This window comes from Pseudomonas sp. Ost2 (genome assembly GCF_018326065.1).
Lineage (GTDB): Bacteria > Pseudomonadota > Gammaproteobacteria > Pseudomonadales > Pseudomonadaceae > Aquipseudomonas > Aquipseudomonas gingeri.
The window spans coordinates 7,219,247-7,333,827 of record NZ_AP021904.1; the positions used below are offsets into that span (position 1 = coordinate 7,219,247).

General features: G+C 63.7%; 103 protein-coding genes (2 of these 103 running past the window's edge). 55 read left to right on the plus strand and 48 right to left on the minus strand.

Features of this window, described 5'->3' with window-relative positions; genetic code table 11:
* From KI243_RS32140 to KI243_RS32165, 6 genes are all read left to right on the plus strand, one after another.
* On the plus strand, positions 1-1,870 hold the 3' portion of the coding sequence (locus KI243_RS32140) for a type VI secretion system tip protein VgrG (RefSeq protein WP_017125583.1). Its footprint begins 65 nt before the window's first position; 1,870 of the gene's 1,935 nt are visible here — the last part of the coding sequence; its start codon lies off the left edge, out of view; the stop codon is at positions 1,868-1,870.
* A gap of 15 nt (positions 1,871-1,885) precedes the next feature.
* Positions 1,886-2,311 carry a DcrB-related protein gene (locus tag KI243_RS32145; protein ID WP_177087266.1) on the plus strand — a complete coding sequence of 142 codons (426 nt, stop codon included), beginning with the start codon at positions 1,886-1,888 and terminating at the stop codon, positions 2,309-2,311.
* Positions 2,312-2,314: 3 nt separating this feature from the next.
* Positions 2,315-6,763, plus strand: coding sequence for an RHS repeat-associated core domain-containing protein (locus KI243_RS32150; protein WP_244861800.1), 4,449 nt, complete (start codon positions 2,315-2,317; stop codon positions 6,761-6,763).
* On the plus strand, positions 6,764-7,168 hold the full coding sequence (locus KI243_RS32155; RefSeq protein ID WP_017125585.1) for an immunity 22 family protein: 405 nt from the start codon (positions 6,764-6,766) through the stop codon (positions 7,166-7,168).
* An 82-nt stretch (positions 7,169-7,250) separates the two neighbouring features.
* Complete coding sequence (locus KI243_RS32160) at positions 7,251-7,535, plus strand: hypothetical protein (RefSeq protein ID WP_348529725.1); 285 nt, start codon at positions 7,251-7,253, stop codon at positions 7,533-7,535.
* A 100-nt stretch (positions 7,536-7,635) separates the two neighbouring features.
* Positions 7,636-7,956 (plus strand): hypothetical protein, encoded by a 321-nt coding sequence (locus KI243_RS32165; protein WP_244861801.1) that lies wholly within the window; start codon positions 7,636-7,638, stop codon positions 7,954-7,956.
* Positions 7,957-7,963: 7 nt separating this feature from the next.
* On the opposite strand, the gene KI243_RS32170 is transcribed toward KI243_RS32165, so the two are convergent.
* From KI243_RS32170 to KI243_RS32195, 6 genes are all read right to left on the minus strand, one after another.
* Positions 7,964-8,497 carry a hypothetical protein gene (locus KI243_RS32170; protein WP_017125588.1) on the minus strand — a complete coding sequence of 178 codons (534 nt, stop codon included), beginning with the start codon at positions 8,495-8,497 and terminating at the stop codon, positions 7,964-7,966.
* A complete protein-coding gene (locus tag KI243_RS32175; protein WP_017125589.1) occupies positions 8,494-9,789 on the minus strand; it encodes a PAAR domain-containing protein in 1,296 nt (431 codons plus the stop codon). Before KI243_RS32175 ends, KI243_RS32170 begins: the two co-directional genes overlap by 4 nt.
* Before the next feature lie 27 nt (positions 9,790-9,816).
* The gene (locus KI243_RS32180; protein ID WP_017125590.1) at positions 9,817-10,251 is read right to left on the minus strand and encodes a DcrB-related protein; all 435 of its coding nucleotides are present in this window, start codon (positions 10,249-10,251) and stop codon (positions 9,817-9,819) included.
* Positions 10,252-10,477: 226 nt separating this feature from the next.
* Positions 10,478-10,753 (minus strand): HU family DNA-binding protein, encoded by a 276-nt coding sequence (locus KI243_RS32185; protein ID WP_003213368.1) that lies wholly within the window; start codon positions 10,751-10,753, stop codon positions 10,478-10,480.
* Between the two features lie 189 nt (positions 10,754-10,942).
* On the minus strand, positions 10,943-12,091 hold the full coding sequence (locus KI243_RS32190) for an FAD-dependent oxidoreductase (protein ID WP_177108477.1): 1,149 nt from the start codon (positions 12,089-12,091) through the stop codon (positions 10,943-10,945).
* Between the two features lie 43 nt (positions 12,092-12,134).
* The gene (locus tag KI243_RS32195; RefSeq protein WP_017125592.1) at positions 12,135-12,302 is read right to left on the minus strand and encodes a rubredoxin; all 168 of its coding nucleotides are present in this window, start codon (positions 12,300-12,302) and stop codon (positions 12,135-12,137) included.
* 217 nt (positions 12,303-12,519) lie between these two features.
* Here KI243_RS32195 and KI243_RS32200 point away from each other — a divergent pair, with 217 nt between their 5' ends.
* Positions 12,520-13,083 (plus strand): chorismate lyase, encoded by a 564-nt coding sequence (locus KI243_RS32200; protein ID WP_017125593.1) that lies wholly within the window; start codon positions 12,520-12,522, stop codon positions 13,081-13,083.
* Positions 13,083-13,973 (plus strand): 4-hydroxybenzoate octaprenyltransferase, encoded by an 891-nt coding sequence (gene ubiA / locus KI243_RS32205; RefSeq protein WP_017125594.1) that lies wholly within the window; start codon positions 13,083-13,085, stop codon positions 13,971-13,973. Before KI243_RS32200 ends, ubiA begins: the two co-directional genes overlap by 1 nt.
* Positions 13,974-14,474: 501 nt before the next feature.
* Here ubiA and KI243_RS32210 read toward each other — a convergent pair.
* Positions 14,475-14,852, minus strand: coding sequence for a hypothetical protein (locus KI243_RS32210; RefSeq protein ID WP_017124188.1), 378 nt, complete (start codon positions 14,850-14,852; stop codon positions 14,475-14,477).
* A gap of 153 nt (positions 14,853-15,005) precedes the next feature.
* Between KI243_RS32210 and phoB the strand changes: the two genes are divergently transcribed.
* The 3 genes from phoB to KI243_RS32225 all read left to right on the plus strand — a co-directional run bounded on the left by phoB (position 15,006) and on the right by KI243_RS32225 (position 18,528).
* Positions 15,006-15,695 carry a phosphate regulon transcriptional regulator PhoB gene (gene phoB, locus KI243_RS32215; RefSeq protein WP_003176964.1) on the plus strand — a complete coding sequence of 230 codons (690 nt, stop codon included), beginning with the start codon at positions 15,006-15,008 and terminating at the stop codon, positions 15,693-15,695.
* A 43-nt stretch (positions 15,696-15,738) separates the two neighbouring features.
* Positions 15,739-17,061 carry a phosphate regulon sensor histidine kinase PhoR gene (gene phoR / locus KI243_RS32220; protein ID WP_017124187.1) on the plus strand — a complete coding sequence of 441 codons (1,323 nt, stop codon included), beginning with the start codon at positions 15,739-15,741 and terminating at the stop codon, positions 17,059-17,061.
* Between the two features lie 123 nt (positions 17,062-17,184).
* Positions 17,185-18,528, plus strand: coding sequence for a hemolysin family protein (locus KI243_RS32225; RefSeq protein ID WP_042934555.1), 1,344 nt, complete (start codon positions 17,185-17,187; stop codon positions 18,526-18,528).
* A 129-nt stretch (positions 18,529-18,657) separates the two neighbouring features.
* Here KI243_RS32225 and KI243_RS32230 read toward each other — a convergent pair whose 3' ends face one another.
* The 7 genes from KI243_RS32230 to KI243_RS32260 form a co-directional block, all read right to left on the minus strand.
* A complete protein-coding gene (locus KI243_RS32230; RefSeq protein WP_017124185.1) occupies positions 18,658-19,554 on the minus strand; it encodes a peptidoglycan DD-metalloendopeptidase family protein in 897 nt (298 codons plus the stop codon).
* A gap of 153 nt (positions 19,555-19,707) precedes the next feature.
* Positions 19,708-20,628: a response regulator gene (locus KI243_RS32235; RefSeq protein ID WP_177118208.1), complete on the minus strand. Its 921-nt coding sequence runs from the start codon at positions 20,626-20,628 to the stop codon at positions 19,708-19,710.
* 161 nt (positions 20,629-20,789) lie between these two features.
* A complete protein-coding gene (phoU, locus tag KI243_RS32240) occupies positions 20,790-21,551 on the minus strand; it encodes a phosphate signaling complex protein PhoU (protein WP_017124183.1) in 762 nt (253 codons plus the stop codon).
* A gap of 119 nt (positions 21,552-21,670) precedes the next feature.
* Positions 21,671-22,504: a phosphate ABC transporter ATP-binding protein PstB gene (gene pstB / locus KI243_RS32245; RefSeq protein WP_017124182.1), complete on the minus strand. Its 834-nt coding sequence runs from the start codon at positions 22,502-22,504 to the stop codon at positions 21,671-21,673.
* A gap of 172 nt (positions 22,505-22,676) precedes the next feature.
* Positions 22,677-24,347 carry a phosphate ABC transporter permease PstA gene (gene pstA, locus KI243_RS32250; RefSeq protein ID WP_017124181.1) on the minus strand — a complete coding sequence of 557 codons (1,671 nt, stop codon included), beginning with the start codon at positions 24,345-24,347 and terminating at the stop codon, positions 22,677-22,679.
* 15 nt (positions 24,348-24,362) lie between these two features.
* Positions 24,363-26,396, minus strand: coding sequence for an ABC transporter permease subunit (locus KI243_RS32255; protein ID WP_177118229.1), 2,034 nt, complete (start codon positions 26,394-26,396; stop codon positions 24,363-24,365).
* Positions 26,397-26,847: 451 nt separating this feature from the next.
* On the minus strand, positions 26,848-27,849 hold the full coding sequence (locus KI243_RS32260) for a phosphate ABC transporter substrate-binding protein PstS (protein ID WP_017124179.1): 1,002 nt from the start codon (positions 27,847-27,849) through the stop codon (positions 26,848-26,850).
* Positions 27,850-28,187: 338 nt separating this feature from the next.
* Between KI243_RS32260 and KI243_RS32265 the strand changes: the two genes are divergently transcribed.
* Both KI243_RS32265 and KI243_RS32270 read left to right on the plus strand, forming a co-directional pair.
* Positions 28,188-29,246 carry an XRE family transcriptional regulator gene (locus tag KI243_RS32265; RefSeq protein WP_212810294.1) on the plus strand — a complete coding sequence of 353 codons (1,059 nt, stop codon included), beginning with the start codon at positions 28,188-28,190 and terminating at the stop codon, positions 29,244-29,246.
* The gene (locus KI243_RS32270; RefSeq protein WP_212810295.1) at positions 29,243-29,743 is read left to right on the plus strand and encodes a type II toxin-antitoxin system VapC family toxin; all 501 of its coding nucleotides are present in this window, start codon (positions 29,243-29,245) and stop codon (positions 29,741-29,743) included. The genes KI243_RS32265 and KI243_RS32270 overlap by 4 nt, the downstream gene beginning before the upstream one ends.
* Position 29,744: 1 nt before the next feature.
* On the opposite strand, the gene KI243_RS32275 is transcribed toward KI243_RS32270, so the two are convergent.
* A complete protein-coding gene (locus KI243_RS32275) occupies positions 29,745-31,034 on the minus strand; it encodes an MFS transporter (protein WP_017124178.1) in 1,290 nt (429 codons plus the stop codon).
* Positions 31,035-31,459: 425 nt separating this feature from the next.
* Between KI243_RS32275 and KI243_RS32280 the strand changes: the two genes are divergently transcribed.
* Together KI243_RS32280 and KI243_RS32285 are read left to right on the plus strand one after the other, a co-directional pair.
* Positions 31,460-31,861 carry an acyl-CoA thioesterase gene (locus KI243_RS32280; protein ID WP_017124176.1) on the plus strand — a complete coding sequence of 134 codons (402 nt, stop codon included), beginning with the start codon at positions 31,460-31,462 and terminating at the stop codon, positions 31,859-31,861.
* Positions 31,862-31,915: 54 nt separating this feature from the next.
* Positions 31,916-32,818 carry a D-hexose-6-phosphate mutarotase gene (locus KI243_RS32285; protein ID WP_212810296.1) on the plus strand — a complete coding sequence of 301 codons (903 nt, stop codon included), beginning with the start codon at positions 31,916-31,918 and terminating at the stop codon, positions 32,816-32,818.
* A gap of 33 nt (positions 32,819-32,851) precedes the next feature.
* Here KI243_RS32285 and KI243_RS32290 read toward each other — a convergent pair whose 3' ends face one another.
* The 5 genes from KI243_RS32290 to KI243_RS32310 all read right to left on the minus strand — a co-directional run bounded on the left by KI243_RS32290 (position 32,852) and on the right by KI243_RS32310 (position 36,938).
* Complete coding sequence (locus tag KI243_RS32290; RefSeq protein ID WP_017124174.1) at positions 32,852-33,388, minus strand: DUF3299 domain-containing protein; 537 nt, start codon at positions 33,386-33,388, stop codon at positions 32,852-32,854.
* 80 nt (positions 33,389-33,468) lie between these two features.
* Entirely contained in the window at positions 33,469-33,714 is a 246-nt protein-coding gene (locus KI243_RS32295; RefSeq protein WP_017124173.1) for a GlsB/YeaQ/YmgE family stress response membrane protein, read from the minus strand.
* Between the two features lie 109 nt (positions 33,715-33,823).
* A complete protein-coding gene (locus KI243_RS32300) occupies positions 33,824-34,906 on the minus strand; it encodes a 5-(carboxyamino)imidazole ribonucleotide synthase (RefSeq protein WP_212810297.1) in 1,083 nt (360 codons plus the stop codon).
* Positions 34,907-34,917: 11 nt separating this feature from the next.
* Complete coding sequence (gene purE / locus KI243_RS32305) at positions 34,918-35,409, minus strand: 5-(carboxyamino)imidazole ribonucleotide mutase (protein WP_017124171.1); 492 nt, start codon at positions 35,407-35,409, stop codon at positions 34,918-34,920.
* Between the two features lie 611 nt (positions 35,410-36,020).
* The gene (locus KI243_RS32310; protein ID WP_177106259.1) at positions 36,021-36,938 is read right to left on the minus strand and encodes a LysR substrate-binding domain-containing protein; all 918 of its coding nucleotides are present in this window, start codon (positions 36,936-36,938) and stop codon (positions 36,021-36,023) included.
* Positions 36,939-37,122: 184 nt separating this feature from the next.
* Here KI243_RS32310 and aspA point away from each other — a divergent pair, with 184 nt between their 5' ends.
* The 7 genes from aspA (at position 37,123) to KI243_RS32345 (ending at position 45,929) form a co-directional block, all read left to right on the plus strand.
* Positions 37,123-38,547 carry an aspartate ammonia-lyase gene (aspA, locus tag KI243_RS32315; RefSeq protein ID WP_017124169.1) on the plus strand — a complete coding sequence of 475 codons (1,425 nt, stop codon included), beginning with the start codon at positions 37,123-37,125 and terminating at the stop codon, positions 38,545-38,547.
* Positions 38,548-38,981: 434 nt separating this feature from the next.
* Positions 38,982-40,430, plus strand: coding sequence for an alanine/glycine:cation symporter family protein (locus tag KI243_RS32320; protein ID WP_017124168.1), 1,449 nt, complete (start codon positions 38,982-38,984; stop codon positions 40,428-40,430).
* 135 nt (positions 40,431-40,565) lie between these two features.
* Positions 40,566-41,570 carry an asparaginase gene (locus KI243_RS32325; RefSeq protein WP_177087276.1) on the plus strand — a complete coding sequence of 335 codons (1,005 nt, stop codon included), beginning with the start codon at positions 40,566-40,568 and terminating at the stop codon, positions 41,568-41,570.
* A gap of 519 nt (positions 41,571-42,089) precedes the next feature.
* Positions 42,090-42,542 (plus strand): SgcJ/EcaC family oxidoreductase, encoded by a 453-nt coding sequence (locus tag KI243_RS32330; RefSeq protein ID WP_017124166.1) that lies wholly within the window; start codon positions 42,090-42,092, stop codon positions 42,540-42,542.
* A gap of 90 nt (positions 42,543-42,632) precedes the next feature.
* On the plus strand, positions 42,633-43,625 hold the full coding sequence (locus KI243_RS32335) for an AraC family transcriptional regulator (RefSeq protein WP_017124165.1): 993 nt from the start codon (positions 42,633-42,635) through the stop codon (positions 43,623-43,625).
* A gap of 159 nt (positions 43,626-43,784) precedes the next feature.
* On the plus strand, positions 43,785-44,816 hold the full coding sequence (locus KI243_RS32340) for a histone deacetylase family protein (protein WP_212810298.1): 1,032 nt from the start codon (positions 43,785-43,787) through the stop codon (positions 44,814-44,816).
* A gap of 12 nt (positions 44,817-44,828) precedes the next feature.
* Positions 44,829-45,929, plus strand: a complete 1,101-nt coding sequence (locus tag KI243_RS32345) for a polyamine ABC transporter substrate-binding protein (RefSeq protein WP_017124163.1) — start codon at positions 44,829-44,831, stop codon at positions 45,927-45,929.
* 148 nt (positions 45,930-46,077) lie between these two features.
* Here KI243_RS32345 and KI243_RS32350 read toward each other — a convergent pair whose 3' ends face one another.
* Entirely contained in the window at positions 46,078-49,431 is a 3,354-nt protein-coding gene (locus tag KI243_RS32350) for a DUF6543 domain-containing protein (RefSeq protein ID WP_212810299.1), read from the minus strand.
* Positions 49,432-49,517: 86 nt separating this feature from the next.
* Positions 49,518-51,068: a PLP-dependent aminotransferase family protein gene (locus tag KI243_RS32355; RefSeq protein ID WP_177118215.1), complete on the minus strand. Its 1,551-nt coding sequence runs from the start codon at positions 51,066-51,068 to the stop codon at positions 49,518-49,520.
* 116 nt (positions 51,069-51,184) lie between these two features.
* Between KI243_RS32355 and KI243_RS32360 the strand changes: the two genes are divergently transcribed.
* The 3 genes from KI243_RS32360 to KI243_RS32370 are packed head-to-tail and all read left to right on the plus strand — an operon-like array spanning position 51,185 to position 52,954.
* A complete protein-coding gene (locus tag KI243_RS32360; protein WP_177118216.1) occupies positions 51,185-51,808 on the plus strand; it encodes an FMN-binding negative transcriptional regulator in 624 nt (207 codons plus the stop codon).
* Positions 51,809-51,817: 9 nt separating this feature from the next.
* Positions 51,818-52,264, plus strand: a complete 447-nt coding sequence (locus tag KI243_RS32365; RefSeq protein WP_177087288.1) for a GNAT family N-acetyltransferase — start codon at positions 51,818-51,820, stop codon at positions 52,262-52,264.
* Positions 52,265-52,282: 18 nt separating this feature from the next.
* The gene (locus tag KI243_RS32370; RefSeq protein ID WP_212810300.1) at positions 52,283-52,954 is read left to right on the plus strand and encodes a GNAT family protein; all 672 of its coding nucleotides are present in this window, start codon (positions 52,283-52,285) and stop codon (positions 52,952-52,954) included.
* Between the two features lie 506 nt (positions 52,955-53,460).
* On the opposite strand, the gene KI243_RS32375 is transcribed toward KI243_RS32370, so the two are convergent.
* The gene (locus tag KI243_RS32375) at positions 53,461-54,666 is read right to left on the minus strand and encodes a hypothetical protein (RefSeq protein WP_244861928.1); all 1,206 of its coding nucleotides are present in this window, start codon (positions 54,664-54,666) and stop codon (positions 53,461-53,463) included.
* Here KI243_RS32375 and KI243_RS32380 point away from each other — a divergent pair.
* On the plus strand, positions 54,565-55,614 hold the full coding sequence (locus KI243_RS32380; protein WP_244861926.1) for an autotransporter outer membrane beta-barrel domain-containing protein: 1,050 nt from the start codon (positions 54,565-54,567) through the stop codon (positions 55,612-55,614). The genes KI243_RS32375 and KI243_RS32380 overlap by 102 nt on opposite strands.
* Positions 55,615-56,291: 677 nt before the next feature.
* Positions 56,292-56,597, plus strand: coding sequence for a hypothetical protein (locus KI243_RS32385; RefSeq protein WP_177087299.1), 306 nt, complete (start codon positions 56,292-56,294; stop codon positions 56,595-56,597).
* A gap of 101 nt (positions 56,598-56,698) precedes the next feature.
* Here KI243_RS32385 and oadA read toward each other — a convergent pair whose 3' ends face one another.
* Positions 56,699-58,507: a sodium-extruding oxaloacetate decarboxylase subunit alpha gene (oadA, locus tag KI243_RS32390; RefSeq protein WP_017129379.1), complete on the minus strand. Its 1,809-nt coding sequence runs from the start codon at positions 58,505-58,507 to the stop codon at positions 56,699-56,701.
* Positions 58,508-58,518: 11 nt separating this feature from the next.
* On the minus strand, positions 58,519-59,934 hold the full coding sequence (locus KI243_RS32395; protein WP_017129378.1) for an acetyl-CoA carboxylase biotin carboxylase subunit: 1,416 nt from the start codon (positions 59,932-59,934) through the stop codon (positions 58,519-58,521).
* A gap of 199 nt (positions 59,935-60,133) precedes the next feature.
* Between KI243_RS32395 and KI243_RS32400 the strand changes: the two genes are divergently transcribed.
* The gene (locus tag KI243_RS32400; RefSeq protein WP_177087301.1) at positions 60,134-61,096 is read left to right on the plus strand and encodes a LysR family transcriptional regulator; all 963 of its coding nucleotides are present in this window, start codon (positions 60,134-60,136) and stop codon (positions 61,094-61,096) included.
* On the opposite strand, the gene KI243_RS33045 is transcribed toward KI243_RS32400, so the two are convergent.
* The 3 genes from KI243_RS33045 to KI243_RS32410 form a co-directional block, all read right to left on the minus strand.
* On the minus strand, positions 61,038-61,229 hold the full coding sequence (locus KI243_RS33045; protein WP_083875491.1) for a hypothetical protein: 192 nt from the start codon (positions 61,227-61,229) through the stop codon (positions 61,038-61,040). The genes KI243_RS32400 and KI243_RS33045 overlap by 59 nt on opposite strands.
* 210 nt (positions 61,230-61,439) lie before the next feature.
* Entirely contained in the window at positions 61,440-62,306 is an 867-nt protein-coding gene (gene hexR, locus KI243_RS32405; RefSeq protein ID WP_017129376.1) for a transcriptional regulator HexR, read from the minus strand.
* Positions 62,307-62,516: 210 nt separating this feature from the next.
* On the minus strand, positions 62,517-65,393 hold the full coding sequence (locus KI243_RS32410) for a GGDEF domain-containing phosphodiesterase (RefSeq protein ID WP_017129375.1): 2,877 nt from the start codon (positions 65,391-65,393) through the stop codon (positions 62,517-62,519).
* A gap of 295 nt (positions 65,394-65,688) precedes the next feature.
* Between KI243_RS32410 and uvrD the strand changes: the two genes are divergently transcribed.
* The 4 genes from uvrD (at position 65,689) to KI243_RS32430 (ending at position 69,954) form a co-directional block, all read left to right on the plus strand.
* The gene (uvrD, locus tag KI243_RS32415; protein ID WP_017129374.1) at positions 65,689-67,869 is read left to right on the plus strand and encodes a DNA helicase II; all 2,181 of its coding nucleotides are present in this window, start codon (positions 65,689-65,691) and stop codon (positions 67,867-67,869) included.
* Between the two features lie 38 nt (positions 67,870-67,907).
* A complete protein-coding gene (locus KI243_RS32420; RefSeq protein WP_017129373.1) occupies positions 67,908-68,348 on the plus strand; it encodes an EamA family transporter in 441 nt (146 codons plus the stop codon).
* A gap of 191 nt (positions 68,349-68,539) precedes the next feature.
* Positions 68,540-69,412 (plus strand): Tim44 domain-containing protein, encoded by an 873-nt coding sequence (locus tag KI243_RS32425; protein ID WP_103032609.1) that lies wholly within the window; start codon positions 68,540-68,542, stop codon positions 69,410-69,412.
* A 134-nt stretch (positions 69,413-69,546) separates the two neighbouring features.
* A complete protein-coding gene (locus KI243_RS32430) occupies positions 69,547-69,954 on the plus strand; it encodes an SMI1/KNR4 family protein (RefSeq protein ID WP_017129371.1) in 408 nt (135 codons plus the stop codon).
* A gap of 133 nt (positions 69,955-70,087) precedes the next feature.
* Here the strand turns inward: KI243_RS32430 and KI243_RS32435 are convergent, their stop codons facing one another.
* The gene (locus tag KI243_RS32435; RefSeq protein ID WP_017129370.1) at positions 70,088-71,851 is read right to left on the minus strand and encodes a cation:proton antiporter; all 1,764 of its coding nucleotides are present in this window, start codon (positions 71,849-71,851) and stop codon (positions 70,088-70,090) included.
* A gap of 285 nt (positions 71,852-72,136) precedes the next feature.
* Here KI243_RS32435 and KI243_RS32440 point away from each other — a divergent pair, with 285 nt between their 5' ends.
* Entirely contained in the window at positions 72,137-72,622 is a 486-nt protein-coding gene (locus KI243_RS32440; protein ID WP_017129369.1) for an acyl-CoA thioesterase, read from the plus strand.
* 242 nt (positions 72,623-72,864) lie between these two features.
* Here the strand turns inward: KI243_RS32440 and pdxY are convergent, their stop codons facing one another.
* Positions 72,865-73,737, minus strand: a complete 873-nt coding sequence (gene pdxY, locus KI243_RS32445; RefSeq protein ID WP_017129368.1) for a pyridoxal kinase PdxY — start codon at positions 73,735-73,737, stop codon at positions 72,865-72,867.
* A 114-nt stretch (positions 73,738-73,851) separates the two neighbouring features.
* Here pdxY and KI243_RS32450 point away from each other — a divergent pair, with 114 nt between their 5' ends.
* Positions 73,852-74,256, plus strand: a complete 405-nt coding sequence (locus KI243_RS32450) for a DUF3301 domain-containing protein (protein ID WP_017129367.1) — start codon at positions 73,852-73,854, stop codon at positions 74,254-74,256.
* Positions 74,257-74,423: 167 nt separating this feature from the next.
* On the opposite strand, the gene KI243_RS32455 is transcribed toward KI243_RS32450, so the two are convergent.
* The gene (locus tag KI243_RS32455) at positions 74,424-75,401 is read right to left on the minus strand and encodes a CobW-like GTP-binding protein (RefSeq protein WP_017129366.1); all 978 of its coding nucleotides are present in this window, start codon (positions 75,399-75,401) and stop codon (positions 74,424-74,426) included.
* A 35-nt stretch (positions 75,402-75,436) separates the two neighbouring features.
* Between KI243_RS32455 and KI243_RS32460 the strand changes: the two genes are divergently transcribed.
* Positions 75,437-75,793: a hypothetical protein gene (locus KI243_RS32460; protein ID WP_042937067.1), complete on the plus strand. Its 357-nt coding sequence runs from the start codon at positions 75,437-75,439 to the stop codon at positions 75,791-75,793.
* Positions 75,794-75,803: 10 nt separating this feature from the next.
* Here the strand turns inward: KI243_RS32460 and KI243_RS32465 are convergent, their stop codons facing one another.
* Genes KI243_RS32465 through dksA form a run of 3 tightly spaced genes read right to left on the minus strand, consistent with a single transcriptional unit; the run spans position 75,804 to position 78,097 of the window.
* Positions 75,804-76,454, minus strand: coding sequence for a DUF1826 domain-containing protein (locus KI243_RS32465; RefSeq protein ID WP_017129364.1), 651 nt, complete (start codon positions 76,452-76,454; stop codon positions 75,804-75,806).
* Positions 76,454-77,665, minus strand: a complete 1,212-nt coding sequence (gene zigA, locus KI243_RS32470) for a zinc metallochaperone GTPase ZigA (protein WP_017129363.1) — start codon at positions 77,663-77,665, stop codon at positions 76,454-76,456. Before zigA ends, KI243_RS32465 begins: the two co-directional genes overlap by 1 nt.
* A gap of 27 nt (positions 77,666-77,692) precedes the next feature.
* A complete protein-coding gene (gene dksA, locus KI243_RS32475) occupies positions 77,693-78,097 on the minus strand; it encodes an RNA polymerase-binding protein DksA (protein ID WP_017129362.1) in 405 nt (134 codons plus the stop codon).
* A 123-nt stretch (positions 78,098-78,220) separates the two neighbouring features.
* On the opposite strand from dksA, the gene KI243_RS32480 reads away from it, so the two are divergent.
* Complete coding sequence (locus tag KI243_RS32480; protein ID WP_017129361.1) at positions 78,221-78,598, plus strand: hypothetical protein; 378 nt, start codon at positions 78,221-78,223, stop codon at positions 78,596-78,598.
* A gap of 145 nt (positions 78,599-78,743) precedes the next feature.
* Here the strand turns inward: KI243_RS32480 and KI243_RS32485 are convergent, their stop codons facing one another.
* Positions 78,744-79,973, minus strand: a complete 1,230-nt coding sequence (locus KI243_RS32485) for an N-acetylmuramoyl-L-alanine amidase (RefSeq protein ID WP_103032610.1) — start codon at positions 79,971-79,973, stop codon at positions 78,744-78,746.
* 131 nt (positions 79,974-80,104) lie between these two features.
* Here KI243_RS32485 and folE2 point away from each other — a divergent pair, with 131 nt between their 5' ends.
* From folE2 to thrS, 8 genes are read left to right on the plus strand one after another with little or no spacing between them, the layout of a single operon-like run.
* On the plus strand, positions 80,105-81,013 hold the full coding sequence (gene folE2, locus KI243_RS32490; protein ID WP_212810303.1) for a GTP cyclohydrolase FolE2: 909 nt from the start codon (positions 80,105-80,107) through the stop codon (positions 81,011-81,013).
* The gene (locus tag KI243_RS32495) at positions 81,010-81,678 is read left to right on the plus strand and encodes an ATP-binding cassette domain-containing protein (protein ID WP_017129358.1); all 669 of its coding nucleotides are present in this window, start codon (positions 81,010-81,012) and stop codon (positions 81,676-81,678) included. The genes folE2 and KI243_RS32495 overlap by 4 nt, the downstream gene beginning before the upstream one ends.
* Positions 81,679-81,680: 2 nt before the next feature.
* Positions 81,681-82,547, plus strand: a complete 867-nt coding sequence (locus tag KI243_RS32500; protein ID WP_042937065.1) for a metal ABC transporter permease — start codon at positions 81,681-81,683, stop codon at positions 82,545-82,547.
* 11 nt (positions 82,548-82,558) lie between these two features.
* Complete coding sequence (locus KI243_RS32505; protein ID WP_017129356.1) at positions 82,559-83,446, plus strand: metal ABC transporter substrate-binding protein; 888 nt, start codon at positions 82,559-82,561, stop codon at positions 83,444-83,446.
* The gene (gene hisI / locus KI243_RS32510; protein WP_103032611.1) at positions 83,443-83,877 is read left to right on the plus strand and encodes a phosphoribosyl-AMP cyclohydrolase; all 435 of its coding nucleotides are present in this window, start codon (positions 83,443-83,445) and stop codon (positions 83,875-83,877) included. Before KI243_RS32505 ends, hisI begins: the two co-directional genes overlap by 4 nt.
* A complete protein-coding gene (locus KI243_RS32515; RefSeq protein ID WP_017129354.1) occupies positions 83,874-84,434 on the plus strand; it encodes a carbonate dehydratase in 561 nt (186 codons plus the stop codon). The genes hisI and KI243_RS32515 overlap by 4 nt, the downstream gene beginning before the upstream one ends.
* Positions 84,435-84,436: 2 nt before the next feature.
* Positions 84,437-85,774 (plus strand): dihydroorotase, encoded by a 1,338-nt coding sequence (locus KI243_RS32520; protein ID WP_017129353.1) that lies wholly within the window; start codon positions 84,437-84,439, stop codon positions 85,772-85,774.
* Positions 85,775-85,812: 38 nt separating this feature from the next.
* Positions 85,813-87,705 carry a threonine--tRNA ligase gene (thrS, locus tag KI243_RS32525; RefSeq protein WP_017129352.1) on the plus strand — a complete coding sequence of 631 codons (1,893 nt, stop codon included), beginning with the start codon at positions 85,813-85,815 and terminating at the stop codon, positions 87,703-87,705.
* 114 nt (positions 87,706-87,819) lie between these two features.
* On the opposite strand, the gene KI243_RS32530 is transcribed toward thrS, so the two are convergent.
* On the minus strand, positions 87,820-88,335 hold the full coding sequence (locus KI243_RS32530) for a DUF3617 domain-containing protein (RefSeq protein WP_017129351.1): 516 nt from the start codon (positions 88,333-88,335) through the stop codon (positions 87,820-87,822).
* A gap of 128 nt (positions 88,336-88,463) precedes the next feature.
* On the opposite strand from KI243_RS32530, the gene cls reads away from it, so the two are divergent.
* Complete coding sequence (gene cls, locus KI243_RS32535) at positions 88,464-89,903, plus strand: cardiolipin synthase (protein ID WP_177087315.1); 1,440 nt, start codon at positions 88,464-88,466, stop codon at positions 89,901-89,903.
* A gap of 43 nt (positions 89,904-89,946) precedes the next feature.
* Here cls and cfaB read toward each other — a convergent pair whose 3' ends face one another.
* From cfaB to KI243_RS32575, 8 genes are all read right to left on the minus strand, one after another.
* A complete protein-coding gene (cfaB, locus tag KI243_RS32540; protein WP_177128122.1) occupies positions 89,947-91,131 on the minus strand; it encodes a C17 cyclopropane fatty acid synthase CfaB in 1,185 nt (394 codons plus the stop codon).
* Between the two features lie 85 nt (positions 91,132-91,216).
* Positions 91,217-92,005 carry a DNA-binding domain-containing protein gene (locus tag KI243_RS32545; RefSeq protein WP_177128120.1) on the minus strand — a complete coding sequence of 263 codons (789 nt, stop codon included), beginning with the start codon at positions 92,003-92,005 and terminating at the stop codon, positions 91,217-91,219.
* On the minus strand, positions 91,996-92,841 hold the full coding sequence (locus KI243_RS32550) for a DUF692 domain-containing protein (protein WP_017129347.1): 846 nt from the start codon (positions 92,839-92,841) through the stop codon (positions 91,996-91,998). Before KI243_RS32550 ends, KI243_RS32545 begins: the two co-directional genes overlap by 10 nt.
* 69 nt (positions 92,842-92,910) lie before the next feature.
* Positions 92,911-93,162: a hypothetical protein gene (locus KI243_RS32555; protein ID WP_177087319.1), complete on the minus strand. Its 252-nt coding sequence runs from the start codon at positions 93,160-93,162 to the stop codon at positions 92,911-92,913.
* A gap of 302 nt (positions 93,163-93,464) precedes the next feature.
* Positions 93,465-95,372, minus strand: a complete 1,908-nt coding sequence (locus tag KI243_RS32560) for a cation-translocating P-type ATPase (RefSeq protein ID WP_177087321.1) — start codon at positions 95,370-95,372, stop codon at positions 93,465-93,467.
* Positions 95,369-96,427, minus strand: coding sequence for a protease modulator HflK (locus KI243_RS32565; RefSeq protein ID WP_017129344.1), 1,059 nt, complete (start codon positions 96,425-96,427; stop codon positions 95,369-95,371). Before KI243_RS32565 ends, KI243_RS32560 begins: the two co-directional genes overlap by 4 nt.
* Complete coding sequence (locus KI243_RS32570) at positions 96,424-97,464, minus strand: protease modulator HflC (RefSeq protein WP_177087325.1); 1,041 nt, start codon at positions 97,462-97,464, stop codon at positions 96,424-96,426. Before KI243_RS32570 ends, KI243_RS32565 begins: the two co-directional genes overlap by 4 nt.
* A complete protein-coding gene (locus KI243_RS32575; protein ID WP_212810304.1) occupies positions 97,461-99,419 on the minus strand; it encodes a protease modulator HflK in 1,959 nt (652 codons plus the stop codon). Before KI243_RS32575 ends, KI243_RS32570 begins: the two co-directional genes overlap by 4 nt.
* A gap of 754 nt (positions 99,420-100,173) precedes the next feature.
* Between KI243_RS32575 and KI243_RS32580 the strand changes: the two genes are divergently transcribed.
* The 8 genes from KI243_RS32580 (at position 100,174) to lpdA (ending at position 108,165) form a co-directional block, all read left to right on the plus strand.
* On the plus strand, positions 100,174-100,512 hold the full coding sequence (locus tag KI243_RS32580; protein WP_042937036.1) for a hypothetical protein: 339 nt from the start codon (positions 100,174-100,176) through the stop codon (positions 100,510-100,512).
* A gap of 237 nt (positions 100,513-100,749) precedes the next feature.
* Positions 100,750-101,370, plus strand: a complete 621-nt coding sequence (locus KI243_RS32585) for a CDP-alcohol phosphatidyltransferase family protein (protein ID WP_212810305.1) — start codon at positions 100,750-100,752, stop codon at positions 101,368-101,370.
* A 77-nt stretch (positions 101,371-101,447) separates the two neighbouring features.
* Complete coding sequence (locus KI243_RS32590) at positions 101,448-103,205, plus strand: bifunctional alpha/beta hydrolase/class I SAM-dependent methyltransferase (RefSeq protein ID WP_212810306.1); 1,758 nt, start codon at positions 101,448-101,450, stop codon at positions 103,203-103,205.
* The gene (locus tag KI243_RS32595) at positions 103,202-104,563 is read left to right on the plus strand and encodes a phosphatase PAP2/dual specificity phosphatase family protein (protein WP_212810307.1); all 1,362 of its coding nucleotides are present in this window, start codon (positions 103,202-103,204) and stop codon (positions 104,561-104,563) included. The genes KI243_RS32590 and KI243_RS32595 overlap by 4 nt, the downstream gene beginning before the upstream one ends.
* Positions 104,553-105,008 (plus strand): hypothetical protein, encoded by a 456-nt coding sequence (locus tag KI243_RS32600; RefSeq protein WP_017129337.1) that lies wholly within the window; start codon positions 104,553-104,555, stop codon positions 105,006-105,008. Before KI243_RS32595 ends, KI243_RS32600 begins: the two co-directional genes overlap by 11 nt.
* A gap of 9 nt (positions 105,009-105,017) precedes the next feature.
* Positions 105,018-105,638, plus strand: a complete 621-nt coding sequence (locus KI243_RS32605; protein ID WP_017129336.1) for a lysophospholipid acyltransferase family protein — start codon at positions 105,018-105,020, stop codon at positions 105,636-105,638.
* A 1-nt stretch (position 105,639) separates the two neighbouring features.
* Positions 105,640-106,572 carry a phosphatidate cytidylyltransferase gene (locus tag KI243_RS32610; protein ID WP_017129335.1) on the plus strand — a complete coding sequence of 311 codons (933 nt, stop codon included), beginning with the start codon at positions 105,640-105,642 and terminating at the stop codon, positions 106,570-106,572.
* 192 nt (positions 106,573-106,764) lie between these two features.
* Positions 106,765-108,165 (plus strand): dihydrolipoyl dehydrogenase, encoded by a 1,401-nt coding sequence (gene lpdA, locus KI243_RS32615; protein WP_212810308.1) that lies wholly within the window; start codon positions 106,765-106,767, stop codon positions 108,163-108,165.
* On the opposite strand, the gene KI243_RS32620 is transcribed toward lpdA, so the two are convergent.
* Positions 108,162-108,635, minus strand: a complete 474-nt coding sequence (locus tag KI243_RS32620; protein ID WP_042937062.1) for an Lrp/AsnC family transcriptional regulator — start codon at positions 108,633-108,635, stop codon at positions 108,162-108,164. The genes lpdA and KI243_RS32620 overlap by 4 nt on opposite strands.
* Before the next feature lie 151 nt (positions 108,636-108,786).
* On the opposite strand from KI243_RS32620, the gene KI243_RS32625 reads away from it, so the two are divergent.
* Positions 108,787-109,422: a LysE family translocator gene (locus KI243_RS32625; protein WP_212810309.1), complete on the plus strand. Its 636-nt coding sequence runs from the start codon at positions 108,787-108,789 to the stop codon at positions 109,420-109,422.
* 203 nt (positions 109,423-109,625) lie between these two features.
* Positions 109,626-111,128 carry an aldehyde dehydrogenase family protein gene (locus tag KI243_RS32630; RefSeq protein ID WP_212810310.1) on the plus strand — a complete coding sequence of 501 codons (1,503 nt, stop codon included), beginning with the start codon at positions 109,626-109,628 and terminating at the stop codon, positions 111,126-111,128.
* Between the two features lie 145 nt (positions 111,129-111,273).
* Here KI243_RS32630 and KI243_RS32635 read toward each other — a convergent pair whose 3' ends face one another.
* From KI243_RS32635 to KI243_RS32645, 3 genes are all read right to left on the minus strand, one after another.
* On the minus strand, positions 111,274-113,319 hold the full coding sequence (locus tag KI243_RS32635) for a pyridoxamine 5'-phosphate oxidase family protein (RefSeq protein WP_212810311.1): 2,046 nt from the start codon (positions 113,317-113,319) through the stop codon (positions 111,274-111,276).
* Positions 113,320-113,374: 55 nt separating this feature from the next.
* The gene (locus KI243_RS32640; protein ID WP_177087346.1) at positions 113,375-114,004 is read right to left on the minus strand and encodes a glutathione S-transferase; all 630 of its coding nucleotides are present in this window, start codon (positions 114,002-114,004) and stop codon (positions 113,375-113,377) included.
* Between the two features lie 140 nt (positions 114,005-114,144).
* Positions 114,145-114,581, minus strand: partial view of a LysR family transcriptional regulator gene (locus KI243_RS32645; RefSeq protein ID WP_177087348.1) — the 3' end only. The gene runs 466 nt beyond the window's last position; only the last 437 of its 903 coding nucleotides appear in the window; its start codon lies beyond the right edge, outside the window — the gene reads right to left on this strand; its stop codon occupies positions 114,145-114,147.

A 114,581-nucleotide genomic window follows, 5' to 3' on the forward strand; every position in this document is an offset into this window, starting at 1 on the left:
GCTCAAGGATTTCGGCGGCGGTGAGGAACTGGGTCGGCTGTTCGACTACGAATTGCACCTGACCTCCAGCGACGGCGCCATCGACCTGAACCAGTTGCTGGGCAAGCCCATGAGCCTCACCCTGCAATTGCAGGGCGGCGGCGCCCGGCATTTCCACGGCATCGTCGCGCGCTGCAGCCAGAATGTCAGCCAGGGCCAGTTCGCCAGCTACTCGGTGACCCTGCGCCCCTGGCTCTGGCTGCTGACCCGGACCTCCGACTGCCGGATCTTCCAGCACCAGAGCATCCCGCAGATCATCAAGCAGGTGTTCCGCGACCTCGGCTTCTCCGACTTCGAGGATGTCCTCAGCCAGCCCTACCGCGAGTGGGAATACTGCGTGCAGTACCGCGAGAGCAGCTTCGATTTCGTCAGCCGGCTGATGGAACAGGAAGGCATCTACTACTACTTCCGCCATGAAAAGGATCGCCACGTACTGGTCCTGGCCGACGCCTACGGCGCGCACCACCCGGCGCCGGGCTACGAGTCGCTGCCCTACTATCCGCCGGACGGCCAGCATCGCGAGCGCGACCACCTCAATGGCTGGCACCTGGCCCAGGAAGTCCAGCCGGGCTCGCTGGAACTCAACGACTACGACTTCCAGCGCCCCAGCGCGCGGATCGATGTGCGCTCGGCCATGCCGCGCCCGCACACCGCCGGTGACTATCCGCTTTACGACTACCCCGGCACCTATGTGCAGAGCCAGGACGGCGAGCACTACGCCCGCACGCGCATCGAAGCCATCCAGAGCCTGCATGAGCGCGTCGAGCTCAACGGCAACGCCCGTGGCGTCGGGGCCGGGCACCTGTTCAGCCTGACCGGCTTCGGCCGCCAGGACCAGAATCGCGAGTACCTGATCGTCGGCGCCCGTTACTACATCGCCCAGGAAAACCTCGAATCCGGCGCCACCGCGGCCGGCGCGCAGTTCGAAAGCAGCCTGACCTGCATCGACGCGCAGCAGAGCTTCCGTCCGCTGGCGAACACCACGCGGCCCATCGTCAAGGGCCCGCAGACCGCGGTGGTGGTCGGTCCAGCCGGCGAAGAGATCTGGACCGACCAGTTCGGCCGGGTCAAGGTGCACTTCCACTGGGACCGTCACGACCAGTCCAACGAGAACAGCTCCTGCTGGATCCGCGTGTCGCAAGCCTGGGCCGGCAAGAACTGGGGCTCGATGCAGATTCCGCGGATCGGCCAGGAAGTCATCGTCAGCTTCCTCGAGGGCGATCCCGACCGGCCGATCATCACCGGCCGGGTCTACAACGCCGAGCAGACGGTGCCCTACGACCTGCCCGCCGCGGCGACCCAGAGCGGCATGAAAAGCCGTTCGAGCAAGGGCGGCACGCCGGCGAACTTCAACGAAATCCGCATGGAGGACAAGAAGGGCGCCGAGCAGTTGTATATCCATGCCGAGCGCAACCAGGACATCGTGGTCGAGGTCGATGAAAGCCACTCGGTGGGCCATGACCGCAACAAGCGCATCGGCCACGACGAAACCGTGTTGATCGGCAACAACCGGGTGCGCATCGTCAAGCAGCAGGACGTCTTGGCGGTGGGCCAGAGCAAGACCGACAGCATCAGCCAGAGCTACCTGATCGAGGTGGGCGAGAACCTGCGCCTGGTCTGCGGAGCCAGCGTGCTGGAGCTCAACGCCAGCGGCCAGATCAACCTCTGCGGCGTGCAGATCAGCTTCCATGCCAGCGGCGATGCGCAGTTCAACACCGGCGGCGTCCTGCACCTCAACAATGGCAAGGGCGCCGACGCCGCGCCCGACGGCGACGGCATGAAAGGCACGATTGACGCCAAGGTGGCGTCCGCCTTCCCCGCGCCCAAATAAGGAGCATTGCCTGCCATGACCTACCGAATCAACGAACTCCAGTTCCAGCTGCCGGACAGCGAATTGCTGGATGCCTCGATCAATATCCTCAAGTTCCCCGAACTGGGGACCTCGCTGATCGTCAGTCGCAGCGTGCTGGCCGAGGGCGAGGACCTGCGCGGCAATTTCGACACCCAGCTCAAGCGCCTGGAGCAGCAGGTCCAGGAGCTGCGTTACCAGCCGCGCCAGGATGTGCGGCTGGGGGCGGACCAGTCCATCGACGCCATCGAATTGCGCAGCCAGTTCAGCAAGGGCACGGAGAAAGTCTTCCAGTTCCAGCTGGCGTTCGTGCCTCCCGGCACGCGCAAGATGATCGCCCTCAGCTACGTCAAGGCGCAGCCCCTGGGCGATGCCGAAACCGCGCACTGGGCCACGCTCAAGCACAGCCTGACGCTGACCTGACGGATGTCTGACGCGCTCTGGGCGGCCCGACTGGGAGACGGGCTGGAACACACCTCGGTGATGGCCGACATCCTCGGCGGCGTGCTGGAGGTGGCGGCCAACGTCGCCATCGGCGCACTGGCGACGGCTGCGGTGGTCGCGGCGACCGGCATCACGGTGGCCACCGGCGGCCTGGGCGCCTGCCTGCTGGGAGCGGTGGTCGGGGTGATCGTCGGCGTGGTCATGAGCAAGACCGGCGCCGACAAGGGCCTGAGCAGTATGTGCGAGGGCATCGGCAATGCGTTGTTCCCGCCCACGGTACAGGCGACGATCCTGACCGGCTCCACCAACACCCTGACCAACTCCATTCCCGCCGCGCGGGCAGCCGGCACGGCCCCTCCCCCGGCCCCGGCCGGCGGCGCGCCCCACAGCGAGAGCGCCGCCCCCGCCGAGGAAGAAGCGCCGGCCGAGGAAGGCCCCGGTTTCCTCGATATGGCCAAGGGTTTCTTCTCGCAGATGTGGCGCCCCACCGTCGCCACCCCGGGGCCCGGCACGGTGCCCAAGCCGCTGGACCTGGTCACCTGCATGAAGCATCCGCCGATGCCACCGCAGTTTCTCGCCGAAGGTTCGGAGAAAGTCAGCATCAACGGCCAGCCGGCCATACGCAGCGGCGACCGCAGCACCTGCGATGCCAAGGTGGTAGCGTCCGGCATGGTGTCCTCGAACGTGACCATCGGCGGCGGCTCGGTGGTGGTGCGCGAGATCCGCAGCGGCAAGACGCCGGGCATCGGTCTGGCGATCACCGTGCTGATGATGCTCAAGGGCGGCAAGGGGAAGTTCATCAGCAATCTGCCGTGCATGTTGCTGTCGGGGCTCAACTCGTTCGTCGTCAGCCAGGCCACCGGGGCGTTGACCCAGGCCATCGCCGGCTCACCCAACCCGGTCCACGCCGCTACCGGTGCCAAGGTACTGGGTGGCGAGGAAGAACTGGATTTCGCCCTGCCCGGCATCCTGCCCATCGACTGGCAACGGTTCTACAACAGCCGCGATGAGCGTAATGACAGCCTGCTGGGTGCCGGCTGGAGCGTGCCCTATGAAATCAGCGTACGCATCGAGCCACATCCCGAAGGCGGCGAGCGCCTGGTTTATACCGACGAGCAGGCCCGCCGCATCGACATGGGCTCGATCCCCCTGGGCGGCGCGGTATTCAGTGCCGGCGAAAGCCTGGCCGTGCGCCGTAACGGCAACGGGCAATTGCTGATCGAGAGCGATGACGGGCTGTATCGGCTGTTCGAACCGACCCTCGCGGATCCATCGTTGCTGCGCCTGAGCCAGTTGGGCGACCGCAACGACAACCGCATCTATCTCGACTACAGCGAGGCGGGCGCGCTGATCCGCTTGCGCGACACCTTCGACCAGGTCCAGGTGGAGCTGATCTACAGCGCCCGCTGGCCACGACGTGTTAGCCAGATCGAACGCCTCTATCCGGACCAGATACGTGAAATGCTGGTCAGTTACGAGTACGACCACAATGGCGACCTGGCTGAAGTTCGCGACGCACTCGGCCAGGTGCAGCGACGCTTCGCCTATGACGAAAACCGGCGGATGGTCGAACATCAACTGCCCACCGGATTGCGTTGTTTCTATCAGTGGGCGCTGGTCGACCACCGCGAATGGCGGGTGATCCGCCATTGGACCGACGAGGGTGACGAGTACCTGTTCGACTACGATCTGGACAACGGCATCACGCGCGTCACCGATGGCTTGCGGCGCATCAGTACCCGCCACTGGAACCCGCAGCACCAGATCACCGGATACACCGACAACCTGGGACAGACCTGGCAATTCGAATGGAACGACGAACGTCAGTTGCTCGGTGCCACCGATCCCCAGGGCGGGCAATATCAGTACAGCTATGACGAAGCCGGCAATCTCAGCGGCACCGTCGATCCGCTGGGGCGCAGCGAGTCGACCCTGTGGCTGGAACACTGGGCATTGCCACTGGTGGAAACCGATAGCGCCGGCAACAGCTGGCAGTACCAGTACGACCCGCGCGGCAACTGCACCCACGAAATCGACCCACTGGGACAGGTCACCCGCTACCGCTACGACAATCGCGGCCAGGCGGTGGAAATCATCGATGCCAGCGGCAAGAGCAAGACCCTGCAATGGAACGATCTCGGGCAACTGACCGAGCATGTCGATTGCTCCGGCTATGCGACCCGCTTCGGCTACGACCGGCGCGGCTATCTGCACGTGGTCATCGACGCCCTCGGCGAACGAATGACCTACCAGCACGACGCACAAGGTCACCTGTTGCAGAGCACGTTGCCGGACGGTCGCGTCGAACAGTACCTGCGCGATAGCAGCGGACAGCTGACTGGCCATGTCGATCCGGCCGGACACACCACCGCTTATCAGTACGACCGGCGCGGCCAGGTCCGCCAGCGCATCGACGCATTGGGTCGGCAGGTGCAGTTCGGGTATGACGCCTATGGCCGCTTGCAGGCGCTGACCAACGAGAATGGTGAGAGCTATCGCTTTCTCTGGGATGCCAATGATCGCCTGATCGAGCAGCAGGACCTCGACGGCAGTGGCCGGCGTTATGCCTATGACGCACTGGATAACGCGACCCGTATCGAATACGTCCCGGCTCCCTTTGGCAATGGCCTGGCCGTGGTCCCCAGCGCACCGGTCAAGCCCATTGTCCATCAGTTGGAGCGCGACGCGGTCGGACGGCTGGTCGCCAAGATCACCGATGACGGGCACACCGAATATACCTACGACCCCGTCGACCAGCTGACCGCCGTGGTGTTCAGCGACAAGGAGGGCAACGAGCACAAGCTCGGTTTCGCCTACGATGCCCTCGGCCAGTTACTGGAAGAACTGAGCACGGCGGGCAGCCTGCGGCATCACTATGACGAGTTGGGCAACCTGGTCCAGACGCAGTTGCCCGACGGACGCTGGGTCAATCGCCTGTACTACGGCAGCGGCCACCTGCACCAGCTCAACCTCGACGGCCAGGTGATCAGCGACTTCGAACGCGACCGCCTGCATCGCGAAGTGCTGCGTACCCAGGGCCAGATCAGCACCCGCAGCGACTACGACCGCAGCGGTCGGCTGCGTTCCCGGATGCGCCGACCCGCCGGCCCGCCCACGGCAATGCCGGCACCGGCCCAGAAGCATTTCGACTACGACCCCGCCGACAACCTGATCGGTCGCCTCGATCAACAGCCACGGGGCGACCACCGCCAGCTCCTGCACTACGACGCCACCGGGCGCATCCTCGCCAGCCAGGACAACATCCAGGGCCAGAGCGAGACCTTCGCCTACGACGCCGCCGCCAACCTGCTCGACGGCCCGCAACAAGGCACGGGGCTGGTGGTGCACAACAAGCTGCTGACCTACCAGGACAAGCGCTACCGCTACGACGCCTTCGGGCGGATGATCGAAAAGCGCAGTGGCAGCCGGCTCGTGCAACGCTTTGCCTATGACGCCGAACATCGCCTGATCGAAGTACACAACCAGAATGGCGTACGCGAAACCGTTGTGCGCATGACCTATGACCCGCTGGGCCGGCGTATCGGCAAGAGCGAGCACGACAGCAATGGCTATCCGTTGGGCGAGACACGTTTTACCTGGGATGGCCTGCGCCTGTTGCAGGAGCATCGCAATAGCCAGACCAGCCTGTACCTGTATGCCGATAACGGTTATGAACCGCTGGCCCGAGTCGATGGCCTGGGGGCGCAGCAAAAGGTGCGCCATTACCACAACGACCTCAACGGGCTGCCGGAACAACTGACGGAAAACGACGGGCAGACGGTATGGCAGGCACGCTACAAGGTCTGGGGCAACACCCTGGAGGAAGTGCGCGAGCCGTACTATATCGAGGAACAGAACCTACGCTTCCAGGGCCAGTACCTGGACCGGGAGATCGGGCTGCACTACAACACGTTCCGGTTCTATGATCCGGATGTGGGGCGGTTTACTACGCCGGATCCGATTGGGTTGATCGGCGGTTTCAATCTTTACCAGTATGCTCCGAACCCACTGACCTGGTCAGATCCTCTGGGATGGGCGCCCTGGGCGAATGGAAAGTTCGATGAGTGGTTCAACACCGCATCGGTCAAAGATATCAGCAGCAACAAGGAGTCGGTAAGCGCAGCCCTGCGCGGGGCCGGTGGAAAACATGAGATGTTCCCCGTGTCGCTTGCGGCCAAGGCCAAGGAGCTGGGCTTTACCGCTCAAGAGTTGAAAAAATACGTGGTCGACACCGACAGGATTACCTTTACTAACGTTACGGACTCAAAAGGCAGACCCGTACCGGATGGTGGCCATCACGGCAGCCGTGCCGGCAGGCACTTCCACAACAAATTGATTGCCGAGCTGGAAACGGCCACGAGCAAACGGCAGGCCAAAGTGATTATCGCCAGGAATCATAGAAACCATATGAAACTGAGTAGGTGCTTATAAATGTCAAATGAAAACAACAATGTCCATGTCTGGATAGGCAGCAACTTTTCGCCGGAAGCGGAGTACATGGCGTACTTCAAGCTGGATTATTCTGTTGAAGGTGACTTTGACGATCCAAACTACAAACTCTGCGGTTTCTGCAAAGACATCGGCACCCGTTGGTATGACGAAGACTTCATTGGCATCATCCCACGCTGTGACAGCGAAGTTTCGCTGGATGAGATCCTGGTCGAAGCTGCCGTCGATCAAGACGATCTACCTCTGGTAAAAGCTCGCTGCGATGCCCTGGGAATCAAGAAAGCCAATGCCATCTTCTGGTACCAGGATGCAGATCTGGTCCTCAAGCAACCCATCAAGGACAGCTATAACGGCTTGAAATACATTGGTCTGTTCCAGGGTGATTAAAGCAACCCGCCATAAGCTGCTGGCTTTGTCGCTATGCGTGATATGCGCGCCCGCAAGCGCGGCAACCTGGCAGATCTGCCGTATGGAACTACGCATCACCGAGTTAGTGAAACAACCGTACCCGCAGCTACAGGCCCGAATCCTGGCAGTAAGCCCGAAATCGGCTACGGCAGAATGCCCGGAGCAAGGCACGAGCATCACCTTCACCCCGGAAACGAGCGACTATCAGGCCACGCTGCCGCGCAAACGGTGGCCCGGCAAAGGCCAGTCGGTACGTGTCGACTACCGGTATCTGGATGGTATCTGCAAGGGCGATGGCAAGGAGTATGCGTGCCGTATCAGGCACTATCCGGTAGTGGGCCGATAGGTCGGGCTGGAATCGGTGCTGCCGACAGATACCTGAACGACTCCGTAACCGTGGTCTATCCTTCAACCGTCACCAGGATCGTCAACAGGGGAGATGGCGAATGGATGCACGAGAAAGAGCGTTGATGCGGGCCAGCGTGGCGCTGGGGTTGCTGGTCAGCACGTTGAAGAAGCATGACCTTGGCGCCCCGCTGTCCCTGGATGATCCCCTGCTCAGGGACATGCTCGCCCAGCTTCAGGAAAACCTGCGCGAAGCCGAGGCCAACCACGCGGTGTCCAGCGCCATGGCCCCGCTGAACAAGGCCTTCGCCCAGGGCACGCTGCTCAATGCCAGCAACGTCGGCACCCTGCTCAATCACCTGAAGAAGGTCGACGCCCTGCTCAAGGATGCCGGCCACTCCGCGCCGGCCATGAGCGCCTAGCGCAGGCTCAGGCGTTGGCCGGAACGAAGTCCGGACCACCCAGCTTGTCCCGCACCATCAGCGCCGAGCGCATCAACGGGGTCCACATGCCATCCGGGCTGTTCCAGGCCGCGCCCGCCCAGCGGGTATCGGCCACCAGATCGGCCTTGCGGCTTTCCAGTTGGCGCCTGAGCGCCACGGCGACGCTGCCCAGGTCGACATCGAACAGATCGCCATAGGGCCCCTGCGGCTGCTTGCGTTGCTTGTCCTGGCAGAAGCGGTAGTACCAGACCCAGTCATGGGCGATATAGATCGCCCGGTTGCGGTCCGGATAGGTCGCCAGGATCGTCAGCAACGCGGCCACGAAGCGGGTCGCGAAGCTCGCATCATGGGTCTGGCGCCAGTAGGGCAGGATCAACTGGTCGAAGGCCGCCACCACATTCTGTGGCTCATCGTTGTCGACCTTGGCCTCGAGGAAGTAGAACGGCTCGCCCACCAGGAACTTGTCCAGTTCGTCATTGGCCAGTGCCAGCAGCAGCACGTTGTCTTGCGGGTTGCTCATTGGATTCTCACTACATCGTGGGTCGACATCAGGGCGTCGACGTCATTACCGTGGAAGATCGGCACATTATCCAGCACCGCCTCCTGCCTGCCACCGGGATGGGTCAGGCCGCCCGGGCGCCACAGCGAGTTGGCGCCGCCTTCGTTGCCGCTGGGCATCACCACCTTGGGGTTGTCCAGGCTCACCATGTAGATGTCCTTGCCCACCAGCGATCCCGGATCGTAGCCCAATGCCGTCTCCAGCACCGAGACGTCACCGGTCTTCTTGTACTCGGCCACCACGGCGTTGAGATCGGACTTGGCCATGACGAACTTGTTCGGGTTGAACGAAGTGTACTTGGGGTTGGCGATGTCGTCGGGGGTGAACAGGAAGCCGCCGCCCTCGTCGGCGAACACCTTGAGGTGCTTGTCGACGTAAGCGCCATCGAGATAGTCGCTCGCCGGCGGCCGGCTGCCCTTGGGCAGCGCCATGATATCGGCCTCGGTCATGCCCGTCTTGTAGACCGCCGCGCGCGGCTCGGGCGTCTTGCCGATCCGCGCCATCTTCGGTCCCAGGCCCAACAGCGCCATACCCGCGACACCCTGCAACAGGTCGCGGTAACCCGGCCCCAGGCGATCGCCCAGGTCACCCAGCAAGGCCATGCCGCCCATCATCGCCCCGCCGATCACCACGAAACCGGCAAAGGCCGCGGCGCCGGCCATCGCCGCCAGCACCGCCGCCGCGCCCAGGGCCACCAGGCCAAGGGCTTCGAGACCGGTGTGCAACCAGCTTTCCAGATCGAGGACAAACGCCACGGCAATCGTCGGCCCGCCGATAAAGGTATTCGGGCTGCCGCTCTTGATATGCGCCCCGCAGACCATCTTGCTCTGCAGCCGCGCCGCCGGCTTGCCGTTGATATAGACCGAGGCGCTGCCTTCGGCGATCAGCACCGGAAACGGCCAGGTCGAATGGTTCATCGGCAGCCCCGAGCAGGTGGCTGAGACATCGATCCCGGCGCGCATCGCGTTGCGCGTATTGATGTAGACGTTCAGGCTGCCCATGATCAACGCCCCGGTCGTCGGCTCGGGCAGGTTGAAGATGGTGTTCAGGCCCTTGATGATCTGGAACATCGACAGGCCGCCCGCCGCGATCGAACCGGCCATGATCGCCAGCGCCGCACCGCCGGTGGCCACGGTGGCGGCCACCACCGCGGCGCCGATCAGGGCACCGGCCACCGCCCCCGCGACCATCGCGGCCACGCCAAAACCGTGGGCTATCTCGTCGCCGAGGCGGGCAGCGGCCAATACATCCATGGCGTTATCGTCGTCCCGGAAGGCTGGTCAGGCGGTCTGTGGCTGGAGCTTGAGGCTCTGCATCGCCGCCTTCCACGCCGGCTCGTGGTACACGAGGTCGTCCGGCGTGGTGGTCAGGGTGGTGATCAGCACCACGGGTTTGCGGTCGATAAAGACCTGGCGCAGCATCAGCTCGCGGCCCTCGCGTTGCCAGCTGTAATCGAGCAGCGCGGCGGCATGCTCATGCAGCACGAAGTCCCAGCGCTTGACCAGGTTGAAGCCCGGCAACTGCTGCTCGGCGCTTTTCAACTGGGCAGCGACATAGTCGGCGAACACCGCATCGCCCCGGCTCGGATCACGACTGATGACAAAACTGGCTTCCCTGGCACCGCCCACGGCGGGCAGCTTGAAGATATTGATGCTCTGATCCTGCCAGGTATCGGGGATCTCGAGATCGGCTTCCTGAAGACGGTATGCGGTCATGGTACGGGGCGCTTTCCATGCAGATGAGTGACGCGATGGGCCGCAAATCTTCAAGCAATAACTGGTAACAATCAAGGTGCGCCGACCAGGCGTTCACCGGGTCATGACGCCGCTCTCATTTTTGCCGGCAGATCGAAGCCGCGGGCAATAAAAATGGGCACCCGATCCCATCGGTGTGCCCATTTTCCTGTAGCGCTCCCCTTGCTCCGGGAGTCCAGCCTGGTGCTTACGGGTTGACGCTATCTTTGAGCGACTTGCCCGGTTTGAAGGCAACGGTATTGCTGGCCTTGATTTTCACCGGCTCGCCGGTTTGCGGGTTCTTGCCGGTGCGGGCACCGCGATGACGCTGCAGGAAAGTGCCGAAACCCACCAGGGTGACGCTGTCTTTGCGGTGCAGCGCGCCGGTGATTTCTTCGAGAACGGCGTTGAGAACGCGGTTGGCCTGTTCTTTGGTGAGATCCGCTTTTTCAGCGATTGCAGCGGCGAGTTCTGGTTTACGCATAAGTGAAGCCTCTTTGACGGTTTTTTGTTGTTATGTCCGTGCTGTTCTTCCGGAACAGCGCCCAAGGCGCCGCAGGCTCTACTCTGCGGCAGACGGGAGTGAGGATGGCACGGCGCCGGGCCCCGCGCCAGTCTGCCAGCGACCTTTAGCAGGGCAAAAGCAGGGTGTTTGCGACAGAACGCCCGCTATTTACGCCAGCAGCGGTGGGAGTTCTTTGTTGAGGGCCAGTTTTTCCATGACCGCACCGCCGGTCAGGGCGTAGCCGAGCAGGCGACCACTGGCATCGCGGCACAATGCCTTGATGTCCGCACCCTGCCCTTCGACCGTCCACACCCCCTCCATTCCCCGTGGTGGTGGCGAAACGACCAGCGGGCAGACCGGCGTCTTCACCGTGACGGGCATGGCGCCATAGGTCACCGCGGTGGCGTTGCCGGCCAGGGTCTGGGCCAGGGCGCGGGCACAGCTCATCAGCGGCATGACGTACAGCAGGTTCAGGCCGTCGACCTCGGCGCAGTCGCCCAGGGCATAGATATTGGCGTGGGAGGTTTTCAGCTGGCGGTCCACCACTACCCCACGGTTGACCTGCAAGCCCGCCGCCGCGGCCAGGTCGATGCGCGGGCGCAGGCCGATGGCCGAGACCACCACGTCGCAAACCAGGGTTTCACCGTCGGACAGGTGCGCTTCCAGGTGATCGCCGGCGCGCTGCAGGCGGGTCAGCACCGGACCGAGGTGGAAACGTGCGCCGAGGCCTTCCAGGCCGGCCTGCACCGCTGCCGCCGCCGCTGGATGCAGCAGGGTCGGCATGACCTGTTCGCACGGGGCCACCAGGTCGACTTCGTAGCCGCCGAGGATCAGGTCGTTGGCGAATTCACAGCCGATCAGCCCGGCGCCCAGCAGCAGCACGCGCTTTTTACCGGCGGCGGCGGCACGAAACCGGGCGTAGTCTTCCAGGTCGTTGATCGGGAAGATCGCCTCGGGGGCGTCGCCTTCCACCGGCACCCGCACGGTTTCCGCGCCCCAGGCGAGGATCAGGTCGCGGTAGTTCACCGCTTCTTCGCCGATCCACAGGCGCTTGTGGCCCGGATCGATGCCGCTGATGCGGGTGTGGGTGCGGATCTCGGCCTTGAGCTGCTCGGCCATGGCGCCGGGTTCGGCCATGCTCAGGCCGTCGGCTTCCTTGTTCTTGCCGAAGCCGGTGGACAGCATGGGCTTGGAGTAGGAACGCCCGTCATCGGCGGTGATCAGCAACAGCGGGGTTTCGCCGTCGAGCTTGCGAAACTCCCGGGCCAGGTTGTAGCCGGCCAGTCCGGTGCCGACGATCACGACAGGTGCACTCATTCCTTTCTCCAGATCCATTGAGAGGTGTTTAAAAATTGATCAATCAGGCGATTTCGATCATCTCGAAATCCATCTTGCCGACGCCACAGTCCGGGCACAGCCAGTCTTCCGGAACATCCTGCCAGAGAGTGCCGGGTGCGATGCCGTCATCCGGCCAACCCTCGGCCTCGTTGTAGATCAGGCCGCAGACCACACATTGCCACTTCTTCATTTCGCTACCTTCATTTCAATGCTTCCTCGGTTCCCAGGCGTTTTACGGCGCGGACGATCGATGGGTGCAGCGTTGCCGTCCGGCTCAGGGCGTTTTGTACTGATCGAAGCCGGCAGATGCAAGCACGATCGCTAGCAGTGGCCGCCCAAGCGCTCTAATTGGCCGGACACCCTGTGATAAGCTCGCCGCCTCACTGGCTGCCAATCAACTGCCCATCGTGCCGTACAAAGCCCCATTCCCGGCGTCTCCCACCTGGCTCCCACAGAGCCGGCTGGCGACCCCGCCCGACGCCCACACCCTCGACTGGCTGTTCGACGAGGGCTCGCTGACCCGCCGTCTGACCGGACTTTCCGACAATGCCTTCAGTGTCACGCCGCTGTTCGAAGGCTGGCAACCGCTGCGCGACGACGAGTGCAGTGCCCTGGACCTGCCCGCCGCCAGCCTCGGCTGGGTGCGCGAGGTGTATCTGCGCGGCCATGGCCAGCCCTGGGTGTTCGCCCGCAGCGTGGCGGCGCAGAGCGCCCTGCGGCAAGGCGGACTGAACATGGACGAGTTGGGCAGCCGCTCGCTGGGTGAATTGCTGTTCTGCGACCAGGCATTCGAACGCCAGGCCATCGAGGTCTGTCGCTACCCGGCGCAGTGGCTGCCCACGGAATACCGCGTGGATGACCTCTGGGGCCGGCGCTCACGCTTCAATCGCGGCCCCTTGAGCCTGCTGGTGGCGGAAATCTTCCTGCCGAGCCTGTGGCAGGCCGTGAATGCCGACCGGGAGGCCTGCTGATGTACCTGAACCTGCTCAAGTCCATGAACCGCCTGCACCCGCGCGCCTGGGACTTCCTGCAACTGACGCGGATGGACAAGCCCATCGGCATCTACCTGCTGCTGTGGCCGACCCTCAGCGCGCTGTGGATTGCCGCCAAGGGCGCGCCATCGCTGAGCCACCTGCTGATCTTCACCTTCGGCGTGGTACTGACCCGGGCGGGAGGCTGTGCGATCAACGATTTCGCCGACCGCAAGGTCGACGGCCACGTCAAGCGCACCGAGCAGCGACCGCTGGCGGCGGGCCGGATCAGCGGCAAGGAGGCGGTGGCGGTGTTCGCCCTGCTGATGGGCATCAGTTTCCTGCTGGTGCTGTGCACCAACGCGACCACGGTCTGGCTGTCCTTCGGCGCGCTGGCCCTGGCGGCCTGCTACCCGTTCATGAAGCGCTACACCTATTACCCGCAGGTGGTGCTGGGGGCGGCGTATTCCTGGGGCATCCCGATGGCGTTCACCGCCCAGGACGGCAACCTGCCCATGGCGGCCTGGCTGCTGTATATCGCCAACCTGATGTGGACGGTGGCCTTCGACACCTATTACGCGATGACCGACCGCGAGGACGACCTGAAGATCGGGGTGAAATCCACCGCCATCCTGTTCGGCGACGCCGACCGGGTGATTATCCTGACCCTGCAGGGCCTGATGCTCGGCTGCCTGCTGCTGGCCGGCGCGCGCTTCGAGCTGGGCGGCTGGTTCCATGCCGGCCTGCTGGTGGCCGCGGCGTGTTTTGCCTGGGAGTTCTGGAGAACCCGCGACCGCGATCCGCAGCGCTGCTTCCAGATGTTCCTGCACAACCACTGGGCCGGGTTGGCGATCTTTATCGGCGTGGTGCTGGATTACGCGCTGCGCTGACCGGCCGGGTCCGAAGGGACACAACCCGACCCGTGGGAGCCGGCTTGCCAGCGAAGACGATGCAAGCTACGCCACCGCTATCGCCAGCAAGCCGGCTCCTACAGGACGGTGTGTCACCGCCGAACATCGTCAAGCCCGGGACCTTGTGGGAGCTGGCTTGCCAGCGATGACGATGCAAGCTACGCCACCGCTATCGCCAGCAAGCCGGCTCCTACAGGGCGGTGTATCACCGCCGAACATCGTCAAGCCCGGGACCTTGTGGGAGCTGGCTTGCCAGCGAAGACGATGCAAGCTGCGCCACCGCTATCGCCAGCAAGCCGGCTCCTACAGGACGGTGTGTCACCGCCGAACATCGTCAAGCCCGGGACCTTGTGGGAGCTGGCTTGCCAGCGATGACGATGCAAGCTACGCCACCGCTATCGCCAGCAAGCCGGCTCCTACAGGGCGGTGTGTCACCGCCGAACATCGTCAAGCCCGGCTCCTACAGGAGACCGGGTCGGATCAGTGCTTGGCTACGTGCCACATGCCGCCTTTACCGTCGCCATTGATGTCGCCAGGCTTGGTGTCGTCCTTGTAGGTGTACATCGGCTTGCCATCATGCGCCCACTGCATCTTGTTGTCGGCGCGCTTGATCAGTGTCCACTTGCCTTCGGGCTTGGCGCCCTCCGCAGCGATCATCGGTGGCCAGTTCTCGGCACACTTGTCATTGCACATGGATTTGCCGCCGGCGTCCTTGTCAAAGGTGTACAGGGTCATGCCCTTGCCATCGACCATCTTGCCGTCTTTCATCATGGCCGGCTCGGCGGCGAACCCCAGGGTCGGCAGCGTCAATGCCGCCGTTACCATCAGGGCTTTCAGTGAAAACGAAGAATGAGTCATCAGAACCTTCCTTTTGTGGTTGTAGATTCGAACTCCCAGCGTAGCCCATGGAAATGACAATCGTCGGCCTCGCGGAAAAGCTGTCACATGACTGCAATAATTTCGTTATCTAATGCGGCGCAAGACAGTTAAATGACAAGAGGATTAAGGGATATGGTTGGCAGGAGCATTCTGATCGTCGACGACGAAGCCCCGATTCGGGAGATGATCGCTGTCGCCCTGGAAATGGCCGGCTATGACTGCCTGGAAGCCGAAAACTCCCAGCAGGCCCATGCGATCATCGTCGACCGCAAACCTGACCTGATCCTGCTCGACTGGATGCTGCCCGGCACCTCGGGTATCGAACTGGCCCGGCGCCTCAAGCGCGACGAACTGACCGGCGATATCCCGATCATCATGCTCACCGCCAAGGGTGAGGAAGACAACAAGATCCAGGGTCTTGAAGTCGGCGCCGATGACTACATCACCAAGCCCTTTTCCCCCCGCGAGCTGGTCGCCCGCCTGAAGGCCGTGCTGCGCCGCGCCGGTCCGACCGACGGTGAAGCGCCAATCGAAGTCGGTGGCCTGCTGCTCGATCCCATCAGCCATCGCGTGACCATCGACGGCAAGCCCGCGGAAATGGGCCCCACCGAATACCGTCTGTTGCAGTTCTTCATGACCCACCAGGAACGCGCCTACACCCGCGGGCAGTTGCTGGACCAGGTCTGGGGCGGCAACGTCTATGTCGAAGAGCGTACCGTTGATGTGCATATCCGCCGTCTGCGCAAAGCCCTCGGCGATGCCTACGAGAATCTGGTACAAACGGTGCGCGGCACCGGCTATCGGTTTTCCACCAAGGGCTGAGCCGCTTTTCGCGCAATGATTGCTGACAAGGACGCATGTTGAAGTGAATCAAAACTGGCATGGCACCCTGATCCGCCATCTGTTGTTGCTGGTGACCGCCTGCCTGCTGGTCGGCCTGATCAGCGGCTATTACGGCTGGGCGCTGGCTGCCGGCCTGGGGATTTACCTGGGCTGGACCCTCAAGCAGTTGCTGCGCCTGCACGAATGGCTGCGCCAGCACAAACCCGACGAAGCACCGCCGGACGGCTATGGCCTGTGGGGCGATGTATTCGACAGCATCTATCACCTGCAACGCCGCGACCAGCGCGTGCGCGGGCGCCTGCAAGCGGTGATCGACCGGGTCCAGGAGTCCACCGCCGCCCTCAAGGACGCGGTGATCATGCTCGACAGCGACGGCAACCTGGAATGGTGGAACCGCGCCGCGGAAACCCTGCTTGGCCTCAAGACCCCGCAGGACAGCGGCCAGCCGGTGACCAACCTGGTCCGCCACCCACGCTTCAAGGAATATTTCGAGCAGGACAGCTACGCCGAGCCGCTGGAGATCCCGTCGCCGACCAACGACCGCATGCGCATCCAGCTGTACATCACCCGCTACGGCAATAACGAACACCTGATGCTGGTGCGCGATGTCACGCGCATCCACCAGCTGGAACAGATGCGCAAGGACTTCATCGCCAACGTTTCCCACGAACTGCGCACCCCGCTGACGGTGATCTGCGGTTACCTGGAAACCCTGCTGGATAACGTCGAGGAAGTGAACCCGCGCTGGGTCCGCGCGCTGCAGCAGATGCAGCAGCAGGGCGGGCGCATGCAGACCCTGCTCAATGACCTGCTGTTGCTGGCCAAGCTGGAAGCCACCGACTACCCGTCGGACAACCAGCCGGTGCGCATCGACACCTTGCTGCAGTCGATCCGCAACGATGCCCAGGCCCTCTCCGGGCAGCGCAACCAGACCATCACCCTGGAGGCCGACGACAGCGTCCGGCTCAAGGGCAGCGAGGCGGAATTGCGCAGCGCGTTCTCCAACCTGGTGTTCAACGCCGTCAAATACACCCCGGCCGAAGGCAATATCCGCATCCGCTGGTGGGGCGACGAACACGGTGCCCACCTCAGCGTGCAGGATTCGGGCATCGGCATCGACAACAAACACCTGCCGCGCCTGACCGAGCGCTTCTACCGCGTCGACTCCAGCCGCAACTCCAACACCGGCGGCACGGGCCTGGGCCTGGCCATCGTCAAGCACGTGCTGCTGCGCCATCGCGCCCGCCTGGAAATCAGCAGCGTACTGGGCCACGGCAGCACCTTCACCTGCCATTTCGTCCCCGCGCAAGTGACCCGCGCGCACAAAAACAACCTGTCCGCCTGAGCACCGATGGTGCCAGGCCACTAGGCAACCGGCCCATGTGCCGCTACATTGGATGACTTGTGCCTGCCCTTCAGGTACCGAAACACACCTCAAATTGAAATACGGAACCCGTAAAACTCCATCATGGACCCTTCCCCTAGTAGCTTGACCCTCGCCACGATATTCGCCGATTTCGGCATGATTCTCTTTGCTCTGATCCTGGTTCTGCTCAACGGCTTCTTCGTTGCGGCCGAATTCGCCATGGTCAAGCTGCGCTCGACCCGGGTCGAGGCCATCGCCCACAAGAACGGCTGGCGCGGACAGATCCTGCGCACCGTGCACAGCCAGCTGGACGCCTACCTGTCCGCCTGCCAGCTGGGTATCACCCTCGCCTCCCTGGGCCTCGGCTGGGTCGGTGAGCCGGCCTTCGCCCACCTGCTGGAGCCGGTGCTCGGCGCCGTCGGCGTGAACTCTCCCGAAGTGATCAAGGGCGTGTCGTTCTTCACCGCGTTCTTCATCATTTCCTACCTGCACATCGTGGTCGGCGAGCTGGCCCCGAAATCCTGGGCAATCCGCAAGCCGGAACTGCTCTCGCTGTGGACCGCGGTGCCGCTGTACCTGTTCTACTGGGCGATGTACCCGGCCATCTACCTGCTCAACGCCAGCGCCAACGCCATCCTGCGGATCGCCGGCCAGGGTGAGCCCGGCCCCCATCACGAACACCACTACAGCCGCGAAGAACTGAAGCTGATCCTGCACTCCAGCCGTGGCCAGGACCCGAGCGACCAGGGTATGCGCGTGCTGGCCTCGGCCGTGGAAATGGGCGAGCTGGAAGTGGTCGACTGGGCCAACTCCCGGGAAGACCTGGTGACCCTGGACTGCAACGCGCCGCTCAAGGAAATCCTCGCCCTGTTCCGTCGCCACAAGTTCAGCCGTTATCCGGTGTACGACGCCGAACGCAACGTGTTCGTCGGCCTGTTGCACATCAAGGACCTGCTGCTGGAACTGGCGGCCCTGGACCACATTCCCGAGTCGTTCAACCTGGCCGAGCTGACCCGCCCGCTGGAGCGCGTGTCCAAGCACATGCCGCTGTCGCGCCTGCTGGAACAGTTCCGCCAGGGCGGCTCGCACTTCGCCCTGGTGGAGGAAGCCGACAGCAAGGTGATCGGCTACCTGACCATGGAAGACGTGCTGGAAGTCCTGGTGGGCGATATCCAGGACGAACACCGCAAGGCCGAGCGCGGCATCCTCGCCTACCAGCCGGGCAAGCTGCTGGTGCGGGGTGACACGCCGCTGTTCAAGGTCGAACGCCTGCTGGGCATCGACCTGGACCATATCGAAGCCGAAACCCTCGCCGGGCTGATCTACGAAACCCTGAAACGGGTGCCGGAAGAGGAAGAAGTGATGGAAGTCGAGGGCCTGCGCATCATCATCAAGAAGATGAAGGGTCCGAAGATCATCCTGGCCAAGGTGCTCAAGCTCGACTGATACCCGCGGTCCTTGTAGGAGCCGGCTTGCTGGCGATAGCGATCCAGCAGCCGACGTGCCTACCGACTGACACACCGCAATCGCCGGCAAGCCGGCTCCTGCAGCGGCTGTGTATTCAAGTCGGCGGTGTCACTGCCCGCCTACCGCGAAGTTCGGCAAGGCCTCCACCGGCTGGTTGAACTGGTACGGAATCGATACCAGCCCCAGCCCGGTATTGCGCTGCACCACGAAATGCAGGTGCGGCCCGGTGCTGTTGCCGGTATTGCCCGACAGCCCCAGCGGGCTGCCCACCGCCACGTGCTGGCCTTCGCGTACACTGACCGAACCTTGCTTGAGGTGCAGATAGACGCCCATGGTGCCGTCGTCGTGCAGCACCCGGACGAAGTTGCCGGAAGGGTCCGAGCCACGTCCGGACTGGGCATTCTCGGTCTTGACCACCACCCCGCCGCGCGCCGCGATGATCGGCGTGCCCACCGGCATGGCGATGTCCATCGCATAGCGGCTCTTGGCGCCGAAGTGGCTGTAGGGACCGTTCGGCCCCTGGGTCAGGCGAAACGGCCCGCCACGCCACGGCAACGGGTAACGATAGCCCTGGGCCTGCCCCGAGGGATCCCCGAGGGAATAGCGGAACTTGGGGGTATACAGGAACGGCTGCCCGGGCCGGGTCGCGGTGAGCAGCGCCAGGCGCTGGCTGCTGCGGGCCGGCAGCACCTTGCGGATCGGCTGCAACGGCGCGCCGCTGACGTTCTTCAGCGCGCCGAAACCCAGCTCGATCTCCACCGGCGCATACAGGTCGTTGCGCACATAGACGCTGTCGCCCCCTTTCTGCTTGCGGATATCCAGGTGCACCTGGCGTTCCAGGTGCTCGACCATCCGATCGCGGAACACAAACACCTGCGCACCGGGCGCCGGACGATCGCTGTACGAGACCACGCCATTGGCGTCCACGTACTTGTAGATCGTCATGGCCGCAGCCGAGGTGGCGACCATCAACAGGCCGCAGGAAAACAGCAAGCGCAGCAGCATAAGCGGAAATCGCCGAATCGAACGTGAGCGCCAGCCTAGCAGGTGGAGATGGAGCTTGTGTTAATCACGCAGGCATCGGCGACTGTCGGAAAGCAGCGACCAGGGAGACGGACAACGCGGCGCATCAGGCGCACCGCGTTATCAGGCAAAGCCTCAGGCCCCGGGTACGAAGTGCTTCTGGGCGGTGCCGCGGGCGATCAGGCGGGAGATGTAGTCGAGCTTCTGGGCATCCTGGTCGATAAACCGGAAGGTCAGTTGCAGCCAGTCGCTGTCCGGCTTCGGTTCGTGGGCAACGATCGCGTGCAGGTAGCCGTTCAGGCGGGCGATCTCGGCGTTGTCGCCCTGCTCCAGGTCGAGCACGGCGCTTTCGAGCACTTGCGGCAGAACCTCGCTACGGCGCACCACCAGCAAGGCTTCCTTGATGCTCAGCGCCTTGATCACGCATTGCTGGGTGCCGCTGGACAGGCGCAACTGGCCCTGGCCGCGACCACCGGTGGCCGCACTGGCTGCCGGCGCCGCAGCGGGGCGTACCGGCGGGCTGTTGAGCAAACCCTTGCTGGGGGCCGGGGCAGGCGCGGCAGCGGCCGCAGGCACCACCACAGCAGCCTTGCCGCCGGTCAGCGCACTGAGGGAGTCGTTGGCAAAGGCCGAGTTGGCCTTGGTCGGGGCACTGTTCATCAGGGCATCGAGCTTGCCGACCTTGTGCAGCGCCTGCTTGACCTTGGTCAGCAGCTGTTCGTTGGTAAAGGGCTTGCTGACGTAGCCGGACACACCGGCCTGGATCGCCTGCACCACGTTCTCTTTATCGCCACGGCTGGTGACCATCACGAACGGCATGGTCTTGAGGTTGTCCTGGGCACGGCACCAGGTCAGCAGTTCCAGACCGGACATCTCGGGCATTTCCCAATCGCACAGCACCAGGTCAAACGCTTCGCGCGCCAGCAGCGCCTGGGCCTTGCGACCGTTGACGGCGTCTTCGATCCGGATGCCCGGGAAGTAGTTGCGCAGGCACTTTTTCACCAGATCGCGGATGAACGATGCGTCATCCACCACCAACACACTGACTTTACTCATTGACCATTCCTCTAAAAATCCCGGCCAGCATACTGGCTAATGGCTATTTGCCCAAAACTGATGAGTCACGCCGGGACTTTATCGTTCGCGGGTGCGCGTAAAATTCATGCGCCACAAACAAAAACGCCCGACCTAAGGCCGGGCGTTTCTCTCGGGCAATCTTACTTATCGTCAGCTTCGCCGGGAACATTAGCGGTTTCGGACAAGGTACCCTCAACTTCCTGGCGCATGCGCTTGAGGCCCATGTGCCGCACGTCGGTGCCGCGAACCAGGTAGATCACCAGTTCGGAAATATTGCGCGCGTGGTCGCCGATCCGTTCCAGCGAGCGCAGCACCCAGATAATGCTCAGGACCCGCGAGATAGAGCGCGGGTCTTCCATCATGTAGGTTGCCAGCTCACGCAGGGCGGTCTTGTATTCACGGTCGATGATCTTGTCATACTGCGCCACGGACAACGCCAGCTCGGCGTCGAAGCGGGCGAAGGCGTCCAGTGCGTCGCGCACCATGTTGCGCACCTGGTCGCCGATATGCCGGACCTCGACATAACCACGCGGCGCCTCGCCTTCCTCGCACAGCTGGATGGCGCGCCGGGCGATCTTGGTCGCTTCGTCGCCGATGCGCTCGAGGTCGATCACCGACTTGGAGATGCTGATGATCAGCCGCAGATCGGACGCCGCCGGCTGGCGACGTGCGAGGATGCGCAGGCATTCCTCGTCGATATTGCGCTCCATCTGGTTGATCTGGTCATCGATCTCGCGCACTTGCTGGGCCAGGCCCGAATCGGCCTCGATCAGCGCGGTGACCGCGTCGTTGACCTGCTTTTCCACCAGCCCGCCCATGGCCAGCAGGTGGCTGCGTACTTCTTCCAGCTCCGCATTGAACTGCGCGGAGATATGGTGGGTAAGACCGTCTTTATCAATCATCGGGATTCGCTCCGCGAAACAGGCAGCTTTCAGGCTGCACGTTTCAAGCAGTTATGGGTTGATCTGAACTCGCTCGGCTTCCATTGCGCCGCTTCTTGGCCCGCGGCTCGCCACTGCTCCTAGCCATAACGACCGGTGATGTAGTCTTCGGTCTGCTTCTTCGCCGGATTGGTGAACAGGGTATCGGTGTCGCCAAATTCAACCAGCTTGCCCATGTACATGAACGCGGTGTAGTCGGAAACCCGAGCCGCCTGCTGCATGTTGTGGGTCACGATGACAATGGTGAACTTGGATTTCAATTCGTAGATCAGTTCTTCGACCTTGAGGGTCGAGATCGGATCGAGCGCCGAGCACGGTTCGTCGAGCAGCAGGACTTCCGGCTCCACGGCGATGGTACGGGCGATGACCAGGCGCTGCTGCTGGCCACCGGACAGGCCGAGTGCCGAATCGTGCAGGCGGTCCTTCACTTCATCCCACAGGGCCGCGCCCTTGAGGGCCCATTCCACGGCCTCATCGAGGATGCGCTTCTTGTTGATGCCCTGGATGCGCAGGCCATAGACCACGTTTTCATAGATGGTCTTGGGGAACGGGTTCGGCTTCTGGAACACCATGCCGACCTTGCGGCGCAGCTCGGCGACGTCCTCGCCCTTGCGGTAGATGTTGTTGCCGTAGAGGTTGATCTCGCCCTGTACGCGGCAGCCGTCGACCAGATCGTTCATCCGGTTGAAGGTGCGCAGCAGGGTCGACTTGCCGCAGCCGGACGGGCCGATGAAGGCGGTCACGCGCTGCTTGGGGATGTTCATGCTGACGTCGAACAACGCCTGCTTCTCGCCGTAGAACAGGCTCAGGCCGGGGACTTCGATGGCCACGGTTTCGCTTGCCAGGTCCAGGCTCTGTTTGCTGCGGCCCAGGGCGGACATGTTGATGCCGTGGGTATGGGTTTCATGCTGCATGGGTAAACTCCCTGCGCTGACAAATTCATTTCGGAACGCCGCTTCGCGGGCTCCCGGTCAATATCTGGCTGGACGCGGACTACTGTGGGAGCGGGCTTGCCCGCGAAGTTTCTGGCGACCGTGACGGCCCCTTCGCGGGCGAGCCCGCTCCCACAAGCTGCATGCCAACCTGTTAACTATCCAGCGCCTTGTACTTCTCGCGCAGGTGGTTGCGGATCCACACGGCCGACAGGTTCAGCGTGGCGATCACCAGCACCAGCAGCAACGCCGTGGCATACACCAGCGGACGCGCCGCCTCGACGTTCGGGCTCTGGAAGCCGACATCGTAGATGTGGAAGCCCAGGTGCATGATCTTCTGGTCCAGGTGCAGGTACGGATAGTTGCCATCCACCGGCAGCGACGGCGCCAGTTTCACCACACCCACCAGCATCAGCGGCGCCACCTCACCGGCGGCGCGGGCCACGGCGAGGATCATGCCGGTCATCATCGCCGGGCTGGCCATCGGCAGGACGATCTTCCACAGCGTCTCGGCCTTGGTCGCGCCCAGGGCCAGCGAACCTTCACGCACGGTGCGGGGAATCCGCGCCAGGCCTTCCTCCGTCGCCACGATCACCACCGGCACCGCCAGCAGCGCCAGGGTCAGCGAGGCCCAGAGCAGGCCCGGGGTACCGAAGGTCGGCGCCGGCAGGGCTTCGGGGAAGAACAGCCGGTCGAGCGAACCGCCCAGCACGTAGACGAAGAAGCCCAGGCCGAACACGCCGTAGACGATCGCCGGAACGCCCGCCAGGTTGTTCACGGCAATGCGGATCACCCGGGTCAGGGTGTTCTGCTTGGCATATTCACGCAGGTACACCGCCGCCAGTACGCCGAACGGTGTCACGATCATCGCCATGATGAGGGTCATCATCACGGTACCGAAGATCGCCGGGAAGATCCCGCCCTCGGTGTTGGCTTCACGCGGGTCGTCGCTGAGGAATTCCCAGACCTTGCTGAAGTAGAAACCCACCTTGGTCATGGTGCCCATGGCGTTCGGCTGGTAGGCATGGACCACCTTGCCGATGCCGATCTCCAGTTCCCTGCCGTTACCATCGCGGGCCGTCAGGCTGTCGCGGTTGAACTGGCTGTGCAGGTCGCCGAGGCGGGCCTCGATGGCCTGGTAACGGGCATTGAGCTCGGCCTTCTCGGCATCCATGTCGGCCTGGGCAGTGGCGTCGAGCTTGCCTTCAAGCTCGAGCTTGCGGCCATGCAGGCGAATCCGCTCGAGGCCGGCGTTGATCGCGCCGATATCGGTTTTTTCCAGGCTCTTGAGCTGCTTGGCCAGGTCGTTCACACGGTCGATACGCGCCTGCAGCTCAGGCCAGGCGGCCTGTCCTTCGGCGATGATCTTGCCGTTTTCCTTGACGTTGACCAGGGTGCCGTAGAAGTTGCCCCACTCACGACGCTCGACGGTCATCAGATCCGCCGGTGTGCTCTGGTCGGTCAGCCACTCGCCGACGACCCAGGTGAAGTCGTTGCCGTTCAGGTCGCGGTTACCGACCTTGATCAGTTCCCGGGTCATGAACTCGGGACCCTGATCCGGCACCGGCAGGCCGGCCGACTTGAGACGCGCACGCGGCACTTCTTCCTTCTGCACCACTTCGCCGACCACGACCTGGGCGGTCTGGCCCGGCACGCTGTATTGGGCGTGGACCACGTCCGCCGGCCAGAAGTGGCCCAGGCCACGAACCGCAATCACCGCCAGCAGGCCGATGGTCATGATGACTGCGATGGACACCGCACCACCGCTGATCCAGACGCCAGGGGCGCCGCTCTTGAACCAACTGTTCAGGGAGTTCTGTTTCACAGACTTCTACCTTTATTAAAGCGACGAGTATTTCTTGCGCAGACGCTGACGAATCAGTTCCGCGAGGGTGTTCATGATGAACGTGAACAGCAGCAGCACCAGTGCCGAGAGGAACAGCACGCGGTAGTGACTACCACCCACTTCCGACTCCGGCATCTCCACCGCCACGTTGGCCGCCAGGGTGCGCAGGCCTTCGAACAGGTTCATCTCCATCACCGGGGTGTTGCCGGTGGCCATCAGCACGATCATGGTCTCGCCGACGGCACGGCCCATGCCGATCATCAGCGCCGAGAAGATACCCGGGCTGGCGGTGAGGATCACCACCCGCGTCATGGTCTGCCATGGCGTGGCGCCCAGGGCCAACGAGCCCAGGGTCAGGCCGCGCGGCACGCTGAACACGGCGTCTTCGGCGATCGAGTAGATGTTCGGGATCACCGCGAAACCCATGGCCAGGCCGACCACCAGGGCGTTGCGCTGGTCGTAGGTGATGCCCAGGTCGTGGGAAATCCACATGCGCATGTCACCGCCGAAGAACCAGGTCTCCAGGTGCGGGCTCATGAACAGCGAGAGCCAGCCGACGAACAGGATCACCGGGATCAGGATCGCGCTTTCCCAGCCATCCGGCACCCGCAGGCGCAGCGACTCGGGCAGGCGGCTCCAGGCGAAACCGGCGACCAGGATGCCGATCGGCAGCAACATCAGCAGGCTGAAGATCCCCGGCAGGTGCCCTTCGACATACGGCGCCAGGAACAGACCGGCGAAGAAGCCGAGGATCACCGTCGGCATCGCTTCCATCAGCTCGATCACCGGCTTGACCTTGCGGCGCATGCCCGGGGCCATGAAGTAGGCGGTGTAGATCGCGGCGGCGACGGCCAGCGGTGCGGCCAGCAGCATGGCGTAGAACGCGGCCTTCAGGGTCCCGAAGGTCAGCGGCGACAGGCTCAGCTTGGGCTCGAAGTCGGTGTTGGCGGCGGTCGATTGCCAGACGTACTTGGGTGCGTCGTAGTTCTCGTACCAGACCTTGCTCCACAGCGCGCTCCAGGAAACTTCCGGGTGCGGGTTGTCGAGTTCCAGCGGCTGGATCTTGCCACCCTGCTCGACGATCACCCGGTTGGCCCGCGGCGACAGGCCGAAGATACCCGGACCGTCGACCACCTGGTCCACCAGCAGCGTGCGGTGCGCGGTACTGTGGAACACACCGAGCTTGCCGGAGGCATCCAGGGCGACAAAGCCCTTGCGACGCTCTTCGGCAGTGATCTCGACGATTGGCGTGGTGCCCATCTGGAAGCTGCGGATCGGTTTCAGGCGCAGCTCGCCATCCGGGTCGCGGGCCATGAACCACTGGCCGAGACCACCCTTGGAGTCACCGATGATCAGCGAGATACCGCCCACCAGTTGCGTACTGGCGGTCACTTCGGTGTTGGCATCGTCCAGCAGCTTGTAGCGACCGTTCAGGCTCTTGTCGCGCAGGCTGAACACGTCGGCCTGGGCGCGCCCGTTGATCACGTACAGCCATTGCTGGCGCGGATCGATGTAGATGGCTTTCACCGGCTCGGTCATCTGCGGCAGATCGATGCTCTTCTGCTCGCTGGTGACCTCGCCGGTCATCATGTTCTCTTCCTTGGTCAGCGCCAGCACGTGCAGTTGCGCACCGTTGGAGCCCACGGCGACCAGTGTCGTTTCGCTGGCGTTGAGGTTCACGTGCTCAAGCGCGTGGCCCTGGCCATCGAGGGTGATCGGGGTTTCGCCGTAGGGGTATTCGACCGCCGGGGAAATGGTCTTCTTGCCGTCCGGGTACGTCACTTTATAGGTGTGACGGAACACCAGGGCCTGGCCATTGGACAGACCGACGATAACCAGCGGGATGCCCGGCTGGTCCTTGCTGATGGAGGTCACCTTGGTGCCCGCCGGAAGCGGCAGGTTGACCCGCGACAGTTCAGTGGCATCGGCAACGGAGAAGAACAGCACCTGCCCCTGGTCGGAAACCCGCATGCCCACCTGATTCTGTTCTTCCAGGGAGATCATCAGGGGGTTGCCGGCATCGCGCATCCAGGCCGGGGTAATGGCTTTTTCCGCGGTCAGCGAAGCGCCCTGGAACAGGGGCAGGACCACATAGGCGAGAAAGAAGAAGATCAGCGTGATCGCCGCCAGGACGGCCAGGCCGCCGACAAACACATACCAGCGGGTCAGGCGGTCCTTGAGCGCGCGAATGCGACGCTTGCGCTTGAGTTCAGGCGTATTGAAGTCAATGCGCTTCGGGGGAGAAGTTGTAGTCATGGTGGAATTGGCCAGATCGTTCATGCGCACACCCTAGCGATCCTGTATGACAGAAAGATGACAGTGCAGTGACGCACGGAAGCCGCCGCCCAGCGTGGCTGGCAGCGGATTCGGAAATTGGTGTGTGGGAGCGCGGTTATCCGCGAAGGTGCCCCGGGGACACCACAAGCTCCGCGGGCAAACCCGCTCCCACATGCCGGAGCCTGGGGCTCCGGCTCAAGGCTTACTTCTTGGCGACGTTGCCGCCTTCGCTCAAGCCCAGGTCAGCCAGTGCCTTGGCGGCAACCTTGGCTGGCAGTGGGATGTAGCCGTCCTTCACGACAACTTCCTGGCCCTGCTTGGACAGAACCAGCTTCACGAACTCGGCTTCCAGCGGGGCCAGAGGCTTGTTCGGTGCCTTGTTGACGTAGACGTAGAGGAAACGCGACAGCGGGTATTTGCCGTTCAGTGCGTTTTCTTCGCTGTCTTCGATGAACTCGGTGCTGCCTTTCTTCGACAGGGCAACGGTTTTCACGCTGGCGGTCTTGTAGCCGATACCCGAGTAGCCGATACCGTTCAGCGAGGAGCTGATGGACTGCACGACGGAAGCCGAACCAGGTTGTTCGTTCACGTTAGGCTTGTAGTCGCCTTTGCACAGGGCTTCTTCTTTGAAGTAGCCGTAGGTGCCGGATACCGAGTTACGACCGAACAGCTGGACCGGCTTGTTGGCCAGGTCGCCGGTCACGCCCAGGTCGCCCCAGGTCTTGACGTCGGCCTTGGCGCCGCACAGACGAGTCGAGGAGAAGATCGCGTCGACCTGTTCCATGGTCAGGTGCTGGATCGGGTTGTCCTTGTGCACGAATACCGCCAGGGCGTCCACAGCGACCGGGATGGCGGTCGGCTTGTAGCCGTACTTCTGCTCGAAGGCAGCCAGTTCGGTGTCCTTCATCTTGCGGCTCATCGGGCCCAGGTTCGAAGTGCCTTCAGTCAGGGCAGGTGGCGCGGTGGCGGAACCGGCGGCCTGAATCTGGATGTTCACGTTCGGGTATTCTTTCTTGTAGCCCTCGGCCCACAGGGTCATGAGGTTTGCCAGGGTATCGGAACCGACGCTGGACAAGTTGCCCGACACGCCTTGTACTTTTGTATAGGCCGGAATGGACGGGTCTACACCAGCGGCCACCGCGTGGGCAGTCGCGACGCCAGCAGCGACAAAAGTCATTGCCGCCATCAAACGTTTCAGTTTCATGCCTTGCTCCTAGCAGAGAGGGTTAAGTTGGATCGGGGCCAAGTATCGGCAGGCCGCATGAACACTCTATGACTGGTATGTGACAATTAGATGAAAGGCCAGCATCAAACAGAACGATCCCAATCTTTGTGAAAAGCCCCTGAAAACCTTGGATTTTCACGCGTTCAGCCAGATTCCCAGCACAAGCTCCGCATCATTTAGAAACACTCTGTAAACCATTGCCGCCACCATCCAGGTCTGAGCCCAGGCAATCGGCAGCGATCGGCTACATCTTGAAACTTCTCTACAGTTGACAAAACATAGCTAAAATACAAATTTGTCAACCTTGAGGAGGTTTCATGATCAACGACCGAATCCGCCAGGCCCGGCTGCTACGAGGCATGACTCTCGAGGCCCTGGCACTTCAGATGGGGGATATCACCAAGCAGGCCCTCAGCAAGTATGAGAAAGGGTTGGTGACTCCGAGCTCTACACGCCTGCTGCAATTGTCCAGGGCTCTGGATATGAGCCCTGAGTACTTCTTCCGCGCGCACTCGGTGGTGCTGGCTCCCCTGGAGTTTCGCAAACTGGCCAGGATGCCCCGGTACCGCCAGGTTCAGGTTGAAGAGCAGATGCGCGAATACCTTGAGCGTTATATAGCTCTGGAAGCGTGTTTCGACCCCCTGGATATCCTCACTTCCACCACTCCCGCCCAGATGATTCCCGTGACCTGTGCCGACGAGGCAGAGCAGGCCGCACAGACCTTGCGAGAATTCTGGGGCATTGGTGGCGACCCGGTTTCCCACTTGAGCGAGCAACTGGAAGAACATGGGATCAAGGTGGTCATGCTCAAGGGGCCGGATGACTTCGACGGTGCCTGTGCCGCCACCCGTGACGGACACCATGTGCTGATTGCGCTCAATGGCGAACGTCCCGGTGAACGCATCAGGTTCACCGCTGCCCATGAGCTGGGGCACTGGGTCATGCGACTCCCCGAGGCGATGCCTGAGCGGGACAAGGAAAACTGCTGCCATCGCTTCGCTGGGGCTTTCCTTTATCCGGCCAAATGCGTGATCGGCGATTTCGGTCATCACCCCAGATCGAAAGTACATCCACGCGAACTGCTGATTGCCAAGCGCCAATATGGACTCTCGATGCACGCGGCGTTACGCAGGCTCAAGGACCTGAATCTGCTCAGCGAGAATGGCTATAAATCCCTCATCATTCGATTCAGCGCCAACGGCTGGCGCAAATCAGAACCCGAGCCCATGCCATGCAGGGCTCCCCATCGCTTCGAATCACTGGTGTTCTGGGGATATGCGGAAGGCTTGATCACCCAGTCTCGTGCCGCCGAATTTCTACGCAAGCCCGTGACCGCCCTTGACCCGAACTTTCTGGGATCACTGGAGAGTGCATGAGTCTGATCTACGTCAGCGATACGAATATCTGGATCGACTTCAGAAATGCCGGATTGCTGGAGCAGTTGTTCAGGCTACCGTTCGCCTTGTGTTGCACTGACTTCGTATTGGCAGAATTGAAAGATTTCCCCCGCGAAGAGCTACTTGCCCATGGATTACGGGTCGAATCTTTTGACGGTGATGGGGTCATGAGGCTGTTCACGCTCAAGATAGAACACAACAACAGCTCCCTGGCCGACGTCTCATGCTATTTACTGGCCCAGGAAACCGGGCGCCCGCTTCTGACCGGGGATGGCAGACTCAGGCGCCAGGCGTTACGTGACGGGCTACAGGTACGTGGAGCGCTCTGGCTGCTGGATCTGATGGTGGAGCACACTGTCGTCCCCCCCGCCCGGGCAGCCGACTCACTGGAAAGCATGACAGCTCAGGGGGCACGGCTACCCGAGCAGGAATGCCGTGCCCGGATCAGCCGCTGGCGAGGGTGTCAGCTTCTATAAGCTAGCGGCCCTTCGCCCACAGGTAGCCGCCGACCAGCACGCCGACGCTGCAAATTATTGCAACATAATACGCAGGGCCCATCGGGCTTTCCTTGAGCAGCAGGGTGACGACCATCGGTGTCAGGCCGCCAAAGATCGCGTACGCCAGGTTGTAGGAGAACGACAGGCCGCTGAAGCGCACCACCGCCGGGAAAGCCTTGACCATGACATAAGGCACGGCGCCGATGGTGCCGACGAACAGGCCGCTCAGGGCATACAGCGGGAACAGCCACTCGGGGTGGGTCGGCAGGCTGCTGTAGAAGGTCCAGAACGTTGTCATCAGCGCCAGGCTGCCGACCACGAACACGCGGCCCGCGCCGAAACGGTCGGCCAGTGCGCCGGAGATGATGCAGCCCAACGTCAGGCAGACCGTCGCCAGGCTGTTGGCCTCCAGCGAGACGGTCGGGGCGAAGTGGTAGGCAGTCTGCAGCACGGTCGGGGTCATCAGGATCACCACCACCACGCCGGCCGACAACAGCCAGGTCAGCAGCATCGAGATCACGATCGCCCCGCGGTGATCACGCAATACCGCGCCCAGGGGAATGCCTTCGGACAAGGCCTTGCGCTGCTGCAGCTCGGCGAACACCGGGGTTTCATGCAGCCAGCGCCGCAGGTATACCGAGAACAGGCCGAACACACCGCCCAGCAGGAACGGGATCCGCCAGGCGTAATCGCTCACTTCGACCGGGGTGTAGACACTGTTGATCAGCGTCGCCACCAGCGAGCCCAGCAGGATGCCGGCGGTCAGGCCCGACGTCAGGGTGCCGCAGGCAAAGCCGATCTGCCGTTCCGGAACGTGCTCGGCGACGAAGACCCAGGCGCCCGGCACTTCACCGCCGATTGCGGCGCCCTGGATCACCCGCATCAACAGCAGCAGGATCGGCGCCCAGATGCCGATCTGCGCGTAGGTCGGCAGCAGGCCCATGATCAGGGTCGGCACGGCCATCAGGAAAATGCTCAGGGTGAACATTTTCTTGCGCCCCAGCAGGTCGCCGAAGTGCGCCATGACGATTCCGCCCAGCGGCCGCGCCAGGTAGCCGGCGGCGAAGATGCCGAACGTCTGCATCAGGCGCAACCACTCGGGCATGTCCGCCGGGAAGAACAACTTGCCCACCACAGCCGCGAAGAACACGAAAATGATGAAGTCGTAGAACTCCAGCGCACCTCCCAGGGCAGACAGCGACAACGTCTTGTAGTCATTACGGGTCAGCGGGCGCGAAGGTTGCGCAAGGCTGGGAGACACAGTGCTCATTGCAAGGCTTCTCTTGTATTGATAGGCAGGCCCGCAAAGATCGCACAAGCCGGGGAGGAGGAAAACGGTAAAGCGCAAAAAGGTCTCGCGGGCGGGGGCAGTGTCGCCAAGGAGAGGTGCACAGGGCAGGAAAAAACAACAAAATGTTTCAGAAAGTAAATGATGGCCCGATATAGAGCGATCGAAAGGGCTTTCTGATGGTCGTAGTCGAGCGGGTCGATCGATATACTGGTCAGTGTCGCCCTGATGGATGCTGTGCAAAAACGTCGTTGGAAACCCATTCCAGCCGGTTTCGCAGAGTTTCCCTTTAGTACGCCTTAGAGAAACGTGACGAACGTAGTATGTTCGAGCTGAATCGTTTTTCCTGAAGACGGCTATTCACCGGCAGTACCAACGTAGCGTCACGGGTCAGAGGCACCCCCCGTATGATCGAACTCGAACAAGAAGACCCAATCCCGCAAGGCGACCTCGCCCTGCAAATCACCGCGCTCCCGCGTGAAACCAATGGTTTCGGCGACATCTATGGCGGCTGGCTGGTCAACCAGATGGACCTCGCCGGCACGGCGATGGCCAGCAAGGTGGCCGGCGGGCGCGTGGCCACGGTCGCCATCGACCGCATGGCGTTCCTCGTGCCGGTCGCGGTCGGCGCGCAGTTGTCCTTTTATACCCAGGCCCTGGAAATCGGCCGCAGCTCGATCAAGATGATGGTCGAGGTGTGGAGCGACGACCCGCTGTCCAGCGAATGGCGCAAGGTCACCGAGGCGGTGTTCGTGTTCGTCGCCATCGACGGCAGCGGTCGCACCCGCTCCGTACCGCCACGGCGCTAAACCCGGGCGGTTTTTTGCGGTCCATTGCAGTTCCTGTTGCCGAGCGAGAACACCATGAGTACGCCCTACGTTGAAACGGTCAAGCTGGATGAACTGAACTGCTGGCGGATCCGCCACGGTCAGGCCGAATTGCTGGTAGCCCAGCAAGGCGCGCATATCCTCAGTTATCAGTTGGCCGGGCAACCGCCGCTGATCTGGCTCAACGACCAGGCCGAGTTCAAGCACGGCAAGAGCATTCGCGCCGGTGTGCCGGTGTGCTGGCCGTGGTTCGGGGTCTTCGCGCGCAACCCGGACAGCGTCCAGGCGATGCGCCAGAGCAGCGAGCCGCCAACCGCCCATGGCTTCGTCAGGACGCTGGAGTGGACATTGCTCGGTATCCAGGCCGACGACGACGGCGTGCTGGCGGAATTCGCCGTGCCGGCTCCCGAAGGTGGCTTTGCCGGCTGGCCGCACAAGGTCGGCCTCAAGCTGGCGATTCACCTGGGCGAACGGTTGCGGATCAGCCTCTCCAGCGAAAACCTCGACGATCATCCGGTCACCCTCAGCCAGGCACTGCACACCTATTTCGCCGTCAGCGATGTGCGCAACGTGCATGTCGAAGGCGTGGACGGCCTGGCCTATATCGACACGGCGGATGACTGGAAGCCGGCCCGGCAACAGGGCGAGTTGCGTTTCGTCGGTGAAACCGACCGCATCTACCAGGATGCGCCGGCGCAGTTGAGCATTGTCGACCCGACCTGGGAACGGCGGATCGAGCTGGACACCAGCGGCTCGCGCTCGGCGGTGATCTGGAACCCGTGGATCGGCCGCGCCAGCCAGTTCACCGACATGGCCGACGACGGCTGGCAGAAGATGCTCTGCATCGAAACCGCGAACGTGATGGATGACGTGGTGACGCTGGCACCGGGTGCCAGCCATACGCTGGGCGTGACTATCGGCAGCAGCCCGCTGGCCTGACATGAGGCGAGCGGGCTTGCCCGCTCGCCACCCTCAAAGATCCGACTCCTTCACCACCCGCACCTTACCCGCATCCAGCGCATACGCCGCATCGGCCAGGTCGTTGCTGACCTTCTCGATCTTCAGGGTCCCGGTCACCCACAGCGGCGTGTAGATATCGTCCAGCTTCAGGCCCTTGGGATAACGCACCAGCACCAGCTGGTTCGGCGGCGGTGGCGGCACGTGGATGCAGGCACCCGGATAGGGAACCAGGAAAAACAGGGTACTGCGGCCCTTGGCGTCGGTTTCCAGCGGCACCGGATAGCCACCGATACGAATGTCCTTGCCGTTCATGGCGGCGACGGTCTTGGTCGAATACATCACCGCCGGCAGGCCCTTGCTCTGCTTCAAGCCGCCCTTGGCGGTAAAGGTGCCGTTGGCTTCAGGCGAGTCATGGCTGATTTCCGGCATTTCTTCGAGGGCTTTCTGGTCCGACTTGGGCATCAGTTCCAGCCAGTCGGTTTCCGGCAGCTCGCCGGCGTGGGCCAGGCCGCTGCCCAGCAAAAGGAGTGTCAACAGAAGACGGCGCATGAGGGGCTCGGCAACAGGAAGTCAGGGCGAGCATTCTAGTCCTCTCCACGCGCCGCGCGGAGAGGACCTGGTCAGTTCGATCAGTTCTTTTTGATCAGACCGTAGATCACCAGCAGGACAATCGCACCGACGACCGCGCCGATAAAGCCCGCGCCTTGCCCGGCCTGGTAGATGCCCAGCGCCTGGCCACCGTAGGTCGCCGCCAGCGAACCGCCGATCCCCAGCAGGATGGTCATGATCCAGCCCATGCTGTCGTCGCCCGGCTTGAGAAAGCGCGCCACGAGGCCGACGATAAGACCGATGAAAATGGTTCCGATGATACCCATGACGTTGCCTCTGAGTGAGTGAGCCACACGCCAAAGCCTAGTCAGCACTTTGGCATCCTGCCATCAGAGGCTGGCGGGATCCGATGGTTCCCGCCGCGCAGGGATATCTTTACTCGGCGATCAGCGCTTCGACCCGCAGGATCTGCTGTTGCAGCGTGGCCTTGTCGGCGCAACGCAGGTTGGCGTGGCCGACCTTGCGCCCGGCCTTGAAGGCCTTGCCGTAGTGGTGCAGGTGGCAGTCGGCGATGGCGATGACCTTCTCCACCGGCGGCACGCTGCCGATAAAGTTCAGCATCGCGCTCTCGCCGACCTTGGCGGTCGAGCCCAGCGGCAGGCCGGCTACCGCCCGCAGGTGGTTCTCGAACTGGCTGCACTCGGCGCCTTCGGTGGTCCAGTGCCCGGAGTTGTGCACACGCGGGGCAATCTCGTTGGCCTTGAGGCCGCCGTCGACTTCGAAGAACTCGAAAGCCATCACGCCGACATAGTCCAGTTGCTTGAGCACCCGGCTGGAATAGTCTTCGGCCAGGGCCTGCAATGGGTGGTCGGTGCTGGCGATCGACAGCTTGAGGATGCCGCTCTCGTGGGTGTTGTGCACCAGCGGGTAGAAGCGGGTTTCGCCATCGCGGGCACGCACGGCGATCAGCGAGACTTCGCCGGTGAACGGCACGAAACCTTCCAGCAGGCAGGCGACGCTGCCCAGTTCGGCAAAGGTGCCGACCACATCGGCCGCGGTGCGCAGGACTTTCTGGCCCTTGCCGTCGTAACCCAGGGTACGGGTCTTCAACACGGCCGGCAGGCCGATGCTGGCGACCGCCGCATCCAGGTCCGCCTGGGACTGGATATCGGCGAAGGCCGGGGTCGGGATCCCCAGCTCCTTGAACATGCTTTTTTCGAACCAGCGATCGCGGGCGATGCGCAGGGCTTCGGCGCTCGGGTAGACCGGCACGAACTGCGACAGGAAAGCCACGGTTTCCGCGGGGACGCTTTCGAACTCGAAGGTCACCAGGTCGACTTCATCGGCCAACTGGCGCAGGTGATCCTGATCGCCGTAGTCGGCTCGCAGATGTTCGCCCAGGGCGGCTGCGCAGGCATCCGGCGCCGGGTCGAGGAAAGCGAAGTTCATCCCCAGCGGCGTACCCGCCAGGGCCAACATGCGGCCGAGCTGGCCGCCACCGATTACACCGATCTTCATCGTCAAAAACCTCAGGCGACGCGCGGGTCTGGATTATCCAGCACGCTGTCTGTCTGTTCAGCACGGAATTTTTTCAGCACGGTATGAAAGTGCGGATGCTTGGCGCCCAGGATGCTCGCCGACAGCAGCGCGGCGTTGATCGCGCCGGCCTTGCCGATGGCCAGGGTGGCGACCGGGATGCCCGCGGGCATCTGCACGATCGACAGCAGCGAGTCCACGCCCGAGAGCATCGACGACTGCACTGGCACGCCCAGCACCGGCAGGTGGGTCTTGGCCGCACACATGCCCGGCAGGTGGGCCGCGCCACCGGCACCGGCGATGATCACCTCGATGCCACGGGACTCGGCCTCTTCGGCGTACTGGAACAGCAGGTCCGGGGTGCGATGGGCCGAAACCACTTTCACCTCGTAAGGGATGCCGAGCTTTTCCAGCATATCGGCGGTGTGGCTAAGGGTGGACCAATCGGACTTGGAGCCCATGATCACGCCAACCAGTGCGCTCATCGTCGTGCCTCTTCTCTTGGGCGCCCGCAGGCGCGTCAAAAAACAACAAGCCACGCGGGAAGACCGGCGTGGCTTGTTATGCGAATTATGGCCGGGCGAACCGGCCGAAGGCCGCGCAGTATACCGAAAAATCCGCGTCGTACGCACTTTCTGCGACCGTCTGTCGTTCGCTGGATTTTAGCCGCTGAAGGCCGGTTTACCTGACTTTCAGGTCAATCCAGGACATTGTGGGAGCTGGCTTTCCAGCGATTGCGGCCGCAAGAGCAATGCAAGGCTCAAGGGCCTCATCGCCGGCAAGCCGGCTCCTACAAGGTCCCAGGCTGGACGATAGTCCGTGGTGAGCCCCGATCCTGTGGGAGCGGGCTTGCCAGCGATTGCGGTCGCAAGAGCAATGCAAGGCTCAAGGGCCCCATCGCCGGCAAGCCGGCTCCTACAAGGTCCCAGGCTGGACGACAGTCCGTGGTGAACCCCGATTCTGTGGGAGCTGGCTTGCCAGCGATTGCGGTCGCAAGAGCAATGCAAGGCTCAAGGGCCCCATCGCCGGCAAGCCGGCTCCTACAAGGTCCCAGGCTGGACGACAGTCCGTGGTGAGCCCCGATCCTGTGGGAGCTTCAGGTCGGGGCTGGCGTCTGCGCCGCACCGCCTTCCAGCTTGCGCCACAACAGGCGCACATTCGCCTTGCGCACCAGCGCGCAGCGATACAGGCGGATCTCCAGCGGCACATGCCATTGCGCGCCGCCACAAACCACCAGTTCGCCCCGCGCCAGCTCGGCCCGCACGCTCAACTGCGGCACCCAGGCGATGCCCAGGCCCTCCAGCGCCATGCTCTTGAGGCTGTCGGCCATGGCCGTCTCGTACACCGTGGTGAAACGCAGGTTGCGCTGGCGCAGCAGCAGGTTCACCGAACGCCCGAGAAATGCCCCGGCGCTGTAGGCCAGCAACGGCACGCTGGCCTCGCCTTCCAGGTCGAACAGCGGCTTGCCGTCCGGCCCCGCCGCGCACACCGGGAGCATTTCGGTATGCCCCAGGTGCAACGACGGAAAGATCTCCGCGTCCATCTGCAACGCCGCATCCGGGTCATAGAACGCCAGCATCAGGTCGCAACCGCCCTCGCGCAGCGCATGCACCGCGTCGCCGACGTTGGTCGCCACCAGCCGCGTGGCGATGTTCAGCCCTTCGTTGCGCAACTGCGCGATCCACCGCGGGAAGAAGCCCAGCGCCAGGGAGTGCGCCGCCGCCACCTGCATGACTTCGCCCTGCCCGCCTTCCAGATGATGCAGATGGCGCACCACCTCGCCCAGTTGCTCGACCACTGTCCGCGCCGTCACCAGGAACAGCTGGCCGGCCGCCGTCAGCTCGATCGGCGTGCGCGAGCGATTGACCAGGGTCAGCCCCAGCGCCGCTTCCAGGCTGCGAATCCGTCGGCTGAACGCCGGCTGCGTGACGAAACGACGCTCGGCAGCCTGGGAAAAGCTGCGCGTCGCCGCCAGGGCACTGAAATCTTCCAACCATTTGCTTTCGAGATTCATTGGCCCTTCCCTCCTCCAAGCGCACCATTTTGGTTCACACGCTCGCCACACACAATGCGTCACATCGGCATTATGCCGTTTGTGCATAGGGCAGCGCCGAACAGCATTGGCCCAAAAATTCCCTCAAGCCTAGCATTGCCAACGTTCCGGCATTGACCGGGTCCATTTCGAGATGATTTCTATCATGTCCTCCGCTGCATCTTTCCGCTCAGAAAAAGACCTGCTTGGCGTACTCGACGTACCTGCCGACGCGTACTACGGCATCCAGACCCTGCGAGCGGTGAACAACTTCCGCCTCTCCGGCGTTCCGATTTCGCACTACCCGAAACTGGTCGTGGCCCTGGCCATGGTCAAGCAAGCCGCCGCCGACGCCAATCGCGAGCTGGGGCACCTGAGCGAAGCCAAGCACGCCGCCATCAGCGAGGCCTGTGCCCGCCTGATCCGCGGTGATTTCCACGAGCAGTTCGTGGTGGACATGATTCAAGGCGGCGCTGGCACTTCAACCAACATGAATGCCAACGAAGTCATCGCCAACATCGCGCTGGAGGCCATGGGCCACGGCAAGGGCGAATACCAGTACCTGCACCCGAACAACGACGTGAACATGGCGCAGTCGACCAACGACGCCTACCCGACGGCCATCCGCCTGGGTCTGCTGCTGGGCCACGACGCCCTGCTCGCCAGCCTCGACAGCCTGATCCAGGCCTTCGCCGCCAAGGGTGAAGAGTTCAGCCACGTCCTGAAAATGGGCCGCACCCAGTTGCAGGACGCCGTGCCGATGACCCTCGGCCAGGAATTCCGCGCCTTCGCCACCACCCTGAGCGAAGACCTGGCCCGCCTGAAGACCCTGGCACCGGAAGTGCTGACCGAAGTCAACCTGGGCGGCACCGCCATCGGCACCGGCATCAACGCCGACCCGCGCTACCAGCAACTGGCCGTCGACCGCCTGGCGATCATCAGCGGCCAGCCGCTGGTGCCGGCCGCCGACCTGATCGAAGCCACCTCCGACATGGGCGCCTTCGTGCTGTTCTCCGGCATGCTCAAGCGCACCGCGGTCAAGCTGTCGAAGATCTGCAACGACCTGCGCCTGCTGTCCAGCGGCCCACGTACCGGCATCAACGAAATCAACCTGCCGGCGCGCCAGCCGGGCAGCTCGATCATGCCCGGCAAGGTCAACCCGGTGATCCCGGAAGCGGTCAACCAGGTGGCTTTCCAGATCATCGGCAACGACCTGGCCCTGACCATCGCGGCCGAAGGCGGCCAGTTGCAACTGAACGTAATGGAGCCGCTGATCGCCTTCAAGATCTTCGACTCGATCCGCCTGCTGCAACGCGCCATGGACATGCTGCGCGAACACTGCATCGTCGGCATCACCGCCAACGAAGCACGCTGCCGCGAACTGGTGGAACACTCCATCGGCCTGGTCACCGCGCTGAACCCGTACATCGGCTATGAAAACGCCACCCGTATCGCCCGCATCGCCCTCGAAAGCGGCCGCGGCGTACTGGAACTGGTGCGCGAGGAAGGCCTGCTCGACGATGCGATGCTCGCCGACATCCTGCGCCCGGAAAACATGATTGCCCCGCGTCTGGTTCCACTGAAGGCCTGACCCTCAGTGACAGATCGCAAACCGCTCACCAGGTCGAGGGACTAGACACCTCTCACCTTTTGAGGGCCTGAAGGTCACTCTTCAGGCCCTTTTTTTTAACTGATTTTTCATGGCAACACCGTTCCCGACAACCGTTCAGCAGACGCGCATTACTCGCCAACCGACTGGCGAGGCTTCTAGGACAGCGGTTCCAGGGTGCAAAGATGAAAAATGACAGGCCGTGCAGACGTTGGCGGTCCTGATCGGTATAGTGCCGCCCCTCTTCGCGTAAGCGATCCGCGGCACAGTGGAACCGAAACACGCGAAACAACACTAAAAACAACCCGCGAAAGCTCGGGACGATTTATCGCCAGCCCACACTGCCCTGCAACACCGGGTGTAACGCGATATTTCAAACGAGCCGCCTTTGCATCAAAAACAGCGAGGAACCATCCATGCTCGAAGTCATTAACGACTTCCTCTCAGGGAAAGTACTGATCGTGCTCATTGTCGGGCTCGGTAGCTACTTCACGATCCGCTCACGGTTCGTCCAGTTTCGCCATTTCGCCCACATGTTCACGGTCTTCAAGGAATCCCTGCGCGGTCAGGCGGGCCAACTCAGCTCCTTCCAGGCCCTGATGCTGAGCCTGGCCGGCCGCGTCGGCGCCGGTAACATCGCCGGTGTCGGCATCGCCGTGACCCTCGGCGGCCCGGGTGCCGTGTTCTGGATGTGGGTCACCGCACTGGTGGGCATGTCCAGCAGCTTCTTCGAATGTACGCTGGCCCAGGTCTACAAGCGCGCCGATGGCGACGGCCTGTACCGTGGTGGTCCGGCCTACTACATCCAGCATGGCCTGAAGCTCAAGGGCATGGCGGTGATATTCTCCATCCTGCTGCTGGTCACCTACGGCTTCGCCTTCAACGGCCTGCAGTCGTACACCGTCACCCACTCCCTGCAGAACGCCTTCGGCTTCGACCCGGCCCACACCGGTATCGCCCTGGCCGTGCTGCTGGCAATCGTTTTCCTCGGCGGCATCAAGCGCATCGCCGCGGTCTCCGACCTGCTGGTTCCGATCAAGACCCTGGCCTACATCGGCGTCACCCTGTACGTGATCGGCAGCCAGATCGAGCACGTTCCGGCCATGCTGGAAACCATCTTCAAGAGCGCCTTCGGCCTTGACCCTGCGTTCGGCGGCCTGCTCGGCAGCGCCATCGTCATGGGCGTGAAGCGTGGCGTGTTCGCCAACGAAGCAGGCCTGGGCAGCGCCCCGAACGTCGCCGCCGTGGCCGCCGTGAAACACCCGGGCGCCCAGGGCGTGGTCCAGGCGTTCAGCGTGTTTCTCGACACCTTCGTGATCTGCACCTGCACCGCCCTGCTGATCCTGCTGTCGGGCTTCTACACGCCGGGCTTCGAAGGTGACGGCATCGTCCTGACCCAGAACTCCCTGGCCGCGGTGGTCGGTGACTGGGGCCGCGTGTTCGTCAGCGTCGCCCTGTCGCTGTTCGTGTTCACCTGCATCCTCTACAACTACTACCTGGGCGAGAACAGCCTGCAGTTCCTGACCCGCAACCGTGTCGTGCTGATGGTCTACCGCGCCCTGATCCTGGCCCTGGTGGTCTGGGGTTCGGTGCAGAACCTGGGAACCGTGTTCGCTTTCGCCGACATCACCATGACCTGCCTGGCCTTCGTCAACCTGATCGCCCTGGCCATGCTGTTCAAGGTCGGCCTGCGCGTGATGCGCGACTACGACGGACAGCGCCGCGCCGGCGTTGGCCAGCCGGTGTTCGATTCCAGCAAGTTCGCCGACCTGGATCTGGACCTGAAAGCCTGGCCGGCCAATCCGGACCAGCCAGTGTCCCGCGAGCAGGAAGCAGCCCAGGGCGTGCCCGCCACGCAACGCTGATCGCAGCCCCTCGGGCGGCGCCCTGCCGTCCGATGCGAAAGATCCACCGGGTGGCGTCCCAGCCGCCCGACGTGACACACCTTGCGTCCGCAGGCATGCTGCGGCGCAAGGTGTATTCGTCCAGGAGAACCATCAATGAACCCCGTCACTTATCCCGCCGCGCGGCACGTCATGGTGCTCTACACCGGCGGCACCATCGGCATGCAGGCCAGTGCCGGCGGCCTGGCCCCGGCTTCCGGTTTCGAAGCGCGGATGCGCGAGTACCTGCTCAGCCAGCCGGCACTGGTCGTTGCGCAATGGCGCTTTCGTGAGATGGCGCCGCTGATCGACAGCGCCAACATGACCCCCGAGTACTGGCTGCGCCTGCGGGACGCGGTGGTCGATGCGGTCGAGCAGCAACAGTGCGACAGCGTGCTGGTCCTGCACGGCACCGATACCCTGGCCTACAGCGCGGCGGCCATGAGCTTCCAGTTGCTGGGGCTGCGGGCACCGGTGGTGTTTACCGGCTCCATGCTGCCGGCGGGCGTGCCGGACAGCGATGCCTGGGAAAACGTCTGCGGTGCGCTGGTCGCCCTCGGCCAGGGCCTGGCGCCGGGGGTGCATCTGCATTTCCATGGCGAAATGCTCTCGCCGACCCGCTGCGCGAAGATTCGCAGCTTTGGCCGTCATCCGTTCGCGGCCCTCGCTCGTACCGGTGGTGCGGCCAGGGCCACTGACCTGCCGGCGCAACTGGACTACCACCAGGCCCGCCAGCTGACGACGGTCGGCGTCCTGCCACTGGTGCCGGGCATCGGCGCCGCGCAGCTGGACGCGATGATCGACAGCGGTATCCAGGCCCTGGTGCTGGAGTGTTTCGGCAGCGGCACCGGACCGAGCGACAACCCGGCGTTCCTCGCCAGTCTCCAGCGGGCGCAGAAGCGGGGCATAGTGGTGGTGGCGATCACCCAGTGCCATGAAGGCGGTGTCGAGCTGGACGTCTATGAGGCCGGCAGCCGTCTGCGCGGCGTCGGCGTGCTGTCCGGCGGCGGCATGACCCGGGAAGCGGCGTTCGGCAAACTGCATGCCCTGCTCGGGGCCGGCCTGGAGTCGGCCGAAGTGCGACGTCTGGTCGAACTCGATCTGTGCGGCGAACTGCGCTGACAATCGCCTGCCGATCCCTGCGACACCCGACCTCCAGTGAGCCCCGCGCACTGGAGGTCAATTCTTCCTTCCTACCCAGCCAATCTGATCAGTCCGATATATACGTAGGATTATTCTCATACACCATTCCTACGCTACTCCTGCCCAATCGCCTCGGGTAGGCTGGTCAAAGTTGCAAATCACAAACAACCTTGTTTGAACTTCGTATTTTAAATACGCAGCTTGCAACTAAAAAAGCAGAAGCTCCATCAATACCCGTATTGAACGGCTTGTTACTTTAACGCGGAAACTTCGGATAACTCGCCGACGCAGTGTCACGCCTGTCCATAAGTGTCGACTTCTGTATGTGTCTTGTTCATCCGTCGCCAGCGCACCAAAGCGCAGCGGCCCGGCCCCCGGGCATCACCTGGATAATGCGGGCCTCCCGTTTCGAACGGATCGAGTGTGCGGTCATGGAAGCCTTGGCTCTTTCTTATTCAGACGCTGTCAGGACAGCCATGGGAAAACCAGAGAGAAACCATGAGAAAACATATCGCAATAACCGCACTGTGCAGTCTTTTTTCCGTATCGGCCTTTGCGGCCAAACCGCAGGCCTGCAGTCCGGTGGAAACTTCAGGAATTGAAAGTCTGTTCGACGATTGGAACAATGCGTTACAGACGGGCGATGCCCGGAAAGTTGCCGACAGGTATCTGCCGGACGCGGTGCTGTTGCCCACGGTCTCGAACAAGGTCCGCTTGACCGACGCCGAGCGGATCGACTACTTCGAGCATTTCCTGGCCAACAAGCCGGTGGGCAAGATCGACAGCCGGACCATCCGCATCGGCTGCAACGAGGCCATCGACACCGGCACCTATACCTTCGCCTTCAAGGACCAGTCGACCGTGTCCGCCCGCTACACCTTCACCTACGCCTGGAATGGCCAGGACTGGAAAATCTCCACCCACCACTCCTCGGCCATGCCGGAGAAATAACCGGCTCCTCTGCGCCCATGCCATGCGGTGAATCTGCCGACCGGCACTAAACTTGCTCGATTCCCACACCTCCCAAGGCCGGAATCGAGCATGCTCCACTCCCACCTCACCACCCTCAACGCCGTGTCCCTGGTGCTCAATGCCTTTCGTGACGAAGGCCTGTCCAGCGATGTGCTCCTGGCCGGCAGCGGCATCAGCGCCGCCGACCTGAGCCGCGCCGATACCCGCATCACCACCAACCAGGAGATGCAGGTATGCGCCAATGCCGTGGCCCTGCGCCGGGAAATCGGCCTGGAACTGGGCCGGCGGATGCACGTTTCATCCTACGGCATGCTCGGCTACGCCCTGCTCACCAGTGCCACCTTCGGTGACGCTTTGCGCCTGGCCCTGCGCTATCCGGCGCTATTGGGAACACTCTTCGAACTGAGCCTGGACGAAGACGGCGAGCGGATCTGGTTCACCGCCAGCGATTACCGGGAGAATCCGGTGCTGGCCGTCTTCAATGTCGAGTTCTGCCTGGTGTCGCTGAAAGTCATCTGCGACGACCTGCTCGGACGCCCGCTGCCGCTGCTGGCCGCGCGCTTCGAACATGAGGCGCCGGACTACCGCGCCAACTACGCCGACAGCTTCGACTGCCCGCTGCAGTTCTCGGCCACCCGCAACGCCTTCGCCTTCGACAGGCGCTGGCTCGACCAGTCGCTGCCCCTGGCCGATGCCATCACCCACCAGGCCATGGCCGAACGCTGCCGCAAGCAGAACCTGGAGTTCACCGGCCGCCAGGCCTGGCTGGGACGTATCCGCCAGTTGCTCGCCGCCCAGTTGCACACCGCCCCGGGCCTGGAAGGCCTGGCCGAACAGATGAACTGTTCGGCACGGACCCTGCGCCGTCACCTGCATGACCTGGGCTGCAGCTACCAGGAACTGCTCGACGAGCTACGCTTCGAGCGGGCCAAGCAGCTGCTGGCGGACGACCAGCTTCCGATCCATCGGATCGCCGACGAGCTGGGCTTCAGCGAAACCGCCAGCTTCCGTCACGCCTTCGTCCGCTGGAGCGGCGTCAGCCCCAGCCAGTTCCGCCCCTGACCGGCACCGCCCCGCAAAGGAGCGGCGCTGCCTCATTGAGGGGCGAAATTCGGACATACCTTTTGGCCATATCGATCCCCTTTTGGCCGCTCCTGCCGTTCTCCGAACCGCGTCGGGCATCAAGAATGAGCCCACGTCCACGCTATCGGAGAACAATAAATGCTGACGGTCTACTCAGACGATCACCACCTGCACCATGGCCGCTGCGAGCTGATCGACGGGCAACTGATGCCCTGCTTCGAGATGCCTTCGCGGGCCGACCACGTGCTGGCCCGCGTGCGGCACCAGGCCCTGGGCCCGGTCCGTGAGCCCGAGGATTTCGGCCTGGAACCGATCCGCCGCGTCCACGACGACGCCTACCTGACGTTCTTCAAGGGCGCCTGGGAGCGCTGGGCCGAACTCGGTCATGACGGCGACCTGCTGCCCTTCACCTGGCCGGCACGGACCCTGCGCAAGGTGATCCCGAGAAACCTGCACGGCGAACTCGGCTACTACAGCTTCGACGGCGGCGCCCCGATCACCGCCGGCACCTGGCAGGCGGCCTACAGCGCGGCCCAGGTGGCCCTGACCGCCCAGGCGGAAATCCAGCGCGGTGCCCGCAGTGCCTTCGCCCTCTGCCGTCCACCCGGACACCATGCCGCCAGCGACCTGATGGGCGGCTACTGCTACCTGAACAACGCGGCCATCGCCGCCCAGGCCTTTCTCGACCAGGGCCACGGGAGAGTCGCGATCCTCGATGTCGACTACCACCACGGCAACGGCACCCAATCGATTTTCTACGAGCGCAGCGACGTGCTCTTCACTTCGATCCACGGCCACCCGGAAGCGGAGTTCCCGTTCTTCCTCGGCTATGCCGACGAGCTGGGCGAAGGCGCCGGCGAAGGCTTCAACTTCAACTACCCGCTGGCCGCCGGCAGCGGCTGGGAGCGCTGGAGCGCGGCCCTGGAACAGGCCTGCGGGGAAATCGAGCGCTACGCCGCCGATATCCTGGTGGTCTCCCTCGGCGTGGACACCTTCAAGGACGATCCGATTTCGCAGTTCAAGCTCGACAGCCCCGACTACCTGCGCATGGGCGAACGCATCGCCCGCCTGGGCAAGCCGACGCTGTTCGTGATGGAAGGCGGCTATGCGGTGGAAGAAATCGGCATCAATGCCGTGAACGTACTCGAAGGTTTCCAGAACGCCCAATGAGGAACTAGAAGAATGAACAGACTCAAGCGTTTTATCGCCCCGGCCCTGTGCGCCGCCGTGCTCAGCGGCGCAGTCCAGGCCGAGGACCGCACCCTGCGGGTCTACAACTGGTTTGACTACATCACGCCCAAGGCCCTGGAAGACTTCAAGGCCCAGAACAGCCAGGTCAAGCTGGTCTACGACATCTTCGACACCAACGAGGCGCTGGAGGCCAAGCTGCTCACCGGCAACTCCGGCTATGACGTGGTGGTGCCGTCCAACGTGTTTCTCGCCAAGCAGATCGAAGCCGGAGTGTTCCAGCCGCTGGATCGCAGCAAGTTGCCGAACTGGAACCACCTCGATCCCAAGCTGATGAAGCTGATCGAAGCCAACGACCCGGGCAACAAGTTCGCCGTGCCCTACATGTACGGCACCATCCTGATCGGCTTCAACCCGGCCAAGGTCAAGGCGGCGCTGGGCGACAACGCGCCGGTGGACAGCTGGGACCTGATCTTCAAGGAAGAGAACATCAGCAAGCTCAAGCAGTGTGGCGTCGCCCTGCTCGACTCGCCTTCGGAAATCCTGCCGCTGGCCTTGCAGCACCTGGGCCTGAACCCCAACAGCAACAATCCCAAGGATTATGAAAAAGCCGAGGCGCTGCTGCTGAAGATCCGTCCGTACATCACCTATTTCCACTCGTCCAAATACATGGCGGATATCGCCAACGGCGACATCTGCGTGGCCGTCGGCTACTCCGGCAGCTTCTCCCAGGCCGCCAACCGGGCCAAGGAAGCCAAGAACGGCGTGGTGGTGGACATGCGCCTGCCCAAGGAAGGCGCGCCGATCTGGTTCGACATGCTGGCGATTCCCAAGGGTGCGAAGGACCCGGAAGATGCCTACACCTTTATCAACTACCTGCTGCAACCCCAGGTGATCGCACCGATCAGCGACTTTGTCGGTTATCCCAACCCGAACAAGGACGCCACCGAAATGGTTGACCCGGCGATCCGTACCAATGCCAACCTGTACCCGACCGAAGCGGCGATGAAGACGCTCTATACCCTGCAGCCGCTGGACCAGAAGGCCGAACGGGCACGGACGCGGGCCTGGACCAAGATCAAGTCGGGGACCTGAGTATCGAGCTGCGTTCTACCGGTGTTTCGCGCTGAAACACCACTGCGTGGGAGCCGGCTTGCTGGCGATGGCGTCCGGACAGTCAATGCGAGACTCACCGGCCTCATCGCTGGCAAGCCAGCTCCTACACGGGGAGCGTGGGCAATCGTCAGCCACTCAGCGGCAGGAACAGCGTGGCGGCGGTCTCGGCGTCGATCGGTCCACGCCAGATGGGCGTGACGTTCACACCCGCGGCCTCCTGGGCACTCTGAAAACTGATGCCCAGATGGCGTTGCTGGAGGGTCTTGAGGTGCGCCTTGCCGTACTCGGCCAGCGGTTTGCTCGCGGTGTCGTAATGGAAGTGCGCGTACCATAACGGCCGACCCTGCCGGTCGCGGATCTCGTACTCCTCGAGAAAGTCGGGTTTCTTGCCGCCGGGGATAGCCCGGCGCCCCCCCAGCTTGCGGATCGTGATCTGTTCCTGCTCCCGCAGAAACCTGATCGCGGTGACGGTCGGCAAGGCTTTGCGGGTCAAGCTGATCCGCAGGTTCAGCCCCTCGTTGGCCAGGATACTGGCCGCCTCCTCCAGCTCGGCAATCAGCGCGCGGGGCGACTGCGTCAGTCCGCGGGTCAATCCTCGCAGCTCCTGGATGACCTCCTCGAAAGGCTGCGCCTTGGTCTCGAGGATGTGCTGGATATCGAGAGGCGAATGCACGACTTTCGCGGTGCGCTCGGCGTCCGCCAGCAGCGCCGGCAAAGTCGCCAACAGGTCACGACCCTTCTTCTCCAGGGACTTGAGCTTCTTCGCCGCACGCACGCTCAACTCTCCCACGCCTCCCAGCAGGCGCAGGCCACGATCCAACCGCCAGAGCCCCGAGCTGTCGCGACGCAACCAGGGGCCCTGGCGCGCCGGATGCCGGTCATTGATGATCACCACCCCATCGAGCCTGCGCGACACCCGAAACCACGCCCCCTCGACACGGGCATAGAAAAGTTTGTCATGCTGATACAGGCCCTTCCATTCGCCCGACTCCAGCAAGCTGCCGGGGGAATCGTCCAGCGAAAGCTTGAAGGACTCCAGCCTGACCAGTTCGGAGGCCGTGAAAGGTCGATCCGGGCGGGTCCAGGCAAACACCAGCTGGCTGGAAACCTTGATGACGGGGTCCTTGACCACCGCGTTACCGAGGGGGACGGCGACCGGCACAGGGGGCCGCCCCTGCGCAGCGAACGAGCGGCGGTGATAGACCAGCACCACAGCCAGGCTCAGCAAGACATCGGCGAACGCCGACCAGGGTTCGGACGCGTTCGGATCGACGAAGGTCTTGAGATCGGACATCAGTTGCACGAGCAACCCGACCTCTGCCAGGGGCGCGGGCGCAAAAGGCACCAGCAGGTTGAACAGCGTCCATCCCAGGTCCGCGAAACGGTTCCAGCGGTCTTCGGCGTCGGAGACGGAAACCGCCTCGGCATGGGCGATCAACGCCTCGACGGTGGCGGCGAACAGCGCAGTGCCGAACGCCTCGGACAGCTCGCTGGTATCGAGCGAAGCCGGCTTGGGAACGGCCGGCAAGTCCTCATCCAGGCGCGTGACCCGGACCACGTGCGGCTCCTTGAATCCGCCCTGGTCATAGATTGCGCGCCTGTTGCTGTCGAGGCCGCCGAGGACCGACTGCTGCAACACCCCTGGCGCCTGAACGGCCGCCAACAGTTCGTCAAGGGAGGCAAACTCGAGCATGAGCCTGGCGCTGCCCGGACGAAACAGCACCTGCGGCCCCTGGTCCGTGGGCCGCGGGCCGATCACGAACATGTTGCGCACCCGGTCCGGAGTGGCCTGCGGTTGTGCGACGAAAGCCAGGGGCCTGACCACGACGGGCTGGCCCCGGACCTCCTGCACGGCGTTATCGTGGGTCACCACCGCCTCGACATACAGGCGGGCGGTCTCCGTCAGTTGCCGTTCGAACCGCAACTCCAGCGCCAGCATCGGCAGCAGGACACGCAGGTAGTCGCTGAAAAGCCCCTCTTGCCGCGCTCGCTCGTCCGGGTCGCGCTGCAATCTCTGCGCAAGCAGCTCAGGGTAGGTCCGACCGACATCGGCGTCGCTCACTGCCGTGCGCAGCGCATCATAGGTCATCCAGGGAGGCGCCGCCTGGCCCTGGTAAAGAACCCGCGCAGCTGCCCCCAGAGGAAATGCCTCGAGGTTCTCCAGCGCCATGGCGACATAATCCCGGGTCTGTGACTCGTAGCGGACGTCGGAAGCGCTCTCTATCATTTCGAGCGGGCGGTTGGCGATACGCGTCAAGGTCACGCTGATGTCGCTGACCGACACGGTCGCGGCCTGCGGATATTTCGTCAGCAAACTCGCCTGCAACGACTCGCCAGCGAAGGTCGCGATATCGGGAATGCCATCGAGAAACGTCTTGCCGGCATGACGCCGATAGACCGCCGCGAGCGCCACCACATAATGACCATAGAGGGTGCGATCCGACGCCGAAGCATTGCGCAAACCCTCCGGGAGCAAGTCACGCAGGCGCCCCAGTTTCGCCTCGTGACCGGAACGGAAGGCCCCGAACAATGCCTGCAGGCCGGTCAGCTCCAGTAGATGCTGCTCAAGGGCTTGCGGGTCGCGATAGTCAGCCGGCCTGATGGCGTCGATAGCCTCCAGCTGTCGTGCCAGCAGGGTCACGGTCAGGGCATCGAAGACGTGATGATCGGGCGAATAATTTCTGAATTCCGAATCCTGCCCGTTCAGGGTCACCTCCAGGGAGCTTTCCAGCGCTTGCGTGGAATCGAACACTTCAATCCCGCCGAACAGCGTGTAAAGCAAGACGATCTGGCGCTTGCCGACCCAGCGGCTCATGGCGAGCGCCTGCACCGGCAAGGGATCGGCGTCCTGCGCGCGGCTATCGATGATGGGGATATAGGCCTGCGCGCAATCGGCTCCGAACCTGGCCTGGCGCTCCTTCAGGTCGGGGTAGTCGAGCACCGCCTGCACGGTACTCAGTTCGTCGCCCGACAGCGCCGTGCTCGCCTGGCGCAATTGCTCCGCGAAGAACTCGGAAAGCCGCTGCCAGGGTGCAACCTCATCCGCCGACGGCGAACCCCAGAAGTCGACCAGGTCCTGTTTGTAAGCCTCCAGCAGCAACGGCGCCCACTCCTTCAGGAGCGCGTCGACCGCCGCGACACTCAGGGACAGTTGCTCCGGATGCTCCGCGCCGGGATAGAGCGTCAGGTAGCTGCCGTCCGGATGAGCCAGTTGCTCTTCGCCGAGGAAGCGTTCGATCAGCAGGTGCGCCAGGGTCAGGACGCGGTATTCCACCTCGTCCCCGCAAGGCTGCGGCTCGATAAGCGCGGCATGGGCAAGCCGTTCGCCGAGCAACGGATACTCGGCCTCCAGCATGTCGCGGACAAGGCCGGGGGTCGCGCTTTCCAGGGTCGGTCGGCGGGCGAAACAGTCACTGAGGGTGTAGACCAGCGCCGCCTGTTCGCTGTCGCTCAAGGTCGTGCCGGGAAGTGGGGACGTCATGTTCATTTATCCTGGTTTCGGGTTCCCGGACCAGATAAACATCGACTGCCCACTTGCCTGCGATAGCCGGTTAATACCCGACGCGGCTAGCGCTTCCAGACCTTACCCAGGCGTGCCAGCGCCGACTCGATATCGGCCTCGGGCACCGCGGCAAACCCCAGCACCAGGCCGGCGCGCCGGTCTTCGGGCGGCAGCGGCTGGGTCATCCAGTAGCTGCTCAGGGGGCTGATTTCCACCCCGACGCTCTCCGCCAGCGCGATCAGCTCCTGTTCCCGCTCCAGGCTCTCCACCGGGACCGTCACGTGCAGGCCCGCCGCGACCTCCGCCAATGGACCGCACCCCGCGATAGCCTGCGGCCAATGGGCCAGCAGGGTGTTGCGCCGGCTCAGGGCGGCCCGGCGCATGCGGCGGATATGCCGCTGGAAGTGCCCGGCGGCCATGAACTCGGCCATCACCGCCTGGGTACTGACCTCCGAGTGCCGCATATCCAGTGCCCGCCGCTGGGAAAAGGCCTCGACCAGCGTCGGCGGCAGCACCAGGTAGCCGAGGCGCAACGCCGGAAAGGCAATCTTGCCGAAGGTGCCGACATACAACACCCGCCCCTGTCGATCGAGTGCGGCCAGGGGGGCCAGGGGCGCGCCGCTGTAGCGGTACTCACCGTCGTAGTCGTCCTCGACGATCCAGCCGCCGCTGCGCTCGGCCCAGGCCAGCAGTTCCAGGCGCCGGGCCAGGCTCATGATCACCCCGGTGGGGTATTGATGGGACGGCGTCACATAGGCCAGCCGACAGTCCGGCAATTGCGCGAGTGCGGCGCAGTCCAGGCCCTCGTGGTCCACCGCCACACCATGCAGTGTGGCCCCCGCCACCGCGAAGGCCAGCCGCGCCGCGCGGTAGCCGGGATTTTCCACAGCGACGCCATCGCCGGGGTCCACCAGCAACTGTGCACAAAGGCTGATGCCCTGTTGTGCGCCGCTGGTGATCACAATTTGTTCAGGCGTGCAGGACAAGCCTCGGGAACCGCGCAGATAAGCCGCGATCAGGCCGCGCAGGCGCTCCTCCCCCGCCGACTGGCCGTAGCACAGCAGCTGCAAGTCCGGTTTGCGCCAGAAAGCCGCCTGCAGCTTGGCCCAGACGCCAAAAGGGAACAGATCGAACGCCGGTACGCCGACCCGGAAAGCCCGCGGCGGACCCGATGGCGGTGCGTGCAAAGGGTTGTTCTCGATCCGCTGCAAGGCACGATTGTGGATAACTTTACTGGATGTAATCCCAGCGGTTTCAGTCGATTTTGTGGATAACCCTGTGGGTAAGCCTGTTGAAAACCCTGTGGATACTTTTGTGGACAACTTTTTGATCGGCAGAGACTTTTCCGGCAACTGGGCAACGTAGGTGCCATCGCCGATGCGGCCCTCGATAAAGCCTTCGGCGTACAGCTGGTCATAGGCGCGCACGACACTATTGCGGGAAATCGCCAGGGCTGCCGCCAGGTCGCGACTGGCCGGCAAGCGGCTGCCGCTGGCCAGGCGTCCGTCCAGCACCCGCAGGCGCAGGGCCTGGTAGAGCTGGTGACTCAGTCCCTTGGCCGGGTCCAGGTAAATCCCGGCGGGATCGAACGGCAGCGGCAATGAAGGACTGGGCATAGCGTTGCACCTGTGAAATGGATCGATGAAATGGACCTACGAAAATCATCACTAATGGCTCTTACAAGCAACCAATAGCCTGCCTAGGATGCAGGCATTCGCCAAGGAAAATCTCCATGTACACACCGAGCGCTTTTTCCGAGCAGGATCTGCTCACCTTGCAACGGCATATTCAGGACACCCGCCTGGCGACGCTGGTCACCCACGGCAAGCTTGGCCTGCAAGCCAGCCACGTGCCGCTGCTGCTGGCCCCCGGGCAAGGTCCCAACGGCACGCTCTACGGCCATCTGGCCCGGGCCAATCCGCAGTGGCGGGAACTGGCCGAGGGCGGCGAAATCCTGGTGATCTTTGCGGGGGCCGATGCCTATGTCAGCCCGTCCTTCTATCCTGCCAAGGCCGAGCACGGCAAAGTCGTGCCGACCTGGAACTACGTGGCCGTGCACGCCTACGGCGAGGCCGAGGTGTTCGACGATGCCGAGCGCCTGCGCAACCTGGTCAGTGCCCTGACCGACCGGCATGAAGCGGGTCGGGACCAGCCCTGGAAAGTCGACGATGCCCCCGCGCCGTACATCGACAGCATGCTCAGGGCCATCGTCGGTTTTGCCCTGCCGATCCAGCGCCTGGAAGGCAAGCGCAAGCTCAGCCAGAACCGCAGCGCCGCCGACATCGCCGGTGTACAACAAGGGCTGGCGGCCAGCGCCGACAGCCAGGACCAAGCCCTCGCCCATTTGATGCGTTAAGGAGTCTGCATGAGCACCCTCGAAATCCGTCCGGTCAGCGCCGCCGACCAGGCCGCCTGGCGTCCCTTGTGGCAGGCCTACCTGAAGTTCTACGAAACCGAGCTGCCGGACGCGGTCTACCAGTCGACCTGGCAGCGTTTTCTCGACCCGGCCGAAACCACCCATGCCGCCCTCGCCTGGCAGGACGGCAAGGCGGTGGGCCTGGTGCATTTCATCTACCACCGCTCGAACTGGAGCGTGCAGAATTCCTGCTATCTTCAGGATCTGTTCGTCGCGCCCGGCCAACGCGGGACGGGCCTTGGCCGATTGCTCATCGAGCACGTCTATGCCACGGCGGCCCGGGCCGATTGCAGTAAAGTGCACTGGCTGACCCACGAAACCAATGCCACGGCCATCCAGTTGTACGAGCGGATTGCCGAGCGCCCCGGTTTCATTCAATTTCGCCACGCGTTGTAAGCCCCCGAGGAAAGCGTCATGTCCACACCCGTAGCCAACTGGCAAGGCGCGCCGACGCCATCCACCCGCCACCTCGAGGGGCGCTTCATCACCCTGGAAAAGCTCGACCCCGCGCGCCATGGCGATGACCTGTTTCGCGCCCTGGAAGGCCCCGGCGCCGACCCGAAGTTGTGGAACTACCTGCCCTACGGGCCGTTCCCGCAACGCAGCGCGTTCAATGACTGGCTCGACGGCCATGCGGCGAGCGCCGACCCGTATTTCTTCGCCGTCATCGACAAGGCCAATGGCGAGGTCCAGGGCCTCCTCAGCCTGATGTCGATCGTCCCGGCCCAGGGCCGTATCGAGATCGGCCACGTCACCTTCGGCGCACCGATGCAGCGTTCGCCCAAAAGTACCGAGGCGGTCTACCTGCTGGCCCGAGAAGCTTTCGCCCTGGGTTACCGGCGCCTGGAGTGGAAGTGCAACAACGACAACGCCCGCTCCCGGGCGGCGGCCGAGCGGCTGGGCTTCCAGTTCGAAGGCGTGTTCCGCCAGCACATGGTGGTCAAGGGCAAGAACCGCGACACGGCCTGGTACAGCATCATCGATTCGGAATGGCCGGCGGTGAATGCCGGATTCGAGCGCTGGTTGTCGGAAGAGAACTTCGGCGCGGTCGGCCAGATCAAGACCCTGGCCGAGTGCCGCGGTTAACCCGCACAACCTGCAAGCACAGCGCCCGCCACCCCGAAAACGCGGTGACTGACACCTCGGCCACCGCTGGCCCACACGCCTCCGCAGACGCCACCAAATCGCCGCGCAAGCGGCGACATCTCGCGCAAAAGACGGGTAAAAAGCCCGACATTTATCGATTACATGGATAGATACATTTCCGCCTCGATTTATTCCGAGGATGAAATGGAATGTCCCCCAAGAAGACCCACCTTGCTGCTGCACTGACATTGGCGCTGAACGGACTAACGGCTCAACACGTGCTGGCTCAGGACTTACGACACCGACAAATTCTAGAACCAGGCGCCTACGCGAAAGTCAGCACAGCGCCCACCTCTGCCGGCGTTTTTCTGGTCAAGCCTCACGCGGGCCCAGGGGGAGCCTATGAGGCATACATCCAGCCCGACGGTTCTGCTGTTCCGGTATACACACCTGCGCTCCCGCCACCCTGCCTGTCATGCATGCCTCCAAATGTCGCCGTCCCTCCATTACAAGTCAGCCAGCCAACGCCAATATTCAGCCGGCCTGTCAACCCGAATGCCAGGTACCTCGGAACGACCGCAGAGGGCGGTACGTGGTGGGAAGCTCCGATTGCCCCCACTTCGCAGCCACCGCTCTCTCAAGGGACGCCGGCGCCCCAGCCTATCGCCACGAACATCGGTATTGTCGAAACCAATCTGAGCAATATCGCGGCCAATACGGCTGCTATCCAAGCCAGCGCCCACAGCATCGCAGGCCATGACAAAAGGATCACTGACAACACCACCGCCCATCAAACCAACGCCAGCAACATCGCGGACCATGACAAAAGGATCACCGACAACACCACCGCCCATCAAACCAACGCCAGTAGCATCGCGGGCCATGACAACAGGATCACCGACAACACCACCGCCCATCAAACCAACGCCAGCAACATCGCGGGCCATGACAACAGGATCACCGACAACACCACCGCCCATCAAACCAACGCCAGTAGCATCGCGGACCATGACAACAGGATCACCGATAACACCAGCGCCCATCAAACCAACGCCAGCAACATCGCAGGCCATGACAACAGGATCACCGACAACACCACCGCCCATCAAACCAACGCCAGTAGCATCGCGGACCATGACAAAAGGATCACCGATAACACCAGCGCCCATCAAACCAACACCAGCAATATCGCGGGCCATGACAACAGGATCACCGACAACACCACCGCCCATCAAACCAACGCCAGTAGCATCGCGGACCATGACAAAAGGATCACCGATAACACCAGCGCCCATCAAACCAACACCAGCAATATCGCGGGCCATGACAACAGGATCACCGACAACACCACAGCCCATCAAACCAACGCCAGTAGCATCGTGAGCCATGACAAAAGGATCACCGATAACACAAACACTATCGAAAGAATGGATGCCGAGGATAAAGCCTTCCGCGAAGAAATCAGGAAGAGTAATGCCCAACTGGAAAAACGGCTCACTGCCGCCGAAACCATAAACAAGCCTCAGCAGGATGATCCAAAAAAAGGAGGACAAGGCGGCAATGTCGGCAAGCCCATCCCCAAACCGGTCGAATCCCCCCTGCAAAATGCCCTGGCCGGCCTGAACGCCCAGGCCAAAAGAGATGCCTGGACACAGCTGTCCGGCGCGGCCAACGCCAACCTTGGCCGGGCGACCCTCAAGGGCGCCAGCCAAGTGGGCAACAGTGCCCTCTCGGCCATGCGCCAGCTCGGCAACGCCCCCTCGGAGCGCCTGCTCGCTGGAGCAAACGGCGCGCCCGGCCAGGTCTCGCTGTCGGGTCATTCGCAGATCAAGCCCAATGACACCCGCCTGTGGGTACAGGCCCTGAACAACGCCAGCACCTTCGACCAGCCCACGGAAACGAAGGCTTTCGAACAGAACACCAAGGGCCTGGTGATGGGCGTCGACTGGGCCCTGGACAATGAATGGCGGGTGGGCCTGCTGGGTGGCAAGTCGCAATCGGAGCATAAAGCCAGCCGCTTCGAAGGCGATCTCGACAGCTGGCATGTCGGCACCTACGCCCTGCACCAGAGCGGGCCGGTGGCCTTGCGCCTCGGCGCGATCCATAGCGACCACTCCGGCAAGACCAAGCGCAACGTGAAGTTCGGCAGCTACAAGGACCGTCTCGCCGGCAACTACGACGCCACCAGCCAGCAGGCCTTCGCCGAACTCGGCTACAACCTGGGCAGCGGCAGCCTGATCGCCGAACCTTTCGCCAACCTCGGCTACGAGCGTTACTCGCGCAAGGGCTATACGGAAAAAGGCGGCGAAGCCGCACTGAAGGCCAGTGCCCAGACCCTGGACAACTTCAGCACCACCTTCGGCCTGCGCACCGCCAGCATCAGGAACATGGACAGCGGCATGAGCCTGGCCCCACGCCTGAGCGCGGGCTGGAAACATCTGTACGGGGCGCTCGACGACACCAGTACCCAGCTCAACCAGGTGACCGGCAGAACCTTCAACACCAAGGCCATCGGCCAGGACCGCGACAGCCTGGTGGTCGAAGCCGGCCTGGACCTCAACCTGTCGGCCAGGCATTCCATCGGCGTGGCCTACAACGGCGAAATGGGCAGCAGCAGCCGCAGCAACGGGGTCATGGGCCAGTGGAAGATGGCTTTTTAAGCAGAACCCGCCGCCCGCTCGGTTGAAAAAACGGGCGATTGAAAACACCCCATGACCCGTAGGAGCCGGCTTGCTGGCGATGGCGCCCGCCAGAACGCAGCAAGACGCGCGAGCCTCATCGCCGGCGATCCGGCTCCTGCACGGCCCCTGTACGACCTCGACTGACCGCTGATCAGGACTGTCATTTCTGACAGTAGATGAGCCTCTCCAAACCCTCGTAGCCTGAAGACGTCGCCCGCTCGCCCACCCGGCAACGGGCATGGATGAACTTCAGCAATGAGGTGCGAAATGTTTGATAAGACACTACAAGACAGCCCCAAAGCCGATATGCCGGAAGAGGCGGTCGTGGGGAAAAGAGTCATGATCACGGGGCGGCCCGTCAACGCATTCAGCGGAATCTATAAGCTCGAATTTCGCGGCCCCGAAACCCCTTCTTCGTCCCCATCCACCGCTCGTACTGGGACAGCATCTCGTTCATCGTGCCCGACAAGCTCGGCGAGCACGTTGTCGAAGGGCAATATTCCAATGGCACCTCCGTGCCATTGGAGGCACACATCTTCGGAACGCTCGACATCAAGCCGGCGTGAGCCCGCCAGAACCTGATCATCAATGAATGTTCGATGCCGTCATCCAGGCCCGACCGTTGATCGGGACTGTCATTTCGCAGGAGGCGCAAAATGATTACCAAAACACTGCAGGCAAAACCCAGAGTCGAGCTGCCGGATAAAGCGACCGTAGGGGAGGTCCTCACGCTCAGGGGCCCAATCGTAAACGCATTCAGCGGGCTCTATCAGTTCCACTTCTCGAAGGGCGGCGACGATGCCCCCAATCTCGTCAGTTTCGACATCATCGATTGGCAAACCATCTCGTTCATCGTTCCCAACAAAGTCGGCGAGGTCACTGTTACAGGCTACTATGCCACCGTCAGCGCCGTGCCGGAGGAGATCCAGCTGTCGGGGCGTATCACGATAGTGCCAGCCTGAATCCGCTGGGCAGCCGCGACGTTGTTGCTCCGGGCAGGAGGCAAAAAAAAAGGGGCACATGCCCCCCGAGGTATAAATCGTTGTGAGTCGAAGGCTGTCGTTCAGCCTTCGATCTCGATAAGGATTTCGCCAGGGTTGACCCGGTCGCCCTTGGCCACGTGGATGGCCGTGACCTTGCCGGCAACCGCTGCCTGCACTTCGGTCTCCATCTTCATCGCTTCGGTGATCAGGACGGCCTGGCCGGCTTTCACGGTGTCGCCTTCCTTGACCAGCACGTCGACGATATTGCCCGGCATGGTGGTGCTGACATGGCCCGGCGCGCTGGCCTGCTTGCGCTTGCTGCTGCCGCCACCGACGAATTCGTTGAGCGGCTCGAACACCACCTCTTCCGGCATGCCATCGATGGACAGGTAGAAGTGCCGCTTGCCTTCGGCCTTCACGCCGACACCGGTAATGTCGACGCGGTAGGTTTCGCCGTGCACGTCGATGACGAACTCGGTCGGTACGCCCTCGCCGCCTGCCGCACGCACGCCGCCGGCTTCAGGAATCGGCAGCAGCGCTTCGGGCACCAGGGTGCCGGCCTCGCGCTCTTCGAGGAACTTGCGCCCGATATCCGGGAACATGGCGTAGGTCAGCACGTCCTCTTCCGACTTGGCCAGGGCACCGATCTCGCCCCGCAGCTTGACCATTTCCGGCTTGAGCAGGTCGGCCGGACGCACGTCGATGACGTCCTCGCTGCCGATGGCCTGGCGCCGCAGCTTCTCGTTGACGGTACCCGGCGCCTTGCCGTAGCCGCCTTGCAGGTACAGCTTCACCTCGTTGGTGATGGTCTTGTAGCGCTCGCCGGCCAGCACGTTGAAGAACGCCTGGGTGCCGACGATCTGCGAGGTCGGGGTTACCAGCGGCGGGAAGCCGAGGTCTTCACGCACCCGCGGAATCTCCGCCAGCACTTCGCCCATGCGATTCAGGGCGCCCTGCTCTTTCAGCTGGTTGGCCAGGTTGGAGATCATCCCGCCCGGCACCTGGTTGACTTGCACGCGGGTGTCGACGGCGGTGAACTCGCTTTCGAACTGGTGGTACTTCTTGCGCACGGCGTAGAAGTACAGGCCGATTTCCTGCAGCAGTTCCAGGTCCAGGCCGGTGTCGAACTCACTGCCCTTGAGGGCCGCGACCATCGACTCGGTGCCCGGATGGCTGGTGCCCCAGGCGAAGCTGGAGATCGCGGTGTCGATGTGATCGGCACCGTTTTCCACCGCCTTGAGCTGGCACATCGCGGCCAGGCCGGCGGTGTCGTGGGAGTGGATGAACACCGGCAGCGACTGCTCGGCCTTCAGCGCCTTGACCAGTTCGCCCGTGGCGTAAGGGGTCAGCAGGCCGGCCATGTCCTTGATCGCCACCGAGTCGCAACCCATGGCTTCCATCTGCTTGGCCTGGGCCACGAACGCCTCGATGGTGTGCACCGGGCTGGTGGTGTAAGCGATGGTGCCCTGGGCATGCTTGCCCGCCGCCTTCACCGCTTCGATGGCCACGCGCAGGTTACGCACATCGTTCATCGCGTCGAAGATACGGAACACGTCGATACCGTTGACCGCCGCCTTGGCGACGAAGGCCCTGACCACGTCATCGCTGTAGTGGCGATAGCCCAGCAGGTTCTGCCCGCGCAGGAGCATCTGCAGGCGGGTGTTGGGCAGGGCCGCGCGCAGTTGGCGCAGGCGCTCCCACGGGTCTTCCTTGAGGAAGCGCACGCAGGCGTCGAAAGTCGCGCCGCCCCAGACTTCCAGGGACCAGTAGCCGACCTTGTCGAGCTTGTCGCAGATCGGCAGCATGTCTTCGGTTCGCATGCGGGTGGCGAGCAGCGATTGGTGGGCGTCGCGCAGGATGGTGTCAGTTACATGGATCTTCTTGGACATTGTCATATTCCTCACAGGCCTGCGTGGGCGGCAATGGCGGCGGCGATGGCCAGGGCCAGCTCTTCGGGTTTGCGCTTGATCGAGTAGTTGGTCAGTTCAGGATGGCTTTCAACGAAGCTGGTATTGAACTGGCCGCTGCGGAATTCCGGGTTGCGCAGGATTTCCTGGTAGTAGGCGGCGGTGGTCTTCACGCCTTGCAGGCGCATGTCGTCCAGGGCCCGCAGGCCACGGTCCATCGCTTCTTCCCAGGTCAACGCCCAGACCACCAGCTTCAGGCACATGGAGTCGTAGAACGGTGGAATGGTGTAGCCGGTGTAGATCGCCGTATCGGTGCGCACGCCGGGACCGCCGGGCGCGTAGTAGCGGGTGATCTTGCCGAAGCTGGGCAGGAAGTTGTTCTTCGGGTCTTCGGCGTTGATCCGGAACTGCAGGGCAAAACCGCGATGGATGATGTCTTCCTGCTTGACCGACAGCGGCAGGCCGGAGGCGATGCGGATCTGCTCACGGACAATGTCGATGCCGGTGATTTCTTCGGTGATGGTGTGTTCCACCTGCACCCGGGTGTTCATCTCCATGAAGTACACCTCGCCCTCGGCGAGCAGGAACTCCACGGTACCGGCGTTCTCGTAGCCCACCGCCTTGGCCGCGCGCACGGACAGGTCGCCGATATAGGCACGCTGTTCCGGGGTCAGCTGAGGGCTGGGGGCGATTTCGATCAGCTTCTGGTTGCGGCGCTGGATCGAGCAGTCGCGCTCGAACAGATGCACCACGTTGCCGAAGCTGTCGCCGAGGATCTGTGCCTCGATGTGCTTGGGATTGACGATGCATTTTTCCAGGAACACTTCCGCCGAGCCAAAGGCCTTGGTCGCTTCGGAAATCACCCGGGGAAACGCCTGTTCCAGTTCTTCGCGGCTGTTGCAGCGACGGATACCGCGACCGCCACCACCGGAGGTGGCCTTGAGCATCACCGGGTAACCGATACGGTCGCCTTCGGTGAGGGCTTCCTCGATACCCGAGACGTTGCCTTCGGTGCCCGGAGTGACCGGCACGCCGGCCTTGATCATGCTGCGGCGGGCTTCGGTCTTGTCGCCCATGCGACGGATCACTTCCGCCGACGGACCGATGAACTTGATTCCACGTTCGGCGCAGATGTCCGCCAGCTCGGCGTTTTCCGAGAGAAAACCATAGCCGGGGTGCAGCGCGTCGCAACCGGTTTCCACGGCCAGGTTCACCAGCTTGCGCGGGTTCAGGTAACCGGCCAGCGGCTCGGCGCCGATGCTGTGGGCCTCATCCGCGCGCTTCACATGCAGGGCATGGCGATCGGCGTCGGAATAGATCGCGACCGAGCGAATGCCCATCTCGGCGCAGGCACGCACGATTCGTACGGCAATTTCACCACGGTTGGCGATCAGGATCTTTTTTATCACTTGGAAATTCCTAAGCCGCTGGAACAAACGACCCGGTTTACAGCCGGAAAAACGGGTCGGCGCGTGACCAGATGTTTCAAGCCAGTCGCGTCATCACACTAGTCCTACCCAGCGATAAACCAAAATCAATAATTATTGGGTCGCTCATAAGCAATGACTTATAGTTGGCCGACCCGAGACCCGAGAGTGTTCGCCGAAAATGCGTAAGTCATTGATGCGTATGACATTGCGTCAACTGCAGATTTTCAATGAAGTCTGCGACCTGCGTTCCTATAGCCGCGCAGCCGACGAAATGTCTCTCACACAACCTGCCGTGAGCCTACAAATTCGTCAGTTGGAAGAGCTGATCGGCCAGCCCTTGTTTGATTATGTCGGCAAGAAGCTCTACATGACCGAGGCGGCTGAAGCGTTACAGCGCGCGAGCCGGGACATTTTCGGCCGCCTGGAAAACCTCGATATGCAGCTCTCGGACATGCAGGGTTCGCTGCAGGGGCAACTGAAACTGGCGGTGGAATCCAGTGCCAAGTACTTCGTGCCGCACCTGTTCGCCGCGTTCAAGCGCCAGCACCCCGAGGTCAACCTGCACCTGACGGTGGTCAACCGCGCGCAGGCGCTGCGCCGCCTGTCGGACAACCGCGATGACCTGCTGATCATGTCCATGGTGCCCCAGGACATGGGCCTGGAGTTCCTGCCGTTCCTGAACAACCCGATCGTGGCGGTGGCGCGTCCCGACCATCCGTTGTGCCACATGGGCCCGCTGCGCCTGCAGGACCTGGAGCCCTACACACTGCTGATGCGCGAACCGGGATCGGGCACGCGGATGGCCTGCGAGGAGTACTTCAAGGAAAAGCGCGTGCACTTCTCGCAGACACTGGAAGTGACCTCGGGCGAGGCCCAGCGCGAGTGCGTGGTGGCGGGGCTGGGCCTGGCGCTGTTGACGCGCCATGCCCTGAGCCTGGAACTGGCGACCGGCGTGCTCCGGGAACTGCCGGTGGAAGAACTGCCGCTCTATCGCAGTTGGTGCGTGGTTCAGGCCAGGGATAAACGCCTGTCACCGGTCGCCCATGCGTTCCTGGGGTTTATCCGTAGTGAACGCTTGCAGATCAGCGGGCTGGTTGAGCGCTTCGACGGTCGGATGCCGAGTCCGCCTGCCAGTAATTGAGTGCGGCGATTTCCTGTTGCAGTTGGCGCAGTTCGGTGCGGTCTTCGATCGCGCGACGGAATTCCATGCGGCGCTGATCTTCCTGCTGCCGACGGGTCTTGACGCTGCTTTGCTCTTCGTGGTGCCGGGCCATTTCGAGTCTCCCAGGGTAGGTAAGAGACTTTCAAGATGGACGCCGGGCGTTACGATTTGGCGGCAGGCGGGTGACAGGCAGATGAATATTGCCTTGGATAATGAAGCGCCTGTTCGGTCGTCTTCGCGGGCAAGCCCGCTCCTACAGGTTTTTTCGGGCTTTGTGGGAGCGGGCTTGCCCGCGAAGGGAGCACCGCGCACCCAACGGCTATCAGTCGTCCAGCGCCTTCACCGACTTGGGCGACAAGCGCAGGCTGCGCAAGCTGCGCTTGACGCTCTTGAGGTGGTTCACCAGGCTCGGGCCACGGGCCATGGCCACGCCCATCGCCAGTACATCGATCACCACCAGGTGGGCGATCCGCGAGGTCAGCGGCGTATAGATCTCGGTGTCTTCATGCACATCGATCGCCAGGTTGACCGTCGACAGCTCGGCCAGTGGCGTCTGGCTCGGACACAGGGTGATCAGGGTCGCGCCGCTTTCGCGCACCAGGTTGGCGGTGATCAGCAGGTCCTTGGAACGCCCGGACTGGGAAATGCAGATCGCCACGTCGGTGGGCTTGAGCGTGACCGCCGACATCGCCTGCATGTGCGGATCGGAATAGGCCGCGGCGGTCAGCAGCAGGCGGAAGAATTTGTGCTGGGCATCCGCCGCCACCGCGCCGGACGCGCCGAAGCCGTAGAACTCCACGCGCTGGGCCGCTGACATGGCCGTCACCGCCCGCTGCAGCGCGGCCGGGTCGAGCTTCTCGCGCACTTCCATCAGGGTATGCAACGTGGTGTCGAAAATCTTCAGGCTGTAGTCGGCGACCGAATCGTCTTCGTGGATCGCGAACTGCCCGAAGCTGGCGCCGGCCGCCAGGCTCTGCGCCAGCTTGAGCTTGAGATCCTGGAAACCCGAGCAGCCGATGGCCCGGCAGAAACGCACGATGGTCGGCTCGCTGATACCCACGCTGTGGGCCAGATCGGCCATGGAACTGTGCATCACCGCCGCCGGGTCGAGCAGCACGTGATCGGCAACCTTGAGCTCCGATTTGCGAAGCAGGTTGCGGGACTGGGCGATGTGTTGCAACAGATTCAAAGGACTGGACTCGATTGTTATGGGCGAACGCCTGGGATGTAGCAGTCTTGTAGTTATACTACATGAAATCGCCGATTGCCCGTTCCATTGCGTAACCAGGCTCCCTGTTGCCGCGCCGCATAGGCCATGTAGCCGCTGTGGCAAGCCACTCTCGCCGAGGCCCAACGGAATAAAAATTTCTTTCGGGACGATTTTCCATCCCTCGTTTCATCACGACCGGGTATCGCTGTCGGCGCGCAGCAACTGCACCAGTTCCGTCGCCTCCACCGGCCGACTGATCAGGTAGCCCTGCACCTCGTCGCAGCCATGCAGCTTGAGGAACTCCAACTGCTGCGGGTTCTCCACGCCCTCGGCCACCACCTTCAACCCCAGGCTGTGGGCCATGGCGATGATCGCGCGGGTGATCGCGGCGTCTTCCGAGCCCTCGTCCAGGCCGCGGATAAAGGTCTGGTCGATCTTCACGTAGTCCACCGGGAAGCGCTTGAGGTAACTCAAGGACGAATAGCCGGTGCCGAAGTCATCGATGGCGAGCTTCACCCCCAGGTCGCGCAACTGCTGGAAGGTCGCGATGATGTGCTCGACGCTGTCGAGCAACTGGCTCTCCGTCAGCTCCAGCTCCAGCAGGTGCGGGGCCAGACCGGTTTCCTCGAGCACCTGGCGCACCAGGCTGACCAGCTTGCCCTGGCGCAACTGGTGCACCGACAGGTTCACCGAAACCCGCACCGGCGCCAGGCCCTGGCGCTGCCACTCGCAGGCCTGCCAGCACGCCTGGCGCAGCACGAACTCGCCGATGGGGCCGATCAGCCCGGTCTCCTCGGCCAGCCCGATAAAGTCCCCGGGCGGCACCCGGCCCATGGACGGATGATCCCAGCGGACCAGGGCTTCGGCGGCGTTCAGCCGGCCCGTCGCGAGGCAGAGCTTGGGCTGGTAGAAGACTTTCAATTGTTGCTCGTCGATGGCCTTGCGCAGCTGGTTTTCCAGTTGCAGGCGTTCGAGGGTGCTGGCCTGCAGGCTGTCGGTGTAGAACTGGAAGTTGTTGCCGCCCAGGTGCTTGGCATGCTGCATGGCGATGTTCGACTGGCTGACCAGCGCCGGGATTTCCCGCGCACTGTCCGGCAACAGGCTGATGCCCATGGACGCGCTCACCACCAGCTCATGCCCCTCCACCGTCAGTGGCAGCCGCAGCTTGCCGAGCAGGCGGGTCGCCACCCGGGCCAGGCTGGAGAGATTGCCGTAGGCATCGAACAGCACGGCGAACTCATCGCCGGACAGCCGGGCGATGGTGTCCGCCTCCGGCAGTGCATTCACCAGGCGCCGGGCCATTTTCTGCAACAGCTGGTCGGCGACTTCATGGCCGAGGCTGTCATTGAGCAGCTTGAAGCGGTCCAGGTTGATATGCAGCAACGCCAGGCTGCGCCCGCCCTGCCGGGCGCGCTGGTTGGCTTCGCGCAGGCGTTCCTTGAACAGCGAGCGATTGGCCAGCCCGGTCAGCTCGTCGTAGTGGGTCAGGTAGCGCATGCGCTCTTCAGATTCGCGCCGGGCCGAAAGATCGGCGAAGAAGCCCACAATATGACTGACTTTTCCCCGAGCATCGCGCACGACATTCAGTTGCAGCCATTGCGGATACAGTTCGCCGTTCTTGCGCGCTTCCACCAGTTCGCCCTGCCAGCTGCCATGCTGCTCGAGGGACTGGTGGATCATCGAGTAGTGCCGCCGGGCATCGCGACTGCAGGGCAGTTCGACGACATTGCGCCCGAGCATGTCCTCGATCTGGTAGCCGGTCACCCGGCTGAAGGCCTGGTTGACCGCCAGCAGGGCGTAGTTCGGGTCGAAGATCACGATGCCTTCGCTGGCGGCCTCGAACACCGTTGCCGCCAGTTGTCGCTGCCCTTCCAGCTCCTTGTGGGAACTGATATCGCGGCGGGTGCCGACCATCCGTAGTACGCGACCACTGGCACTACGCTCCACCGCCCGTCCACGGTCTTCGATCCATACCCAGTGGCCGTCGCCATGGCGGACCCGGTATTCGATCAGGTAGTCCTCGGTGCGGCCTTTCAGGTGCTCCACCAGGGCGCGCTTGAGCGCCGGCAGGTCTTCGGGGTGCAGGCGCGGCTTGAGGTGACTGAGCATCGCCGTCACGTATTCGGGATCCAGGCCGAACAGTTCCTTGATCTGGGTGTGATGCACCTCGTCGGTCTGCAGGTTCCAGTCCCACAGGCCGAGTTCGCTGGCCTGCAGGGCCAGGGCCAGGCGCGTCTCGCTTTTGCTCAGGGCGCGGTTCGCCAGGTCCAGCTCCAGGCTGCGCTGGGCGACGCGGCTTTCCAGGCCGACCTGGGCTTCGCGCAACTCCAGCTCGGCGCGGCGCCGCTGTTCGACCTCCCGGGCCAGCTCCTGGTTGAGCTGCTCGCTGCGGGACTGGGCCTGTTGCAGGTTCTCGATCAGCGCCTGGTTCTGGAAACGCCGCAACAGGCCGCGCTGGATCAGCCGGTTGATCTGCAGGGCCACCACGCTCAGGGATACCAGCAGGATCAGGCCGAGCCAGCCCCAGCCCTGTTGCGCGCCGCTTCCGCCCCAGAACAGATAGGCGATGGCCGGCAGCAGGCAGGGCAAGGTGAAACTCAGGAAAGCCGTGATGCTCACGGCGTAGGCGACGCTGGCGGACAGGGTCGCTGCGCCGATCAGGCCGAAGACCCAGGCCTGCTCGAGAAAACTGTCGGTGGGCACCAGGGCGATACCGGCGCAGGCCAGGGTCAGGCCGCTGACGGCGGAGCCCAACAGGAACATGCGGCGCCAGATCGGCTGGGCCTGGCGGCTGGGAATCGCCGAATCGAAGGCCGCGACCTGGATCACCCGCAGGGCCACCAGCGCCATCAGCCATACCAGCCAGGTGCTGACCAGCAGGTAGCGCTGCGGGCTCCAGAGCAACCAGGCGCAGACCAGGCCATTGATCAGCATGAACAGAGTGGGCAGCAGCGAGCCCTGATACAACAGGCGCGTACGCTCGACCGCCAACTCGGTGGCGAACTGCTTGCGGATAACCCGCCCAGCCTCCACGGAGGGGCTCAGCGCATCGAAGCTGTGAGTCATGGGCATTGTTCTTATAATGATTGAGCCATAAACGTCGCAGGAGCATACACAAGCATCCGGTCGGACCAAACTGCTCCAGGTCATAAAATGCAACGGATTTACCCACGGCAAAACCCTTCGATACAGGGCGAAGTCAGAGCCGGCGCCGCCTGCGGGCAGTGACCGACCGGTCGTCATCGGCGCTGTTTTTTCTCCGGCCGGGCCTCTGGACCCGATTGCCCCCCTGCGACTGTCCGATATCGACCACCCGGCATTAGGGTTTGCCCGCCCGCAGCCAGCACCCTAGAATGCGCCGATGCGCGATGATCTCTCCCTTCTGCTGAACTCCCTCAACGATGCCCAACGCCAGGCCGTAGCAGCCCCCGTTGGCCGTCAGTTGGTCCTGGCCGGTGCCGGCTCCGGTAAAACCCGGGTGCTGGTGCACCGTATCGCCTGGTTGATCCAGGTCGAAAACGCCTCGCCCTACTCGATCCTGTCGGTGACCTTCACCAACAAGGCCGCTGCCGAGATGCGTCATCGTATCGAGCAGTTGATGGGCATCAGCCCCGGCGGCATGTGGGTCGGCACCTTCCACGGCCTGGCACACCGCCTGCTGCGGGCGCACTGGCAGGAGGCCGGCTTGAGCCAGACCTTCCAGATCCTCGACAGCGACGATCAGCAGCGGCTGGTCAAGCGGGTGATCCGCGAACTGGGCCTGGACGAACAGCGCTGGCCGGCGCGCCAGGCGCAATGGTTCATCAACGGCCAGAAAGACGAAGGCCTGCGCCCGCAGAATATCCAGGCCAGCGGCGACCTGTTCCTGGCGACCATGCGCGGCATCTATGAGGCCTACGAGGCCGCCTGCGCCCGCGCCAACGTGATCGACTTCTCCGAACTGCTGCTGCGCGCCCTCGATCTGTGGCGCAACAACGAAGGTCTGCTCAAGCACTACCAGAAGCGCTTCCGGCACATCCTGGTCGACGAGTTCCAGGACACCAACGCCGTGCAGTACGCCTGGTTGCGCCTGCTGGCCAAGGGCGGCGACAGCCTGATGGTGGTCGGCGACGACGACCAGTCGATCTATGGCTGGCGCGGGGCGAAAATCGAGAACATCTACCAGTATTCCGAAGACTTCCCGGACGCCGAGACCATCCGCCTGGAGCAGAACTACCGCTCCACCGCCGGTATCCTCAAGGCGGCCAACGCCCTGATCGCCAACAACACCGGGCGCCTGGGCAAGGAGCTGTGGACCGACGGCGGCGAAGGCGAGGCGATCAACCTCTACGCCGCCTTCAACGAGCACGACGAAGCGCGCTATGTGGTGGAAACCATCGAAAGCGCGCTGAAGACCGGCCTGGCCCGTAGCGACATCGCCATTCTGTACCGTTCCAACGCCCAGTCGCGGGTGCTGGAAGAAGCCTTGCTGCGCGAGCGCATCCCTTACCGGATCTACGGCGGCCAGCGCTTCTTCGAACGCGCCGAGATCAAGAACGCCATGGCCTACCTGCGCCTGCTGGAAGGCCGGGGCAACGATGCGGCGCTGGAACGGGTGATCAACGTCCCGGCCCGCGGCATCGGCGAAAAGACCGTCGAGTCCATCCGCGAGCACGCCCGCCACAGCGATGTGTCGATGTGGGAAGCCATGGGCCAGCTGATCGCCAATAAAGGCCTGACCGGTCGCGCCGCCAGCGCGCTGGCTGCCTTTATCGAGCTGATCGAGAACCTGGCCGCGAAAACCAGGGACACGCCGCTGCACCTGATGACCCAGATCGTCATCGAGCAATCCGGGCTGATCGCCTATCACGAAGCGGAAAAAGGCGAGAAAGGCCAGGCCCGGGTGGAAAACCTCGAGGAACTGGTCAGCGCCGCGCGCAACTTCGAGGCCTCCGAAGAAGAGGAAGACCTGTCGCCGCTGGCCGCCTTCCTCGGCCACGCTTCGCTGGAAGCCGGCGATACCCAGGCCGACGAGCACGAAGACAGCATCCAGCTGATGACGCTGCACAGCGCCAAGGGCCTGGAATTCCCCTACGTGTTCCTGGTGGGCATGGAAGAAGGCCTGTTCCCCCACAAGATGAGCCTGGAAGAGCCGGGGCGTCTGGAGGAAGAACGGCGCCTGGCCTATGTCGGGATTACCCGGGCCATGCAGAACCTGGTCATGACCTACGCGGAAACCCGGCGCCTGTATGGCAGCGAGACCTATAACAAGGTGTCGCGCTTCGTCCGCGAAGTGCCGAAGGGACTGATCCAGGAAGTGCGGCTGTCCAACAGTGTCAGCCGCCCGTTCGGCGGCGGCCAGCAGCAGAGCAGCAGCCTGTTTGGCGGCAGCGATATCCCCGATACCGGTTTCAGCCTGGGCCAGGCGGTGCGTCACAGCGTGTTCGGCGACGGGGTGATCCTCAACTTCGAGGGCGCCGGCGCCCAGGCCCGGGTGCAGGTCAACTTCAGTGAAGGCAGCAAGTGGCTGATGCTCGGCTACGCCAAGCTGGAAGCCATCTGAGGCCGGTGGAACGATCCGTCGACGGAGAGCGCAATATCATGGGTTCAGGCTTTTTTTCCTCGTGGACATTCTGGGCCCTGCTGTCGGCGACTTTCGCCGCCCTGACCGCGATTTTCGCGAAGATCGGCATCGATAACGTCAACTCGGACTTCGCCACCCTGCTGCGCACCGTGGTGGTCCTGATCAGCCTGGCCTTGATTTTGTACGCAACGGGCCAATATCAGTCATTGAGCTCGATATCCGCCAGGAGCTATCTGTTCCTGCTGCTGTCGGGCCTGGCTACCGGTGCCTCCTGGCTCTGCTACTTTCGCGCCTTGAAAGTCGGCCCGGCCTCGCTGGTGGCACCGGTGGACAAGCTCAGCGTGGTGCTGGTGGCGATCATCGGTGTCCTGCTGCTGGGAGAGAAGCTCGACCTGCGGCAGTGGGGCGGCATCGGGATGATTACGGCCGGCGTGGTATTGCTAGCTTTCCGACGCTAATCCAGAAGATTTCATACAAAGCTTGATGACATGCATGACAGACCGATGAGTATTGGTCCTGTTGCCTTTCATGAAATGTTCAGCTTTGGAATGAGAGGATCAGGCAAAAGCCGGAAACACTCTCTCGCTAGCCAGTAACATTTCACCTGTGCAGTATGGCGCGCGTGCACTCCACAAACGGGAATTCCCTTATGCAACGTTTTCTTAGCATCGCCCTGGCGCTCTGCATCGGCCTGACGATGAGCCTCGACGCCAACGCCAAGCGCTTTGGCGGCGGCAAAAGCATGGGCTCGGCTCCGAGCCACCAGACCAGCCAGATGGCTCCTGCCGCTGGCGCAGCCGGCGGTGCGGCGGCTGTAGGTGCGGCCGGTGCCGCGGGCGCGGCGGCCAAGGCCGGCGGCGCCTCGCGCTGGCTGGGCCCATTGGCCGGCATCGCCGCCGGTGGCCTGCTCGCCTCCATGTTCATGGGCGGCGGCTTCCAGGGCATGCAGTTCTTCGACATCCTGATCATGGCGGTCATCGCTTTCGTGATCTTCCGCTTTATCGCCGCCCGTCGCCGCAAGCAGCAGGAGCACCTGGCTCCGGCCGGCGCGCCGTACCAGCGTGAAGTGTTCGAACAACCGGCCCCGGCACAGAACTCGATCTTCGGCGGTTCGGCTGCCCCGGCAGCGCCTCGTCGCGTGATCAACGCCCCGGCCTGGTTCAACGAGGAGCGCTTCCTGGAAGCCGCCCGCAGCCACTTCCAGTCGCTGCAGCAGCACTGGGACGCCAATGAAATGGACAAGATCGCCGAGTTCGTGACCCCGCAGATGCTGCAATTCCTCAAGCAGGAACGCGCAGACCTGGGCGACGGCTTCCAGTCCACCTACATCGACAACCTCCACGTGCAACTGGACGGCCTGGACGATCGCGCCGACAAGACCATCGCCACCCTGACCTTCAGCGGCGTGTCGAAGACCTCGCGCTTCGACCAGGGCGAGGCCTTCAGCGAAAGCTGGAACATGGAACGCCCGCAAGGCGACAACCAGCCTTGGCTGGTCGCAGGTATCCGCCAGAACGGCTGATCCAGGCGCTTTGCCTACAGCAATAAAAAACCCCGGACTTGTCCGGGGTTTTGCATTTCACGATTGCACTTGTAGCAAGCTACTGTATAAAACGCGTCATACACACCGCGCCATGAAGCAAGAGGATTGAGGCCGTGGAAGAAGTCATCGAACAATTGCGTGAAGCCAACGAACCGGTACCGGTGCCCCTGGAGTTGCCCGACGAGGACCAGTTGGTCGAAGTGGAAGAGGAGTTGTTCATCAACATTCCCTTCGTCTTCAAGGAATTCCTCCTGACCGTCAGCGACGTGGTCTATGGCAGCCTGGAGCCGGTGACCGTCACCGACCCGCAGTCCCATACCTACCTGCCCGACGTGGCCGCGAACGCCTGGGACAGCGGTGTACCGCGGGACCTGATCCCGATCTGCCAGGACGGCGACAACTACTACTGCGTCGAGGAAGACGGCACCGTGGTGCTGTGGTCCGGCGAAGAAGAGCTGATCACCGAGGAGTCCTGGGAATCGGTCTGGCACTGGGCGCGGGACGTCTGGCTGGAAAGCTGATCAACGCGACATCGCTGACCCGTGGGAGCCGGCTTGCCGGCGATAGCAATCTTGCGGGTGCCAGAGATCCATGGCCGCCTGTGGCGGATCGCGAGCAAGCTTGCTCCCACAGGTGGAAATCGGTGCCTGGACCTCAGTGCCCTGCCGCATCCTTGTTGTTCTCCAGGGTCTCCAGCAGGGCGACCTGCATCCGCGTATGCACGCGGATGAACCAGCGCCACAGCACCGCCGCCACAGCCGCCGCGACCACGGCGATCAGCATGAGCAATTCGTTGGTCGGCAGGATGCTCGCCGACAGTGCCGACAGCAGCAGGAAAATCACCAGCAGCGAAAGGATCGGGATCACTTCGGCGATCACCCGGCGTACGCGCTGGGTATGCCGCCCGGCCATCTCCGGCTTCACCCCCATCTCCGCCAGCAACATCGACAGCGCCTTGAGCTTGCGATAGGCGGCGATCAGGAACGGCAGCGACAGCAGCAGCGCTCCGCCCCAGATCAATGCCTTGTGCCAGCTCGGCTCGCTGACCCAGCCTTCCAGGTAAGCGGCGATCGGCAGCGCAAAAAAGCCGCCGGCAAAGAAGATCGCCACCACCAGCGCCAGGTTGACCCCGACCTGCAGGAGGATTCGCCGGATCATCGAAGCCAGCAACGCGCCTTCGCCCTGGGGCTGAATGCTGCGCAACCACTCGCCGTAGAGGCTGAACACCCGCCCGATACGACGCGGCACCACCGCGGCCAGCTTCAGCGACAGCGGGTCCGCCGCCCGGATCAGGTAGGGCGTGAGCAAGGTGGTGATCACCGATACCGCCACGGCCACCGGATAGAGGAAGTGGCTGGTCACCTGCAGGGTCATGCCCAGCGCGGCAATGATGAAAGAAAACTCGCCGATCTGCGAAAGCCCCATGCCGACCCGTAGCGAAGTACGGCCGTCATTGCCGGCGATAAAGGCCCCCAGGCCGCAGGAGAGCATCTTGCCCAGCACCACCGCCACGGTGATCACGGCAATCGGCCAGGCATAGTCGAGCAGCACCGCCGGATCGAGCATCAGGCCGATGGCGACGAAAAAGATGGCGCTGAACAGGTCGCGAACCGGCTCGATCAGGCGTTCGATCTTCAGCAACTGGCGCGATTCGGCCATGATCGCGCCGATCAGGAACGCCCCCAGCACCATGCTGTATTCGAGCCTCACCACCAGCAGGCAGAAACCGAAACACAGCCCCAGCACGGTGATCAGCAGCATCTCGTTGCTTTCGAAGCGGGCCACATAAGCCAGCAGCCGCGGCACCAGCAGGATCCCGATCACCAGGGCGACAATCATGAACAACGACAGCTTGCCGACGGTGGAGAAGACTTCGCCGGAACTCACCGTGCCGCTGACGGCGATGCTCGACAGCAGGGCGATGATGCCGATGCCGAGGATATCCTCGACGATCAGCACGCCGAAGATCAGCTGCGCGAAGCGCTGGTTCTTCATCTTCAGGTCATTGAGCGCCTTGACGATGATGGTGGTCGAGGAAATCGCCAGGATCGCCCCGAGGAACAGCGAATCCATGGTGTTCCAGTCGAACCAGCGGCCGATCTCGTAGCCGATCCAGATCATCAGGACGATTTCCAGGAACGCCGCTATAAACGCCGTCGCCCCGACCTTGAACAACTTGCCCAGGCTGAACTCCAGCCCCAGGCAGAACATCAGGAAGATCACCCCGAGTTCGGCCAGGGTCTTGATGGTCTCTTCGTCATGGATCAGGCCGAAAGGCGGCGTGTGCGGGCCGATGATGAAACCGGCGACGATGTAGCCGAGGACCACCGGCTGCTTGAAGCGGTGGAACAGAATGGTGACTACACCCGCCACCAGCATGATCACGGCCAGGTCCTGAATAAAACTGATGGCATGCATGGCGTGACGCTCCTTGTGTTTTCGCGAACAACCGGACAACCGCTCACAACTCCATCAGTTGTGAGCGATCACCGTTCCAGGTGTAAGAATTTTCTATGGCATGGCTTTTTGAAGGTTAACACCGGGACTTCCGACAAAAAGCCGGTGCAATATGTAGAAACAGATCCCCGGGTGCGTGACGATGGCCCGATCGGCGGCGTCCCGTTATCGAGCGTCTGAGAAAATGAAGCAAGCGCCCGCAGAGGTGCCTGAACCCGTCCCTGCCTACCCTACCGTGAGCGTGCTATGGAACCCGGAAATGCCCAGCTGTCGATGACCGTTTTGATGACCCCGGATATGGCCAACTTCTCCGGCAATGTCCACGGCGGCACCCTGCTCAAGTACCTCGATGAAGTGGCCTACGCCTGCGCCAGCCGTTATGCCGGCCGCTACGTGGTGACCCTGTCGGTGGACCAGGTGATTTTCCGCGAGCCGATCCATGTCGGCGAGCTGGTGACCTTTCTCGCCTCGGTCAACTACACCGGCAACACCTCGATGGAGGTGGGCATCAAGGTGGTGACCGAGAACATCCGCGAGCGTTCGGTGCGCCATACCAACAGCTGCTTCTTCACCATGGTCGCGGTGGATGACCAGCGCAAGCCGGCGCCGGTCCCGCCATTGCAGCCGCAGACCAGCGAGGACAAGCGGCGCTTCATCCAGGCGCAGCAGCGCCGGCAGATTCGCCAGGAACTGGAAAAGCGCTACCAGGAAATCAAGGCCGACGCACCCTAGCGGTAAGGGCCTGGGAGCTGTGCTTTCTGGGCGCAGTCTTGCGCAGGAACAGGCTTGTTTTGGGAGCGGGCTTGTGTGAGAGCCCGCTTATGTGGGAGCAGGCTTGTGTGGGAGCGGGCTTGCCCGCGAAAGGGCTCTGAAGGGCGCAACAAGCTTCGCGGGCAAGCCCGCTCCCACAGGGTTCAGACGGCGCCCACATGCTGATCGGCAGCGCCTTCCTCCCACAGGATCCAGACAACGCCCTACACGCTGATCGGCAACGCCTCGAAACGCACCCGTGGATGGGCAATGCGATCCTGGGCGCGCACCAGTTCCAGTTCGTAACTGGCGCAGGCCTGGGTTTCCAGCAGGACCTCATGCACCGCGGCGGCCGTGAACTCGAATGCCGCCACCAGGCTGTCGCCCAGCAGCACGCGCGCCAGGAACAGGCCCGAGGTCAGGTCGCCGACACCCACCGGCTGGCGTGGAAACGCCAGCAACGGACGGCGCAGGTGCCAGTTGCCTTCGGCGGTCACCAGGAGCATTTCGAAGCTGTCCTCGGGTTTGCCCGGGTAGGCCAGGTGCTTCACCAGCACCACCTTCGGCCCGCGGGCCAGCAGGCTGCGCGCCATTGCCAGGCAATCGAACAACGACTGTGGCGAACGCCCGCAGAAACTGTCCAGCTCCAGTTGGTTGGGGCAGAGGATATCGGCCATCGCCGCCGCTTCCTGCAGCAGGAAATCGCTGACTTCCGTCGGCACGCTGCAACCCTTCTCCGGATGGCCCATCACCGGATCACACAGGTACAGGGCCTTTGGGTTGGCCGCCTTGATCCGCGCCACACCGCTGAGAATCGAGCGGCCCTGGGCGGCACTGCCCAGGTAACCGGACAGCACCGCATCGCAGTTGCCCAGCTCGCCGATGGCGGCAATGCCCTCCACCAGTTCGGGAATCTGATGGGGCGCCAGCACCTCCCCGGCCCACTGCCCGTACTGGGTGTGGTTGGAGAACTGCACGGTGTTCAATGGCCAGACATTCACCCCGACCCGCTGCATGGGAAAAACCGCCGCACTGTTGCCGGCATGGCCGAAAACCACATGGGATTGAATGGCGAGCAGATGAGGAGTGCGTTTCATTCCGGATTCCCGAAAGGCAGATGGATTCAAGCCGCGCAGTATGCGACGAAACAGAGCCTGTACGACAGGCCGGCGAGCCAGTTAAGCTGCTCTCAACTTGTTGGAGTGGCGTTCATGCTGACCCTGGGAAATATGTTCGTGCTGATGTTGCTGGCGACCGGCGCAGCCTGGCTCTGGCACAACCACGGCCTGCGCGAACGGGCCCTGGAGCGGGTCAAGCAGCACTGCGCCCGACTGGATCTGGAATTGCTCGACGGCGCGGTAGCCCTCAAGCGTATCGGCTTCGTCCGCGACGCCAATGGCCGGCGGCGCCTGGCCAGGATCTACAACTTCGAATTCACCGTCACCGGCGACCAGCGTCATGTGGGTACCATTACCCAGTTCGGCGCCCACAGTGCGCAGATCGAGCTACCGCCCTACCCGTTCGACGCCAAGCCCGACCTGCCCAGCGCCGAGGTGATCGAACTGAGCCAGTGGCGCCAGGATCACCCCAAGGACCACAGCCGGTCGCACCACTGAACCGTCGGGGTTAGCGCTGGTTTGCCAGCGATTGTGCTGCCGGTCTTATTGCCATCATCGCCAGCAAGCCGGCTCCCACCAGGGCCGGTCAAGGCAATATCTCCGCGGTGAAACACCGACCTGTGGGAGCCGGCTTGCTGGCGATAGCGATATCCCGTTCACCCTGATCAACCCTGCAAACGACAACCCGCCATTCCCGCCTTCAGCCGTTCGATCTCCTGCTTTTCAGCGAAAATCAGCTCAAGTCGCGAATCCCGCCGCCATTCACTGGGTTGCCAGTGCCACGACGAGTTATCCACAGCGTTGCTGGAAACCCACCCGGCGGGGCTGTGGATAACCAGCTTGGCCCTGAGCCAGTCCAGGCCTGACAACCACTGGCGGACACGCTCGGGGTCCAGTTGCTGGCTCGGATGCCAGCGCCAGCCGATGCTCCAGTTGCCTTCCTGGACATGCTCCAGGCAGATCGGCTGGGTCGGATCGGTCCAGATCGCCGGCAGCACCACGTTCGCCGGGGCCGCCGGCAATGTCCCCGGCTCATGCGCCCCGCCCGCTGGCGGCGCGGCCAGCGCCAACAACTCGCCCAGCTCCAACACCCCTTGCTCGGTCCAGCGCACCGGACATTCCGGCAAGCGTGCCAGGGCCCGCCCGCGTTCAACCTCGTCCAGCCCCTGCGACTTGTTCAACAGCAGCAGGCCGGCGAGCGCCAGGGCCTCCTGCTGCGAGTCGGGCAAGGGTTTTCCCGCCGCCAGCGCCCGCGCATCGAGCACCAGTACACAGGGCTGCAAGCTCAGGACCCCGAGCCAGGGCGCCGCCCCCAACTGCCGGAGAATCTGTGCCGGATGACCGAGGCCGGAGGGTTCGATGAACAGTCGGTCCGGCCGGGCCTTGCGCAACAGCCGGCCGAGTCCGACCTGGAAGGGCGCGCCATTGACGCAACACACGCAACCGCCAGCCACCTCGCCCAGTGCGATACCATCGTCGGCCCGGGTCAGCAGCGCGGCATCGAGGCCGATCTGGCCGAACTCGTTGATCAGCACCGCCCACCGCTCGCCCTGGGGTTTCTGCGCCAGCAGGTGGCGAATCAGGCTGGTCTTGCCGGCACCGAGGGGACCGGCGATGACATGCGTGGGAATGTTCTGCAACATAAGTGGACCGATAGGCTTGAAGGGGTGAATGAATGATGCGGTCGATTGGCCTGGGGCTGCTGCTGGCGCTGGGTTCGAGCCAGGTCCTGGCGCAAGCCTGCGTAGTCCGCAGCCATGGCGAACGGCTCGACGTCAAAGTCTGCCAGGAAAACCTCAATATCCCGGCCAAGCTGTTCAGCGATGGCTTCTGCCAGCCGAACCTGCCGGGACAGAAGGTCGAGGTCGAATACGTCGAACAGTGTCCGGGCGGCTCGTTTGGCGTCTGCCGCAACGCCCAGGTAGCCAATATGCCTTACCGCCAGAATATTCACTATTACGGCGTGGCGACGGACGCGGCGTACCTCAGGCCGTTCTGTGAAGGCCAGAGCGGCGGACAGTGGCAAACGCCATAGCGGCCGCGACTCAGGCCAGCCAATCCAGGGTCAGGATCAGACGGCGCCCGCCTTCGGCCACCTGCGGCGAGCGGTGCACCAGGCCAAAGCCTTCGTTGCCATGCCAGCGCTCCCCCTTGAGCAACGCCACCGCACCGCTGTCCACCTGGCGGATCAGCGCCGCCGCCGTGGGCTCTGCCGCCGGATTGCCCAGCTGCCGGCGATCGATCGCGCCCTCCTCCAACCATTCGCTGCCCACCCCGGCGTAGGTGGTGATCAACCTGACCGGCACATGGTCGACGTGAAAGCGCGGGCACATGGCCTTGTCCAGCACCCGCAGGCGCAAGCCGATCCGACGCGCCCCCAGCAGGCAGGCGTAGGCACTGACCAGCCAGGACACGTCGGTCAGAAAACCTTCGTAGCCTTCCAGGTCACTGAAGCCCGACGCCAGCCCCTGCAGATTCGGCATGGCGTCGTCATCGGCCATCTCCAGGATCAGGGACTCCGCCAGCGGCTCGCCCAGGGACAGCAGCAGGTGGGCGAAATCGGCGATATGGCTGGGCAACTGGCGCTGCCAGACCGCCAGGTTGACGCCATCCTCGAAGATCTCGCCGAGTACGGTGGGGGTCTCGCCCCGGACCTGGCGAACCGATGGCTGCGCCTGCAAGCGCGGCGCCAGCATCAGGCGGCCGCCTCTTCGTCGTGCCACGGCCCGAACGGATCGCGCAACCGTTGCCAGCCTTCGACCCCCAGGGCCATCTCGTCATCGGTCAGCAGGCAGGTGTCGAGGCGCGCGGTCATCTGCGCGAAATCGATGTTCTGCCCGATAAACACCAGCTCCTGACGGCAATCGCCGGTGTCGGCGGTCCAGTTCTGCATGATCGCCGCCGTGCTTTCGGCGTCCTGCGGCCAGTGCTGCTTCGGCACGAAACGCCACCAGCGTCCGGCGAAACCATGCCGCATCAGCCCGCCGGCCTGGGACCAGCTGCCCGCCTCCTGGTATTTGCTCGCCAGCCAGAAGAAACCCTTGGAGCGCAGCAGCTTGCCGTTCACCCAGGGCCGGTTGATAAAGTCGAAGAAACGCTCGGGATGGAACGGCCGCCGCGCGCGGTAGGCGGTGGAGGCGATGCCGTATTCCTCGGTTTCCGGCACGTGTTCGCCGCGCAGCTCCTGCAACCAGCCGGGGGCCTGGGCTGCGCGCTCGAAGTCGAAACGACCGGTGTCGAGGATCTTCGCCAACGGCACTTCGCCCATCACCATCGGGATGATTTCGGCCTGGGAGTTCAGGCGTTCGAGGATCGCGATCAGCTCTTCGCGCTCCTGGCTGCTGATCAGGTCGATCTTGCTGACCAGGATCACATCGGCAAACTCGACCTGCTCGATCAGCAGGTCGGTGATCGAACGCTCGTCTTCCTCGCCGAGGGTCTCGCCACGGGAAGCCAGGCTTTCCGCGGCCTGGTAGTCGAGCAGGAAGTTCATCCCGTCGACCACCGTGACCATGGTGTCGAGCCGGGCGATATCGGCCAGGCTCTGGCCCTCTTCGTCGCGAAAGGTAAAGGTCTCGGCCACCGGCAGCGGCTCGGAGATACCGGTGGATTCGATCAGCAGGTAATCGAAGCGGCCGTCGCGGGCGAGCTTGCCGACCTCTTCCAGCAGGTCCTCGCGCAAGGTGCAGCAGATGCAGCCGTTGCTCATCTCGACGAGTTTTTCCTCGGAGCGGTTGAGGCTGACGTCACGCTGGACCTCGCTGCCATCGATATTGATCTCGCTCATGTCGTTGACGATCACCGCCACCCGCAGGTTCTCGCGGTTGCGCAGGACATAGTTGAGCAGGGTACTTTTACCGGCGCCGAGAAAACCGGACAGCACGGTAACGGGAAGACGTTGGGTCATGGTTGATTCCTCATCAGGTCGGCCGGGTCAAAGCGCCCGTTTATGGCGTTCGCGCAGCTCTTCACGTTCTTTGGCTTCGATGCACAGGCTCGCGGTGGGCCGCAGCAGCAGGCGCTTGAGACCGATCGGTTCGCCGGTCTCGCGGCACCAGCCGTATTCGCCACGGGCCAGGCTGTCGAGGGTCTGGTCGATCTTGTCCAGCAGCTTCTTCTCCCGCTCCAGCAGGCGCAGTTGCCATTGCCGCTGCTCTTCGGCGCTGCCGATATCCGCCGGATCGCTGCTCGGTTCGTGTTCGCGCAGGACGTCGAACTCGCCGCTGATACGCTCCTGCAGCTCACGGCGCTGGCTCAGCAACAGCTCGCGGAAGAACCCTTGCTGCGCATCGTTCATGTAATCCGCCTCGGGCTGGGCGAGCAGTTCTTGTTCAGTCATGGGAGGTCAGGCGTCGGGGATTTATTTAATGTTATATTATAACAATGCAATTTAGCCAATCCCCGCTTGCTCGCCACGACGAAGGGCGCAATGCTGGAGCCGATACCTTCCACGAGAACGCCGATGCGCCCTGTCCTGAAATGCTCGCTGCTGAGCCTGCTGCTGGTTGCCGCCAGCGCCTCGGCGCAGATCCCCGGCCCGCTGACCAACTGCACCCGCAGCGCCACGCTGCTGGCATGCAAGGACGCCGCCGGCAACGCCTATGGCGTCGCCACGGTGGGCAAGACGATTTACCTGCAGGGGTTCGAAGTGATCGGCAAGCGCTACTGGGCGCAGACCAGCAGCCGCTACGGGCAACTGACCTTCTTTACCGGCATCGCCTCGGATGGCGAAGCCTGGGTGGGCTACAGCCGGCGCGTCGGCTGGACCACCCAGAACCGGTTTTCCAGCTCAGGCGGCTTGAGCAGGAAATTTGTCTGCGATCGGATGGTGGGCTGCTAGCCCTCGAGAAATGACGCCCTCCCGTGCAGGAGCCGGCTTGCCGGCGATGGCGGCCGAACAGTCGGTGCAAGACTGGCCGGCCTCATCGCCAGCAAGCCGGCTCCTACAGGGGTAGCGGTTATCCAGACACCCCGCAGCGACGGGTCTATACCAACCCTTCCTGCACCTGCTGTTGCCGCCAGGCGATATAGCTGTCCTGTGGCGGGTTCTTCTCGAAGTAGGTCTTCAGGCCCTGGAACAGGCCATCGGCAATCGCCTGCTGGTGCCGGGCGGTGACCAGGCGTTCGCTGTCGCGGACGTTGGAAATGAAGCCGGTCTCCACCAGGATCGACGGCACGTCCGGCGACTTCAGCACCGCGAAGCCGGCCTGCTCCACGCGTTTCTGGTGCAGGGTGGTGATGCCTTCCAGGCTGCCGAGAACGGTGTGACCCAGTTGCAGGCTGGCGGCAATGGTAGCGTTCATCGACATGTCGAGGATCACCCCGGCCAGCATCGGGTCCTTGTCCTTGAGGTTGAGCAGGCTCTGGGCCCCGATCAGGTCGGCGCCGTTTTCGCGCTGGGCCATGAACCGCGCGGTGGTCGAGGTCGCGCCGCCTTCGGACAGGCAATACACCGAGGCACCCGACGCGGTGATGCGTGGCGCGGCGTCGGCATGCACCGAGATAAACATGTCGGCGTTGTTCTTGCGGGAAAACTCCACGCGCTTGCGCAGCGGCACGAAGAAGTCGTCGTTGCGCACCAGGCGCACATCGAAGCCCTTCTCGCGCTTCAGGCGCTTGGCCAGCAGCTGGGCGATGGACAGCACCACATCTTTCTCGCGCTGGCCCTTCGAGCCCAGGGCCCCCGGGTCCTTGCCGCCATGTCCCGGATCGACCACCACCATGATGGCGCGCTTGGGATGCGGCTTGCCGGGCGCGGTTTCCTGCCGTACCTGGGGAGCCGCAGCCGCCGCCAGGGTCTGCGGGGCCACGCCGGCGGTGCCATTGCTGGTCAGGTCGAGCACCAGCCGATGGCCCTGGCCGTCCTGGGGCGGCAACAGGAAGCTGTTGAGCTGGATCGGCGTCGCCAGGTCCAGGACGATCCGGGTGTCGCCCTGGCCGAAATGCCCGGAGCGGATCGAACGGATCACCGTGTTCTTCAAGGCCAGCTGGCTGAAATCGCCGGTCAGCTTCGCCCCGCTCAGGTCGATGATCAGCCGCTCGGGCGAGGTCAGGGAAAACGTCTTGTATTGCACCGGGCCGCTGAGATCGAGTACCAGGCGCAGCTTGTCGCCGGTACGCCACAGGCGCGCATTCTGGATCTGTGCCGCGGACAGGCCCAGGGGTATGAAGGCCGCACCGGCCAACAGGAAATTGAGCAACTGACGTCTATGCATGAACCGATAACCAAAAATTAAGGGAGCGTCCGTACTCGATATCGCTGTGTGAAAGCCCCAGCAAAAAAGGCATCGTCGACCGAATGGTTATAATATAACATGTCATTTTATTTCCGACGATGGACCTGCTCATGAATGCGTTGACGCTGCCGGATATCGCCGCGCAGTCATCCCGGCAAGCCTTGCCCCTTGAGTGGGTGGGCATGTGCGGCATTGCTCTACCGGTCGCAATTGGCGGCCACCGTCTCAATGCGAAAGCCGACGCCGGCGTCAGTCTCGACGACGGCGAAGCGCGTGGCATCCACATGTCGCGCCTGTACCTGGCCCTGGAGCGCCTGGAACAGCAGGAGCTGACGCCCGCGCTGATCCGTGAGGTGCTGCAGCAGTTCCTCGACAGCCACGACGGCTTGTCCCACAACGCCTACCTGCGCATTCATACCGACCTGTTGCTCAAGCGCCCGGCGTTGGTCAGTCCGCTGGCCGGCTGGAAAACCTATCCAGTCAGTGTGTTAGCCGAACTGAAAAACGGAATGTTCCACGTGGAACTAAAAATTGACGTGGCCTATTCCTCGACCTGCCCCTGCTCGGCAGCCCTCGCCCGACAACTGATCCAGCAACAATTCGCCAACGACTTCGCCAACGACTTCGCCAACAAGCCTCTGGAGCACAGCGCTATCCTCAGCTGGCTCGGCGGTACCCAGGGCATCGTCGCTACACCGCATAGCCAGCGCAGCATTGCACACCTGCAAATTCATCTTGATGAAAAAACGTATCGGTTTCCCTTCGAGGCCCTGATCGACGACGTCGAGGCCGCCCTCGGCACCGCCGTGCAGACCGCCGTGAAACGCGCGGACGAGCAGGCCTTTGCCCTCGCCAACGGCCAGAACCTGATGTTCTGCGAAGACGCCGCACGCCGTCTCAACCTGGCGCTCAAGCGCTCGGAAGCGGTACAGGGTTTCCAATTGCGGGTGGTGCATGCCGAAAGCCTGCACGCCCATGACGCGGTGGCCGAAAGCCGCTGGAACTGGAGGCAGTCATGATCCGCTGCCAAGGCCTGCGCTGGGGCGCACCGGGCCAACCCCTCACGCCCGCGGTGGATTTCGAACTGGCCGCCGGCAGCCTGACGGGCGTGATCGGCGCCAACGGCACCGGCAAAAGCAGCCTGCTGAAGGTGATCGCCGGGCTGCAAAAACCCTTGGCGGGCAAGGTCATCCTCGATGTTCCACGGCGTGGCAACCTGTCTTTCCTGCCGCAGCAACAGCACCTCGACCGGCAATTTCCCATCAGCCTGCAAGAGCTGGTAGCGGCCGGCTTCTGGGGCATCAAGCTGACGCCGCAGCAACGTAGCGAACGCCTGGAGGCGGTGCTGGAAGACTGGTGCCTGAGCGGCCTGGAGCACCGTCCGTTGATGGCCTTGTCCGGTGGCGAATTGCAACGCGCCCTGCTCGCCCGCCTGAGCCTGGCCGAAGCGCCGATCCTGCTGCTGGACGAACCCCATGCCGCGCTCGACGAGGATGGCAATGCCCTGCTGTGGAAACATATCCATGCCTGGCACGCGGCGGGTCGCACCCTGGTGGTGGTCTGCCATGACCTGGCCTCCGTGCGTCACCACATCCCCGACGCCTTGCGAATCAAGAGCAGCGGCTGCGTGCTGGCCCCGAGCACCGAACTGATCGTGCAACAGCCGATCACGCGGGTGGCCTGATGCTGATGTTTGCCCACCATCTCTGGCAGCCGTTCCAGGATTTCGTCTTCATGCGCCGGGCGTTGCTCGGTGGCCTGGTGCTGGCCTGCAGTACCGCGCCGCTGGGGGTGTTCCTGATCCTGCGGCGCATGAGCCTGATCGGTGACGCGGTGGCCCACGGCATCCTGCCGGGCGCCGCCCTGGGTTTCTGGATCGCCGGGCTGAGCCTGCCGGCCCTGACCCTCGGCGGCCTCGGCGCGGGCATGGGCATGGCCGGCCTGTCGGCCTGGATCACCCGCCGCACCGGCCTGCGCGAAGACGCCAGCCTCGCGGCGATCTATCCGATCTCCCTGGCCAGCGGCGTGCTGATCCTCGGCATCGCCGGCAAGCGCCTGGACCTGCTGCACCTGCTGTTCGGCTCGGCGCTGGCGGTGGATGGACCGACCCTGACCGGCATGCTCTGGGTCTGCAGCATCAGCCTGGTGCTGCTGGCGGCGATCTACCGGCCGCTGCTGCTGGACACCCTCGACCCGCTGTTCCTGCAGACCGTCAGCCGCCTCGGCCCCTTGGCCCACGGGGTGTTCCTGACCCTGGTGGTACTCAACCTGGTGATCGGCTTCCAGGCCATCGGTGCGCTGATGGTGGTCGGCCTGATGATGCTGCCGGCCATCGCCTCGCGTTTCTGGAGTCGGCGCCTGCCGGTGCTGATGGCGATCGCCGCGCTGATCGGCTGTGTCTCGGTCACCCTCGGATTATTGCTGTCGTTCTACTACTCGCTGCCCAGCGGCCCGGCCATCGTGCTGGTGGCAGGCGGCTTTTACCTGCTGTCCGTGGTTTTCGGTCCGGTGCACGGTCTGCTGCGCCGACCGCCCTTGCCTACATCCCAATGAGGTGTCACCCGATGCGCGCTTTACTCGTGTTGTTCAGCTCCATGCTGGCCTTGTCATTGAACCTGTCCAGCGCCCAGGCGGCGGACAAACTTCCCGTGGTCGCCAGCTTCAGTATCCTGCGAGATATCACCCAGCAGATCGGCGGTGATCATATCGAGGTCACCGGCATGGTCGGCCCGGATGCGGACGCCCACACCTACGAGCCGACCCCGGATGACGCCAAGGCGCTGCTCAAGGCCAAGCTGATCGTCAAGAACGGCCTGGGCTTCGAACCCTGGCTCGACCGCCTGGTGACCAGCACCGAAACCAAGGCCACCGTGGTCACCGCCAGCAAGGGTGTGATTTCCCACACCATGGAAGAGGACGGCGAGACCATTCCCGATCCGCACGCCTGGCACAACCTGGCGAACGCCGAGCTGTACGTGAACAACATCACCAAGGCGCTGATCCAGGTCGACCCGGCGAACAAGGACGACTACACCCGCAACAGCCAGGCCTACCTGAAGCAGATCTATCGCCTGCTGGCCGAAGCCAAGGTCAAGCTCGGCAACCTGCCGGCCGGCAACCGTCGCATCGTCACTTCCCATGACGCCTTCGGTTACCTGGGCCAGGCCTACGGTATCCAGTTCCTCGCTCCCCAGGGCCTGTCCACCGAGCGTGAACCCTCCGCCGCCGAAGTCGCCACGCTGATCACGCAGATCCGCAAGGACAAGGTCAAGGCCGTGTTCATGGAGAACATCAAGGACGCCCGCCTGCTCAAGCAGATCGCTGACGAGAGCGGCGCGCAGATCGGCGGCACCCTGTACTCCGATGCCCTCGCGGCCGAAGGCCCGGCGAGCACCTTTACCGGATTGTTCGAATACAACATGAACACCCTGCACGCGGCGCTGAGCAAATGACCGCGCGGCCGCCCCTGTCGATGCTCGATCTGGAGAGCGCGGCGACGGGCAGCCGCTGGCCCCTCGCGGCAGTGCTCGAGGCACTGCCGTGGAACGATGACGGCCTGATCGCCGCCATCGCCCAGCAACACGACAGCGGCGAAGTGCTGATGCTCGCCTGGATGAATCGCCAGGCCCTGGCCGAAACCCTCGAGCAACGCCAGGTCTGCTACTGGTCGCGCTCGCGCCAGCGGCTGTGGCGCAAGGGCGAAAGCTCGGGACATCGCCAGCGCCTGGTGGAGGCCCGCCTCGATTGCGACGGCGACGCCATCCTGCTGCTGGTCGAGCAACAGGGCCCGGCCTGCCATACCGGGCGCCCCAACTGTTTCTACAACGCGATTCGTGGTGGTGCGGTGGAAGTCATCAGCGCCCCCGAGGAGACCTCTGCATGATTCGCAAGAACCCTTCCGGCGACCTGCCGGTCATCGCCGAGTCCGCCTATGTGGACAAGACCGCGATCATCTGCGGCAAAGTGGTGATCGGCGAGAACGTCTTTGTCGGCCCCTACGCGGTGATCCGCGCCGACGAAGTGAATGAACGCGGCGAGATGGACCCCATCGTCATCGGCGCCAACTCGAATATCCAGGACGGCGTGGTGATCCACTCCAAGTCCGGCGCGGCGGTGACCATCGGCGAGTTCACCTCCATCGCCCACCGTTCGATCGTCCACGGCCCCTGCACGGTCGGCAACCGGGTCTTCATCGGTTTCAACAGCGTGCTGTTCAACTGCGCGGTGGGTGACGGCAGCGTGGTGCGGCACAACTCGGTGGTCGACGGTCGCGACCTGCCCCCTGGTTTCTATGTGCCCTCCACCACCCGCATCGGGCCAAGCACCGACCTGTCGCAATTCCCTCCGGTGAGTGTCAGTGCCTCGGAGTTTTCCGAGGATGTGGCGCGCACCAACGTCGATCTGGTCCGGGGCTACAAGGCCCTGCAAAACGAGTTCTGAACATGAGCAGCCTGCTGATCCGCAATGCCCGCGTGGTGAACGAGGGCCGTGAGTTCGACGCCGATGTCCGGGTGCTCAACGGCCGCATCGAACATATTGCCCCACAGATCAGCAATGCCAGCGCCGACCGGGAAATCGACGCGGCCGGCGACTGGCTGCTGCCGGGAATGATCGACGACCAGGTGCATTTCCGCGACCCCGGCGCGCCGCACAAGGGCAGCCTCCATACCGAGTCCCGGGCGGCAGTGGCCGGCGGCATCACCAGCTACATGGACATGCCCAACACCCGGCCGGCGACCCTGACCCTCGAAGCCCTGGCCGACAAGAAGCGGCGGGCGGCGATCAACTCGGTGGCCAACTACGGCTTTCATTTCGGTGTCAGCAACGACAACCTCGACACCGTGGCGGCCCTCGATCCGCGGCAGGTGGCCGGGGTCAAGGTGTTCATGGGCGCCTCGACGGGCAATATGCTGGTGGACGACCCACGGGTGCTCGAACGGCTGTTCGCCGAGGTCCCGACCATCCTGCTGGCGCATTGCGAACACACGCCGACCATCGACCAGCGCATGGACAATCTGCGCGAACTGTTCGGCGACATGATCCCGCCCGGCGCCCATCCGCTGATCCGCAACGCCGAGGCCTGTTATCGCTCCTCGTCGCTGGCGGTCGAGCTGGCCAGGCGACATGGCACCCGCCTGCATGTCCTGCACCTGACCAGCGAGCGCGAACTGGCACTGTTCGAAAACAAGCCGCTGAGCGAAAAACGCATCACCGCCGAGGTCTGCCTGCATCACCTGCTGTTCGATGACCGCGACTACCCGCGCCTGGGCAACCTGATCAAATGCAATCCGGCGATCAAGCACCAGTCGGATCGCGACGCCTTGCGCGAAGCGCTGCTGAGCAACCGCCTGGATGTGATCGGCAGCGATCACGCACCGCACACCTGGGAAGAAAAACAGCGGCCCTACAGCGAAGCACCTTCCGGCTTGCCGCTGGTCCAGCACGCGCTGCCGGCGCTGATGGAGCTGGTGGCGGCCAAGGTCCTGCCGCTGACCACCCTGGTGGCAAAGACCAGCCACCGGGTTGCCGACCTGTTCGCCATTCCCGAGCGCGGCTACCTGCGCGAAGGCTACTGGGCCGACCTGGTGCTGATGAACCGTCAGCCGGTGAACCGCGCGGTCAGTAACGAACCGATTCTCTACCAGTGCGGCTGGACCCCGTTTGTCGAACGCAGCTTTCGCCATCACGTCGGCACCACGGTGGTGTCCGGGCAGATCGCCTGGCATGCCGGACAGATCCATGACAACTGCCAGGGCCAGCCCCTGCAGTTTCTTCGCTGATCCACCTTTATCGCCTGATCGACCAAGGACACCCCTCGATGATCCGCATCACCCTCCCCGACGGCTCGCAGCGCGAGTACGACCAGCCGCTCTCGGTCTTCGAAGTGGCCGCCAGCATCGGCCTCGGCCTGGCCAAGGCGGCGGTGGCCGGCCGGGTCGACGGCAACCTGGTGGATTGCGCCACCCTGATCGAGCGGGATGCGCGCGTGAGTATCGTCACCGGACGGGACGACGAAGGCCTGGAAATCCTCCGGCACTCCTGCGCGCACCTGCTGGCGATGGCGGTCAAGCAACTGTATCCCTCGGCCCAGGTGACCATCGGCCCGGTGATCGAAGACGGCTTTTTCTATGACTTCGCCTACGAACGGCCCTTCACCCCCAAAGACCTGGAACTGATCGAAGCGCGGATGCAGGCCCTGGCCGCGACCAATCATTCGATACGCCGACGCACCTTGCCGCGCGCCGAAGCCATCGAGTACTTCGAAGCCCTGGGCGAGCACTACAAGGCCGAGCTGATCCGGGCGATACCGGAAGGGGAAACGCTGTCGCTGTACCGCCAGGGCGATTTCGAGGACCTGTGCCGTGGCCCCCACGTACCTTCGACCGGCATCCTCCAGGCGTTCAAGCTGACCAAGGTGGCCGGCGCCTACTGGCGCGGCGATGCGAACAATGCACCGCTGCAACGGATCTACGGCACCTGCTGGGCCCGGCCTGCGGACCTCAAGGCCTACCTCACCCGCCTGGAAGAGGCCGGCAAGCGCGACCACCGCAAGCTCGGCGCACAACTGGACCTGTTCCACTTCGACGACTGCGCGCCGGGCTCGGTGTTCTGGCATGCCAAGGGCTGGACCCTGTTCCAGCAACTGATCGGCTATATGCGCCAACGCCAGGAACAGGCCGGCTATGTCGAAGTGAATACCCCGGATGTCATGGACCGTGGCCTGTGGGAAACCTCCGGGCACTGGCAGAACTACCGCGATCACATGTTCACCACCACGACCGAGGATGAGCGGGTATTCGCCCTCAAGCCGATGAACTGCCCCGGCGCGGTGTCGATCTTCGGCCACGGCCTGAAGAGCTACCGCGACCTGCCGTTGCGGATCGCCGAGTTCGGCAAGGTGCATCGCTACGAACCGTCCGGGGCCTTGCACGGGCTGCTGCGGGTACGCCACTTCACCCAGGACGACGCGCATATCTTCTGCACCCCGGCGCAGATGCAGGCCGAATGCGAAACGGCGATTGCCCTGGTGTTCGATATCTATCGCGAGTTCGGCTTCGAGGATGTCGTGGTGAAGCTGTCGACCCGCCCGCTCAATCGCATCGGCAGCGACGAGACCTGGGACCAGCTGGAAGGTGCGCTGATCGGCGCCCTGGGACGGATGGGGATCGAGTACCGGCTCAATCCCGGCGAAGGCGCCTTCTATGGGCCGAAGCTGGAATTCGTGTTGCGCGATGCCATCGGCCGCGACTGGCAGTGCGGGACCTTGCAGGTGGACCTCAACCTGCCGGAGCGTTTCGACATCGGCTACATCGGCGAAAACGGCGAGCGCCAGCGACCGGTGATGTTGCATCGGGCACTGTTCGGCTCGCTGGAACGGTTTATCGGGATCCTGATCGAGCACTACAGCGGTGCCCTGCCGCTATGGCTGGCACCCCGCCAGGCGGTGGTGCTGAATATCAGCGAGGGCCAGGCCGACTATGCCCGGGAGGTCGCCGAGGAGCTGAAGCGCCGTGGTGTCCGCGTCGTCGCCGACCTGCGCAACGAGAAGGTCGGCTACAAGATCCGCGAGCACAGCCTGCAGAAGGTGCCGTACCTGCTGGTGGTGGGTGAGAAGGAAAAGGCCGCGCAGCAGGTCAGCGTGCGCAGCCGGCAGGGCGAAGACCTGGGGACGATGGGCGTCGAGGCGGCGTTGCAACTCCTGGCTTCGTGACCTTGTCACCGGACTTCTGTGGGAGGGGGCTCGCCCCCGAAGCTTTTAGTGCCCTCAAGGCCCTCTTCGGGGGCAAGCCCCCTCCCACAAGGCCCGTTGCTGCCTGCAAGGCGATCAGGAACGGGGCTTGACCACGCCGCAATCCTGCCCCAGCCAGACGGCCTTGGTGTCCATGCTGCCGTTCTGCTGGACACCCGTGGCATTGAAGGTGCCGCTGACCTGGGTGGTGAACTCGCGATCACTGACAAAGTGCGCCGTGCCCGCCCCCTGGGCCTTCGGACAGCTGAACCTGAACTTCCAGTTCGGGCCGTTGCGCTCGGTGATCTGCTGGCTGCAGCCGGACTGCGGATCGGTCAGCGGAATCGAGTCGGAAGCCACCTGCTGTGGGGTCAGGCACATCCGGACACCCTGCCCGCCCAGATTGATACCCTGCTTTTCCAGGGCCGCCCGCTGCTCCGGCGTGGTGTTCTGCTTGAGCACGCCGAGCAGCATGCCGACATCCAGCGACTGGTTTTCGACCTGCACATTGCTTGAGGTCAGTTCCCACAAACCGGGCTGCAGCACTTGCGCCTGGGCGACGGGAATCACGAAGGCACAGGCGATGGCCAGACCCGGCAGACGAAGGTTCATCGTATTGCTCCTAGAGAATTGTCCTGCTTAGACGTCAGAATGATGCTTGGGTTGCGTGATGAATTAAATAGCGACAATCGTGATGGAACATGGTCTGTTAGGCATTGGGAAATCAGGACCTGGAGCTTATGGATTATTTTGGCCCCCATGTTTTCGGCTATCTGATCGCACTGATTCATTCACTCGGGACCATCGCGGCAATCCACGCCGTGCTGACCGTGCGCACCGCACAGGGCTCGATTGCCTGGGCCCTGTCGCTGATCTTCATTCCCTATCTGACGCTGATTCCCTACCTGGTCTTCGGCCGCAGCACCTTCGACGCCTATATCAAGGCCCGGCGCCAGGCCAACGTGGAAATGCGCAAGGCCATCGCCGACCTGAACTGGCGCCCCTGGGTCGAGGAAGCGCTCACCGCCCGCAACTCCCAGGCCTATGCCGCGCTGCGGGCAATGCCCAAGCTCGGTCGCATGCCGTGCCTGGCGAATAACCAGGTCCGCCTGCTGATCAATGGCGAAGCCACCTTCGAGGCGATTTTCCAGGCCATCGGCCAGGCCCGACATGCCGTGCTGGTGCAGTTTTTCATCGTCCACGACGACAAGCTCGGGCGTCGCCTGCAAAGCCTGCTGCTGGAAAAGGCCGCCGAAGGCGTCGAGGTCTACCTGCTGTATGACGGCATCGGCAGCCATGCCCTGCCCCACGGCTACGCTGATGTCCTGCGCGAGGGCGGTGTGCGGGTGAAGGCCTTTGCCACCCGCAGCGGCTGGCTCAACCGGTTCCAGGTGAATTTCCGCAATCACCGCAAGGTGGTGGTGGTCGATGGCCTGACCGGCTTTGTCGGCGGACATAACGTCGGTGATGAATACCTCGGCTCCAGGCCGCCGCTGTCACCCTGGCGCGATACCCATGTGCAGGTCAGCGGTCCGGTGGTGGCCTGCCTGCAGGAGTCGTTCGCCGAGGACTGGTTCTGGGCTTCGCGACAGTTGCCGCCGCTGATCCTGCCGGATGCCTATCCGGATGACGGCGTGCTCTGCCAACTGCTCGCCAGCGGGCCGGCCGATCCCTTCGAAACCTGCTCGCTGTTCTTCGTCGAGGCGATCCACGCCGCCCGGGAGCGGGTCTGGATCACCAGCCCCTACTTCATCCCTGACGAAGCCGTGTTCGCCGCCCTGCGCCTGGCCGTACTGCGCGGCGTCGACGTTCGCCTGCTACTGCCCTCGCGGCCGGATCACCGGATCGTCTACGCCGCCTCCAGCCTCTATGCCTTCGAAGCGGTGCGCGCCGGGGTCCGGGTGTTCCGCTATGGCCCGGGGTTCCTGCATCAGAAGGTGGTGCTGGTGGACAACGAAATCAGCGCCATCGGCAGCGCCAACCTGGACAACCGCTCGTTCCGGCTGAATTTCGAATTGATGCTGCTGACGGTCGACGAAGCCTTCGCCAGCGAGGTGGAAAACATGCTCTTGAAGGACTTCGACCTGGCCCGGGAGGTGACCCGCGAAGACAGCCGGGAAACCCACCGCCTGCAACAGCTCGGCATGCGGGTCGCCCGGTTGATCTCGCCGATCCTCTAGTGGCTTGTGGCGCCGGGGTTGACCGACAGAACAGGCCACCCGGTCAGCGGTACAGGTCCTCGCGGGTCCAGGGCAGGTCATGGCTGCCATCGGCGAAGGGTTTTACTGCGAGGATCTGGTGCAGGTTGATCCAGCCTTTCTCGAAGGCGTAGGCGCAACCGGCCAGGTACAGCCGCCAGATTCGCAGGGCCTTTTCCGGAACCTGCCGGGCGGCGGCCTCCAGGTTGTTTTCCAGGCGCTGGCTCCAGAAGTTCAGGGTCTTGGCGTAGTGCAACCGCAGGCTTTCGACATCGACCACTTCCAGGCCGGCCTCGCTGATAAACGCCGAAATCATCGACAGGTGCGGCAGTTCGCCATTGGGGAACACATAACGATCGATGAAGTCCCCGGCCCCGCGCCCGACCGGACGCCCGTCGGTGTGCTTGGCGGTAATGCCATGGTTCATCACCAGGCCGCCCTCGCGCACCGCGCCGAAGAGGATATCGCTGTACTGCTTGAGGTTGGCGTGGCCGACATGTTCGAACATGCCGACACTGACCACCTTGTCGAAACGTCCGTCCTGCGGCAGGTCGCGGTAATCGAGCAGTTGCAGGTCGACCTTGTCCTGCAGGCCTTCGGCGATCACCCGCTCCTTCGCCAGGGCCAGTTGCTCCTTGCTCAGGGTGATGCCGAACACCTTGACCCCGAACTCACGGGCCGCGAAACGCGCCAGGCCGCCCCAGCCACAGCCGACATCCAGCAGGTATTCGCCCGGTTGCAGGCGCAGCTTGCGGCACAGGTGGCGGAACTTGGCCTGCTGGGCTTCCTCGAGGGTGGCGTCCCCGGTTTCGAAGTAGGCGCAGGAATAGACCATCTCGCGATCCAGCCAGAGCTGGTAGAACGCGTTGGACAGGTCGTAGTGATAGGAAATGGAAGCCGCGTCGGTTTCCTTGTCGTGGGCCTGGCGCACCGGAAGGCTGTCCCCTTCATCCTCCAGCAACGCCTGGCTCAACTCGTCACAGACCCGCACCACTTCGCTGACCGAGCCTTCGAGCTCCAGCTTGCCCTCGACGAACGCGCTGCCCAGCAGGTCCAGCGTGGGGTGCGTGAATTGCGCAACCAGCTGCGGGTCCTTGACGATGATGGTGACACTGGGTTCCGGCCCCAGATTGAATTCATGGCCGTCCCAGAGTCTCAGGCGTAGCGGAAGCTGAAGATTCTGTAAGGCCGGTGGAAGTTGCGCGAGCATGAGTGATCCCCCCTTGTTTCAGACGTCTGATTAAAGGGTAGCGCATCCACGGAAACTGTCAGCCTATCGAGATAATAGTCCCGAACTATAATGTTCGCCGCTGCACCAGGCCATCGTTCACCCATTGTTTGAGCCAGGTCACGGCCTGCAAGGGCGCACCTTCGCCCAGACTCTGCGCCAGTTCGCCGCATAGCTGCGCGAAACTCCAGCCATCGCGGGCCATGCCGCCCAGGGCCAGGGCTTCGGCGGGCTCCAGGCTGCGGTAATGACAGACCAGGCCGGCGCGCCAGACCAGGCAGGTCTGTGGCGAATCCAGCGGCTCGCTGGCCGGAAAATCGGTTTCGGCCTTCACCGCCCGCCACATCGCCAGGCTGTTGAACGCGCATTCGAGCCAACGGACGCTGGGCACCAGTTCCAGTTGCAGCCCCGGCCAGTCCTCGGGCGGCAAGCTCGCCATGCGCTCCAGGGTCATGGGGTCGCCGGGCAAGGCATCGAAGGCCAGGGTGAAGGCCCATTCCAGGCGTATCAGGTCGGCCAGCGGCGCACTCTGCTCCGCTATCAGGTGACGCTGGACAAAGGCCTCGAACCCCGCGCCCAGCCAGCGCAGGCTGTAGCTGGACGAGGGACATTGACGCAGGTAGGCGTGGGTCAGCGCATCGAACTCATCGTCGCCCAGCCAGTTCCAGACCGTCGGAAAATCGCTGAGCAGGGTTTCCTGCAACCGCGAGCGGTAGGCATTGTGGTAGATCGCCAGGCCAGTCTCGACATCCAGCGTCGGACCACCGATCAGGCTGCCACTCAGGGCCGCCTCGGCCTCGGACGCTTCGCCCAGCAGGTAGCGTTCAAAGGCCAGTTGCCAATCGTTCAGGCGCATAACGGTCTCCGCGCCAACGCGGCGGTACCCAGCTCGCGGGCCTTGTCCAGCTCCGTCACCAGCTCTTGCAGCGGCGGAAAGTGATCGTCGCGCTCCAGCAGGGTCGCCACCGGCCCGAGGTATTCGAGGGTGCGCTGGTAGAGCTCCCATACCGGGTCGCAGACCGGATGGTCATGGGTATCGATCACGTAGTCGCCATAGTCGGCATGCCCGGCCAGGTGCAACTGGCGGATCTTGCGCGCCGGCAGGCTTTGAATGAAGGTCCAGGGATCGAAACCGTGGTTTCGCCCGCTGACATAGACATTGTTGACGTCGAGCAGCAGCTCGCAATCGCTGAGACGGCTCAGGGCCTCGAGGAATTCCCATTCGCAGAACTCGTCGGAAGCGGCGCGCACGTAGCTGGAGACATTCTCCAGTACCAGCGGCTGTTGCAGTACGTCCTGCACCTGGCGCACACGGCCGGCGACGTAGTACAGGCTTTCTTCGGTGTAAGGCAGCGGCAACAGGTCGTGCAGTTGATGGGCGTTGCCACGGCTCCAGCACAGATGGTCGGAAATCCACGCGGGCTTTACCCGGTCGGCCAGCTGCTTGAGGTTCTTGAGGTACTGCGCATCGAGTTCATGGGGGCCGCCGATGGATAGCGACACGCCATGCATCACCAGCGGATAACGCTCGGCGATGGCGTCCAGGTAATACAGCGCCTTGCCGCCCTGGACGAGGTAATTCTCGGAAACGATCTCGAACCAGTCCACGGCGGGCGACTGCTCGAGAATCTCCTGGTGGTAGTGACTGCGCAAACCCAGGCCATAACCCAGGAAAGGACGGGAAGCGGACATGCTGGACTCCTCGCGAAGTGTCCGCAGCGGCGTGGGGGGCCGGCCGCTGCGAGAGCACTCGGTCGCCGATTATTCGCCGACTTTACCGCCAGCCGCGTCGCAGGCCGACTTGCTCATTGCCTTGAAGCCCTGGCCTTTGCAGGAGCCCTGGCCTTTGCAAGCGTGATCCTTGGTCTTGCAGTCGTTCTGGCCCTTGCAGGCGTTGACGCCATAGCAGTGAACCTGAGCATCGGCAGCCGACGCCTGGGTAACAACGCCCGCAAACATGGTGGCAGCAGCGAGAGCGAGAGCAGCACCGGCAGCAGCAGTTTTGATGTTCATGTTTTGTTTCCTCGAAATGATCGCTAGGGGTGTCGGTCCGAACGGAATGTTCAGTCTCGACATAGCACTAGAGAGCGGTCGCTTTCGGCTGTTACAGCGCGCGACAAATATTTTCGAGAGAAACCCTGAGTCCTGCTTTTGGGGGGTGACGCGGAGCGTCACAGGCTGCATTCCCACGCAGAGCGTGGGAACGATCAAATCAGCGTGGGAACGATCAACCCTGTGGGAGGGGGCTTGCCCCCGAAGGCGTCCTCGGGGGCGCCAGGAGCTTCGGCGGCAACCCCCCTCCTACAAGGTTGAGGTCATTCGGGCAATTTGAGCAGCGGCTCCTGGAACCGCAGCAGGCGCCCGGCGTTGCCCAGCACCAGCAAGGTACTGAGGTTGTGCAGCAGCGCCGCGATCATCGCCCCTGCCGCCCCCAGCCAGCCAAAGGCCGCCGCCGCGACAATCGCCAGGGTCCAGCCGAGACCGATCACCACGTTGACCTGCAAGGTCCGCCGGCACTGGCGACTCAGCCGGACACAGGTCCCCAGCCGGCGCAGGTCGCTGCCGATCAGCACGACATCGGCCGAGGCCAGGGCGATATCCGCCCCGCCGGCCCCCATCGCCACGCCGACGACCCCGGCCTTGAGCGCCAAAGAGTCGTTGATGCCGTCCCCCACCACCATCGGCCGGAAACCGCTGCCGATCTCGCCAAGCACGCGGGTGAGCTTGTCCTCGGGCAAGGCCTGGGCCTCGATATCGCTGATCCCGACTTCCCGCGCCAGGCTGTCCGCCACGCTCTGGCGGTCGCCGGTCAGCAGCAGTTGTCGACCCAGGCCCAGTTCGCGCAACTCGGCCAGTGCCTGCCGCGCCTCGGGCTTGACGCTGTCGGCCAGCAACAGCCAGGCGAGAAACTCGCCGTCGAGCGCCAGCCCGGCAATCGGCCCGTCGTGCTCGGGCACCGCCGGCGTGGCGATCGCCAACTGCTTGAACAGCTCGGGCCGACCCAGCGCCGCCTGCCCGTGGGCCGTACTCGCCACCACACCGAGGCCCTGGCGTTCATGGACTTCACTCAGTTCGATCCACTGCGTCGGCGCCACCAACCCGGCCAGCGCCCGGCTGACCGGATGGCTGCTGGCCGAACCGAGGCTCGCCGCCAGGCTCAGCAATGGCGCCTGATCGACAACCTCGGTCTGCAGGGACTGCAGGCGCAGGGTGCCGTAGGTCAGCGTACCGGTCTTGTCCACCACCAGCGAGGTCAGGTCCGCCAGCTCTTCGAGAAACGCCGAACTGCGAATCAGGATCCCGTGCCGTGCCGCCACGGCGATCCCGGCAATCGCCGTCGCCGGGGCCGACAGCACCAGCGCGCAGGGACAGGCCGCCACCAGCACCGCGAGCATCGCCTGGGCATCGTTGGTGATAAACCAGGTGACCGCGGCGATCATCAGCACCAGCACCATATAGCTGCCGGCATAACGTTCCAGCAGCCGGGTGATCGGCGGCTTCGAGCGCTCGGCGCTCTGCATCAGCGCGATCACCTTGCCCAGGGTCGATTCGTGGCCGGTGCGGGTCACTTCGATCCGCAGCAGCCCGTCGAGGTTGATCGCCCCCCCGAATACCTGGACCCCGGGACTGGCCTCCAGCGGCACCGATTCGCCGGTGATCGGCGCGGTGTCGAGACTCGCCTGACCCGACAGCACCACGCCATCGGCCGGCACCCGGTCGCCGGCGCGCACTTCCACCTGGTCGCCGGCCTTGAGCGTGGCGTTGTCCACTTCCTCCACGCTGCCATCGGCCCGCACCCGGCGGGCGTGGCTGCGGGTCAGGCGGCCCAGGGCGCCGATGGCCTCCTGGGAGCCGATGACACTGCGTTCTTCGAGCACATGACCGAAGATCATGATGATCGGCAGCAAGGCGGCGGTCAGCAGGTCGCCGGTGGCCCAGGCACCGAGCATCGCCAGGGCGATCAACTGGTCGGTGATCCCGTGCAGGCTCGGGTAACGCAGGCTGTACCAGGCCGAGCGCATCACCGGCACGGCCACCAGGACCGAGGCGAAGCCCAACAGCAACTGGCTGACACCGACCTGTCCGGGCGCCAGCCAGCGCCACACCAGGCCCAGGCCGAGCAGGCCGAGGGCAAGCATCGCCAGCACCAGCTGGCGCGCCGCGCTGCGTTGTTCGGCGCTGCTCAACAGGCTTGGCGCGGGGGTCGCAACGTGGCTACTCATTGTTCAGCTCCCTGAATGATCAGGCGGGAATCATCCCGTGGATCGACCGTGGTCACCGACCCGGCCTGACCGAGAATCTTCGGCAGGCGCTCGCGGTACAGGCGCAGCAGCATGCCCGGATCGCTGCCATCCTGTTGCGCCCTGGCCAGGCTCACCACCGTCGCCGTATCGGCCTGGGCCTTGGCCAGGCGCTCACTGGCCTGGGCCTCGGCGACCCGCACCAGGCGATCGGCGTCCTGGGTGGCCGACTGGCTGAGCTTGGCGGCTTCGTTATGGGCATTGGCGACCGCCTTGTCGGCCTGCTGGCTGGCGGTCAGCACCGCGTTGAAGGCATTCACCGCCGGGCCCGGCAGGCTCGACTGGACGTCGACCCGCGCCACTTCGACACCGATCCCCTGCCCCGTGGCCGCCAGTTCGGCCAGCCGCCGGTTGACGCCCTGCAACAGGTCGCCGCGCAGGCGCTCGCGGCGTTCGGCGGCCTGGCTGTCGCTGCCGATCAGTTCCGGACGGGCCACGAGAATGGTGTCCAGGTCGCGCGCCGCCGTCAGCGCCACGGCGCTGCGGGTGACGATGCGGTCGAGGGCCGGCAGTACATGCCCGGCCTGGAGGACGAAAGCGTAGGGGTCGGTGACCTTGTAGAACACCCGCACATCGAGCTGCACCACCCCGGCATCGCCGGTCAGCAGGTACCCGGAGCCGGCCAGCGCGTCGTTGACCGGCGTCGCCAGGGTTGCCTGGCGATCGGCCTGGAGGGCCGCGTCGGAGCGCAACAGGCCTTCGACCCGCCGCTCGATCACCCGGTCCGCCGCCGGCAAAATCACCACCTGCTCGAACGGTCGCGGCCAGGCCAGCAGCAGCCCGGCATTCTGGATCCGCTCCAGCGCACCGAGGCGCAGGACCACCGCGCGGTCCTGTGGATCGATCTGCCGGACATTGGAGAAGGCCCAGGCCAGCGCCGCCAGCAACGTCACCGCATACAAGCCGAGAAACGCCAGGCGCCCGGCCTGGATCCACGGGCTGCTCAGGCCCGCTTCCTGTTCAGGCCGCTCGCTCATGGCTGCGATCCGTTCTTGCCATCGGTGCCGGGAGGACCGTCCACCAGCACCCGGAACGGCGCCGCGTCGGTGCGCAGGATCAGCTTGGTGCCAGGGGTGACGATGGTGCCGAGGGTATCCAGCGAGCGCAGCAGGTTGTACAGCTGCGGCGAGCCGGCGTAGGCGCGACCGTAGATCTGCGCCGCCTCGACCCGCGACTGCGCCTCGATGTCCGCCGCCTTGACCGTGGCATCGGCCTGCAGGATGCGCGCGTCGCGTTCGGCGGCGGAGCGGATCTGCGCGGCTTCGCGCTTGCCGATCGCCGTGCGTTCGGTGGCGATGGTTTCCCGTTCGGCACGCATCCGGTCGACGGTGGCCGAGAGCGTGACCGACGGCAGGGTCAGGCGCTCGACGCCGACCTGCAGGACCCGCACGCCATAGGTCGAGAGCAGTTGCTGGTCGATCTGCTGGCGCAGTTGTGCTTCGAAATCGGCGATGCGCACCTGGCCGGCGTCGGTGTTGACCAGGCTCGACAGGTCGAAGCTGGCCGCGGTGGTTTCCAGCGCCGAGCCGACGAAGGTACGAATCTGCCGCGCCGCTTCGTCCGGCTGGTTCTGCACCGCCCGCATGAAGCGCTCGACGTTCTGCGGGTCGCCCTGGACCTGCCACGCGACATAGGCCTGGATGATGATGCGCAGGCCGTCACGGGTGCCGACATCCTGCAGGCCGCTGGAGGTGGTCCGCAGGCGCAGGTCGACCGGGATCGCCGCTTCGAACGGTGCCGGCCAGCGCCAGCCGAGGCCCGGCTCCAGCAGGACCCGCGACGGGTTGCCGAAACGGGTGATCACCGTGGCCTCGCCGGAGCGCACCTGGACCAGGCTCGCCGCCGCGACCGCGAACAGGATCAGCAGCAGTGCCCAGCCCATGCGTCGCCACGGAAAAGGCCCGCCACTCTCGCCCGCGCCATGGTGATGATGGTGGTGGCCGTGATGATGACCATGACCGGCGTGATCGTGGCCCGCGTGATCGTGATGATCGTGTGAATGAGACAGGCTCAAGGGGTGACTCCTTGCTGAACGGCTTTACGCGGCGGCGCGGGATCGGCCGGCGGCGTGAATGAACGCAGATCGATGGTGGGCGCGCTGTTGCCCCCCAGGCGATGATCGAGGATCAGCAGCCTGGCCTTGCCCAGCCCCTGGCTCAGTTGCGCCAGGTACTGCTCCAGCACGAAGACCCGGCCGGCCTGGGCATAGGCTTTCTGTTCGGCGCTGAAACGCAGGTCGGCCGCCCGGGCGCCGGCCTGCACTTCGTGCGCCGTGGCCCGGGCCTGGTCGCGGACGATGCTGGCCTGCAGCTGCGCCTGGTTGGCCTGTTCGCTGGCGGCGCCGCGCTCGCGGGAGATCAGCGCCTGGGCGCTGATCTGCGCGGCCTGCACCGCGTGATAGGCATTGGCCGCGCCGGCCGGCGGGTGAATCGCCTCGACCACCGTGGCGAGGATCTCCACACCGCTGTCGAGTTGCCGCAGGTCGGCCTGCACCGCGCGGCCGATATCGTCGGCCAGGGCACTGCGCTGTTCGCCCAGCAGGCCATCGAGGGTGCGGGAAGCAAAGTCATGCACCAGCACCCGGCTGGCGGTGCTGCGGATCAGTGTCGGCACATCGGCGCTGTTATAGGTGGCCGCCAGGGCCGCCTGGTCGCTCAGGCCGATACGGTAGACAAACCGCACGTCCATGTTGACGATCTGGAAGCCCTGCTTGTCGCCGCTGCTGCTGGCGATCACCTGGGATTTTTCGTTCACATGGCTGGCATCCCACAGGCGGTTGGCGCTGGCCGGCGGCAGGCCTTCGGCCGGTTCGAGCTCGGCTGGGGCGGCAGCGTCGACGCTGGTCGCCAGTTCATGGACCACGCCGTTTTCCACCGCCAGCACGCGGCCCAGCGGCCAGGGCAGGCCGATGTGCAATCCGGGGCCGAAGACTTCCACGGGCTTGCCGAAACGCTCGTAGATGCCGCGGCCCTGGAGCGACACTTCGCTGATCCCGCTCAACAGCCAACCCACCGCGAGGACCACCGCCAGCACCGGGGCAAACGCCCGGCGCATATAGCTGAAGGCCCAGATCTGGCGCAGGTCGATGCCGAAGCGGTTGTGCAGTTCATGTTGCAATGCCATCAACGGCTGCGGCGGCCAACGCAGCAGGCCGGCGACAAAGCTGGTGGCGATCAGCCGTGGCTCGAGGCGTTCACGACGGGGGCTGAACAGCGACAGCAGCGCCCGCAGCAGCAACTCCGCCGCCACCAGGGCCGGCAACAGGCCGATCAGCGTGGCCAGGCGCGCCGGCCACAGGGTTTCCGGCCCCGTGAACAACAGGCACAGGGCACTGAGCACCAGCACCGTGATCGCGACCCTGATCACCTGGGCCAGGGCCTGCGCCTCCGGCCATTCGGCAACGTGGGCCTGGGCGAGCTGACGCTCCAGCACCAGCAGGGCGAACCCCAGCGACAGGCCCAGCGCCGCCGCGACGGAAGCGCTCAATCCCAGGCTCGTCCCGACCAGCGCCAGGTTCCAGCTCTGCTCGACACTCAACAGCGCCAGCAGCGACCACCCGGCCAGCCACAGCGTGTCGGGGCCGATCTGCGCCAGGGCATTGCGCCAGGCACCGTTGAAGCGCTCGACCAGGCGCTCGTAGATTCCCACCGCCTCAAGCGCTGGCGACACCAACTCATCGCCCGCGACCGTGACGGGAGACCTCGCCTGCTCGCGCCAACGCGCCACGCCGGCGGCCGACTGCAACGCCGCGACCACCACCAGCAGCGCGGCGGCGTTATTGCTCAGCAGGGTCGGCCAGATCGAAGCTGGCGCAAAGAGCCCGACAAAGAACCCCAGCACCAGGCCGCTGAGCGCGAGCACGGCCAGGCCGATGCCCAGGTGTCGCAGCCGGCGGGCGTGGAAGCCCGCCCGTTGGAAGCGCGGCAGACCTTCCAGATCGGCCCCCGGCGCTTCAAGATCCACTCGCATGTCCACTCCAGACCCGATGCAACCACCGAGGTCATCCATCGTCAAAATCACCGGTACACCGGCACGCACATCGAGCCGCCATGAGAGGCAGCGTCACCGGGCACCTTGAAGCATTTGGTTACGATATAACAGAAAGAGTGAATTTTCTGTTCACAGAACACTTTTTATTCACATCGCCGAAAAATCCCGACGGCGTTCCGGCCTACCGCCAGAACCCATGGGCTTATTACCCGAAGGATGTCGGCCCTGCACACCCGGTATCGCCCACGACGAATGGACAATAACCCGAACGACAGACTCCGGAAAAAGTCCGTTTTTATTTTTCCGTTATAAAACTTCAGAACTAACCTGCTTGCTCTTACATGGTCTTAAAACAGTTCCTACAAACCGACATATCCGGATAAATAGCCACACGATAGGACATTACCAATGTAACAAAATTCAACAACTACGCCGCTTGATTGACGAATCACCAGTGACTACCATCCTGCCACTTGAATATTTATATGACACCTTTTCCACAGATTCCCCATTAAACACAAAGTCCCTGAAAAGGTTGAAGATAAAGCCTGCAAACTGATAACAGAGCGCAAAAATGGCTGTTATCCGTTGCAGTATTCATGTAATCGAACATGATGAAGTTCGATAATCCATAACTATAGGCCAAACGGCCAACACACTTGATACCCCTGTGCATGCCGGTGACCAATAATATCGCCAACACCCGGCATGTACCCCGAGCGACGGAGCCGCCATGAGTCGAGACCTGAGTCATTATCGTTATTTCCAACGGCCTACCCGGCCTGTGGGGCATTCCAGCAGAATGAATTGCCTGACCATCAATCAACCCGGGGCACGCCTGGCACTGAACAACCTGCTGGACCTGATCAGCCACGAGATACGCCAGGAAGATGATGAAAAAGTTCATCGCCTGACCTTCAAGAGCGGACAGACACTGTGCATAACCGTCGAGGCCAGCCTGATTACGGTTCGAGGCCAGCGCATCGATTTCCACGCCGACTCGCATTATCCGTATACCACCTACCTTGAAGATCCTGCCTTGATCGGTAGTAGCAATAAGCTATCAATTTGATCTTCCCGCCCATGAATCCAGAGGCCTGACAGCTGGATTCAGGGTCCGGTCTGCGCGTTCTGCTCGGACTGCCCGAAGTTTGTTTCCCGAATATGTCCAACCGCACGCATTTTTATCCGGAAGCTGATGCCAGCCCCTGTCATTTGTGGCAATAATTCAGTTGCCCAAAAAGCAGGCGTGCCTGCTTGCGCAAATCCCCCGGACCCGCTTCCCTCCCAGACAAGGACCGTCGCTTCCATGCCTTCGATCTACCAGCTCAAGCCGCGCTTCCAGAACCTGTTGCGGCCCATCGTCCAGCGCCTCTTCGACAATGGCACCAGCGCCAACCAGGTCACCCTGAGCGCCGCGGTGATTTCCCTGCTGGTGGGTGCCGTGGTGGCGACCTTCGCCGTCCATCCCTGGGTGTTCGCGATCATCCCGCTGTGGATGATCCTGCGCATGGCCCTGAACGCCATCGACGGCATGCTGGCCCGGGAGTTCGGCCAGCAATCGAAGCTGGGGGCCTACCTGAACGAGCTGTGCGACATCATCGCCGACAGCGCGTTGATCCTGCCGTTTGCCTTGTTGCCCGAAGTCAGCCTGCTGGCGGTGCTGCTGGTGACCCTGCTGGCACTGTTCAGCGAGTACGCCGGGGTGATGGGTCCGCTGGTCGGCGCCTCGCGGCGCTATGACGGCCCCATGGGCAAGAGCGATCGCGCCTTCGTCCTCGGCGTTATCGCCACCGCCGTGGCCCTCGGCCTGATCAATGCCCTGTGGATAAACGGCCTGTTCCTGCTGATGGCGGCGCTGTTGCTGGTCACCCTGATCAACCGGGTACGCCAGGGCCTGAAAGAGGTCGCCACGCCGCCGACGCCATGACCGCGGCTCAAGAATAACCCTGCAAACCTGCCCCCCAGGCTCTCCCCTGATCTGCGACACAGCACAAGGATATTGCAATGCGCGACGAGCAAGCCCTGACCTTCAGTACCCACGATGGCGTCGAACTGTTTTATCGTCACTGGCCGGCCAGCGCGCCCGTCGCCGGCGAGCCGCGCAAGGCGATCCTGCTGTTCCACCGGGGCCATGAGCACTCCGGGCGCATCGCCCACCTGGTGGATGAACTGAACCTGCCGGAGTTCGATTTCTTCGCCTGGGACGCCCGTGGCCACGGCCAGTCGCCGGGCGCACGCGGCGACAGCCCGAGCTTCGCCACCAGCGCGCGCGACGTACAGACCTTCTGCGATCACCTCGGCACCACGTTCGATATCGCCGAGGAAAATATCGCCGTGGTCGCCCAGAGCGTCGGCGCGGTGATCGTCGCCACCTGGGTGCACGACTACGCGCCGAGGATCCGTGCCCTGGTGCTGGCCTCGCCGGCCTTCAAGGTCAAGCTCTACGTGCCTTTCGCCCGTCCGGGCCTGGCCCTGATGCGGCGCTTTCGCGGCAACTTTTTCGTCAACAGCTACGTCAAGGCCAAGTTCCTCAGCCATGACCCGGAACGCGTTGCCTCCTATGACAGCGATCCGCTGATCACCAAGGCCATTTCGGTGAATGTCCTGCTCGGGCTCTACGAGGCCGCCGACCGGGTGGTCGCCGATGCCAATGCGATCCAGGTGCCGACCCAGTTGCTGATCTCCGGCGCCGACTTCGTCGTCCACCGCAAACCCCAGGAGCAATTCTTCCAGCGCCTGGGCAGCCTGAAAAAGGAACTGCACATACTGCCGGGGTTCTTCCACGACACCCTCGGCGAGCGCGACCGCCACCTGGCCGTCAGCCGGGCCAGGCGCTTCATCGAGCAAAACTTCCTTTCGCCGGTCAATCGCCCGGCCCTGCTCGACGCCGACCGCATCGGCGATACCTGCGCCGAATCCGAGGCCCTGGCCGCGCCCCTGCCGCACAACTCGCCGCGCGATCTCTACTGGCGCCTGACCCGCGCCAGCATGGGCCTGGGCAGCAAGCTCTCGGCCGGGGTCAAGCTCGGCTTCGACACCGGTTTCGACTCCGGCAGTACCCTGGACTACGTCTACCGCAACACCCCCACCGGGCATACCGCCGTGGGCCGGATGATCGACCGGAACTACCTGAATTCGATCGGCTGGCGCGGTATCCGCCAGCGCAAGCTGCATGTCGAGGAACTGTTGCGCCTGGCCATGGCCCAGCTGCGCGAGCAGGGTCGCGAAGTGCGCATCGTCGATATCGCCGCCGGCCACGGGCGCTATATCCTCGAAGCCCTGCAAGGGGTCGAGCCGCTGCCGGAATCGATCCTGCTGCGCGACTACAGCGATATCAACGTGCGTGACGGCAGCGCGCTGATCGTCGAAAAGGGCCTGGAAAATATCGCCCGCTTCGTCAAGGGCGATGCCTTTGACCGCGCCGACCTGGCCGCGCTGGACCCCAAGCCGAGCCTGGCGGTGGTGTCCGGCCTGTACGAGTTGTTCGCCGACAACGGCATGGTCGGCAATTCCCTGGCCGGGTTGGCCGAGGCCTGCGAACCGGGTGCCTATCTGGTCTACACCGGGCAACCGTGGCACCCGCAGCTGGAACTGATCGCCCGGGCGCTGACCAGTCACCGCCAGGGCCAGGCCTGGGTCATGCGCCGGCGCAGCCAGGCGGAAATGGACCAGTTGGTGGAAGCCGCCGGGTTCCGCAAGATCACCCAGCGGGTCGATGAATGGGGGATCTTCAGCGTATCCCTGGCACAACGGGTGCAATGATGGGCGCCACCGCACGCGAAGCCGGCCTGCTGAAGCGGGCCGTGCTCTGGCTGCTCCTGCTGGCGCCGCTGTTCTTCGCCAGCTACGGCTTTGCCACCTGGTACACCAGCCAGCGCAGCGATGTCGGCAGCTATGTGTTCGACTGGGAAAGCCACATGCCGTTCTGGGCCTGGACCATCGTGCCCTACTGGTCCATCGACCTGCTGTACGGCCTGTCGCTGCTGCTGCCCACGAGCAAGCGCGAACTCGACCGGCACGCCCTGCGCCTGCTCACGGCCCAGGTCATCGCCGTCTCCTGCTTCCTGCTCTGGCCGCTGACCTTCACCTTCGCCCGGCCACCGCTGGACGGCGTGTTCGGCTGGCTGTTCGCGGTACTGGCGGGCTTCGACAAACCCTTCAACCAGGCGCCGTCGCTGCATATCGCGCTGCTGGTGATCCTGTGGGTCATGTACCGCCGGCATTTCGCCGGGGCCGGGCGCTGGCTGGTGCATGGCTGGTTCGCCCTGATCGGCGTGTCGGTGCTGACCACTTATCAACACCACTTTATCGATGTGCCCACCGGCGCCCTGGCCGGCTGGTTGTGCGTCTGGCTGTGGCCGGACGATCGTTCCAGCCCCCTGGCCGTGGCGCGGCTGGCCCGTGACGGCAAACGCTTCAGCCTGGCCGTGCGCTACGGCCTGGGAGCGGCGCTGCTGGCTATCGCCGCCTTCGGCTTCGCCGGTGTCGCGTTGTGGCTGCTGTGGCCGGCGCTGGCCCTCGGGCTGGTGGCGCTCAACTACGCGCGGCTCGGTGCCCAGGGCTTCCAGAAGCGCGCCGACGGCAGCCTGAGTCCCGCCGCCCGCTGGTTGTTCGCTCCGTACCGGGCCGGCGCCTGGATCAACTCGCGGCTGTGGACAAGATCCCATCCACAGCCCGACCAGGTTGTGGATAACCTCTGGCTGGGCCGCCTGCCGAGCCGCCGCGAGCTGCAGGCCGGTCCGTTCAGGGCCATTGTCGACCTGTGCGCGGAACTGCCGCTGGCTGCGCAAGGCCGGGCCTACCAGAGCATCCCGATACTGGACCTGATCGCCCCGTCCGCCGAGCAATGCCGGCAAGCCGCGCTGAGTATCGAAGCGTTGCGTCAGCACGGGCCGCTGCTGGTCTGCTGCGCCCTGGGTTATTCGCGCAGTGCCACGGCGCTGGCGGCCTGGCTGCTGCACAGCGGCCGGGCGGCAGAGATCGATGGCGCCCTGGCGCTGATCCGCGCGGCGCGTCCCGGCGTGGTCCTGCATCCGCAACATCGCCAGGCGCTGGAAGCCATGATCCACCTGACGCCCGAGCCGGCGCCCGGCAGCCTGGGGGTCGCCGATGTCCGCTGACATGCCGCTGCAAGTGGTCGCCAGCCTGCTGCGCCGCGGCCGCTCGCTGGATCAGTTATCCACAGGGCTGACGGTCCTCGGCGTGCTGTCGGGACTGGCGCCGCTGCTGATCGGCACCCTCAGCTCCTGGTGCCTGCTACTCAGCGTCTGGCTGGTGCTGACCGGTCTGCTGCAAAAATACTGGGCCTTGCGTGTCGCCTTCGATGCCGACCTGTTCCAGCTGATGGCCGGGGAACCCAGCGGCCTGGGCGACCGGACCGAGGCGCTGGACCAGGCGCTGCACGACCTCGGCCTGCAACCACGGCACACGCCCGCACGGCCCTGGGCCGAGCGCAGCCGTGGAGCGCTGGGTCTGCTCAAGCGCCAGGCACTGCTGCTGATAGTGCAAATTTCCCTGCCACTGATCGTCATTCTGGCCAGCCCCTGGCTGCCCTTCGCCAGATAAGGAATCGTCATGTTCGAACCCGTGGTTGCCACCCTGATCACTTCCGGCGCCCGCCTCGTCACCGGCGCCCGTAGCCTGTGGATAGGTTCCGGGCCCGATCCGGTGCAGCGGATCTACTTCGCCAACCACAGCAGCCACGGCGACTTCGTGCTGCTCTGGGCCTCGCTGCCGCCGGCGCTGCGCAAGCTGACGCGGCCGGTCGCCGGCGCCGACTACTGGAACAGGAGCGCGTTGCGCCGCTACATCATCCGGCGGGTGTTCAACGGCGTGCTGATCGACCGCGAGCGCAAGGAGCCTGGGGATAACCCGCTGCAACCGATGCTCGACGCACTGGAACAAGGCCACTCGCTGATCATCTTTCCCGAGGGCACGCGCAATCAGGAAGACGGCCTGCTGCCGTTCAAGAGCGGGATCTTCCACCTGGCGCGGACTTATCCACAGGCGCAACTGATCCCGGTATGGATCGCCAACCTCAATCGGGTCATGCCCAAGGGCCGGGTATTGCCCCTGCCGCTGTTATGCACCACCAGCTTCGGCGCGCCGCTGCGGCTCGAAGAAGACGAAAGCAAAGAACACTTCCTGCAACGCAGCCGCGATGCGCTGCTGGCCCTGGCACCGGAGCAACACTGAAATGGATAGGCAGACCCTGATGTTGTTCGCCGGGATCGGCATGATCCTGGTCCTGGCTTCGCTGATCGGCTTCGTTCTGCAGTGGCGGACCCGCGGTACGCCGAACGCGGTGATCGACAACCTCAACGCCCGGATCAACGCCTGGTGGGTGATGGTGCTGGTGATCGGCGTGGCCTTCTGGCTCGGCACCGGCGCGGTGATCCTGCTGTTCTATGCGGTGTCGTTCTACGCCCTGCGCGAGTTCCTGACCCTGACGCCGACCCGCCGCAGCGACTACCCGGCACTGGTGGCGGCGTTCTACCTGGCCCTGCCGCTGCAGTACCTGCTGATCTATTCCGACTGGTACGGACTGTTCTCGATCTTCATCCCGGTCTACGTGTTCCTGCTGCTGCCGATCCTCGCCTCGCTGGGCGGCGACAGCACGCATTTCCTGGAGCGGGCCTCGAAGGTTCAGTGGGGCCTGATGATCGCGGTGTTCTGCGTATCGTTCGTACCGGCGCTGCTGACCCTGGACATTGCCGGCTACGAGGGCCGCAACCTGCTGCTGATCGCCTACCTGGTGATCGTGGTGCAACTGTCGGACGTGCTCCAGTACGTCTGCGGCAAGCTGTTCGGCAAACGCAAGATCGCCCCCAACCTGTCGCCCTCGAAAACCGTCGAGGGCTTTGTCGGCGGCATCACCCTGGCCTCGCTGATCGGCGGCGCGCTGTTCTGGATCACCCCGTTCAATCCCTGGCAGGCGGTACTGATCGCGTTGCTGATCAACCTGCTGGGCTTTGCCGGCGGCATTGTCATGTCGGCGATCAAGCGCGACCGCGGGGTCAAGGACTGGGGCCACATGATCGAAGGCCATGGCGGCATGCTCGACCGGCTCGACTCGGTGTGCTTCGCCGCGCCGATCTTTTTCCACCTGGTACGTTACTGGTGGACCTGAAGGAGCAGGGCTTGTCGGGACGCCGCACCGCCGTGTTCCCGGCAAGCCAGGCTCCTTGTTCACCTTGATGGACAGACATTGAACCTGCCACCAGGGTGACTGCCTGGCCGCTTGACCGGCCCTGTTCAATACGTTCATATTATACTCATAATATTTTACTCCCTTCGCCCCAGGACTTGCAGGAGAACGGCCATGAGCAGCTACGACGTGATCATCATCGGCGGTGGACCAGGCGGTTACAACGCGGCCATTCGTGCCGGCCAGCTGGGCCTGAAGGCCGCCTGCATCGAGGGTCGGGAAACCCTCGGCGGTACTTGCCTGAACGTCGGCTGCATGCCGTCCAAGGCCTTGCTGCACGCTTCCGAGCTGTATGAGGCGGCCACCGGCGGCGAATTCGCCAACCTAGGGATCGAGGTGACGCCAAGCCTCAACCTGGCGCAGATGATGAAACAGAAGGATGACAGCGTTGCCGGGTTGACGAAGGGCATCGAGTACCTGTTCCGCAAGAACAAGGTCGAGTGGATCAAGGGCTGGGGCCGCATCACCGGACCGGGCCAGGTCGAAGTGACCGACGCCAGCGGCCAGAAGACGGCACTGCAGGCCAAGGACATCGTCATCGCCAGCGGTTCCGAACCGACGCCATTGCCCGGCGTGGAGATCGACAACCAGCGCATTCTCGATTCGACCGGCGCCCTGTCGTTGCCGCAAGTGCCCCGGCACCTGGTGGTCATCGGCGCCGGGGTGATCGGCCTGGAGCTGGGCTCGGTGTGGCGACGCCTGGGCAGCCAGGTCACGGTGGTCGAATACCTCGACCGTATCTGCCCCGGGGTCGACGCCGAAGCCGGCAAGACCTTGCAACGCGCCCTCGCCAAGCAGGGGATCGACTTCAAGCTGGGGACCAAGGTGACCAGCGCCACGACGTCCGCCGATGCCGTGCAACTGCGGCTCGAACCGGCGGCAGGCGGCACAGCCGAGCTGATCGAGGCCGACTACGTGCTGGTGGCGATCGGTCGTCGCCCCTTCACCCGCGGCCTCGGCCTGGAAAATGTCGGCCTGGCCACCGACTCGCGCGGCCTGCTCGCCAACCACGGGCACCGTACCGAGGCCGCCGGGATCTGGGTGATCGGCGATGTCACCTCCGGCCCGATGCTCGCTCACAAGGCCGAAGACGAGGCGATGGCCTGTATCGAACAGATCGTCGGCAAGGCCGGCGAGGTCAATTACGCGCTGATCCCCAGCGTGATCTACACCCGTCCGGAGCTGGCGAGCGTCGGCAAGACCGAGGAACAACTCAAGGCCGAAGGTCGTGTCTACAAGGTCGGCAAGTTTCCCTTCAGCGCCAACAGCCGGGCCAAGATCAACCACGAGACCGAAGGCTTCGCCAAGGTCCTGGCCGATGCCCAGACCGACGAGGTCCTCGGCGTGCATCTCGTAGGACCGAGCGTCAGTGAAATGATCGGCGAATACTGCGTGGCCATGGAGTTCTCGGCCTCCGCCGAGGACATCGCCCTGACCTGCCACCCCCATCCGACGCGCTCCGAGGCGTTGCGCCAGGCAGCGATGAATGTGGAAGGGCTGGCGACGCAGATCTAGTCGGGCAGATGATCCAGCGGCAGCGGTCCGGGCGTCTTCACCGCCTGGATCGCAAAGTTGCTGCGGATATCCCGTACCCCCGGCAACCTCAGCAACTCACCGGTGAGAAAGCGCTCGTAGGCGCGCAGGTCGGGGACCACTACCTGCAGCAGGAAGTCCGACTCGCCCGACACGAGGAATGCCGAGATCACCTGCGGCAAGGCCGTGACCGCCAGGCGGAAGGCCTCGGCGTCGGCTTCATGGTGCCGCTCGACCTTGACCCCGACGAACACCGTCAACCCCAGGCCGACTTCATCGCGGTCGAGGTTCACCTGGTAGCCCCGGATCACTCCCGCCTCTTCGAGCATGCGCACCCGCCGCAGGCACGGTGATGCCGACAGGCCGATCTGGTCCGCCAGCTCGACATTGCTCAGGCGACCGTCCCGTTGCAGTGCGGCGAGAATCTTGCGGTCGTAGGCATCGAGTTTTATTTTTGGCATATCCGACTACCCCTGTCGTCATGATTGGCATGAAGTGCCAAGTCTAAGGCTTTAACGGGTCGAATACGCAAGCACCTGCCCCGCTCTTCCAGCATAGACTTTTCCCTGGTTTCCCCTCGGGCTTTTACCCTGACCTCGGAGAATGGCAACGATGCTCCTCTACCTGCTCGCGCTGGCGATGATCTATCTGCTTCCCGGCCCTGACATGATCCTGCTGCTGCAAACCGGCGCCCGCCACGGACGCACCCTGGCCCTGACCACCGCGCTGGGCCTGGGCATGGCCCGCGCCTGCCATGTCGGCCTGGCCGCCCTGGGCCTGGCGGCGCTGTTCAAGACCGCGCCCTGGACCTTCGATACGGTGCGCCTGGCCGGGGCCGCCTACCTGCTATGGATCGGCGTACGCATGCTGCGTCCCGGAACCCTGACCGCGCTGGGCACCGATACCGAAGGCGAGCGAGCGAATCGGCTGGGCTGGCGCGGGGCGTTGCGCCAGGGACTGCTGACCAATCTGCTGAATCCCAAGGCGCTGCTGTTCTGTTCCGTGCTGCTGCCGCAATTCATCGACCCCCGGGCCGGGGCGGTCGGCACCCAGTTTCTCGGGCTCGGCGTGACGCTGGTGCTGGTCGGCCTGCTGTTCGACAGCGGCTATGCCCTCGCGGGAGCCTGGATCGGTCGCTGGCTGGACAACAGTCCTCGGGCCCAGCGCCTGCAACAATGGCTGTTCGGCGGCTTGCTGATCGGTTTCGCCGCCCGCCTCGCCTTTATCCAGCAGGCCTGACCGCCCCTGTAGGAGCCGGCTTGCAGGCGATAAGGCCTTCGTGCCGTGCGCCGCCGTATCGGCCGCCGTCGCCAGCAAGCCAGCTCCCACGGCACGGCTCCACCGAGGATGCACCAGAGCGCAAAAGAAACGCCGTTAGCAGGTGAGCCGACGGCGTTTTTCTTATACATTTTGCCCTTCCTTTCCTGACTAGTTTGCGAACCATGACCAGCACGCTCGATCGTCTTATCGCCGGCACTCCCATTCTCTACGCGGGTAACCGGGTTTCCCCGGTGCCGCCGGAATTGGCCGCGCGTTTCCAGCCGGGCGATCACCTGCTGGTCGACCAGGGCAGCGGTGAACTGCTGTTGATCCCGCAGGCGGTGCAACAGATCGCCGCCAGGGCCATCGACACCGCGCAAGGCGCATTCGCCGCCCTGGCGCAGGTATCGGACGAAGCCATCAGTCGCTTCTTCGATCTGTTCGCCGGGCATCTGGAAGCGCCCGCCTCCTGGGCACTGATCGAAGCGGCGAACCAGGCCGACCTGGCCCGCGCCAAATCGCTGGGGCGCTCCACCACCCGCTTGCTGGCCAGCGAAGCCATGCGCCGCGACATGATCGCCGGACTGCGAGCCTGGCGCGACGCACCGCTGATTCGTGGGCGGGTCCGCGAGTCCGTGGAACATGCCGGCTGGAAGGTCGAGCAGGTGGTCGCGCCGCTGGGCGTGGTGGCGTTTGTCTTCGAAGGTCGGCCGAACGTGTTTGCCGATGCGGCCGGGGTCTTGCGTACCGGCAATACCGCCGTGCTGCGCATCGGCAGCGATGCCCTCGGCACGGCCCAGGCGATCGTCAAGCATGCGCTGGACCCGGCGCTGCGCGAGGCCGGCTTGCCGGCTGGCGCGGTATCGCTGGTGGAAAGCATCGACCGCGCCGCGGGCTGGGCGATGTTCGCCGACCGTCGCCTGTCCCTGGCCGTGGCGCGAGGCTCGGGCCATGCGGTGAAACAGCTCGGGGGTATCGCCCAGCAGGCCGGTACCGTGGTCAGCCTGCACGGCACCGGCGGTGCCTGGCTGGTGGCGCACCAGGATGCCGATGCCGCGCGTTTTGCCGAGGTGGTGCGCAACTCCCTCGACCGCAAGGTCTGCAACACCCTCAATGTCTGCGTGATCCACCGCCAGCGCGCGGCCGAACTGGTGCCGCTGTTTCTTGAAGCGCTGACCCAGGCCGGCGTGGCCCGTGGCCAGAGCTGCAAGCTGCATATCGTCAGCGGTGACGAAGGTGTCCTGTCCGAGCAGTGGCTGAAGGCCCGCGTCCGAATCCAGCGCGCCGAAGGGTATCAGGAGGAAGCGCAGACCGAGTCCCTGGCCGAAGACCAGCTTGGCCGCGAGTGGGAATGGGAAGAGACGCCGGAAGTCAGCCTGAAGATCGTCGACGACCTGGACCAGGCCATCGGCCTGTTCAATCGCTACAGCCCGCAGTTCACGGTGTCGCTGATCAGCGCCGACCGCCAGGCCCACGACTACTTCTACAACAGCATCAATGCCCCGTTTGTCGGTGATGGCTTTACTCGCTGGGTCGACGGGCAATACGCGCTGAACAAACCGGAGCTGGGGCTCTCGAACTGGGAGAACGGACGGCTGTTTGCCCGCGGCGCCATTCTGTCGGGCGACGGCGTATTCACCCTGCGCAGCCGCATGAGCCAGATCGATACCGCTTTGCGTCGATAAGCGGTTGGAGCGGGCTTGCGTGGGAATGGACCTCTGTGGGAGCGGGCTTGCCCACGAAGAGGGCCTGGAGCCCGCTAAAAGCTTCGCGGGCAAGCCCGCTCCCACAGAAGCACCCACCACACACAAAAAACCACCAAGGGCGACTTCAGAGCTCCAGCACCAGCGGCTCCGCGCTACTGGCCGGGATCGCACAACAGATCAGCACCTGCCCCTCGCCCGGTAATTCGGCCGGGGGATAGGGGTAATGCACCTGTCCACTGATCAGGCGTGTGCTGCACGTCCCGCATGAGCCTCCCCGGCAACTGAATTCCGGACGCAACCCACGGCTTTCCGCCAGTTCCAGCAGGCTGCCGCCCTCCGGCTGCCAGCGCGCTTCCTTCGCCGACTGATGGAAGATCACCGGTACCGCGACCGTGGCTGCCGGTGGCTGCTCGATTGGGCTGAGCCCCGGGTCCAGTTGCCGCCGCAAGGTCGATGGTCCGAAGGTTTCCGCGTGGATATGATCATCGCGAATATCCATCCCGCGCAGTTGATCGTACATCCCCTGGGTAAAACCGCCCGGCCCGCAGAGCACGAAATCCACCGCGTCATAGTCCTCGATCAGCAACAACGAACGCATGACTTCGACACTCAGGCGTCCCGGCAGGTCGTAATCCTCACCCAGCACCGCCTGCGGTTCAGGCTGGCTCAACAGGCGCAGCACCTGCACCGATTCGCCGCCGCGCTCGCGCAGCTCATCCAGTTCCTCACGGAAAGGCAATTCCGCCTGGGATCGGGCGCTGAGAAACAGCACGGTGGGCCGCATGCGCCGCGTGCGTTTGCCCTGGTAGACCACTTCGCGCAGCATCGACAGCAATGGCGTGATGCCCACGCCCGCCGCGAGCAGCACCAGTGGCCGTCGTTCATTAGCCTCTACGGTGAAGTGCCCCTGGGGAGCGCGGGCTTCGATCCTGTCCCCCACTCGCAATTGGTTATGGATATGCGAAGACACCCGGCCATCACGCTTGACGCTGATCCGCAGAAACGAATCCGAAGGTGCGCCGGACAGACTGTAGGTGCGGATGTGGGTTTGTCCGTCGATGTCGAATCGCAGAGGCAGATGCTGCCCGGCCAGAAACACCGGCATCCCCGCCCCATCGGTCGGCTCCAGGTACAACGAGCGAATGGTCGCGCTTTCCTCGACAATCCGGCTGATCTGCAACGGCCGCCAACTGTTGCCCAGGGCTTCAGCCTGCAAACGGGCGGCGGCTTGCGGCCAATTGCCGGTCATCAGGCTGTTGGGTGAAAAGCCTTCGAACTTCCAGCGCAGGCTCGTTGCAGCTGGACGGCGCACACAATGTTCCACGTGGAACGTCCACAGCCGCTCGGCGCCCTGGAAGGCTTTCACCTGAGGTCCCTCAAGAATGACTTCCGTGCGCCCGCTGAGCTGCAACAGATCACCCGTATTGAAGTCGATAAACAGCAGGCCGGCGCGGGGATTGAGCAGCAGGTTACCCAGGGTGTTGAAGAACAGGTTGCCGGCAAAATCGGGGATGGTCAGGCGGTCGCCTTCCACCCGGACAAACCCGGTCTGCCCGCCCCGATGGGAAACATCCACCGAGCGTTTACCGTCGATATCCACATAGCTGGCAACAAAGAAGGTGTCGGCATTGCAGATCATTGCCGTGGCCGCAGCGTCCAGGGTCTGGGAGCGGTGAACCACCTGAAGTGCCGGATCGACGACCGGCACCCGCTCGAACTGACGCAGCTGGATATATTGCGGGCAGTTGCCGAAGCTCTGCTCCACGGCGATCTCCAGGCCCTGGTCACCCAGGCTCTGGATATGCCCATTGAGGCGGTTGCGGCGCCGTGTGTGCAATTCGATCCCCAGCAACCCCAGGGCAGCGCCCGCCCGCAGCGCCGAGTACGCCGGGTCCTGGGGTTGCGCAAAGCTGTCGAGTTGCAGGTGCCTGGGGTCCGGGGAAACGGCAAAGCCGGGATCACCCTCGAACAGGCTTGCCCAGGGGCGCCCTGCCTCATCCACCGCACCAAACAACATGAAAGGCAGTTGGCGATAGAAGTCGCGATGCTGGTCCGGCATGTAGTCACGGACCACCCTGGAGCCCAGCTCAGCCATCCGTTCGGCCACGCCGACTTGCGTCTGCATCTGCCGTTCGCCTGCGTGCCAGGGTGAAACGCCGGGTTCGTTCATCGCGACTTCTCCACTGTAAGGGGCCCGGCCTGGATAAGCCGGGACTTTATCCGTCTCAGGCGGTCTGCAAACCGGCAACAGTCCGCGGCATCGGCACAAAACCTGGCAAGGCTTCGATACGCGCCAGCCAGGCCCGTACATTCGGATAGTCCGCCAGCGAGACATTGCCTTCCGGTGCGTGGGCGATGTAGCTGTAGCTGGCGACATCGGCAACGGTCGGCTCGCTGCCCGCCAGATACGGCGTATGGCTCAGTTCCTGTTCGATCACCTTGAGCAGGGCATGGGAACGGCTGATGGCTTCCTCGGCATCGAAGGCGGCACCAAACACTGTGATCAACCGGGCCCGCGCCGGACCGAAGGCGATCGGCCCCGCCGCCACCGACAACCAGCGTTGCACGCGGGCAGCGCCCACCGGATCGGTCGGCATCCAGCGACCGTTGCCGTACTTCTGCGCCAGGTACACGATGATCGCGTTGGAGTCGGCCAGGACCACGCCCTGGTCGTCGATCACCGGGACCTGACCAAATGCGTTCAGCGCCAGGTACTCGGGCTTCTTGTGGGCGCCGCTGGGCAGGTCCACATGGATCAGTTCGACCGGAAGGCCAAGCAGGGACAGCATCAATTCGGCACGATGGGCGTGGCCGGAACGGGAGAAGTTATAGAGCTTGATGGCGGTCTGGGACATGACGGACTCCGTGGGGCAGCGGCACGAACCGGGATGGATCGCGCCAATGGAGTTATCTTCCGCCTTCGATGAAAACAACAGAATCACCATAAATGGCAATCCAGTATTTCATCTGGTGAAATAAATCCCGCCTCTGTGGCTCAGCCTTTCAGCGCCGGATGTTCGCGCAGTGCCGCCACCACGAAGTCGACAAAACTGCGCACCCGGACCGGGGCCTTGCGCCCGCCCTGAAACACCACGTGGATCGGCAGCGGCGGCAGTTCGAAGGCGGCCAGCACCACCTCCAGTTCGCCGCAGGCCAGCTTGTCGGCCACCTGGTAGGACAGCACTCGGGTCAATCCCGCCCCCAGGCAGGCCGCACGAATCGCCGCCTGGTTCGCGGTCACCGCCAGGCGCGGGTCCAGGCGGATGCTCAGCGGCTTGTCGCCATCGACAAACTGCCAGGTGCGCACTTGGGACGCCGCCGAGGTCATGACGATCCGCGCCTGGCGCAGTTCGTCGGGATGGGCGGGCCGGCCATGCATGGCGAGGTAGGCAGGGGACGCACAGACCACCCGGCGCACCTGCCCTACCCGCA

What these genes read in the sequence shown, in the direction of transcription:
- KI243_RS32175 (WP_017125589.1), bottom strand. Translation starts at nt 9,789, where the DNA reads ATGGATGTATTGGCCGCTGCCCGCCTCGGCGACGAGATAGCCCACGGT.
- KI243_RS32435 (WP_017129370.1), bottom strand. Translation starts at nt 71,851, where the DNA reads ATGCATGCCATCAGTTTTATTCAGGACCTGGCCGTGATCATGCTGGTG.
- KI243_RS32515 (WP_017129354.1), top strand. Translation starts at nt 83,874, where the DNA reads ATGATTCGCAAGAACCCTTCCGGCGACCTGCCGGTCATCGCCGAGTCC.
- KI243_RS32155 (WP_017125585.1), top strand. Translation starts at nt 6,764, where the DNA reads ATGTCAAATGAAAACAACAATGTCCATGTCTGGATAGGCAGCAACTTT.
- KI243_RS32530 (WP_017129351.1), bottom strand. Translation starts at nt 88,335, where the DNA reads ATGAACCTTCGTCTGCCGGGTCTGGCCATCGCCTGTGCCTTCGTGATT.
- pdxY (WP_017129368.1), bottom strand. Translation starts at nt 73,737, where the DNA reads ATGAAACGCACTCCTCATCTGCTCGCCATTCAATCCCATGTGGTTTTC.
- KI243_RS32595 (WP_212810307.1), top strand. Translation starts at nt 103,202, where the DNA reads ATGATGGGCGCCACCGCACGCGAAGCCGGCCTGCTGAAGCGGGCCGTG.
- KI243_RS32295 (WP_017124173.1), bottom strand. Translation starts at nt 33,714, where the DNA reads ATGGGTATCATCGGAACCATTTTCATCGGTCTTATCGTCGGCCTCGTG.
- KI243_RS32370 (WP_212810300.1), top strand. Translation starts at nt 52,283, where the DNA reads ATGTCCACACCCGTAGCCAACTGGCAAGGCGCGCCGACGCCATCCACC.
- ubiA (WP_017125594.1), top strand. Translation starts at nt 13,083, where the DNA reads ATGTACCTGAACCTGCTCAAGTCCATGAACCGCCTGCACCCGCGCGCC.
- KI243_RS32400 (WP_177087301.1), top strand. Translation starts at nt 60,134, where the DNA reads ATGCGTAAGTCATTGATGCGTATGACATTGCGTCAACTGCAGATTTTC.
- KI243_RS32285 (WP_212810296.1), top strand. Translation starts at nt 31,916, where the DNA reads ATGAGTACGCCCTACGTTGAAACGGTCAAGCTGGATGAACTGAACTGC.
- KI243_RS32325 (WP_177087276.1), top strand. Translation starts at nt 40,566, where the DNA reads ATGAACCCCGTCACTTATCCCGCCGCGCGGCACGTCATGGTGCTCTAC.
- KI243_RS32265 (WP_212810294.1), top strand. Translation starts at nt 28,188, where the DNA reads ATGATCAACGACCGAATCCGCCAGGCCCGGCTGCTACGAGGCATGACT.
- KI243_RS32260 (WP_017124179.1), bottom strand. Translation starts at nt 27,849, where the DNA reads ATGAAACTGAAACGTTTGATGGCGGCAATGACTTTTGTCGCTGCTGGC.
- KI243_RS32465 (WP_017129364.1), bottom strand. Translation starts at nt 76,454, where the DNA reads ATGCTGGCGCCGCGCTTGCAGGCGCAGCCATCGGTTCGCCAGGTCCGG.
- KI243_RS32290 (WP_017124174.1), bottom strand. Translation starts at nt 33,388, where the DNA reads ATGCGCCGTCTTCTGTTGACACTCCTTTTGCTGGGCAGCGGCCTGGCC.
- KI243_RS32275 (WP_017124178.1), bottom strand. Translation starts at nt 31,034, where the DNA reads ATGAGCACTGTGTCTCCCAGCCTTGCGCAACCTTCGCGCCCGCTGACC.
- dksA (WP_017129362.1), bottom strand. Translation starts at nt 78,097, where the DNA reads ATGACTGAACAAGAACTGCTCGCCCAGCCCGAGGCGGATTACATGAAC.
- KI243_RS32355 (WP_177118215.1), bottom strand. Translation starts at nt 51,068, where the DNA reads ATGCCCAGTCCTTCATTGCCGCTGCCGTTCGATCCCGCCGGGATTTAC.
- lpdA (WP_212810308.1), top strand. Translation starts at nt 106,765, where the DNA reads ATGAGCAGCTACGACGTGATCATCATCGGCGGTGGACCAGGCGGTTAC.
- KI243_RS32165 (WP_244861801.1), top strand. Translation starts at nt 7,636, where the DNA reads ATGGATGCACGAGAAAGAGCGTTGATGCGGGCCAGCGTGGCGCTGGGG.
- KI243_RS32320 (WP_017124168.1), top strand. Translation starts at nt 38,982, where the DNA reads ATGCTCGAAGTCATTAACGACTTCCTCTCAGGGAAAGTACTGATCGTG.
- KI243_RS32335 (WP_017124165.1), top strand. Translation starts at nt 42,633, where the DNA reads ATGCTCCACTCCCACCTCACCACCCTCAACGCCGTGTCCCTGGTGCTC.
- KI243_RS32485 (WP_103032610.1), bottom strand. Translation starts at nt 79,973, where the DNA reads ATGCATAGACGTCAGTTGCTCAATTTCCTGTTGGCCGGTGCGGCCTTC.
- KI243_RS32585 (WP_212810305.1), top strand. Translation starts at nt 100,750, where the DNA reads ATGCCTTCGATCTACCAGCTCAAGCCGCGCTTCCAGAACCTGTTGCGG.
- folE2 (WP_212810303.1), top strand. Translation starts at nt 80,105, where the DNA reads ATGAATGCGTTGACGCTGCCGGATATCGCCGCGCAGTCATCCCGGCAA.
- KI243_RS32360 (WP_177118216.1), top strand. Translation starts at nt 51,185, where the DNA reads ATGTACACACCGAGCGCTTTTTCCGAGCAGGATCTGCTCACCTTGCAA.
- KI243_RS32270 (WP_212810295.1), top strand. Translation starts at nt 29,243, where the DNA reads ATGAGTCTGATCTACGTCAGCGATACGAATATCTGGATCGACTTCAGA.
- KI243_RS32410 (WP_017129375.1), bottom strand. Translation starts at nt 65,393, where the DNA reads ATGACTCACAGCTTCGATGCGCTGAGCCCCTCCGTGGAGGCTGGGCGG.
- KI243_RS32495 (WP_017129358.1), top strand. Translation starts at nt 81,010, where the DNA reads ATGATCCGCTGCCAAGGCCTGCGCTGGGGCGCACCGGGCCAACCCCTC.
- KI243_RS32545 (WP_177128120.1), bottom strand. Translation starts at nt 92,005, where the DNA reads ATGCGCCTGAACGATTGGCAACTGGCCTTTGAACGCTACCTGCTGGGC.
- KI243_RS32310 (WP_177106259.1), bottom strand. Translation starts at nt 36,938, where the DNA reads ATGAATCTCGAAAGCAAATGGTTGGAAGATTTCAGTGCCCTGGCGGCG.
- KI243_RS32340 (WP_212810298.1), top strand. Translation starts at nt 43,785, where the DNA reads ATGCTGACGGTCTACTCAGACGATCACCACCTGCACCATGGCCGCTGC.
- KI243_RS32300 (WP_212810297.1), bottom strand. Translation starts at nt 34,906, where the DNA reads ATGAAGATCGGTGTAATCGGTGGCGGCCAGCTCGGCCGCATGTTGGCC.
- uvrD (WP_017129374.1), top strand. Translation starts at nt 65,689, where the DNA reads ATGCGCGATGATCTCTCCCTTCTGCTGAACTCCCTCAACGATGCCCAA.
- KI243_RS32280 (WP_017124176.1), top strand. Translation starts at nt 31,460, where the DNA reads ATGATCGAACTCGAACAAGAAGACCCAATCCCGCAAGGCGACCTCGCC.
- KI243_RS32605 (WP_017129336.1), top strand. Translation starts at nt 105,018, where the DNA reads ATGTTCGAACCCGTGGTTGCCACCCTGATCACTTCCGGCGCCCGCCTC.
- oadA (WP_017129379.1), bottom strand. Translation starts at nt 58,507, where the DNA reads ATGTCCAAGAAGATCCATGTAACTGACACCATCCTGCGCGACGCCCAC.
- KI243_RS33045 (WP_083875491.1), bottom strand. Translation starts at nt 61,229, where the DNA reads ATGGCCCGGCACCACGAAGAGCAAAGCAGCGTCAAGACCCGTCGGCAG.
- KI243_RS32625 (WP_212810309.1), top strand. Translation starts at nt 108,787, where the DNA reads ATGGCAACGATGCTCCTCTACCTGCTCGCGCTGGCGATGATCTATCTG.
- KI243_RS32230 (WP_017124185.1), bottom strand. Translation starts at nt 19,554, where the DNA reads ATGCTGCTGCGCTTGCTGTTTTCCTGCGGCCTGTTGATGGTCGCCACC.
- KI243_RS32350 (WP_212810299.1), bottom strand. Translation starts at nt 49,431, where the DNA reads ATGACGTCCCCACTTCCCGGCACGACCTTGAGCGACAGCGAACAGGCG.
- KI243_RS32330 (WP_017124166.1), top strand. Translation starts at nt 42,090, where the DNA reads ATGAGAAAACATATCGCAATAACCGCACTGTGCAGTCTTTTTTCCGTA.
- KI243_RS32555 (WP_177087319.1), bottom strand. Translation starts at nt 93,162, where the DNA reads ATGAACATCAAAACTGCTGCTGCCGGTGCTGCTCTCGCTCTCGCTGCT.
- KI243_RS32630 (WP_212810310.1), top strand. Translation starts at nt 109,626, where the DNA reads ATGACCAGCACGCTCGATCGTCTTATCGCCGGCACTCCCATTCTCTAC.
- KI243_RS32225 (WP_042934555.1), top strand. Translation starts at nt 17,185, where the DNA reads ATGGACCCTTCCCCTAGTAGCTTGACCCTCGCCACGATATTCGCCGAT.
- pstB (WP_017124182.1), bottom strand. Translation starts at nt 22,504, where the DNA reads ATGCAGCATGAAACCCATACCCACGGCATCAACATGTCCGCCCTGGGC.
- phoB (WP_003176964.1), top strand. Translation starts at nt 15,006, where the DNA reads ATGGTTGGCAGGAGCATTCTGATCGTCGACGACGAAGCCCCGATTCGG.
- KI243_RS32145 (WP_177087266.1), top strand. Translation starts at nt 1,886, where the DNA reads ATGACCTACCGAATCAACGAACTCCAGTTCCAGCTGCCGGACAGCGAA.
- KI243_RS32385 (WP_177087299.1), top strand. Translation starts at nt 56,292, where the DNA reads ATGATTACCAAAACACTGCAGGCAAAACCCAGAGTCGAGCTGCCGGAT.
- cfaB (WP_177128122.1), bottom strand. Translation starts at nt 91,131, where the DNA reads ATGCTCGCGCAACTTCCACCGGCCTTACAGAATCTTCAGCTTCCGCTA.
- KI243_RS32635 (WP_212810311.1), bottom strand. Translation starts at nt 113,319, where the DNA reads ATGAACGAACCCGGCGTTTCACCCTGGCACGCAGGCGAACGGCAGATG.
- KI243_RS32235 (WP_177118208.1), bottom strand. Translation starts at nt 20,628, where the DNA reads ATGAGTAAAGTCAGTGTGTTGGTGGTGGATGACGCATCGTTCATCCGC.
- thrS (WP_017129352.1), top strand. Translation starts at nt 85,813, where the DNA reads ATGATCCGCATCACCCTCCCCGACGGCTCGCAGCGCGAGTACGACCAG.
- KI243_RS32180 (WP_017125590.1), bottom strand. Translation starts at nt 10,251, where the DNA reads ATGACCGCATACCGTCTTCAGGAAGCCGATCTCGAGATCCCCGATACC.
- KI243_RS32480 (WP_017129361.1), top strand. Translation starts at nt 78,221, where the DNA reads ATGCGCCCTGTCCTGAAATGCTCGCTGCTGAGCCTGCTGCTGGTTGCC.
- KI243_RS32425 (WP_103032609.1), top strand. Translation starts at nt 68,540, where the DNA reads ATGCAACGTTTTCTTAGCATCGCCCTGGCGCTCTGCATCGGCCTGACG.
- KI243_RS32600 (WP_017129337.1), top strand. Translation starts at nt 104,553, where the DNA reads ATGTCCGCTGACATGCCGCTGCAAGTGGTCGCCAGCCTGCTGCGCCGC.
- KI243_RS32580 (WP_042937036.1), top strand. Translation starts at nt 100,174, where the DNA reads ATGAGTCGAGACCTGAGTCATTATCGTTATTTCCAACGGCCTACCCGG.
- zigA (WP_017129363.1), bottom strand. Translation starts at nt 77,665, where the DNA reads ATGACCCAACGTCTTCCCGTTACCGTGCTGTCCGGTTTTCTCGGCGCC.
- aspA (WP_017124169.1), top strand. Translation starts at nt 37,123, where the DNA reads ATGTCCTCCGCTGCATCTTTCCGCTCAGAAAAAGACCTGCTTGGCGTA.
- KI243_RS32520 (WP_017129353.1), top strand. Translation starts at nt 84,437, where the DNA reads ATGAGCAGCCTGCTGATCCGCAATGCCCGCGTGGTGAACGAGGGCCGT.
- KI243_RS32255 (WP_177118229.1), bottom strand. Translation starts at nt 26,396, where the DNA reads ATGCGCGATGCCGGCAACCCCCTGATGATCTCCCTGGAAGAACAGAAT.
- cls (WP_177087315.1), top strand. Translation starts at nt 88,464, where the DNA reads ATGGATTATTTTGGCCCCCATGTTTTCGGCTATCTGATCGCACTGATT.
- KI243_RS32450 (WP_017129367.1), top strand. Translation starts at nt 73,852, where the DNA reads ATGCTGACCCTGGGAAATATGTTCGTGCTGATGTTGCTGGCGACCGGC.
- hisI (WP_103032611.1), top strand. Translation starts at nt 83,443, where the DNA reads ATGACCGCGCGGCCGCCCCTGTCGATGCTCGATCTGGAGAGCGCGGCG.
- KI243_RS32505 (WP_017129356.1), top strand. Translation starts at nt 82,559, where the DNA reads ATGCGCGCTTTACTCGTGTTGTTCAGCTCCATGCTGGCCTTGTCATTG.
- KI243_RS32170 (WP_017125588.1), bottom strand. Translation starts at nt 8,497, where the DNA reads ATGAGCAACCCGCAAGACAACGTGCTGCTGCTGGCACTGGCCAATGAC.
- KI243_RS32365 (WP_177087288.1), top strand. Translation starts at nt 51,818, where the DNA reads ATGAGCACCCTCGAAATCCGTCCGGTCAGCGCCGCCGACCAGGCCGCC.
- KI243_RS32150 (WP_244861800.1), top strand. Translation starts at nt 2,315, where the DNA reads ATGTCTGACGCGCTCTGGGCGGCCCGACTGGGAGACGGGCTGGAACAC.
- KI243_RS32610 (WP_017129335.1), top strand. Translation starts at nt 105,640, where the DNA reads ATGGATAGGCAGACCCTGATGTTGTTCGCCGGGATCGGCATGATCCTG.
- KI243_RS32560 (WP_177087321.1), bottom strand. Translation starts at nt 95,372, where the DNA reads ATGAGTAGCCACGTTGCGACCCCCGCGCCAAGCCTGTTGAGCAGCGCC.
- KI243_RS32195 (WP_017125592.1), bottom strand. Translation starts at nt 12,302, where the DNA reads ATGAAGAAGTGGCAATGTGTGGTCTGCGGCCTGATCTACAACGAGGCC.
- KI243_RS32160 (WP_348529725.1), top strand. Translation starts at nt 7,251, where the DNA reads ATGGAACTACGCATCACCGAGTTAGTGAAACAACCGTACCCGCAGCTA.
- KI243_RS32345 (WP_017124163.1), top strand. Translation starts at nt 44,829, where the DNA reads ATGAACAGACTCAAGCGTTTTATCGCCCCGGCCCTGTGCGCCGCCGTG.
- KI243_RS32460 (WP_042937067.1), top strand. Translation starts at nt 75,437, where the DNA reads ATGCGGTCGATTGGCCTGGGGCTGCTGCTGGCGCTGGGTTCGAGCCAG.
- KI243_RS32565 (WP_017129344.1), bottom strand. Translation starts at nt 96,427, where the DNA reads ATGAGCGAGCGGCCTGAACAGGAAGCGGGCCTGAGCAGCCCGTGGATC.
- phoU (WP_017124183.1), bottom strand. Translation starts at nt 21,551, where the DNA reads ATGATTGATAAAGACGGTCTTACCCACCATATCTCCGCGCAGTTCAAT.
- KI243_RS32210 (WP_017124188.1), bottom strand. Translation starts at nt 14,852, where the DNA reads ATGACTCATTCTTCGTTTTCACTGAAAGCCCTGATGGTAACGGCGGCA.
- KI243_RS32185 (WP_003213368.1), bottom strand. Translation starts at nt 10,753, where the DNA reads ATGCGTAAACCAGAACTCGCCGCTGCAATCGCTGAAAAAGCGGATCTC.
- KI243_RS32590 (WP_212810306.1), top strand. Translation starts at nt 101,448, where the DNA reads ATGCGCGACGAGCAAGCCCTGACCTTCAGTACCCACGATGGCGTCGAA.
- KI243_RS32190 (WP_177108477.1), bottom strand. Translation starts at nt 12,091, where the DNA reads ATGAGTGCACCTGTCGTGATCGTCGGCACCGGACTGGCCGGCTACAAC.
- KI243_RS32455 (WP_017129366.1), bottom strand. Translation starts at nt 75,401, where the DNA reads ATGTTGCAGAACATTCCCACGCATGTCATCGCCGGTCCCCTCGGTGCC.
- KI243_RS32640 (WP_177087346.1), bottom strand. Translation starts at nt 114,004, where the DNA reads ATGTCCCAGACCGCCATCAAGCTCTATAACTTCTCCCGTTCCGGCCAC.
- KI243_RS32575 (WP_212810304.1), bottom strand. Translation starts at nt 99,419, where the DNA reads ATGCGAGTGGATCTTGAAGCGCCGGGGGCCGATCTGGAAGGTCTGCCG.
- KI243_RS32550 (WP_017129347.1), bottom strand. Translation starts at nt 92,841, where the DNA reads ATGTCCGCTTCCCGTCCTTTCCTGGGTTATGGCCTGGGTTTGCGCAGT.
- KI243_RS32440 (WP_017129369.1), top strand. Translation starts at nt 72,137, where the DNA reads ATGGAACCCGGAAATGCCCAGCTGTCGATGACCGTTTTGATGACCCCG.
- KI243_RS32420 (WP_017129373.1), top strand. Translation starts at nt 67,908, where the DNA reads ATGGGTTCAGGCTTTTTTTCCTCGTGGACATTCTGGGCCCTGCTGTCG.
- purE (WP_017124171.1), bottom strand. Translation starts at nt 35,409, where the DNA reads ATGAGCGCACTGGTTGGCGTGATCATGGGCTCCAAGTCCGATTGGTCC.